Annotated in this window: 105 protein-coding genes, 2 tRNA genes, 1 rRNA gene, 1 other RNA gene and 1 other annotated feature (2 of these 110 only partly in view); of the genes, 36 read left to right on the top strand and 73 right to left on the bottom strand. The window is 69.6% G+C overall.

All coding sequences use genetic code 11. From position 1 onward, the window contains the following. The 5 genes from SSMG_RS04930 to SSMG_RS04910 form a co-directional block, all read right to left on the bottom strand. Positions 1-98, bottom strand: the 5' end (the start) of a protein-coding gene (locus SSMG_RS04930) for a YbaB/EbfC family DNA-binding protein (protein ID WP_199785801.1). It extends 280 nt beyond the left edge of the window; the window shows 98 of its 378 coding nt (coding positions 1-98); its start codon is at positions 96-98; the stop codon falls past the left edge of the window. A 3-nt stretch (positions 99-101) separates the two neighbouring features. Beyond that, positions 102-1217, bottom strand: coding sequence for a C40 family peptidase (locus SSMG_RS04925; RefSeq protein ID WP_009073354.1), 1116 nt, complete (start codon positions 1215-1217; stop codon positions 102-104). Continuing rightward, a complete protein-coding gene (locus tag SSMG_RS04920) occupies positions 1214-1528 on the bottom strand; it encodes a hypothetical protein (protein ID WP_009073352.1) in 315 nt (104 codons plus the stop codon). Before SSMG_RS04920 ends, SSMG_RS04925 begins: the two co-directional genes overlap by 4 nt. A gap of 78 nt (positions 1529-1606) precedes the next feature. After that, a complete protein-coding gene (locus SSMG_RS04915; protein ID WP_009073350.1) occupies positions 1607-2407 on the bottom strand; it encodes a thioredoxin domain-containing protein in 801 nt (266 codons plus the stop codon). 5 nt (positions 2408-2412) lie between these two features. Further along, on the bottom strand, positions 2413-2955 hold the full coding sequence (locus tag SSMG_RS04910; RefSeq protein ID WP_286156932.1) for a MauE/DoxX family redox-associated membrane protein: 543 nt from the start codon (positions 2953-2955) through the stop codon (positions 2413-2415). A 65-nt stretch (positions 2956-3020) separates the two neighbouring features. Here SSMG_RS04910 and SSMG_RS04905 point away from each other — a divergent pair, with 65 nt between their 5' ends. The 4 genes from SSMG_RS04905 to SSMG_RS04890 all read left to right on the top strand — a co-directional run bounded on the left by SSMG_RS04905 (position 3021) and on the right by SSMG_RS04890 (position 8015). Further along, positions 3021-3851: a glutamate ABC transporter substrate-binding protein gene (locus tag SSMG_RS04905; protein WP_009073346.1), complete on the top strand. Its 831-nt coding sequence runs from the start codon at positions 3021-3023 to the stop codon at positions 3849-3851. Next, the gene (hrpB, locus tag SSMG_RS04900; RefSeq protein ID WP_009073345.1) at positions 3848-6268 is read left to right on the top strand and encodes an ATP-dependent helicase HrpB; all 2421 of its coding nucleotides are present in this window, start codon (positions 3848-3850) and stop codon (positions 6266-6268) included. Before SSMG_RS04905 ends, hrpB begins: the two co-directional genes overlap by 4 nt. A 77-nt stretch (positions 6269-6345) precedes the next feature. Continuing rightward, complete coding sequence (locus tag SSMG_RS04895; protein ID WP_009073343.1) at positions 6346-7260, top strand: ATP-binding cassette domain-containing protein; 915 nt, start codon at positions 6346-6348, stop codon at positions 7258-7260. After that, positions 7257-8015, top strand: a complete 759-nt coding sequence (locus SSMG_RS04890; protein ID WP_009073342.1) for an ABC transporter permease — start codon at positions 7257-7259, stop codon at positions 8013-8015. Before SSMG_RS04895 ends, SSMG_RS04890 begins: the two co-directional genes overlap by 4 nt. Here the strand turns inward: SSMG_RS04890 and SSMG_RS04885 are convergent, their stop codons facing one another. Continuing rightward, a complete protein-coding gene (locus tag SSMG_RS04885; RefSeq protein WP_037712588.1) occupies positions 8016-8567 on the bottom strand; it encodes a TetR/AcrR family transcriptional regulator in 552 nt (183 codons plus the stop codon). A 51-nt stretch (positions 8568-8618) separates the two neighbouring features. On the opposite strand from SSMG_RS04885, the gene SSMG_RS04880 reads away from it, so the two are divergent. Further along, positions 8619-9758 (top strand): FAD-dependent monooxygenase, encoded by a 1140-nt coding sequence (locus SSMG_RS04880; RefSeq protein ID WP_009073340.1) that lies wholly within the window; start codon positions 8619-8621, stop codon positions 9756-9758. On the opposite strand, the gene SSMG_RS04875 is transcribed toward SSMG_RS04880, so the two are convergent. Continuing rightward, positions 9730-10377: a response regulator transcription factor gene (locus SSMG_RS04875; RefSeq protein ID WP_009073336.1), complete on the bottom strand. Its 648-nt coding sequence runs from the start codon at positions 10375-10377 to the stop codon at positions 9730-9732. The genes SSMG_RS04880 and SSMG_RS04875 overlap by 29 nt on opposite strands. After that, positions 10374-11921: a sensor histidine kinase gene (locus SSMG_RS04870; protein WP_037712586.1), complete on the bottom strand. Its 1548-nt coding sequence runs from the start codon at positions 11919-11921 to the stop codon at positions 10374-10376. Before SSMG_RS04870 ends, SSMG_RS04875 begins: the two co-directional genes overlap by 4 nt. An 81-nt stretch (positions 11922-12002) precedes the next feature. Here SSMG_RS04870 and SSMG_RS44610 point away from each other — a divergent pair, with 81 nt between their 5' ends. Both SSMG_RS44610 and SSMG_RS04860 read left to right on the top strand, forming a co-directional pair. After that, positions 12003-12212: a hypothetical protein gene (locus SSMG_RS44610; RefSeq protein ID WP_037355092.1), complete on the top strand. Its 210-nt coding sequence runs from the start codon at positions 12003-12005 to the stop codon at positions 12210-12212. After that, positions 12209-12937, top strand: coding sequence for a hypothetical protein (locus SSMG_RS04860; protein ID WP_009073332.1), 729 nt, complete (start codon positions 12209-12211; stop codon positions 12935-12937). The genes SSMG_RS44610 and SSMG_RS04860 overlap by 4 nt, the downstream gene beginning before the upstream one ends. Here the strand turns inward: SSMG_RS04860 and SSMG_RS04855 are convergent. The 8 genes from SSMG_RS04855 to hutH form a co-directional block, all read right to left on the bottom strand. Then, a complete protein-coding gene (locus tag SSMG_RS04855; protein WP_009073330.1) occupies positions 12934-13155 on the bottom strand; it encodes a hypothetical protein in 222 nt (73 codons plus the stop codon). The genes SSMG_RS04860 and SSMG_RS04855 overlap by 4 nt on opposite strands. Positions 13156-13166: 11 nt before the next feature. Next, positions 13167-14297 carry an inorganic phosphate transporter gene (locus SSMG_RS04850; RefSeq protein WP_009073329.1) on the bottom strand — a complete coding sequence of 377 codons (1131 nt, stop codon included), beginning with the start codon at positions 14295-14297 and terminating at the stop codon, positions 13167-13169. Between the two features lie 237 nt (positions 14298-14534). Beyond that, a complete protein-coding gene (locus SSMG_RS04845) occupies positions 14535-15725 on the bottom strand; it encodes an NAD(P)/FAD-dependent oxidoreductase (RefSeq protein ID WP_009073327.1) in 1191 nt (396 codons plus the stop codon). A 183-nt stretch (positions 15726-15908) separates the two neighbouring features. Further along, positions 15909-17054, bottom strand: a complete 1146-nt coding sequence (hutI, locus tag SSMG_RS04840) for an imidazolonepropionase (protein WP_009073325.1) — start codon at positions 17052-17054, stop codon at positions 15909-15911. Then, entirely contained in the window at positions 17042-18346 is a 1305-nt protein-coding gene (locus SSMG_RS04835; protein WP_009073323.1) for a formimidoylglutamate deiminase, read from the bottom strand. Before SSMG_RS04835 ends, hutI begins: the two co-directional genes overlap by 13 nt. Beyond that, positions 18343-19539 (bottom strand): allantoate amidohydrolase, encoded by a 1197-nt coding sequence (locus tag SSMG_RS04830; protein ID WP_009073321.1) that lies wholly within the window; start codon positions 19537-19539, stop codon positions 18343-18345. The genes SSMG_RS04835 and SSMG_RS04830 overlap by 4 nt, the downstream gene beginning before the upstream one ends. Then, a complete protein-coding gene (gene hutU, locus SSMG_RS04825) occupies positions 19536-21197 on the bottom strand; it encodes a urocanate hydratase (RefSeq protein WP_009073319.1) in 1662 nt (553 codons plus the stop codon). The genes SSMG_RS04830 and hutU overlap by 4 nt, the downstream gene beginning before the upstream one ends. 3 nt (positions 21198-21200) lie before the next feature. Next, the gene (hutH, locus tag SSMG_RS04820) at positions 21201-22727 is read right to left on the bottom strand and encodes a histidine ammonia-lyase (protein ID WP_009073318.1); all 1527 of its coding nucleotides are present in this window, start codon (positions 22725-22727) and stop codon (positions 21201-21203) included. 180 nt (positions 22728-22907) lie between these two features. Between hutH and SSMG_RS04815 the strand changes: the two genes are divergently transcribed. From SSMG_RS04815 to SSMG_RS04795, 5 genes are all read left to right on the top strand, one after another. Next, positions 22908-23693 (top strand): IclR family transcriptional regulator, encoded by a 786-nt coding sequence (locus SSMG_RS04815; RefSeq protein WP_009073316.1) that lies wholly within the window; start codon positions 22908-22910, stop codon positions 23691-23693. Between the two features lie 495 nt (positions 23694-24188). Next, positions 24189-25796: a class I adenylate-forming enzyme family protein gene (locus tag SSMG_RS04810; protein ID WP_199785800.1), complete on the top strand. Its 1608-nt coding sequence runs from the start codon at positions 24189-24191 to the stop codon at positions 25794-25796. Beyond that, positions 25793-26470 carry a tRNA-dependent cyclodipeptide synthase gene (locus SSMG_RS04805; RefSeq protein ID WP_009073312.1) on the top strand — a complete coding sequence of 226 codons (678 nt, stop codon included), beginning with the start codon at positions 25793-25795 and terminating at the stop codon, positions 26468-26470. The genes SSMG_RS04810 and SSMG_RS04805 overlap by 4 nt, the downstream gene beginning before the upstream one ends. Before the next feature lie 15 nt (positions 26471-26485). Beyond that, positions 26486-27226: a class I SAM-dependent methyltransferase gene (locus SSMG_RS42230; RefSeq protein WP_009073311.1), complete on the top strand. Its 741-nt coding sequence runs from the start codon at positions 26486-26488 to the stop codon at positions 27224-27226. Positions 27227-27421: 195 nt separating this feature from the next. After that, positions 27422-27832: an LppA family lipoprotein gene (locus SSMG_RS04795; RefSeq protein ID WP_078560699.1), complete on the top strand. Its 411-nt coding sequence runs from the start codon at positions 27422-27424 to the stop codon at positions 27830-27832. A gap of 345 nt (positions 27833-28177) precedes the next feature. Here SSMG_RS04795 and ssrA read toward each other — a convergent pair. After that, positions 28178-28552: a transfer-messenger RNA gene (gene ssrA / locus SSMG_RS42940) on the bottom strand. A 213-nt stretch (positions 28553-28765) separates the two neighbouring features. Here ssrA and SSMG_RS04790 point away from each other — a divergent pair. The 5 genes from SSMG_RS04790 to SSMG_RS04770 all read left to right on the top strand — a co-directional run bounded on the left by SSMG_RS04790 (position 28766) and on the right by SSMG_RS04770 (position 33035). Then, positions 28766-29458: a sensor domain-containing protein gene (locus tag SSMG_RS04790; protein ID WP_009073307.1), complete on the top strand. Its 693-nt coding sequence runs from the start codon at positions 28766-28768 to the stop codon at positions 29456-29458. Then, positions 29455-30588: a sensor histidine kinase gene (locus tag SSMG_RS04785; protein ID WP_009073305.1), complete on the top strand. Its 1134-nt coding sequence runs from the start codon at positions 29455-29457 to the stop codon at positions 30586-30588. Before SSMG_RS04790 ends, SSMG_RS04785 begins: the two co-directional genes overlap by 4 nt. A 57-nt stretch (positions 30589-30645) precedes the next feature. Continuing rightward, positions 30646-31287, top strand: coding sequence for a response regulator transcription factor (locus SSMG_RS04780; protein WP_009073303.1), 642 nt, complete (start codon positions 30646-30648; stop codon positions 31285-31287). Between the two features lie 58 nt (positions 31288-31345). Next, positions 31346-31594, top strand: a complete 249-nt coding sequence (locus SSMG_RS04775; protein ID WP_199785799.1) for a hypothetical protein — start codon at positions 31346-31348, stop codon at positions 31592-31594. 145 nt (positions 31595-31739) lie between these two features. Further along, the gene (locus SSMG_RS04770; protein WP_037712582.1) at positions 31740-33035 is read left to right on the top strand and encodes an acyltransferase; all 1296 of its coding nucleotides are present in this window, start codon (positions 31740-31742) and stop codon (positions 33033-33035) included. Here the strand turns inward: SSMG_RS04770 and SSMG_RS04765 are convergent. The 9 genes from SSMG_RS04765 to SSMG_RS04725 all read right to left on the bottom strand — a co-directional run bounded on the left by SSMG_RS04765 (position 33025) and on the right by SSMG_RS04725 (position 41760). Next, positions 33025-33921: an amidohydrolase family protein gene (locus SSMG_RS04765; protein WP_009073297.1), complete on the bottom strand. Its 897-nt coding sequence runs from the start codon at positions 33919-33921 to the stop codon at positions 33025-33027. The genes SSMG_RS04770 and SSMG_RS04765 overlap by 11 nt on opposite strands. Next, positions 33918-34400, bottom strand: coding sequence for an SsrA-binding protein SmpB (gene smpB / locus SSMG_RS04760; protein ID WP_009073296.1), 483 nt, complete (start codon positions 34398-34400; stop codon positions 33918-33920). Before smpB ends, SSMG_RS04765 begins: the two co-directional genes overlap by 4 nt. A gap of 51 nt (positions 34401-34451) precedes the next feature. Beyond that, complete coding sequence (gene ftsX, locus SSMG_RS04755; RefSeq protein WP_009073294.1) at positions 34452-35345, bottom strand: permease-like cell division protein FtsX; 894 nt, start codon at positions 35343-35345, stop codon at positions 34452-34454. A gap of 51 nt (positions 35346-35396) precedes the next feature. Further along, on the bottom strand, positions 35397-36086 hold the full coding sequence (ftsE, locus tag SSMG_RS04750) for a cell division ATP-binding protein FtsE (protein WP_009073292.1): 690 nt from the start codon (positions 36084-36086) through the stop codon (positions 35397-35399). A gap of 89 nt (positions 36087-36175) precedes the next feature. Further along, complete coding sequence (gene prfB / locus SSMG_RS04745; RefSeq protein WP_037712580.1) at positions 36176-37279, bottom strand: peptide chain release factor 2; 1104 nt, start codon at positions 37277-37279, stop codon at positions 36176-36178. Positions 37280-37343: 64 nt separating this feature from the next. Then, positions 37344-37889 carry a PadR family transcriptional regulator gene (locus SSMG_RS04740; protein ID WP_199785798.1) on the bottom strand — a complete coding sequence of 182 codons (546 nt, stop codon included), beginning with the start codon at positions 37887-37889 and terminating at the stop codon, positions 37344-37346. Positions 37890-38085: 196 nt separating this feature from the next. Then, positions 38086-38159: transfer RNA gene (locus SSMG_RS04735), tRNA-Met, on the bottom strand. A gap of 469 nt (positions 38160-38628) precedes the next feature. Next, positions 38629-38702 (bottom strand) — tRNA-Met (locus SSMG_RS04730). A 67-nt stretch (positions 38703-38769) separates the two neighbouring features. Then, positions 38770-41760, bottom strand: a complete 2991-nt coding sequence (locus tag SSMG_RS04725; RefSeq protein WP_037712578.1) for a UPF0182 family protein — start codon at positions 41758-41760, stop codon at positions 38770-38772. A 148-nt stretch (positions 41761-41908) separates the two neighbouring features. Here SSMG_RS04725 and SSMG_RS04720 point away from each other — a divergent pair, with 148 nt between their 5' ends. Further along, complete coding sequence (locus SSMG_RS04720; RefSeq protein ID WP_037716582.1) at positions 41909-42463, top strand: PPA1309 family protein; 555 nt, start codon at positions 41909-41911, stop codon at positions 42461-42463. A 100-nt stretch (positions 42464-42563) separates the two neighbouring features. Here SSMG_RS04720 and SSMG_RS04715 read toward each other — a convergent pair whose 3' ends face one another. Further along, entirely contained in the window at positions 42564-43685 is a 1122-nt protein-coding gene (locus tag SSMG_RS04715) for a PDZ domain-containing protein (RefSeq protein WP_037712576.1), read from the bottom strand. Between the two features lie 89 nt (positions 43686-43774). On the opposite strand from SSMG_RS04715, the gene SSMG_RS04710 reads away from it, so the two are divergent. Next, positions 43775-45178, top strand: coding sequence for a zinc-dependent metalloprotease (locus SSMG_RS04710; RefSeq protein WP_037712573.1), 1404 nt, complete (start codon positions 43775-43777; stop codon positions 45176-45178). Between the two features lie 556 nt (positions 45179-45734). Here the strand turns inward: SSMG_RS04710 and SSMG_RS04705 are convergent. Continuing rightward, on the bottom strand, positions 45735-46307 hold the full coding sequence (locus SSMG_RS04705) for a M48 family metallopeptidase (protein WP_199785797.1): 573 nt from the start codon (positions 46305-46307) through the stop codon (positions 45735-45737). 153 nt (positions 46308-46460) lie between these two features. On the opposite strand from SSMG_RS04705, the gene SSMG_RS04700 reads away from it, so the two are divergent. The 3 genes from SSMG_RS04700 (at position 46461) to SSMG_RS04690 (ending at position 49971) form a co-directional block, all read left to right on the top strand. Then, a complete protein-coding gene (locus SSMG_RS04700; protein ID WP_037712567.1) occupies positions 46461-47537 on the top strand; it encodes a ThiF family adenylyltransferase in 1077 nt (358 codons plus the stop codon). Positions 47538-47598: 61 nt separating this feature from the next. Further along, on the top strand, positions 47599-48942 hold the full coding sequence (locus SSMG_RS04695; RefSeq protein WP_009073274.1) for an AarF/ABC1/UbiB kinase family protein: 1344 nt from the start codon (positions 47599-47601) through the stop codon (positions 48940-48942). A 90-nt stretch (positions 48943-49032) separates the two neighbouring features. Further along, positions 49033-49971, top strand: coding sequence for a hypothetical protein (locus tag SSMG_RS04690; RefSeq protein ID WP_009073272.1), 939 nt, complete (start codon positions 49033-49035; stop codon positions 49969-49971). A 359-nt stretch (positions 49972-50330) separates the two neighbouring features. Here SSMG_RS04690 and SSMG_RS04685 read toward each other — a convergent pair whose 3' ends face one another. The 6 genes from SSMG_RS04685 to SSMG_RS04655 all read right to left on the bottom strand — a co-directional run bounded on the left by SSMG_RS04685 (position 50331) and on the right by SSMG_RS04655 (position 56454). Beyond that, positions 50331-51128 carry a maleylpyruvate isomerase family mycothiol-dependent enzyme gene (locus SSMG_RS04685; RefSeq protein WP_009073270.1) on the bottom strand — a complete coding sequence of 266 codons (798 nt, stop codon included), beginning with the start codon at positions 51126-51128 and terminating at the stop codon, positions 50331-50333. A 154-nt stretch (positions 51129-51282) separates the two neighbouring features. After that, positions 51283-51465 (bottom strand): hypothetical protein, encoded by a 183-nt coding sequence (locus tag SSMG_RS04680; protein WP_009073268.1) that lies wholly within the window; start codon positions 51463-51465, stop codon positions 51283-51285. After that, positions 51462-52685: a class I SAM-dependent methyltransferase gene (locus SSMG_RS45955; protein WP_199785796.1), complete on the bottom strand. Its 1224-nt coding sequence runs from the start codon at positions 52683-52685 to the stop codon at positions 51462-51464. The genes SSMG_RS04680 and SSMG_RS45955 overlap by 4 nt, the downstream gene beginning before the upstream one ends. Before the next feature lie 683 nt (positions 52686-53368). Next, complete coding sequence (locus tag SSMG_RS04665) at positions 53369-53716, bottom strand: WhiB family transcriptional regulator (protein WP_037712559.1); 348 nt, start codon at positions 53714-53716, stop codon at positions 53369-53371. Positions 53717-53867: 151 nt separating this feature from the next. Next, positions 53868-54146: a hypothetical protein gene (locus SSMG_RS04660; protein ID WP_009073260.1), complete on the bottom strand. Its 279-nt coding sequence runs from the start codon at positions 54144-54146 to the stop codon at positions 53868-53870. 208 nt (positions 54147-54354) lie between these two features. After that, positions 54355-56454: an ATP-dependent DNA helicase UvrD2 gene (locus SSMG_RS04655; RefSeq protein WP_009073258.1), complete on the bottom strand. Its 2100-nt coding sequence runs from the start codon at positions 56452-56454 to the stop codon at positions 54355-54357. 64 nt (positions 56455-56518) lie between these two features. On the opposite strand from SSMG_RS04655, the gene SSMG_RS04650 reads away from it, so the two are divergent. Further along, complete coding sequence (locus SSMG_RS04650; RefSeq protein WP_009073257.1) at positions 56519-57247, top strand: DUF4191 domain-containing protein; 729 nt, start codon at positions 56519-56521, stop codon at positions 57245-57247. 57 nt (positions 57248-57304) lie between these two features. On the opposite strand, the gene SSMG_RS04645 is transcribed toward SSMG_RS04650, so the two are convergent. After that, the gene (locus tag SSMG_RS04645) at positions 57305-57793 is read right to left on the bottom strand and encodes an RDD family protein (RefSeq protein WP_078560697.1); all 489 of its coding nucleotides are present in this window, start codon (positions 57791-57793) and stop codon (positions 57305-57307) included. A gap of 172 nt (positions 57794-57965) precedes the next feature. Between SSMG_RS04645 and glnA the strand changes: the two genes are divergently transcribed. Next, on the top strand, positions 57966-59390 hold the full coding sequence (gene glnA / locus SSMG_RS04640; protein ID WP_009073253.1) for a type I glutamate--ammonia ligase: 1425 nt from the start codon (positions 57966-57968) through the stop codon (positions 59388-59390). Positions 59391-59585: 195 nt separating this feature from the next. On the opposite strand, the gene SSMG_RS04635 is transcribed toward glnA, so the two are convergent. From SSMG_RS04635 to SSMG_RS04625, 3 genes are read right to left on the bottom strand one after another with little or no spacing between them, the layout of a single operon-like run. Continuing rightward, entirely contained in the window at positions 59586-59984 is a 399-nt protein-coding gene (locus SSMG_RS04635; RefSeq protein ID WP_037712556.1) for an arsenate reductase ArsC, read from the bottom strand. Continuing rightward, complete coding sequence (gene arsB / locus SSMG_RS04630) at positions 59981-61054, bottom strand: ACR3 family arsenite efflux transporter (RefSeq protein WP_009073251.1); 1074 nt, start codon at positions 61052-61054, stop codon at positions 59981-59983. The genes SSMG_RS04635 and arsB overlap by 4 nt, the downstream gene beginning before the upstream one ends. After that, the gene (locus tag SSMG_RS04625; protein WP_009073249.1) at positions 61051-61413 is read right to left on the bottom strand and encodes a metalloregulator ArsR/SmtB family transcription factor; all 363 of its coding nucleotides are present in this window, start codon (positions 61411-61413) and stop codon (positions 61051-61053) included. The genes arsB and SSMG_RS04625 overlap by 4 nt, the downstream gene beginning before the upstream one ends. An 83-nt stretch (positions 61414-61496) precedes the next feature. Between SSMG_RS04625 and SSMG_RS04620 the strand changes: the two genes are divergently transcribed. The 3 genes from SSMG_RS04620 (at position 61497) to SSMG_RS04610 (ending at position 65264) form a co-directional block, all read left to right on the top strand. Continuing rightward, positions 61497-61934, top strand: a complete 438-nt coding sequence (locus tag SSMG_RS04620; RefSeq protein ID WP_009073247.1) for an ArsI/CadI family heavy metal resistance metalloenzyme — start codon at positions 61497-61499, stop codon at positions 61932-61934. 95 nt (positions 61935-62029) lie between these two features. Further along, positions 62030-63838, top strand: coding sequence for a plasmid pRiA4b ORF-3 family protein (locus SSMG_RS45950; protein ID WP_199785795.1), 1809 nt, complete (start codon positions 62030-62032; stop codon positions 63836-63838). Positions 63839-64052: 214 nt separating this feature from the next. Further along, positions 64053-65264 (top strand): oxygenase MpaB family protein, encoded by a 1212-nt coding sequence (locus tag SSMG_RS04610; RefSeq protein ID WP_009073242.1) that lies wholly within the window; start codon positions 64053-64055, stop codon positions 65262-65264. Here SSMG_RS04610 and SSMG_RS04605 read toward each other — a convergent pair. After that, positions 65261-66403: a TetR/AcrR family transcriptional regulator gene (locus tag SSMG_RS04605; protein ID WP_037712553.1), complete on the bottom strand. Its 1143-nt coding sequence runs from the start codon at positions 66401-66403 to the stop codon at positions 65261-65263. The two genes, SSMG_RS04610 and SSMG_RS04605, sit on opposite strands and share 4 nt — an antisense overlap. A 70-nt stretch (positions 66404-66473) precedes the next feature. Continuing rightward, a complete protein-coding gene (locus tag SSMG_RS04600) occupies positions 66474-67145 on the bottom strand; it encodes an HAD family phosphatase (protein ID WP_037712550.1) in 672 nt (223 codons plus the stop codon). 130 nt (positions 67146-67275) lie between these two features. Between SSMG_RS04600 and SSMG_RS04595 the strand changes: the two genes are divergently transcribed. The 6 genes from SSMG_RS04595 (at position 67276) to SSMG_RS04570 (ending at position 72361) form a co-directional block, all read left to right on the top strand. Further along, positions 67276-67812: a helix-turn-helix domain-containing protein gene (locus SSMG_RS04595; protein WP_009073236.1), complete on the top strand. Its 537-nt coding sequence runs from the start codon at positions 67276-67278 to the stop codon at positions 67810-67812. 176 nt (positions 67813-67988) lie between these two features. Beyond that, positions 67989-68924 (top strand): AraC family transcriptional regulator, encoded by a 936-nt coding sequence (locus SSMG_RS04590; RefSeq protein WP_037712547.1) that lies wholly within the window; start codon positions 67989-67991, stop codon positions 68922-68924. A gap of 50 nt (positions 68925-68974) precedes the next feature. Next, a complete protein-coding gene (locus SSMG_RS04585; RefSeq protein WP_037712544.1) occupies positions 68975-69802 on the top strand; it encodes a carbohydrate-binding protein in 828 nt (275 codons plus the stop codon). 149 nt (positions 69803-69951) lie between these two features. Further along, positions 69952-70314, top strand: coding sequence for a YciI family protein (locus tag SSMG_RS04580; RefSeq protein WP_009073231.1), 363 nt, complete (start codon positions 69952-69954; stop codon positions 70312-70314). Next, positions 70311-71516 carry an RNA polymerase sigma factor gene (locus tag SSMG_RS04575; RefSeq protein ID WP_009073230.1) on the top strand — a complete coding sequence of 402 codons (1206 nt, stop codon included), beginning with the start codon at positions 70311-70313 and terminating at the stop codon, positions 71514-71516. The genes SSMG_RS04580 and SSMG_RS04575 overlap by 4 nt, the downstream gene beginning before the upstream one ends. Then, complete coding sequence (locus SSMG_RS04570) at positions 71516-72361, top strand: hypothetical protein (RefSeq protein ID WP_009073228.1); 846 nt, start codon at positions 71516-71518, stop codon at positions 72359-72361. Before SSMG_RS04575 ends, SSMG_RS04570 begins: the two co-directional genes overlap by 1 nt. Before the next feature lie 51 nt (positions 72362-72412). Here the strand turns inward: SSMG_RS04570 and SSMG_RS04565 are convergent, their stop codons facing one another. Together SSMG_RS04565 and SSMG_RS04560 are read right to left on the bottom strand one after the other, a co-directional pair. Continuing rightward, a complete protein-coding gene (locus SSMG_RS04565; protein WP_009073227.1) occupies positions 72413-73300 on the bottom strand; it encodes a hypothetical protein in 888 nt (295 codons plus the stop codon). A 164-nt stretch (positions 73301-73464) separates the two neighbouring features. After that, complete coding sequence (locus tag SSMG_RS04560) at positions 73465-74067, bottom strand: TetR/AcrR family transcriptional regulator (RefSeq protein ID WP_037716578.1); 603 nt, start codon at positions 74065-74067, stop codon at positions 73465-73467. A 72-nt stretch (positions 74068-74139) separates the two neighbouring features. On the opposite strand from SSMG_RS04560, the gene SSMG_RS04555 reads away from it, so the two are divergent. Beyond that, a complete protein-coding gene (locus tag SSMG_RS04555; RefSeq protein ID WP_009073223.1) occupies positions 74140-74991 on the top strand; it encodes an oxidoreductase in 852 nt (283 codons plus the stop codon). 4 nt (positions 74992-74995) lie between these two features. On the opposite strand, the gene SSMG_RS04550 is transcribed toward SSMG_RS04555, so the two are convergent. The 25 genes from SSMG_RS04550 to SSMG_RS04430 all read right to left on the bottom strand — a co-directional run bounded on the left by SSMG_RS04550 (position 74996) and on the right by SSMG_RS04430 (position 106184). Further along, on the bottom strand, positions 74996-75916 hold the full coding sequence (locus tag SSMG_RS04550) for a glycoside hydrolase domain-containing protein (protein ID WP_009073222.1): 921 nt from the start codon (positions 75914-75916) through the stop codon (positions 74996-74998). After that, positions 75903-77924: a DUF6519 domain-containing protein gene (locus SSMG_RS45945; protein ID WP_009073220.1), complete on the bottom strand. Its 2022-nt coding sequence runs from the start codon at positions 77922-77924 to the stop codon at positions 75903-75905. Before SSMG_RS45945 ends, SSMG_RS04550 begins: the two co-directional genes overlap by 14 nt. Before the next feature lie 9 nt (positions 77925-77933). Continuing rightward, positions 77934-80060, bottom strand: coding sequence for a hypothetical protein (locus SSMG_RS04540; protein ID WP_009073218.1), 2127 nt, complete (start codon positions 80058-80060; stop codon positions 77934-77936). Continuing rightward, the gene (locus SSMG_RS42220) at positions 80057-83299 is read right to left on the bottom strand and encodes a putative baseplate assembly protein (RefSeq protein ID WP_050788112.1); all 3243 of its coding nucleotides are present in this window, start codon (positions 83297-83299) and stop codon (positions 80057-80059) included. Before SSMG_RS42220 ends, SSMG_RS04540 begins: the two co-directional genes overlap by 4 nt. Further along, the gene (locus SSMG_RS04530) at positions 83296-86046 is read right to left on the bottom strand and encodes a putative baseplate assembly protein (protein ID WP_009073215.1); all 2751 of its coding nucleotides are present in this window, start codon (positions 86044-86046) and stop codon (positions 83296-83298) included. The genes SSMG_RS42220 and SSMG_RS04530 overlap by 4 nt, the downstream gene beginning before the upstream one ends. Continuing rightward, the gene (locus tag SSMG_RS04525; RefSeq protein WP_234392800.1) at positions 86043-86402 is read right to left on the bottom strand and encodes a GPW/gp25 family protein; all 360 of its coding nucleotides are present in this window, start codon (positions 86400-86402) and stop codon (positions 86043-86045) included. The genes SSMG_RS04530 and SSMG_RS04525 overlap by 4 nt, the downstream gene beginning before the upstream one ends. A 5-nt stretch (positions 86403-86407) precedes the next feature. Beyond that, positions 86408-86734: a hypothetical protein gene (locus tag SSMG_RS46630; RefSeq protein WP_009073212.1), complete on the bottom strand. Its 327-nt coding sequence runs from the start codon at positions 86732-86734 to the stop codon at positions 86408-86410. A gap of 11 nt (positions 86735-86745) precedes the next feature. Next, positions 86746-87279, bottom strand: a complete 534-nt coding sequence (locus SSMG_RS04515) for a phage baseplate assembly protein V (protein WP_009073209.1) — start codon at positions 87277-87279, stop codon at positions 86746-86748. Then, positions 87276-88397: a hypothetical protein gene (locus SSMG_RS04510; RefSeq protein WP_009073207.1), complete on the bottom strand. Its 1122-nt coding sequence runs from the start codon at positions 88395-88397 to the stop codon at positions 87276-87278. The genes SSMG_RS04515 and SSMG_RS04510 overlap by 4 nt, the downstream gene beginning before the upstream one ends. Further along, positions 88390-88704 (bottom strand): LysM peptidoglycan-binding domain-containing protein, encoded by a 315-nt coding sequence (locus SSMG_RS04505; RefSeq protein WP_009073206.1) that lies wholly within the window; start codon positions 88702-88704, stop codon positions 88390-88392. The genes SSMG_RS04510 and SSMG_RS04505 overlap by 8 nt, the downstream gene beginning before the upstream one ends. A 10-nt stretch (positions 88705-88714) precedes the next feature. Continuing rightward, entirely contained in the window at positions 88715-89371 is a 657-nt protein-coding gene (locus SSMG_RS04500; RefSeq protein WP_037712541.1) for a hypothetical protein, read from the bottom strand. Between the two features lie 78 nt (positions 89372-89449). Beyond that, entirely contained in the window at positions 89450-89680 is a 231-nt protein-coding gene (locus SSMG_RS04495) for a hypothetical protein (protein WP_009073203.1), read from the bottom strand. After that, positions 89677-91494, bottom strand: a complete 1818-nt coding sequence (locus SSMG_RS04490) for an ATP-binding protein (RefSeq protein WP_009073201.1) — start codon at positions 91492-91494, stop codon at positions 89677-89679. Before SSMG_RS04490 ends, SSMG_RS04495 begins: the two co-directional genes overlap by 4 nt. Then, positions 91491-92726: a DUF4255 domain-containing protein gene (locus SSMG_RS04485; RefSeq protein ID WP_009073199.1), complete on the bottom strand. Its 1236-nt coding sequence runs from the start codon at positions 92724-92726 to the stop codon at positions 91491-91493. Before SSMG_RS04485 ends, SSMG_RS04490 begins: the two co-directional genes overlap by 4 nt. Beyond that, positions 92723-93418, bottom strand: a complete 696-nt coding sequence (locus tag SSMG_RS04480) for a hypothetical protein (protein ID WP_009073197.1) — start codon at positions 93416-93418, stop codon at positions 92723-92725. Before SSMG_RS04480 ends, SSMG_RS04485 begins: the two co-directional genes overlap by 4 nt. Next, on the bottom strand, positions 93415-94074 hold the full coding sequence (locus SSMG_RS04475; protein WP_050788111.1) for a hypothetical protein: 660 nt from the start codon (positions 94072-94074) through the stop codon (positions 93415-93417). Before SSMG_RS04475 ends, SSMG_RS04480 begins: the two co-directional genes overlap by 4 nt. Then, a complete protein-coding gene (locus SSMG_RS04470) occupies positions 94074-94595 on the bottom strand; it encodes a phage tail protein (RefSeq protein WP_009073193.1) in 522 nt (173 codons plus the stop codon). The genes SSMG_RS04475 and SSMG_RS04470 overlap by 1 nt, the downstream gene beginning before the upstream one ends. 15 nt (positions 94596-94610) lie before the next feature. After that, the gene (locus SSMG_RS04465) at positions 94611-96236 is read right to left on the bottom strand and encodes a phage tail sheath C-terminal domain-containing protein (RefSeq protein ID WP_009073191.1); all 1626 of its coding nucleotides are present in this window, start codon (positions 96234-96236) and stop codon (positions 94611-94613) included. Between the two features lie 55 nt (positions 96237-96291). Beyond that, positions 96292-96507: a hypothetical protein gene (locus tag SSMG_RS04460; protein WP_009073189.1), complete on the bottom strand. Its 216-nt coding sequence runs from the start codon at positions 96505-96507 to the stop codon at positions 96292-96294. A 44-nt stretch (positions 96508-96551) separates the two neighbouring features. Beyond that, entirely contained in the window at positions 96552-97226 is a 675-nt protein-coding gene (locus SSMG_RS04455; protein WP_158687989.1) for a BTAD domain-containing putative transcriptional regulator, read from the bottom strand. Between the two features lie 151 nt (positions 97227-97377). Continuing rightward, positions 97378-98820 (bottom strand): DUF4157 domain-containing protein, encoded by a 1443-nt coding sequence (locus SSMG_RS42215; RefSeq protein WP_009073185.1) that lies wholly within the window; start codon positions 98818-98820, stop codon positions 97378-97380. Positions 98821-98939: 119 nt separating this feature from the next. Beyond that, positions 98940-101792 (bottom strand): helix-turn-helix transcriptional regulator, encoded by a 2853-nt coding sequence (locus SSMG_RS04445; RefSeq protein ID WP_037712536.1) that lies wholly within the window; start codon positions 101790-101792, stop codon positions 98940-98942. 822 nt (positions 101793-102614) lie between these two features. Continuing rightward, entirely contained in the window at positions 102615-104786 is a 2172-nt protein-coding gene (locus tag SSMG_RS04440) for a xanthine dehydrogenase family protein molybdopterin-binding subunit (RefSeq protein WP_009073180.1), read from the bottom strand. Next, a complete protein-coding gene (locus tag SSMG_RS04435) occupies positions 104783-105745 on the bottom strand; it encodes a xanthine dehydrogenase family protein subunit M (RefSeq protein ID WP_009073178.1) in 963 nt (320 codons plus the stop codon). Before SSMG_RS04435 ends, SSMG_RS04440 begins: the two co-directional genes overlap by 4 nt. Beyond that, positions 105732-106184 (bottom strand): (2Fe-2S)-binding protein, encoded by a 453-nt coding sequence (locus SSMG_RS04430; RefSeq protein WP_037712534.1) that lies wholly within the window; start codon positions 106182-106184, stop codon positions 105732-105734. Before SSMG_RS04430 ends, SSMG_RS04435 begins: the two co-directional genes overlap by 14 nt. A gap of 230 nt (positions 106185-106414) precedes the next feature. Between SSMG_RS04430 and SSMG_RS04425 the strand changes: the two genes are divergently transcribed. After that, the gene (locus SSMG_RS04425; RefSeq protein ID WP_009073174.1) at positions 106415-106966 is read left to right on the top strand and encodes a TetR/AcrR family transcriptional regulator; all 552 of its coding nucleotides are present in this window, start codon (positions 106415-106417) and stop codon (positions 106964-106966) included. A gap of 199 nt (positions 106967-107165) precedes the next feature. Here SSMG_RS04425 and SSMG_RS04420 read toward each other — a convergent pair whose 3' ends face one another. From SSMG_RS04420 to SSMG_RS04400, 5 genes are all read right to left on the bottom strand, one after another. After that, a complete protein-coding gene (locus SSMG_RS04420) occupies positions 107166-107594 on the bottom strand; it encodes a thioesterase family protein (protein WP_009073172.1) in 429 nt (142 codons plus the stop codon). A gap of 10 nt (positions 107595-107604) precedes the next feature. Beyond that, positions 107605-110580: a bifunctional [glutamine synthetase] adenylyltransferase/[glutamine synthetase]-adenylyl-L-tyrosine phosphorylase gene (locus tag SSMG_RS04415; RefSeq protein WP_009073171.1), complete on the bottom strand. Its 2976-nt coding sequence runs from the start codon at positions 110578-110580 to the stop codon at positions 107605-107607. A gap of 30 nt (positions 110581-110610) precedes the next feature. Next, entirely contained in the window at positions 110611-111741 is a 1131-nt protein-coding gene (locus SSMG_RS04410; protein WP_009073169.1) for an inorganic phosphate transporter, read from the bottom strand. Positions 111742-111835: 94 nt separating this feature from the next. Further along, on the bottom strand, positions 111836-112585 hold the full coding sequence (locus tag SSMG_RS04405; protein WP_037712532.1) for a type 1 glutamine amidotransferase: 750 nt from the start codon (positions 112583-112585) through the stop codon (positions 111836-111838). Then, positions 112582-113007 (bottom strand): rhodanese-like domain-containing protein, encoded by a 426-nt coding sequence (locus tag SSMG_RS04400; protein ID WP_009073165.1) that lies wholly within the window; start codon positions 113005-113007, stop codon positions 112582-112584. The genes SSMG_RS04405 and SSMG_RS04400 overlap by 4 nt, the downstream gene beginning before the upstream one ends. A gap of 125 nt (positions 113008-113132) precedes the next feature. On the opposite strand from SSMG_RS04400, the gene SSMG_RS04395 reads away from it, so the two are divergent. Next, positions 113133-113570: an Lrp/AsnC family transcriptional regulator gene (locus tag SSMG_RS04395; protein ID WP_009073164.1), complete on the top strand. Its 438-nt coding sequence runs from the start codon at positions 113133-113135 to the stop codon at positions 113568-113570. Between the two features lie 125 nt (positions 113571-113695). On the opposite strand, the gene rrf is transcribed toward SSMG_RS04395, so the two are convergent. Next, positions 113696-113812 (bottom strand): 5S ribosomal RNA (rrf, locus tag SSMG_RS04390). An 84-nt stretch (positions 113813-113896) separates the two neighbouring features. Next, positions 113897-114105 (bottom strand) — a sequence feature (mutual gap in cmsearch alignment for this rRNA model is longer than 100) (it continues 2874 nt past the right edge of the window).

Raw genomic sequence — 114105 nt, 5'->3', positions numbered from 1 at the left:
GGCCCAGCCCGCTCGAACCGCGCAGCAGCCGCCTCCCCGGTCCGGGAAGCCTCCTCCATCACCCGCGCCACCGCGTGATCCATGTCGAACTCAGCCACCACTCACCCCGTCGGCCGGTAGAACCCGATGAACTGCTGCCCGGCGTTGGTCGTCCGGATCTTGCTGATCTGCACCGGATCCCCGGCCTCGACCATCTGCCCGTCGCCGATCACCATCGCGACGTGCCCGGACCACACCACCAAATCCCCGGGCAGCAACTGGTCGATCGAAGGCACCTCAGCCCCGACCGTCTGCTGCTTCGCCGTCCGCGGCAACTGCAACCCAGCGTCCTGATAGGACGTCATGGTCAACCCGCTGCAGTCGAGCCCCTGCCCGCGCGCGGTCCCGCCCCACACATACGGCACGCCCAGCTGAGACAACGCCGCCCGAACCGCCTTGGCCGCGGTTTCGTTCGGTGCCATCACGGTTTTCCCGCCCGGCAGGTTGATCCCGACGCCACTGCCCGGCTGCGGCGGAACAGCGACCGGCAGCCGAGGCTTCCCGGCATACCCGCCGCCACCTCCGCCACCGCCGCCGCTGTCGCCGCCGCCACCGCCGTGGCTGACGTGCGCGCCGTTGTTGTTGAACGCCTGCGGCACCGAAGTCGTGGCACTGCTCGCGGACGTCGATTCCGACCCGCCGAGCCGCTGCCCCAACCCGGTCAGCTTCCCGAGCGTCTCCTCGGTGAACGTGGCCGCCTGCCCGGTCAACTGCCCGATCTTCGTCTGCAGCTGCAAAAGAATCTGCCGCGCCGCGGCCGCTCGGCTCTCCGGCGGCTGGATCCCGTTGACCGCCGCCAGCGCCTTCATCGAGGACGCGATCTCCCGCAGGATCTCGTCCCGCACCTGGTCGTGGCGGATCTCGCCGACGTGCAGCGTCTCCGCGGCTTCCGCGACCGCCCGCTCGATTTCCGCGCTCTCGTCGAGAAGGTCCTGGACCTCCTTCTCCAGATCCTTCGACGTCTGGACCGCCCGCTCCGAGGTCGCCCCGGAACTGGCCTGGGCCAGATTCACCCGCTGCGCGCCCGCGTGCTGATTGGCCTGGCCGACGGACGTCTGCAGCGCGACATGTCCGTCGCGCGCGCCGTTGATCGCCGCCGGATCGTGCTTCAGCTTCGCGGCGAACTGATTGGTGGTGTCCAGTCCGTTGCGGACCAGATGATCGACTGGAGCGTTCACGAAAGCCTGCGCATCGCGTCGCCGTGTTCCTGCTCGACCGCGGCGTAATTGCCCTGCGTGCGCCGAGCGGCCTCGCCGACGTCGCGCCAGCCGCCGCCGAGGGCGTGCATCCGTTCCTGCAACGCCCGCATCCGCGCGCCGTACGCGCCGGCGAAGCCGGATTCGTCGCCGATCGCGGAGAACCCGTCGCCGGACAGCGTCACGTGCGGGCCGATGTGCGCCTTCGCCGCGGAACGCACCTCGTCGCCGAGTGGGTCGACCTGCTTCGCGTAGTTCTCGTACGCGCCGTCGTCGACATGAAAACCGGACACAACCCGCCCCTCCCCTGAGCCCTGCGGCCCAGGTTAGCGGACGAGTTGTGCCCGGACAGGCGAAATGACCGGATCAGGTCAGCCGTTGAGGATCTTCGACAGCCAGTCGCCCTGCGCCGGAACGGCCTTGCCGTCGACCGCGACCGTCGGCGTGCCGAAGCCGATCTGGCCGTTGCCGAAGTCCTGCTGCAGCTTCGGGTCGTTCTGGATCTGCTGGAACGCGGCCTGCAGCTGCTGATCGTAGGCGCCGCTGTTGACCGCCTGCGCGAACTTCGGGTCGCTGATCCCGAGGTCCTGGCCGAGCTTGATCAGCTGGGCCTTGTCGTACCCGCGGCCGCCCTCCGGCGGCTGGTTCTTGAACAGCGCGTCGTGGAACGCGGTGAACTTCTGCTGGTCGGCGGCGGCGAGCGCGGCGTTGGCCGAGTCGAGCGAGTAGCCCGGCGGGTCCGAGTTCTTGTTGAGCAGGATGACCATGTGGTAGCGCACGGAGAGCTGGCCGTCGTTGATCGCCTTCTCCATCCGCGCCCCGAAGTCCTGCTGCAGCTTCGCGCAGTACGGGCACAGGAAGTCCGCGTACAGGTCCATGGTCTTCGGCGCGCCCGGCTTGCCGACCGTCACCACGGCCCCGTCGCGCTTCTCGACCACGCCCGGCCCGAGCGCCGAGGTCGTGCTCGGCTGGATCGCGCTGTCCTGCGTGGCGTTCTTGCTCGAGTTGATCCAGAGCACGCCGCCGATCACGAGCGCGGCGACCACCACGACGGCGACCACGACCGCGATGATCTTGTTCCGGTCGCTGTTCGAGCCCCGCGCCTGGGCGACCGACCTCGCGGCCGCCGCCTGCTGACGGCTTTTCCGCGCGTTGCGCGCAGCTCCACCCACTGTTCCTAATTCCCTTCCGCGATGCCCTTGGGGTAGTCGTCCGAGGCCCCGCCCGAGTTCCCGGCGTTCCTGCCCTTGCCCCAGCCGAGCCAGCCGTCGACCGAAAGCCACGTGCGCGGCCGGACGAGCAACCACACCGCGAGCAGGGCGAAACCGGTGTCGCGCAGGATCTCCTGCGGGTACTCGGTCTTCCCGGCGTCCACGCGCCCGCCGCCGCCGAAGCAGCCGCAGTCGATGCTCAGCCCGCGCGCCCACGACTGCGCGATGCCCGCGACGAGCACTGCCAGCAGCAGGAGCGAAGCAGCCGCGACCCAGCGCGTGGCCAGCCCGGCTAGCAGCAGCAGCCCGAGCACCAGCTCCAGCAGCGGCAGCCCGGTGGCGACCGGGCGCACCAGCGCGTGCGGGAGCACGTCGTAAGCCTGCACGGCGATGTACGTCTGCCCCGGATCGGCGATCTTCAGGCCGCCGGACACGAGCCACACGGCAGCCAGCCCGAGCCGGGCGAGCGTGCCGATGGTGTCGAGTACAGGTTGGGGCAGTCGGCGCACGCGCTTAGGCTAGCCGTCTGACCTGAGAACCATGTGAGCAGCCAACCGGCGAAGCGGAGGCACCGATGCGGATTCGCGCACTGGTTGCCGCACTGTTTCTGCTGGTCAGCTGCGTCTCCTGCGGTTCGTCGACGGTATCCAAGGACGATCCGCTTCCCACCCGGGCGCGTGACGGCAACCACCTGACGATCGGAATCCGGTTCGACGCGCCCGGCCTTTCGCAGCGAACCGTCGACGGCAGGCTCGCCGGTTTCGACGTCGACGTCGCCACTTTCGTCGCGCGCGAACTGGGGGTCGAACCGGACCGCATCACCTGGCACGAGACCACCCCGGCCCGCCGCGAAACGGACCTCACCTCGGGCGCGGTCGACCTGGTCGTGGCCACCTATTCGATCACCGACAAGCGGAAGCAGCGGGTGAGCTTCGCCGGACCGTACTTCGTCACCGGCCAGGACCTGCTGGTGCGGCTCACCTCGCCGGACATCACCGGTCCGGAAAGCCTCAACGGCAAACGGCTCTGCTCGGTCACCGGCTCGACGCCCGCGCAGATGGTGAAGGACAAGTTCGCGCAGATGGTGAAGCTGGTCGAGTACCCGCGGTACCCCGACTGCGTCACCGCGCTGCTGGCCAACCAGGTCGACGCGGTGACCACGGACGCGGTGATCCTCGCCGGGTACGCCGCGCAGAACCCGGAGCTGCTGAAGGTGGTCGGCCGCCCGTTCTCCGCCGAGCGGTACGGCATCGGCCTGCGCAAGGGCGACACCGAGGGCCAGCACGCGGTGGACGACGCGATCCGGAAGATGGTGTCGACCGGGGCCTGGCGGAAGTCGCTGGAGGCGAACATCGGGCCGTCGAACTACCCGTTGCCGAATCCACCGGAGATCACCGAGCAGTGACCGACTTAGCCTCGCTGCCGGACCTGCCCGTCCGCGCGGTGCTGCCGTCCGTGCTGAGCGCGCTCGACGACCACGGCGCCGCGGTGCTCGTCGCCCCGCCCGGCACCGGCAAGACGACGCTCGTGCCGCTCGCGCTGAACCGCGGCGAGGGACGCGTCGTGGTCGCCGAACCGCGCCGGCTCGCTGCCCGGGCCGCCGCCGGGCGGATGGCCGCGCTGCTGGGCGAACCGGTCGGCGAGACGGTCGGGTACGCCGTGCGCGGCGACCGGAAGGTCTCGTCGCGCACGCGGATCGAGGTGGTCACGTCGGGGCTGCTGGTGCGCCGCGTGCAGCACGATCCCGAACTGGCCGGGGTGTCGACGGTCCTGCTGGACGAATGCCATGAACGCCATCTCGACGCTGATCTGCTGCTCGCCTTGCTCCTCGACGTCCGCGCCGGATTGCGCGACGACCTGCGGCTGCTCGCGACCTCGGCGACAGTCGCGTCCGGACGGCTGGCCGCACTGCTCGGCGACGCTCCGGTGATCACCGCGCACGCCCGCACGTACCCGGTCGAGCTGAGTTATCGCGCTCCGGTGCGCGGGGAACGTCCGGAAGCCGCGGTCGCCTCGGCAGTCCGGAAAGCGCTGTCCGAAGGAGATGGTGATGTGCTCGCGTTCCTCCCGGGCGCCGGGGAGATCGCGCGTACGTCGGCGTTGCTGAGTTCGCTGGACGCGGACGTACTCCCGCTGCACGGACGGCTTTCCGCTGCCCGGCAGGACGAAGCCTTGCGGCCCCGCGACCGGCGCCGGGTAGTTCTGGCGACCGCCGTCGCCGAGTCGAGCCTGACTGTGCCCGGCGTCCGCGCGGTCGTGGACTCGGGTCTCGCGCGCGTCCCGCGGGTGGACCATCGACGCGGTCTCGCCGGGCTCGCCACGGTGCGGGTTTCGGCCGCGGTGGCGGAACAACGCGCTGGTCGCGCGGGCCGGGAAGCGCCGGGCCGCGCGTACCGGTGCTGGCCGGAGCACGAGCAAGCGACGCTGCCCGCGTATCCGGAGCCGGAAATCCGCACCGCCGAACTGGCGCGGTTCGCACTGGAACTCGCCTGCTGGTCGACGCCGGACGGGACCGGCCTCGCCTGGTGGGATCCGCCCGGCGAAGGCGCGCTGGCCGCCGCGCGAAGCCTGCTCGTCACGCTCGGCGCGACCACCGCCGACGGTGCGGTCACGCCGCGCGGACAAAAGATGGCCGACCTCGGTCTGCATCCCCGGCTGGCGCGCGCGTTGCTGGACGGGGCTGAGGCCGTCGGTGCCCGAGCCGCCGCAGAAGTCGTTGCGCTGCTTGACACCGGAGCGACGCTGACCGACGTCGAAGCCGAACTGCGCCGGCTCCGTTCCGCGCACGACGACGCCGCCCGTCGCTGGCAGCGGGACGCGAAACGGCTGGCCGCTCTGGTTAATTCGCCAGCGAAAGCAGACCCGGACCCCGCGCTCGTCGTCGCTCTCGCGCACCCGGAACGTCTGGCGCGGCGGCGCGCGGGATCGGCCCCGGTGTACCTGATGGCCAGCGGCACCGCAGCCGAACTGCCGAGCGGCAGCGGGTTGGGCGACGCCGAATGGCTGGCCGTCGCCGAAGCCACCCGCGACCCGGGCCGGGTGCACGGGACCATCCGCCTCGCCGCGACCGCCGACGAAACACTGGCCGTCCGAGCCGCGCCGACCCTGGTGTCCGAAGTGGACGAAGTGCGTTGGGACGGCGAGGTCGTCGCCCGACACGTCCGCCGCCTGGGCGCGATCGTGCTGTCGGAAAAGCCGCTGCGCAATCCAGACCCGCAACTGGTCCACGACGCGGTGGTCGCCGGGCTCCGCGCCGAAGGCCTCGGTTTGCTGCGCTGGAGCCAAGACGGCACCCGCCTCCGCGAACGCCTGGCGTTTCTGCATCGCGTCCTGGGCGAACCGTGGCCGTCCGTGGCCGACGAATCACTGCTGTCCGATGTGGACAGCTGGCTGGACCTCTCGAGGGTCCGCCGCCGAGCCGATCTGGCGAACGTCGACGCCGGATCCGCCCTGCGCGGCTTGCTCCCCTGGCCCGAAGCCGCGCGGCTCGACGAACTCGCGCCGGACCGGCTCGAAGTCCCGTCCGGTTCGCACTACCGCGTGGACTACCAGGGGGACCAGCCGGTGCTCGCGGTGAAATTGCAGGAGACGTTCGGCTGGACCGAGACGCCGTCGCTCGCCGACGGCCGCGTGCCGGTGGTACTGCACCTGCTCTCGCCCGCCGGCCGCCCGGCCGCGGTCACCGCCGATCTCGAATCGTTCTGGCGCACCGGATACGCCGCCGTCCGCGCCGACCTGCGGGGACGCTATCCGAAACACCCGTGGCCGGAGGACCCGGCGACCGCCAAACCGACCCGGCACACCACCCGCCGGTCGCGCTGACCCCTGCCGAAAGTCGGGGTCGGCCCGGGACGGTCGGCTGATGTCCGCGCACCCCGCCCGGGCGCAGACTTCGCTCTATGATCACGTTTCGCGGATTGACGAAGCGCTACGGCCAGAAAACCGTGGTCAACGGCCTCACCTCGGTCCTCGAGCCGGGCACGGTGACCGGGTTCCTCGGCCCGAACGGCGCGGGCAAGTCCACCACCATGCGGATGACCGTCGGACTCGACCGGCCGGACTCCGGCGACGCGCTGATCCGCGGCAAACCGTATGCGGAACTGCGATTTCCGCTGCGGGAAGTCGGCGCGCTGCTGGATGCGAAAGCCGTGCATCCCGGCCGCAGCGCGGGCAAGCATCTGCTCGCGATGGCGCGCAGCAACGGAATCGCCGCGAGCCGCGTCGAGGAGGTGCTCGCGACGGTCGGGCTGAGCGACGTCGCGGGCAAGCGCACCGGGACGTTCTCGCTCGGCATGAGCCAGCGGCTCGGCATCGCCGGCGCGCTGCTCGGCGACCCGGGCGTGCTGATGTTCGACGAGCCGGTCAACGGCCTCGACCCGGACGGCGTCCGCTGGGTGCGGCAGCTGATGCGTTCGCTCGCTTCCGAAGGACGCACGGTGTTCGTGTCCAGCCACCTGATGAGCGAGATGCAGCTGACCGCGGACCGGCTGCTGGTCATCGGCAAGGGAGCGATCCTCGCCGACGCGGCGATCGGCGACTTCATCGCGGGCAACTCGAGCCGGTCGGTCGCGGTGCGCGTCCCGGATCCGGCTGAGCGCGCGAAACTCGCGGACTGGCTTCGGGCGAACGGCCGGTCGGTGCTGCCCGGCGAGGACCGCGAACTGCTCGTGGACGAGGCGAGCGCGGCCGAGATCGGGGACCTGGCTTACGAACTGGGCGTCCGGCTGCACGGGCTTGCCGAGCGGACCGCTTCGCTGGAGCAGGCGTACATGGAACTGACGGCCGGATCGGTGGAATACGGGGTTACGGCATGACGAAGCTGGCGATCGCGGCGGAGTGGACGAAGTTCTGGTCGGTGCGGGCGACGTGGCTCTCGTTGTCCGGCGGGATACTGCTGATGGCGTTCTACTCGGTCGTTTCGGGGATTTCCCAGCACGCGGGCAGCGAACGGCAGCAGACCGCGCACGGCATCGTCAACTCCGGCGCGATCTATCTGGTCGAGTTCTGCGTGCTCGCGGTCGCGACGCTGTTCGTGACCAGCGAGTACACCAGCGGGTCGATTCGCTCGACGCTGCAATGGGTCCCGGTGCGGGCCCGGCTCGCCGCCGCCAAGGCCGCGGTACTGGTGCCGGTGCTGTTCGGGTACGGCGTGCTGGTCGCCGCGCTGGGCATGGGGGTCGCTTCGGTGCTGATGCGTGGGGCTGGGGGTCCCACGTCACTGGCGCAGGGAGCGAGCACCGCGGTCGGCATGGGAGCGTATTTCGCCCTGCTCGGCGTGCTGTGCCTGGGGATTTCGTTCGTGCTGCGCAGTGCGGCGGGCACGTTGGTGGTGGTGATCGTGCTGCTGCTGCCGTTGCCGATGCTGATGTCGTCGTACGTGTTTCCCGGCGCGATGGACTATTTCCCGGCCTTCGCGGGGATGAACGCGATGGTGCCGCCGGGCGACGTGAACCCGCTGCTCGGCGGCCTGCCGCCCTACGGACCGTGGATCGGCGTGCTGGTCTGCCTCGTCTGGGCGGTCGTGGGAATCGGCGCCGGGACCGCGCTGCTGAACCGCCGCGACGCCTGATCAGGCGTCCGGCAGGCCCAATCCGGCGAGCACGGCACGGGCTCCGGCCACCAGTTCGGCTTCGGTCGGCGGGTGGACGGAGCCCGTGCCCGCCAGCGCGTCGAAGATCGACCCGTCGAGCCACCCGATGAGCACCCGGGTGTGCTCCTCCGGAGTCGGAGAGCCAGCCGCGGCAAGCACTTCCGCGCACCGGCGGCGCAATTCCAGCCCGCCCGCGTCGTATCGAGGGCGCAACTCCGGCCGTCGGACCGACTCGAGGGCGAATTCGTAGCGCGCGAGCATCCTGGTCCGGCCGGCGGTGATCGAGCGGTGCACCACCGCGCCCAGGAACTCCGCGAGTTTCCCTTCCGGCGGCTCGACCTCGGCCTCGTCCAGCGCGACCATCCGGTCCGCGGCCAGCTCCAGCAACGCGAGGCGGGTCCGCGCGTAGTACGACGTCGAGCCCGCGGGCAGCCCGGCGGCCCGGTCGACGGCGCGGTGAGTCAGCCCGCGCATGCCTTCGGCCGCGATCACCTCGATGGCCGCGTCGCCGAGCACAGCTCTCCGTTCCACCCCCGGAACACTACAGGTGTAGAGTCCTCTACAAACGTAGAGGAGGTCGGCATGGCTACGCGAAGCGCGGTCGTGGTCGGGGGCGGCATCGGAGGACTGGCTGCGGCGATCGGGTTGCATCGGGTCGGCTGGGAGGTCACGGTGCTCGAACGGGCCCCGGAGTTGACCGCCATCGGCGCGGGGATCTCGTTGTGGCCCAACGCGCAGCGAGCGCTGGCCGAACTGGGCGTCGAGCCGCGGCTCTCGGCCCAGCGCGGCGGCGGCCTGGTCGACCGGCGCGGGCACCGGCTGGCCAACTGGGACGCGGACCTCTTCGTGCGCAACCACGGCTTGCCGCTGGGCGCGATCCACCGGGCGAACTTGATCGAAGCTCTGCGGTCAGCGTTGCCGGACGGATGCCTGAAGACCGGGGTCGAGGTGACCAGCGTCGAGCAGAACGGCGTGGTACACCACGGTTCCGGTTCGATCGAGGCGGACTTGATCGTGGCAGCCGACGGAATCAACAGCCCGATCCGGCAGACGCTTTTCCCGGCCGCGCGCGTGGAGTACAGCGGCGGTGCGGCCTTCCGCGGGATCGCCAAACTGCCGCTGAAGCCTGCTTTGAGCACGACGTGGGCAGCGGGGATCGAAGTCGGCCTCCTGCCGCTGCTGGACGACGAGGTGTACTGGTGGGTCTCCGAAGCCCGCCCGGCCGGGATCCGGCACGACGACGTCCGCGCTTACCTGCGCGAGAAATACGGACGCTGGCGCGAACCGATTCCGCAGCTGATCGACGCCACGCCGGAAATCCTGCTGCACGACACGTATCACCTGGCCACGCCGCTGCCCACCTACGTCCGCGGCCGCATCGCGCTTCTCGGGGACTCCGCGCACGCGATGCCGCCGTTCCTCGGACAAGGCGGTTGCCAGGCACTGGAGGACGCGGTGGTGCTGGCCTCGCGCCTCCAGAAGTCCACAGTGGACGAAGCACTCCGCCGTTACGACGCGGAACGCCGCCCGCGCACGCAGAAAGTCGCGAAGTCGTCGATCCAAGCCGGTGCCAGCGGCCCGCTTCTCCGCAATCCGGCGTTGGTCGCGCTGCGGGCAGCTTTCACGCGGCTGCTGCCCGCGGCAGTCACCACTCGCGTCGGAGCGAACATCAGCCGCTGGCAACCGCCGAGGCTCACACCAGTCCCGCTTCAAAAGCCGTGATCGCGGCCTGCACCCGGTTCCGCACGTCCAACCGGGTCAGGATCGTGCTCACGTGCGCCTTCACCGTGCCCTCCACCACGAACATCCGCGCCGCGATGTCCGCATTGGACAGTCCTTCGGCCAGCAGCACCAGCACTTCCCGTTCGCGGTTCGTCAAGACACTCACCCGCTCGCGGGCGGTCGCGGCCCGGCTGAACCGGTTGCCGGACAAGCGCGTGATCACCCGGTGCGCGACCTTCGGCGACAGGAACGCCGCGCCGTCGGCGACCGCGTGCACCCCGGCGAGCAGTTCGCGCGGATCTCCCGCCTTGAGCAGGAATCCGCTCGCGCCGAGGCCGAGCGCGCGTTCGATGTACTCGTCCTCCCCGAACGTCGTCAGCATGAGCACACCGGTGTCCGGCACCAGCTTGCGGATCTCCTCCGCCGCGGCGAGGCCGTCCAGACCGGGCATGCGGATGTCGAGCAGCGCGACGTCCGGCCGGTTCGCCCGGGCCAGTTCGACCGCCTCGCGTCCGTCCGCGGCCTCGGCCACCACCTCGATGTCCTTGTCCGAGGCCAGGATCGCGGCCACGCCCGCGCGGATCATCGCTTCGTCATCGGCCAGCAGCACGCGGATCACGGTTCGTCCTCACTGTACAGATCCTTGCTCGCCACTCGACCGTCCACAAAGCACAGTCGATAGACGGCATAGTTGAAGTTGAGCCAGCTCCGGCCTGCCCCGTAGTACTCGCAGGTGCTCCCGGAAGGCTGCGGCGGCACGTTGATCGCGGGCAACGTCGTGCGCTGGCGAGCGGGCAGCAGCGGTTCGACCGCCGAACGCGGCGTGCCGAGCTGGATCCGCTCGTACGAGTCCGGCGGCAGCTCCGACGACGACCACTGCACCAGGAACGTCACCCCGGCCCCGCCGAGCACCACCCCGAACAACGCCAGCGGCACCACGATCGCCTGCACCAGACTCGACCGGACGGCGCGCCGGGCGCGTTCCAGCTCGCGCGCGGCCTGCCCGATCCCGTCGTCGTCCGGCTCGGGCACGGGAGCCGAATCGTGCGGCAAGCACGCCGCCACCTCGAACCCGCCGTTCGCCGGGCCCGCGGTCAGGCTCCCGCCGACCAGCCGCACCCGCTCGTGCAGGCCGATCAACCCCCGTTTGCCGGACCGGCCGGGCAGCGGTCCGGCGGGCGGCGGCGCGTTCTGGACCCGGACGGCCGTCGCCTCTCCGCTGCTGGTCACGACCACTGTGACCGCCGCGCCGGGCGCGTACTTCGCCGCGTTCGTGAGCCCTTCCTGCACTACGCGGTAGACCGCCCGGGCGACCATCGGCGGCGCGCCGTCCAGGTTGTCGATCCGCGCGCCGATCTCGATCCCGGACGCCCGCGCGCGATCGATCAGCTCGCCCAGGTCGCCCTGCACCGGTTCGACCGGCGCGGCGTCCTCGCGCAGCACCCCGATGATCTCGCGCAGCCGTTCCGTCGCCGTCGCCGCGCCCGCCCGGAGCTGTCCGGCGGCCTCGCGTTGCTTGTCGCCAAGCTCGCGGTCGACTTCCAACGCCGCCGCGCGCACCGCGATCAGGCTCAGTTCGTGGCCGAGCGAATCGTGCATGTCGCTGGCGATCCGGGCCCGCTCCCGCAGCCGCGCTTCCTGCGCGACCAGCCGGTGCCTGCTCTCCATCTCTTCCGCGCGCCGCCACCCGTCCTGCGCGAGTTCGCGCCGCAGCCGCACGTGCCGCCCGAGCAGGCACGGCGCGACCCCGGCGAACGCCAGCGTGCCGAGCACCGCGCCCCACGCGTCGAAGCTCGACGTCGGCAGCATGGCCAGCGGAATCCCGGCCACCGCGATGGCGAAAAAGCAGATCATCGCGGCCCGGGCCCTGGCCAGCCGCAGCCCGGCCAGGTAGGAGATCACGACGATCAGGAAGAACTCCCACACCGCCACCCGGCCGCCCCAGCCGAACGCGATGACGAGCGCCGTCGCCATCGCCACCGCCAGGGCGAACGCCGGATACACGCGGGTCGTCGCCATCGCCACGGTGACCGACGCCAGTCCGTAGGCGAGTTCCCAGCCGTGCGCGCTGTTCGACGCGTCGAGCACGACGAACCCGCACAACGCGGCCCAGAGCAGCACGTCGAACGCCACCCGCCAGCGGATGCGCGTCGCCTCCTTCATTCCACTGACGCTACAAGGGCCGCCCGATTCGTCACCACTGCCGAAAGTCAAGGGCGGGATCGTGCGGCATGATGGGTCACCATGGCTGAACGCACCCTGGCCGAACAGCTCGGCGCACCCCTGCCGGACGGCATCGAATCCCTGCCTGAGCAGCACAAACAGGATTTGGCGGCGGCGTTGCGGGACGCCCGGCACCGGCAAGCCCAGGCGCTCGCCCGCGCGGGTGAGGAAAGCCTGAAGTACGTGCCGGCGCTGCTGCGCGGCGCGGTGCGGAAAGCGGTCGGCCTGTGAACCCGGAAATCCTCAAGCTCGCCCGGGTGCTGGACGTCGACCCGGCCCGCCTCGACTACCTCGCCGACGTCGACCAGGGCGAGGTGCGGCTGCTGCGCGAGCAGATGACGACCACGTTGTTCGACGCGAACCTCGTCGTGCTGGAGCGGATGGCGCTGGCGAGCAGACTGCTGCCGGCCGGGGTGACCGCGAAGATCGCGGAGAAGGTGTTCGGCCCGCTGCTGTGCGCGCGGATCGCCGGGCTGGTCGATGTATCGCGCGGGGTCGACGTCGCGAAACGGCTGTCGCCGAAATTCCTCGCCTCGGTCGCCGCGGAACTGGACCCGCGACGCGCCACCTCGATCATCACGCGCATTCCGGTGCAGACGGTCGTCGCGGTCGCCGAGGACCTGACCCGCCGCGAGGACTGGATCACGCTGGGCCGGTTCGTCGGCCACCTGCCGGACGACACGGTCCGCCGCTGCGTCGGCCTGCTGGACGACGCCGGTCTGCTGCGCACCGCGTACGTGCTGGACGACCGCAGCCGAATCGACCACATGCTCAGCCTGCTCGGCGACGACCGCCTGCCGGCGCTGGTCCGCACGGCCGCGGCGGACGAATCGCTGTGGGCGCCGGCGTTGGACGTGCTTGCCCACCTGAACGAAGCCCGCCGAGCGACGGTGCGACCGCTGCTCGACGAGCTTCCGGAGGAACTGCGAACCCGCGCGGAGGCGGCGCTCGGCTAGGCCACGATCAGGTAGATCCCGTAGCCGATCACCGCAGCGCAGACCGCGAAGCACACCACTGCGCCGGTCAGCTGCACCGTGCCGCTGCCGCCGTTCGCGCGGGCCGTCACGCGCTCCGACAGCCCGCGCACCCCGTATGCGAACAGCCCGGTCAGCACGACTGCCGCGGCCAGCGCTACCACGAACACGATGCCGAGAGCACCCCAGTTGATCGCCATGTCGTGCTCCCTCAGGCCGCGGCCGGGGCGGCCTCGGCGGCCTCCGGCTCGTTGTTGACGGTGGCCGGCGTGACCGGGTTGCGCCGCGACGCGAGCCAGATGCCCAGCGCGAGCAGCACTCCGACGCCGCCGACGAGGACGGTGCCCCAGCTTCCGCGCGTGGAGACCGCGGCGGCGACGGCCCCGACGATCGCCGCGGCGGGCAGCGTCAGCGCCCAGGCGATGACCATCTTGCCCGCGACGCCCCAGCGGACCTCGGCGAGTTTGCGGCCGAGCCCGGAGCCGATGATGCCGCCCGAGGTGACGTGCGTGGTCGACAGCGCGAAGCCGAGGTGCGACGAGGCCAGGATGACCGCCGCGGAACTCGTCTCGGCGGCGAACCCTTGCGGCGTCTGGATTTCGGTGAGCTTCTTGCCCATCGTCTGGATGATCCGCCAGCCGCCGAAGTAGGTGCCGAGCGCGATCGCCAGTCCGGAGGCGAGGATGACCCAGACCGGCGGGCTCGACCCCGGCGCGAGCGAACCGCCCGCGATCAGCGCGAGCGTGATGACGCCCATCGTCTTCTGCGCGTCGTTGGTGCCGTGCGCGAGCGAGACCAGGCTCGCCGACAGCACCTGGCCGGTCTTGAACCCCTTGCCGACCACGTCCTGCCGGGACTTGGCCGTGATCCGGTAGACGAGGAACGTGCCGACGATCGCGACGACGCCCGCCACCACCGGCGACGCGATCGCCGGGATCAGCACCTTTTCGACGACCTTCGCGAAGTGCACCGCGTCCGCGCCGGACGCGATCCAGGTCGCCCCGATCAGCCCGCCGAACAACGCGTGCGACGAACTCGACGGCAACCCGACCAGCCACGTCACGAGATTCCAGACGATGGCCCCGACCAATCCGGCGAAAATCACCACCGGCGTGACCTTGGTGTCGTCGACGATCCCGCCGGAAATGGTTTTCGCGACCTCGATCGAAAGAAAAGCGCCGACGAGATTCAGCACCGCGGAGATCGCGACCGCGACGCGGGGCTTCAGCGCACCGGTGGCGATGGAAGTGGCCATCGCGTTGGCCGTGTCGTGGAACCCGTTGGTGAAGTCGAAGGCCAGCGCCGCGACGATCACCACCAGGACGATGAGAGAAAAGTCCATGCCCGCTCTCCAGTCCGGAGTGTCCTGCGGGAGTGACGGTACCGACGCCGGCGGGGTCTCCAGATCCCTCAGCGAGTGGCCAGTAGTTGAACTCTGAATGAACTGAAGCTGGCCGGTGCCCCAGGTTTTCCGCCGTTCACCTGCTGGTCCTCTTTTATCGTTGCCCGCGCGCTCGCCGACCGCGCGCGGGACCGGACGCGGGGGCACGAACTCTGCCCCCGCGCACTTCCCGCGCCTTTATAGAACGGACATTTCCGGCAATGGGTTCTGCCCCAGGTGCCGCACCCCATTCGCAGCGGACTCGCGTACCGCGTCGAATCCGTACCGGCGCATTTCCGCCTCGTATTCCCCGATCGCGTCCAGTTCGCCGCCGCTGCGCAACGCGGCGGCGAGTGCGGCGCCGTCGCGCATCGCGGTGTTCGCTCCCGCTCCGGCGGCCGGGCTCATCGCGTGGATCGCGTCACCCACCAGCACCACCCGCGAAGGCGCCCACGGCCCGATCGGCACGCTGGTCCGGATCGATACGAGGAACGGCGAGTCCGGGAGCCAGCTTTCGACCATCCGGCGCACGCGCGGATGCCAGTCCGCGACCCGGTCGAGCACGAGTTTCTGCATGTCGTCGGCGGACAACGCGCGGAGTTCGTCGTCCGTCCGCCCGAAGATTTCCTGACGGGCACCGTAAGCGCAGGTCATGTACGGCTCGTCGGGGCTGAGCCGGACCTGCGGCGCGAGCCGCGCGCAGGCGGCGGTGATCTGCTCCGGGTAGTCGACCGGCGCGAAGCCGATCATCTGTTTCTCCGGCCCGGAAACGATGCTGAACACGGCGAACATCGCCGGATCGAACAGTTCCCGGGTCGCCGCGGTGAGCGGGATTTTCGCGTACAGCTGGCGCAATCCGGTGTCGACGACCTGAGCGTGCGGGAGATATTGGCGACGCACCGGCGAATTCACGCCGTCCGCGCCGACGAGAACCGCGCCGTGCGCCTGCGTGCCATCGGCGAAGTGCGCGACCACGCCGTTCTCGTGCTTTTCGTACCGCACGAACTCTTTGCCGAAGTGGACGTTGTCGAGGCCCTGGAACAGAATCTGCCGCAGCGTGAACCGGTTGACGTTGCGCTGGACCTCGCCGTCGTCCAGCACGAACTCGGTGCGCGGAGTCAGCTGGCTGTCGTAGATCGTAGTGGCGTTGCGCGGCCGTCCCGAGGTGGCCAGGAACAGCTCGTGCAGCCGCGGCGGGAGGACTTCCCGCAACGCCTGGTCGCCGCGGGAATCGATGTGCAGCCGGTAGCCCTGCCGGCGCGCGTCGAGCGCGGAATCTCGTTCGTAGACCTCGCACGGGATCCCGGCTTTGCGCAGCCCCTGCGCGAGACACAGCCCGCCGAGCCCGGCGCCGATCACGAGCACAGTATCGTTCGAGTTATTCGCCATCCGCGAAGTCCCTTCCGTACCAACGTTCTGGTTCGAGAGGGACGCACTGGGCTCGGCCCGCCTAAGCCGGGCGCTCGGAAACAGAGCGAATGGTTCGTCCGGCCTAACCCATACCGGACAATGGTCTTTCGCGCGTCCTGTTCCCTTTTACGGTAGCGCAGCCGCGGACTCGCTCGCCACCGATTAACGAAGCTTCGCTCCTTTCCGCCACACCGCGTGGGTCAACGGGACCCCGGGCCGATAAGCGAGATGCGTGGTGGACGGCGCGTCGAGCACGTGGACATCCGCGCGCGCACCCGGCCGCAGATACCCGACGTCCTCGCGCCGAAGCGCCCGCGCGCCACCGGCAGTCGCCGACCACACGGCTTCGTCCACCGTCATCCGCATTTGCAGCACGGCAGTCGTCACGCAGAACGCCATCGACGTGGTGTACGAACTGCCCGGGTTCGCGTTGCTCGCCAAGGCGACCGTCGCGCCAGCGTCGAGCAACCTCCGTACCGGAGCGAGCGATTGCCGCGTGGACAAATCGCACGCAGGCAACACCGTCGCGACCGTGTTGGACGACGCGAGCGCCTCGACATCGGCATCGCTCAGGTACGTGCAGTGGTCCACGCTCGCCGCGTCAAGTTCCACGGCCAGCCGCACGCCCGGACCCTCGCCGAGCTGATTGCCGTGCACCCGCAGCCCTAGCCCGCGCTCCGCCGCCGCCTTGAGCACCCGCGCCGACTGCGCCTCGTCGAACGCTCCGGTCTCGCAGAACACATCGGCCCACCGCACGTGCGGCGCGACCGCGTCGAGCATCTCGCCGCAGACCAAGTCCACATAGGACTCCGCATCCGCACCCGGCGGCACGAGGTGCGCCCCGAGGAAGGTCACCTCGTCCGCGACCTCGCCGGCAATCCGCGCCGACCTCGCTTCATCGGCGACAGTGAGGCCGTACCCAGTCTTCGTCTCCAGGCACGTGGTGCCCTGCGCAGCCGCTTCCTCGACATGTCGACGCAGATTCGCCGCCAGCTGCTCGTCCGAAGCCGCCCGCGTGGCGTCGACGGTGACCGCGATCCCGCCTGCCGCGTAAGCCTGTCCGGCCATCCGCGCTTCGAACTCGGCGGTGCGGTCGCCCGCGAAGACGAGGTGGGTGTGGCTGTCCACCCACCCGGGCAGCACCGCGCGGCCCTCGACGTCCACCCGCTCGTCGGCGTCTGGCGCCTGCGCGGCCGGTCCGGCCCACGCGACGGTCTCGCCGTCGAGCACCAGCGCGGCGTCGCGGAGCTTGCCCAGCTCCGGGTCGTTCGTGGTGAGCTCGCCGATTCCGGTGATCAGAACTGCCACAGCGCCTCGATCTCCTTGGCCAATACGGTTTCCGGTCGTTCGATCAGCACGTGCGCGCCGTCGCGCACCACTTCCCGTCCGGCCACCACCACGGTACGGACGTCCGCGGCCGCCGCGGCGAACAGCACGCCGGACGGTTCGATCCCGGCCGTGCGCACCGTGTCCGTCGCGACCGTGACCAGGTCCGCCCCCGCGCCAGCGGCGATAGTGCCGGTCTCCGGCCAGCCCGCGGAGATGTGCTCGGTCCCCGCGGCGAGCAGCTCTTCCGCGGTGAACCGGCCCCGTTCCTCGCTGGCGAGCCGGTCGTCCAGCTCCAGCGCCCGGGTCTCCTCGAACGCGTCGACCACCGCGTTGCTGTCGCTCCCGATGCCGAGCCGCACGCCCGCGTCGAGCAGGCTCCGGGCCGGGCCGATGCCGTCGCCGAGATCCCGTTCGGTGGTCGGGCAGAAGCACGCGCCGCTTCGGGATTCGCCCAGCCACTTGACGTCCTGCTCGGTCAGGTGCGTCGCGTGCACGGCGGTGAGCCGCTCGCCGAGCACGCCGTAATCCCAGAGCAGCCCGGTCGGTGTCCAGCGGTACGCGGCCTCGCACTGCTCGTTCTCCGCGCGTTGCTCGGAGAGGTGGATGTGCAGCGGCCGGTCTTTCGGCACCGCGTGGTCCACCTTCGGCAGCTCGTACTCCGGCACCGCACGCACCGAGTGGATCGCCCCGCCGATGCGGAACAAGTCGTCTTCCTTCAGCAGCGCCACGCGTTCCGCCCAGTTTTCGGCAGAACCGTCCGAGAACCGCTGCTGCACCTCGTCCGGCGGCACGCCGATGCCGCCCGCGAGATAGCAGGTGTCGAGCAGCGTCATCCGGATCCCGGCGTCCCGTGCGGCCTGCCGCAACGCGTCGCCCATCGCGTTCGGCGACGCGTACGGTGTGCCGCCCGGACCGTGGTGCAGGTAGTGGAACTCCGCGACGCTCGTGTACCCCGCCAGCACCATCTCCGCGTAGACGCCGCGCGCGAGCCGGTAGTACGAATCCGGATCGAGCCGGGCGGCGAGCGAGTACATCCGCTCGCGCCACGTCCAGAACGTGCCCCGCTCGTGGTGCGTCCGGCCCCGCAGCGCGCGGTGGAACGCGTGCGAGTGCCCGTTGGCGAACCCGGGCAGCGTCAGTCCATTGAGGATAGTCCCGGTCTTCTCCGCGTCGGCGGTCACCGAAACGATCCGGCCGTCGGCGATCTCGATCCGGACCGCCTCCGCGATCCCGTCGGGCAGCCAGGCCCGTTCGCACCAGTACGTGGTCATCTCGCGAGCCGCTCCAGCACCTCGGCCAGCGCCCGCGCCCCGGCCTCGACGTCGTCCGCCTCGGCGAATTCCTCCGGCGCGTGGCTGATCCCCGTCGGATTGCGGACGTACAGCATTCCGGACGGCACGAATCCCGCCAGGATCGCCGCGTCGTGCCCGGCACCGGTGGGCAGCTCGGGCGGATTGCCCAGCCATTCCCCCAGCGACCGCCGCAGCTCCTCGTCGAACACCACGTCGTCGGAGTACGACTCGCGCGTGACCGCCAGCTCGCACCCTTCTTCCTTGGCAGCCGCTTGCGCCGCCTGAGCGATCTCCTCGACCAGCTCCGGCGTCGAAGTGCCCGGCACCCGCGCGTCCAGCCACAGGTCCACAGTGGACGCGATCACGTTCGTGCCGCCCGGCGTGGGCACCAGCCGTCCGACAGTCGCCCGCGCGTCTGACCTCTCCCGCGCCAGCCGCCGCACCGCGACGACGGTCTCGGCGGCGGGCACCATCGGATCCACCCGGTCCGCGAGCAACGTCGCACCGGCGTGATTGCCTTGTCCGGCAAAGGAGAACCGCCACCGGCCGTGCGCGATCACCGTGTTCCCGACCGCCACTGGCGACCCGAGGTCGATCAGCCCCCTGCCCTGTTCGACGTGCAGTTCCAGGAACTGCCCGATCAGCCCGAGCCGCTCCGGGTCCGCGCCGACCCGGTCCACGTCCAGCCCGGACTTCGCCGCGGCCTCGGCGAACGTGACGCCGGACGGATCCCGCAGCGCCCGCGCCCGGTCCGCGTCGATCGTCCCGGTGAGCAGCCGCGAACCGAGACACGGCACGCCGAAGCGCCCGCCCTCCTCCTCGGCGAAGACCACCACCGCGAACGGCTTGTTCGGACGGAACCCCTTGGCTTGCAACGCTTCCACCGCCGCGAGCGCACTCACCACGCCGAGCGGCCCGTCGAACGCGCCGCCGCCCGGCACCGAGTCGAGATGGCTGCCGGTGACGACCGCGTCCGCGCCGGGAGCGCCCCACCACGCCCACAGGTTGCCGTTGCGGTCGGTCTCGACGTCGAGGCCCAGCTGCTGCGCCCGTTCGACGAACCAGGTGCGCAGGTCGTGCTCCGGCGCGTCGAACGCGTGCCGCGAGTAACCGCCGCGCCGGGCGTCGCGCCCGACGTCGGCGATCTCGCCGAGCAGTCCGGACGCGGTCACGCCTGCTCCCGCATCGGCACCCGCACGCCGCGCTCGTCGGCGACCTCGGCCGCGCGGTCGTACCCGGCGTCGACGTGCCGGATGACGCCCATGCCCGGGTCGTTCGTGAGCACCCGCTCCAGCTTCTGCGCGGCCAGCGGCGTGCCGTCCGCGACGCTCACCTGCCCGGCGTGGATGGACCGGCCCATGCCGACCCCGCCGCCGTGGTGGATGGACACCCAGCTCGCCCCGGACGAGGTGTTGACCAGCGCGTTGAGCAGCGGCCAGTCGGCGATCGCGTCGGAGCCGTCGGCCATGCCCTCGGTCTCGCGGTACGGCGAGGCGACGCTGCCCGAGTCGAGGTGGTCGCGGCCGATCACGACCGGGGCCTTCAGCTCGCCGCTGGCCACCATCTCGTTGAAGCGCAGGCCGGCCAGGTGCCGTTCGCCGTAGCCGAGCCAGCAGATCCGGGCGGGCAGGCCCTGGAACGCGACCCGCTCGCCGGCCATCTTGATCCAGCGGGCCAGCGATTCGTTCTCCGGGAACAGCTCGAGCATCGCGCGGTCGGTCGCGGCGATGTCCTCCGGGTCGCCGGACAGCGCGGCCCAGCGGAACGGCCCGTTGCCCTCGCAGAACAGCGGCCGGATGTAGGCGGGCACGAAGCCGGGGAAGTCGAACGCGCGCTCGCAGCCACCGAGTTTCGCCTCGCCGCGCAGGGAGTTGCCGTAGTCGAACACCTCGGCGCCGCGGTCGAGGAACCCGAGCATCGCGTCCACGTGGTCGGCCATCGACTCGCGAGCCCGGTCGGTGAACTCGTCCGGCTTCTTGGCCGCGTAGTCCTGCCAGTCGTCCACGCTGATGCCCTTGGGCAGGTAGGACAGCGGGTCGTGCGCCGACGTCTGGTCGGTGACGATGTCCACCTCGACGTCGCGGCGCAGCAGCTCCGGCAGCACCTCGGCGGCGTTGCCCACCACGCCGACCGACAGCGGCCGCCGCTCCTTCTTCGCCGCGGTGACCCGGCGGATCGCGTCGTCCAGGTCGTCGGCCACCTCGTCGAGGTACCGGTGCTCGACGCGGCGGTGCGCGCGCTGGGCGTCGACCTCGATGCACAGCGCCACGCCGTCGTTCATCGTGACCGCGAGCGGCTGCGCGCCGCCCATGCCGCCGAGCCCGGCGGTGACGGTGAGCGTGCCGCGCAGCGTTCCGCCGAACCGCTTCTTCGCCACCGCGGCGAACGTCTCGTAGGTGCCCTGCAGAATGCCTTGCGTGCCAATGTAAATCCACGAACCGGCGGTCATCTGGCCGTACATGGTGAGGCCCTGCTGCTCGAGCCGGCGGAACTCCGGCCACGTCGCCCAGTCGCCCACCAGGTTCGAGTTCGCGATCAGCACCCGCGGCGCCCATTCGTGCGTGCGGAACACGCCGACCGGCTTGCCGGACTGGACCAGCAGCGTCTCGTCCTGCTCCAGCGCGGTCAGCTCGCGGGTGATCGCGTCGAAGCTCGCCCAGTTGCGCGCGGCGCGGCCAGTGCCGCCGTAGACGACCAGGTCCTCCGGCCGCTCGGCGACCTCCGGGTCGAGGTTGTTGTGGAACATCCGCAGCGCGGCCTCGGTCTGCCAGTTCTTCGCGGTCAGCGAGGTGCCGCGGGCGGCGCGGACGGTACGGGCGGTGCTAGTCATTGCTCAGGCCTCCAGTTCGGCCGCGGCCAGGACAGCGCCCGACCGCACGAGTTCTTCGGCGGCCGCGATCTCGGGCGCCAGGTGACGGTCGGGGCCGGGACCCTCGACCTTGGTGCGCAGCAGGTCCCGGACGCGTCCGGTGACCGGCGAGGGCTGCAGCGGCGCGCGGAAATCGAGCGCGCGGGCCGCGGTGAGCAGTTCGACGGCAAGCACGGTGGTCAGGCCGTCGACCGCCTTGCGCAGCTTGCGCGCGGCGGACCAGCCCATGGAGACGTGGTCCTCCTGCATCGCGCTGCTCGGGATCGAATCGACCGAGGCGGGCACCGCGAGCCGCTTCAGCTCGCTGACCACGGCGGCCTGCGTGTACTGCGCGATCATGTGCCCGGAGTCGACGCCGGGGTCGTGCGCGAGGAACGGCGGCAGCCCGTGCGACCGCGCCTGGTCCAGCATCCGGTCGGTGCGGCGTTCGGCGATGCTCGCCACGTCCGCCACCGGCACCGCGAGGAAGTCGAGCACGTACGCGACCGGCGCGCCGTGGAAGTTGCCGTTCGACTCGACCCGGCCGTCGGCCAGCACCACCGGGTTGTCCACCGCGGACTGCAGTTCCCGGTCCGCGACCAGTTCCGCGTGCGTCAGCGTGTCCCGCGCGGCGCCGTGCACCTGCGGCGCGCACCGCAGCGAGTACGCGTCCTGCACGCGGTTGCAGTCCGGACCGCGGTGGCTTTCCACGATCTTCGACCCCTGCAGCGCCGCGAACATCCGCGCCGCGCTGGTCGCCTGCCCGGGATGCGGGCGCAGCGCCTGCAGGTCGGCGGCGAACGCGCGGTCGGTGCCCAGCAGCGCCTCGACGCTCATCGCCGCGGTGAGGTCCGCGACGTCCAGCAGCCGATGCAGGTCGGCGGCGGCGAGCAGCAGCATGCCGAGCATGCCGTCGGTGCCGTTGGTGAGCGCGAGGCCTTCCTTCTCGGCCAGCACGACCGGGGTGATCCCGGCCGCTCGCAACGCGTCCGCGGCGGGCTTCCGCTCGCCCGCGTGGAACACCTCGCCCTCGCCCATCAACGCCAGCGCGACCGCGGCCAGCGGCGCGAGGTCGCCGGAGCAGCCGAGCGAGCCGTACTCGTGCACGACCGGCGTGATGTCCGCGTTGAGCAGCGCCGCAAGCGTTTGCGCCGTCTGCGGGCGGACGCCGGTGTAGCCGCTGGCCAGCGTGCGCAGGCGCAGCAGCATCAGCGCGCGCACCACCTCCGGCTCCACCGCGGGCCCGGCGCCCGCGGCGTGCGAGCGGATCAGGCTGCGCTGCAGCGCGGTGCGGCTCTCGACCGGGATGTGGCGCGTGGCGAGCGCGCCGAACCCGGTCGAGACCCCGTAAGTCGGCGACGTGGCGTCGGCGAGGTCTTCGATGTGCTGGCGAGTGGCGGCGAGGTTCTTCTCGACCGTCTCGGCGAGCCCGACGTGCGCGTGCCCGCGGACGATGTCGACGACCTGCGCCGCGGTCATCGGCTTCGAGCTCAGGAGGACTGGTTCCGGCATGCCGCCATTGCACCTCCCGGCGGGCCCCGGCGACAGGGCGGAGTTCGCGGTAGTGTCTGGTATCCAAGACAACACGTGGCGAGGGCCTCGACCACCGGTGCGAACGGACCCCTCATACTCCGTTGGGGCGGTGCGAGCGGTCCCCTCGCACCCGTTCCGGAGGAGGCGGAGGAGTCACCCGTGAGCAGTTCCGACGTTCCCGCCCTGCGCAACGGCCTCTCCGTGCTGCGCCTGCTCGCCGGCCACGCCGGCCCGGTCTCGGCCGCGGCCATCGCCCGCGACCTGGACCTGCCTCGGTCGACGACGTACCACCTGCTCAACGAGCTGACCTCGGCCGGTTTCGTCACCCATCTGCCCGCCGAACGCCGCTACGGCCTCGGCATCGCCGCCTTCGAACTCGGCTCGGCCTACCTGCGCCACGACCCGCTGGAGCGGCTCGCCGGGCCGCTGCTGCGCAAGCTGGTCGACCGCATCGGCCACACCGCGCACCTGGGCGTCCTGCACGGCAACGAATCGCTGTACCTGATCAAGGAACGCCCAGCCCGCCCGGAAACGCTGGTCACCGACGTCGGCGTCCGCCTGCCCGCGCACCTGACCGCGTCCGGCCGCGCGATGCTGCAGCACCTGCCGGCCGCGCACGTCCGCGCGCTGTTCCCCGCCGCCACGTCGTTCGTCCTGCGCACGCCGCGCGGCCCCAATTCGCTGGCCGCGCTACGCCGCACCCTGGCCGCCGAACGCCGCCTGGGCTGGTCGGTCGAAGACGGTCACGTGACAGCGGGCTTCGCCTCTGTCGCCGCCCCAGTCTTCGACCACGGTTCCCGTCCCATGGCGGCAATCAGCGTGACGCTGCGCCACCTCTGCCCGGACGACGGCCCCTGTACAGAAACCTTCCCCGACTTGGCCGAAGCAGTCGCCACGACAGCGGCCACGCTCACCACGCACATCGGCGGCACTCGCCCGGCGTGACAATTCCCCCATAAATAAAATGCTAGCCCCCAAGACGTTCGCGCGAACCAGCTTACCTTAACCGAAGCGTTCGAATGCGCAACCACTTCTTTAGTCAAGACAAAACCGGCACAACGACGCTTCGATGTCACCGCGCGGTATCCCCCACTTGTCGCAATAGCCGCGGCGGCCACCTCCAACGGACGATTGACAGTCACTATCCGCCCCGGTATAGCTCTAATGGGGCTTAAAGCGAAACTCAAAACATCAGGGGGCTTGAGTGGATTCGCTTCAGTACGTTTCTGCTTGTTCGCTTACCGGCCACCGGTAGGCCATCTTCCCTGATCCGGGCGTCGCGGGGGCGAGGCCCGGATCAGCTTTGCTCTGCGTTCCACCATTCCCACACCGCGATTCGAGCGTAATTCGACTCGCGGCGACCACCCTTGCCCGCATTCGGGCGAGGGCGGCAACCGGCCTCGTGCTGCCCGCGCAGCACCGCATAGGAGCACTTCAGCCATGAAACCGAACTGGGCCTTCAGCCTGGGCGAACTGTTCGACCACCGAGCCAGTTCCGGCAAGCCCATGACCTTCCACCTGTCCCGGCCGCTGGACATCGACCGGGAAACCCGCTCGACGCTCGACCTCCCCGCGCTCGCGGCCTTGGTCCGCGATTCCGCCGGCGTCCTGAGCAAAGCGGGCGTGAAACCCGGCGACCGGGTGGTCGTCTGCAAAGCCAATCATTTCGACTGCATTCTGCTGGCCGCCGCGATCTCCCGGATCGGCGCGGTCGCCGTGATGCTGTCCGGCCTGCTGGGAAAGGACGCCGTACAAAGCCTGATCCGCCGGGTGGAACCGGCGGCGATCGTCACCGACGTCGAACGCATCGAACGCGCGGAAATCACGCCCGCGGCGTTCCCCGGGCTCGCCGGAAAGATCTTCAGCGTCAACGGCGACTCCCCGCACGCGCAGACGTACGCGGATCTCAAAGCGGAACCGCATCTGCACCCCGTCCCCCGCCGGGACGACGAACTCCTGATGCTCACCCACACCTCCGGCACCACCGGCATCCCCAAACTGATCATTTTCCCGCCGGCCACCATCCAAAAACAAATGGCCCGGCTGGAATGCCGCCATTTCCCGCCCCTGACGTTCCGCCGAAACGACGTGGTGGCCATGTTCACGCCCTACGTGCACGCGAGGGCGTTCACCTGGATCTATTCGGTGCTGACCCTTTCCCCGGCCACCGTGCTGGCCATGGACGACAACTCCCCGGACGTCGTCGACCGGGTTTTCCGCCAGTACCCACCGACTTTCATGGAAGCTCTGCCCGTCGACTACTCGGCGATGGCCCCGCTGATCCGCACCGGCGCGAACAACCCGTTCGCCCGCATCCGCCTGTTCGCCGGCAACTTCGACGCGATCCGCTGGCCGGTGATCCGCCGCTTCCTGAACGCGTCCCGGCACCCGTTCCCGCTCTGGCGGGACGGTTACGGCCAGTCGGAAACCGGCGGCATGGGCATGACCGTGCTCTCGCGCCGCGCCGCGAACCGCCCGCGCGACCACAAACCCGGCCCGCGCGTCGTCGGCCGCCCGATGCCCGGATTCGTCACCCTGAAAATCGTCGATCCCGAGACGTTCGAACCGCTGGAACGCGGCCGCCCCGGCCTGGTTCTGGCCAAAACGAAGGCCCGCTGCACCGGGTATTACGGCGAACCGGAACGCTGGAAGGAAAAACTGGTGGGCGACTGGTGGAACACCGGCGACATCGGCATCCTCACCCCGACCGGAGCGCTGAAAATCGTCGACCGCGAGGTCAACTTCGCGTCCGGGATCGGCTACCTGGAATTCGAGGACACCCTGGTAGACCGCCTGCAGGAAGGGTCGGACGTCGCCATCCTGCCGCGAGAAAACGACCTGCCGCTGCCCGTCGTCGCCACCCGAGACGGCCGCCTGGACGACACCGACTGGTCCCGGGCCCGCACCGGCCTCCCCGCCCTGGCCGACCCGGTCGTCATCACCGCGACGGACATGCCCCGCACCGCGACCGGAAAGATCGTCCGCGAAGAATTGCGCCGCACCTACCTGGACACAGTGGCCACCCCCGGCACCGGACGCTGGACATGATCAGCAACGGCTTCCGCGTAGAACCCCTGACCGCCGCTTGCCAAGAAGTCTGGGAATCCCGCCGCCACGCGGTTTTCGGCGTAAGCCCCGGCAACAGCTACTTCAACGTCGACCGCCTGCGCTCCACTTTGGACTGGCTGCAAACGGAATTCAAGCAAATCGACGTCATCATCCCCGACAGCGCCCTGAAACACACCTTCATCGCACTGGGCTACGACGAGCCGAAAGCCGCGAAGAAAGCCAGGTCGGAAACCAACGTCCTGCGCAACCGAGTCCTCCGAGCCTGGACGGCCCTAGCCGGCCCAAGACCGACCGACGGCCTGCACCGCATGTCCGAACTCCAGGCAGACCCCGTCTACACCGAAGTCTTGGCACACTGCGCGCAACTGACCGCCACCGATCCCGCCCTCGCCGCCGCCAGCACAGAAATGACCCAAGAAGTCCTAGCCGCCAAAGGCTTAACCGGCGAGGCCACCCCGGCCCAACTCGCCGAAGCGAAGAAATACCTCATCGCCGAACTGCCGTTCTTCGTGTCTTCGTGCCGAATCTTCGACGTAGACGCCTCGCTGAACTTCTACCACCAGCCACTCCCCTTGGCGAACGTAATCTTCTCCGGCGCCTCAGCCCTGAAACCCGACCCCGGCCAGGGCTACGCCACCATCCGCCCAGCCTGACCACGGAGATTCTCGATGACGAACCCCGCCGACCAGTACGACCAGGTAGCCACCGCTTTCGCCGACGTGGAAGCGATAATCAGCTTCGTCCGGGAAAACCTGGAATGGCCCTCGTTCAAGAATGCCCTAGGCGACCTGCGAGGTGCGCGAGTACTGGACGTAGGCTGCGGCGAAGGCAGCTTCACCCGCCGAATCAAACAATTAGGCGCCGCGCAAGTAGTAGGCACCGATCTCTCCCCCGGAATGATCGCCTTGGCCCGCCAGGCGGAAGCGCGAAACCCGCTGGGCATCACCCACGAAGTCCAAGACCTGGCAGCCATGCCCCTCCAAGGCGAGTTCGACGTAGTGACGGCCATCCACGTCCTGCACTACGCAGACACTCGGGAAACCATGCAAACCATGGCGAAAACCATGCACGCCAACCTAAAACCGGGTGGCCGACTGGCAGTTCTGAGCGCAAACGCCGACTCCAGCGAAGAATCCGAAACCGCAGCCGGCTTCCGCACGTACCGCCCGGCCAATCCGCAGGAGGGAGACAAGTTCAAGGTCGCCGTCCTGACGACGCCGCCCACGGAAATCGAAGTACACCACTGGCCCACGGAGACGATCGTGGAGATCCTGGAAACCGCAGGCTTCACGAACGTCTCATGGTCGTTGGTGAGGCCCTCCGAGACGGTCGCCCCAGCTGATCGGGACCGAGCTGCGCGCTGCGCGAAAAACCCGACGAGTTTGACTCTTACCGCGACAAAGCCGTAGCTTCGGGCGGAAACCCGGCTCGCGCTCGACTCAAGCGCGAGCTGTGCCCTTCCAGGTTCGGGTAGCGAACCCACGGCCTACTCCCATGACACGCAAACACAGCCCGGCCTGCGCTGGACTGGCACTGGCCTTGCTGGTGCTCGCCGCCCCGACATCGACCAGGCCACCACGCGCTACGAACAGATGTAGGGCCGCATCCGCGGTGCCATCACCACGGCAGCCCCCGTCCTGAAGCCGGGGCAGATTACGAATCAAGCGGGAGGGTCGGCGTGCGGCAACGAGTTCGCCGCCGTCAACGCCGACTTGCGCACCGACGACGCAGTAGTCAAGGGCCTGCCGAACTGGACGGCCGAAGGCAACATTCCCGACGACAAGTGGCCGCACACGGTAGAGACAGTCCGCTCGGTCGCCGCCGAGTACGGCTTCGACACCGGCCAAGTCACGGTCGACCGGCCCGGCGATCACGAGGTCGTCTTCCATGACAAATTCCGGGCCGAACTCAACGTCGGCACCGCAGCGAACACCACCGTCCTGCTGCGCACCGGCTGTCATCTCACCGCTGCTGCGAAGAAACGCGGCGCGCCGGCGCCGAGGCCGACGTACTAGTCGCTGAACACAAGAGCTTTTGCCCGCCGCGCCGCGATGGCGCGCACGCGTTCTGCTCCGGACAGTGCGCCATCACCGCGGCAGGGGACAACGTTGCCGCTGCCCGGAAGCTCGGGCACCTGTTCAGGGAACGCGCCACGGGCCAGCCGAGCACGGCGGCCCGGTTCCGCACCTCGACGACCCCTTTGCCGTAACTGGCTCAGCGTAGGGCGCGCAGAGGTCACCGCATAGCAGCTTGCCGACACCGCATCGACCTAGCTGCGATCTTGGAACGGAAGACGGAATCGAGTGAGACCCAAATACAACTGGTCCCCGGAGAGTCAGGTGACTCTCCGGGGACCAGTCGAGTGGAGGTGCCGGGAATTGAACCCGGGTCCTCTAGCGCCTCCTCAAGGCTTCTCCGTGCGCAGTCCGCTATGTCTCTGCTTGGCCCCTTCAGTCACGCGAACAAGCTGAAGTGACGAGCCCAGCCACTGTTTGCTTCCCTGCCAGGCCCCGTGGCCGGGACTGGAGGTAAGCCTCCTAGCTGATGCCGGCGACCGGGTCGGAGGCGACCCCGGGCCGACAGACTTGCTCTACTGCGATCAGGCAGCGAGAGCGAAGTCGCGCTGGCTATTGGCCTTGGCGCTTATTAGGTTGCGATGACGCTTGCGGTGGTCTCTCGCCTGCACCGGCACGCTTCCCTTGATTCAACGTCCAGAGTCGAAACCGTTCACCCCCTTGCAGGTGTTCTTAACTCACCCATCATAACGCCCCCGGCAACCCGATAATTCCGGCATCCGCCCGCGCACCGGCCAGCGCACCGGGCCGCCCGGCGGCCGGCCAGGGAGGTAGGGCTGTCCCCACCCCGAAGATGCCCGCTCGCCCCCTGGTTGCCCGGCGCCCTCCCGGCCATGCTGAGCAGGTCAGTTTCCGCAGTGAGGGAGCCCCGCCATGGTCACCGTGCCCGCCGGTCGCAGTTTTGGGCGCCGTACTCCGCCGTTGGGCGGGGCGTTGGCGTATCTCCTGCTCAACCTGCCCTTCGGGATCCTCTCGTTCGCCTTCATCGTGACGCTGGGGTCGGCCGGGCTGGGGACGCTCATCGTGTGGCTCGGGGTGCCGCTGCTCGCGCTGCTCGTGCTGTTCGCGCGGACCGCGGGGAGGGTCGAGCGGGGGCGGGTGTTCGCGCTGCTCGACGTGTACATCGACGATCCGTATCTGCCGTTGCCGCCCTCAGGGCAGAAGCAGCGCTGGCTGGCCCGGCTGAAGGACCCGGCCACCTGGCGCGACCTGTCGTACCTCTTCCTGCTCTTCCCGCTCGGCTTGGCGGAGTTTGTGCTGGTCGTGACGGTATGGGCGGTCAGCTTGGGCCTGGTCGCGCTGCCCATCTACTACCGCTTCCTCCCGGACGGCGTCTACTCCTTCCCGAGCTACGATGTGCAGTGGTTCGTCGTCGACTCGACGGTGACCGCGCTGCCGTGGGCGGCGCTGGGGGTGCTGTTCGCCGCGATCGCCGTGGCCCTGACCAAGGGGCTGGCGGCCCTGCACGCGGCTTTCGCGGCCGCGTTCCTGCGGCCGACGGTCGCCCAGCGGCGGCGCATGGAGCGCTCCTGGAACGAGATCGACGGGATCACGGTGGCCGGATGACTGCGCAAGACCCGCCTCCGGAGCATCCTCGTCCGCATCCGGCTCGCACGATCGGGTACATGATCCCGTCGTTCGTGCTGCGCCTGCTGCAGTTCGTCCTGATCGTGGCCGGCGGGACCGTCGGCACGGCGACGCTCATCATCTGGATCGGCTTCCCGATCCTGCTGGCAGTCACCGGCTTCATCCGCTGGTCGGGCGACCTCGAACGGCGCTGGGCCCGCCGGATGCTCGGCACCCCGCTCGGGCCGATCGAGCGGCTGCCGCTGGCCGGGCAGCCGATGACCCGCCGCTGGCTGACCCGGCTGTCCGACCCGACGACCTGGCGGGACCTGGCGTACCTGATGGTCGCGTTCCCGCTGGCGATCGTCGAGCTGCCGATCGCGCTCGCGTCCATCGTGCTGCTGCCGATGGCGATCTGGGTCACGCCGTGGCTGGGCTGGCTGCACGGCAACCTGGCGCTGTCGCTGCTCGGCCCGAACCGCACGAAGAAGCTCGAAAAGAAAGCGGAACACCTGCAGGCGTCGCGGGCTCGTGGCGTCGACGCCGCCGAGGCCGAGCGTCGCCGGATCGAACGTGACCTGCACGACGGCGCTCAGCAGCGGCTCGTGGCGGTCGCGATGAGCCTCGGCCGGGCGAAGTCGAAGTTCGACAACGACCCGAACGCGGTGCGCGAGCTGATCGACGAGGCGCATTCGGACGCCAAGCTCGCCGTTTCCGAGCTGCGCGACCTCGCCCGCGGCATCTACCCCGCCGTACTGGGCGACCGCGGTCTCGACGCGGCCCTGTCCGCGCAGGCCGCGAAGTCGCCGATCCCGGTGGACGTGCACGTCGACGTCGAGCCCCGTCCGCCGGCCGCGGTCGAGACCACCGCGTACTTCATCGTCGGCGAGACCCTCACCAACATCGCCAAGCACTCCGGCGCGACCGAGGCGACGGTGAAGGTGTGGCGTTCGGACACGCACGTCATCACCGAAATCACCGACAACGGCCACGGCGGCGCCGAGGTTCGCCCCGGCGGCGGGCTCGCCGGGCTGGCCGACCGAGCGGCGACCATCGACGGCGTCATCACCGTCGTGAGCCCGGTCGGCGGGCCGACGGTCATCAGAGCGGACCTGCCGTGTCAATGGTGACCCGGCCGTGAGTGAATAGCCCCCGGGAGCTTTTCACTCACGGACCTGGGGGCTTTGATGCGAGTAGTGATCGCCGAAGACGCCGTGTTGCTTCGGGCGGGGGTCACCCGGTTGCTCGCCGACGAGGGCATCGAGACGGTCGCCGCGGTCGACAACGGCGACGATCTGCTCGGCGCGATCACCGAACACCGTCCTGACCTGGCGATTGTCGACGTCCGGATGCCGCCGACCTTCACCGACGAGGGCCTGCGCGCGGCGCTGGCGGCCCGCAAGGAGATCGCTGGCCTGCCGGTGCTCGTCCTGTCCCAGTACGTCGAGGAGAGCTACGCCGTCGAACTGCTGTCCGGCGGTGCCGGCGGCGTCGGCTACCTGCTGAAAGAGCGCGTCGCCGACGTGGACGAGTTCCTGGACGCGGTCCGGCGCGTCGCGGACGGCGGCACCGCCATCGACCCGGACGTCATCGCCCAGCTGATGGCCCGCGGCCGCCGCAACCCGCTGGATTCGCTCACCGCGCGCGAATCCGAGGTGCTCGGCCTGATGGCGCAGGGACTGTCCAACAACGCCATCGCGAACTCGCTGGTGGTGTCGCACGGAGCGGTCGAAAAGCACATCGGCAACATCTTCTCGAAGCTCGGTCTCGAGGCCAGTTCCGAAGAACATCGCCGGGTTCGCGCGGTGCTGACCTACCTGGGCCGTTAAAAACCCTCACTCGAACTGACGGCAGCCCCGCGCCGGGTCCCTCGCCTACCATGGACGGATGCCGCCCGAACCGAGCGAGGAGAATCCGATGTCCGACCGCAGCGTCCGCTTCTTCGGCGGACCGCTCGACGGCCGGGTGCAGGAACTCGCCGACGAGGAACCGGTGCCGGGCACCGTCGTGCGCCACATTCACCTGCACGGCGGCCCGAAAATCGAGACGCGGTACGAACTCGGCCTCACCGAGAACGGCTGGGCCTACCGGGTGCAGGCGCACGAGTCCGAACCGGAGCCGGACACGCTCTCGTGAGCGTTTACGCCGGTGAGAACCGGCATAGCCACTGACGACAACCCGCGGTAGGGCAAACCCCACCTTCCGCCTCCTGCTGACCCGACCCCCTTTTCGGTGGTCTACACCGCTGTCTGCGGCCCCGGAACCCGACAGGCTCTTCAGCATGACGACGAGCCAGCTGCAGACACGCGGCACCAGGGCGACCCGGGACACCTTTCTCGACGTAGTACGTGCCGGAGCGATCCTCGCGGTGGTCGCGCAGCACTGGACGATGCCGGTGCTTTCCTTCTCCGGCAACACTCTCGCCACCGGCAACGCCCTCGCGACGCCCGGCTGGTGGCTTTTCACGTGGGCCTCGCAGGTCATGCCGTTGATCTTTTTCGCTGGCGGCGCGGCAAACCTGATCTCCCTGCGCCGCGCCGAATCCACCCGCGCGTGGTTCGCCGGACGCGTCCGCCGGCTGCTCGTCCCCGTGCTGCCGCTGATGGCGGTCTGGCTCGTGGTGCCGAACCTATTGCAGGGCATGGGAATTCCCCCGCAGCCAGTTCAGGTGGCCAGCGCGATCGCCGCGCAACTGCTGTGGTTCCTCTCGGTTTACCTGCTCACCGTGCTGCTCACGCCGCTGATGGTCGCCGCCCACCGACGCTGGGGTCTCGCGGTGCCGGCGGTGCTGGCCGGACTCGGCGTTCTCGTTGACGTAGCAAGGTTTTCCGACCTCGGCCTGATCGGATACGCCAACGCCGTCATCGTCTGGGTCGCCGTGCACCAGCTCGGTTTCCACTACGTCGAAGGCCGTCTCGGCTCGCTCACCCGCCGCGCCGCGCTCGCGGTGTCCGCCGCCGGTTTCGGGGTGACCGCGCTGCTGGTCGCGTTCGGCCCGTACCCGGCGAGCATGATCGGCATGCCGGGAGCGCCGGTGTCCAACATGAGCCCGCCCACCGTCCTGCTGCTGTTCCTGGCGCTCGGGCAGATCGGTTTCCTGCTGGCCTTCCGCGAGAAGCTCGTCTCGCTCCCCCGCGTCACCGCCGCGCTCAGCTGGCTCAGCCCGCGGTTCATGTCGATCTACCTCTGGCACATGCCGGCGCTGGTCGTGGTTTCCGGCGTGACCGTCCTCGGCCTCGGCTACTCGACGCCGGCCCCGGGTTCGTCGATGTGGTTCCTGATGGTGCCTGCCTGGATCGCCGTGTGCGGTGCGGTCCTGCTCGGCCTGCTGCGGCTGTTCGAGCGCTTCGAAACGCAGCCGGACGGCCTGGTCGTGACCGCCCGGACGCCGCAGTTGGTGCTGGCGGGCCTGCTCGCCTCCGGCGGGCTGCTCGGCCTGGCCGCGCACGGCTTCGCGCCGCTGAACGACAACCTGCTGACCGGTCCGCTGCCCTGGGTGGCACTGGTCGCGGCCGGATACGCGCTGGCCGGACGCCAGGTGGCGCCGAGCCGGGCCCTCGTGCCGGTCAAACGCTGAGCAGCTTCGCGGGCGTGTCGTGCAGCACCGCCCGCAGGAACGGCTCGCCGAGGCGATCGTCGGCTGCCCAGCCGGCGATCGCCTGCAGCTGTGTCGCGTAGGAGTAGGGGATGTTGGGGAAATCGGTGCCCAGCACCACGCGGTCGGCCACCTCCGCCAACCGGACCGTCCAGTCCGGCGGCAGCGGCGACATCGCCTCCGCGAACGGCACGCCGACCATGGTGGTGTCGAGATGCACGCGCGGGTAGCGGGCCATCAGCTCGAAGGCGGTGGTGAACTGGGGCATCGCGGCGTGCGCGAGGACGGCGGTGAGCCGCGGATGCCGCCGCAGGACTTCCTCGAACACCTCGAGCCCGGTGAAGTCGCCGCGCAACGGGCCGTGTCCACAGTGGATCACCACCGGCGCGCCCGCCTCGGCCAGCGAACCCCAGACCGCGTCGAGCAGCTCGTCCCGCGGGTCGTACGCCCCGACCTGCACGTGCGCTTTGAAACACCGGGCTCCCGCGCGCAACGCACTGTCCACTGAGGACGCCGCACCCGGCTCGGGATAGAACGTGCCGGTGGGCACCGCTTCCGGCACCTGCTCGGCGAAGTCCAGCACCCACGACGTGAGCCATTCCGCCATGCCCGGCTTGTGCGGGTACACCAGCGGCGCGAAGGTTTTCACGCCCAGCGCGCGCAGCGTTTCGATCCGCTCCGCCTCCGGCGTGCGGTAGTGGATCGGCCACGGCGTGCCGTAGTGCTTCTCGGCATGATCGAAGTAGGCCCACACCTTGTCCAGCACGGATTTCGGCAGGAAGTGGACGTGCAGGTCGACGATCCCGTCGAGGCCGAGCCCGGCGATCCAGCCCGGGACGTCGGCGTCGGTGGCCGGACCCGCCGTCACTCCGTGAACCGGCCTTTCAGCGCCCGCCCCATCGCGCGGCTGATGTCCTTCTGCGCGTCGCGTTTGGCCAGCGTCTGCCGCTTGTCGTAGGCCTTCTTGCCCTTGGCCAGCGCGATCTCGACCTTGACCTTGCCGTCCTTGAAGTACATCGACAGCGGCACCAGCGACAGACCGCTTTCCTTGGTCTTGCCGATGAGCCGTTCGATCTCGCGCCGGTGCAGCAGCAGCTTCCGCGTGCGCCGCGGCATGTGGTTGGTCCAGGTGCCCTGGGTGTACTCGGGGATGTGGACGTTGCGCAGCCACACCTCGCCGTCGTCCACCGTCGCGAACGCGTCCACAAGGGAGGCCTTGCCTGCCCGGAGGCTCTTGACCTCCGTGCCCTGCAGCACCATCCCGGCCTCATAGGTGTCCAGGATGGAGTAGTCGTGCCGAGCCTTGCGGTTCGACGCGATGACCTTCTGTCCACGTTCCTTGGGCATACCGACCACTTTACGTGATGTGTCCGACGGCGAGCAGCGGATTTCTCTCCGCTAGTGCCGCACGTACAGGCGCAGCGTGACGTACCCGGTGATCGCCGAGATCACGATCGACACCGCCAGCAGGATCGGCGCGACCGGGAACAGCACCTCGAGCGTCGTGATCTGCGGGAACACTTCGCCGGTGAAGACCGTGTCGAGGAAGGACAGCTTCGTCAGAAGCAGGAACACCACCCCGAGCACGGCGCCGACCGTGCCGGCGACCACCGCCTCCAGGAGGAACGGCAGCTGGGTATACCAGCGCGTCGCGCCCACCAGGCGCATGATGCCGACTTCCGTCCGCCTCGTGAACGCCGAGACCTGAATGGTGTTCGCGATCAGCAGGAGCGCGGCGACGGCCATGATGAGCGCCATCACGAACGCGATGTTCCGGACCCCGTTGAAGACGTTGAACACGCGGTCGAGGAACTTCTTCTGGTCGTCGACCTTCTTGACGCCGGGCTGGCCGGTGTACTGCTTGATGATCGCGTCGGACCGGTCCGGGTCCTTCAGCTTCACCTGCAGCGACGCGGGCAGCGCCTCGGGGCCGGTCAGCTCGAGCAGTTCGGGCTGGCTCGCGAAGATCTTCTTGAACCGGTCGTAGGCCTGGTCGCGGTTCTCGTACACGACCGATTCGACGCCGGGGTTGTTCTGCAGCGACTGGCGGAGCCCGTTGCAGAGCGCCTGCGTGCAGTTCTTGTCGTTCGCGCTCACGTCGTCGACCAGCGCGACCGAAACTTCGACTTCGGCGAGGAAGTTCGCCTTCATCTTGTCGATCGTGCGCACGGCGAGCAGACCGCCGCCGAGCATGGCGAGCGAGACCGCGGTGGTGAGGATCATCGCGATGGTCATCGTGACGTTCCGGCGCAAACCGGTGACGACCTCGCTGAAGACGAAACTGGCACGCATCGCTCTCGTGTTTCCTTGGTTCGGGGCGGGAAAGGGCGGGGGCGGTGGGCGTCAGCGGCCGATGCCGTAGACGCCCCGGGCGTCGTCGCGGATCACGCGACCGAGCTGCAGCTCGACGACCCGCCGCCGCATCGAGTCCACGATGGAATGGTCGTGCGTGGCCATCAGCACGGTGGTTCCGGTGCGGTTGATCCGCTCCAGCAGCAGCATGATGTCCTGGCTCGTGTCCGGGTCGAGGTTCCCGGTGGGCTCGTCGGCCAGCAGCACGAGCGGGCGGTTCACGAACGCGCGGGCGATCGCGACGCGCTGCTGCTCGCCGCCGGACAGCTCGTTGGGCAGCCGGTCGGCCTTGCCGTCGAGGCCGACGAGTTCGAGCACCTCGGGCACGACCTTGCGGATCGTGGGCCGCGGTTTCCCGATGACCTCGAGGGCGAACGCGACGTTTTCCGCGACGGTTTTGTTGGCCAGCAGCCGGAAGTCCTGGAACACGCAGCCGATGGTCTGGCGCAGGCGGGGGACCCTGCGCCGGGCGAGTTTGGCGACGTCGAAGTTCGACACCATGACCCGTCCCTTGGAGGGCACCTCTTCCCGCAGCAGCAGCCGCAGGAAGGTCGACTTCCCGGAACCGGACGGGCCGATGAGGAAGACGAACTCACCCTTGTCGATCTCGACCGACACCCTTTCGAGGGCGGGACGGGTCGAGGTCTTGTAGACCTTGGAAACCTCTTCGAGCCGGATCACGGTTCGGCATACTACCCATGGGCCCCGTTAAGCCCGGGTTGCCGGTGCCTTGGGTGACGCGCGCCTCGTCGCCGCGCTGCTCGACGGGGTCAGGCCGCGTTGGCCTGCTTGCGCCAGCGGATCCCGGCCTCGAGGAAGCCGTCGATGTCGCCGTCGAGGACCGCGGTGGGGTTGCCGACCTCGAATTCGGTGCGCAGGTCCTTCACCATCTGGTACGGGTGCAGCACGTAGGAGCGCATCTGGTTGCCCCAGCTGGAGCCGCCGTCCTTGAGCGCGTCCATTTCGGCCCGTTCCTCCTCCTTTTTGCGCTGCAGGAGCCGCGCCTGGAGGACCTTCATCGCGGCCGCCTTGTTCTGCAGCTGCGATTTCTCGTTCTGGCAGGAGACGACGATGCCGGTCGGGATGTGGGTGAGGCGGACCGCGGAGTCGGTCGTGTTGACGCTCTGCCCGCCGGGGCCGGACGAGCGGTACACGTCGACGCGGATGTCCTTTTCCGGGATGTCGACGTGGTCGACTTCCTCGACCTCGGGCAGGACCTCGACGTGCGCGAAGGACGTCTGCCTGCGGCTCTGGTTGTCGAACGGCGAGATCCGCACGAGGCGGTGGGTGCCCTGTTCGACCGAAAGGGTGCCGTACACGTACGGGGCGGTCACCTTGAAGGTGGCGGACTTGATGCCCGCTTCTTCCGCGTAGGAGATGTCGAAGACGTCCGTCGGGTAGCCGTGGCGCTCGGCCCAGCGCAGGTACATGCGGAGCAGCATCTCGGCGAAGTCGGCCGCGTCGACGCCGCCCGCTTCGGAGCGGATGTTGACGACGGCGTTGCGGTCGTCGTATTCGCCGGAGAGCAGGGTGCGGACTTCGAGCGCGTCGATGTCCTTGGCGAGGTCGGCGAGGTCGCCTTCGGCCTCGGTCATGCTGCCGCTGTCGCCCTCGTCGGCGGCGAGCTCGTAGAGGACGCCGAGGTCGTCGAGGCGCTGGCGCAGTTCGGAGACACGGCGCAGCTCGGCCTGCCGGTGGGACAGCTGGCTGGTGACCTTCTGGGCTTCCTCGACGTTGTCCCAGAGGGTCGGGCTGGACGCCTGCTCCTCGAGCTCGGCGACCTGCGCGCGCAGCGCTTCGAGGTCCATCACCGACTCGATCTGCGTCAGCTTGCCGGTCAGGTCCTTCAGTGCCGCATCGAACTCATCGCTCACGTCGGACAAGGTTACGGCAAAACCCACGACCGGTCGCGAACCGGTCGTGGGGCCGGGGCGGCGCTCAGGCCTGCGGGATCGAGTCGAGCAGCTTCAGGGCGGCCTTGGCCTGCGCCTGGGCGAACTCGGCGACTGCCTTGGCGTAGGGGCCGTCGGCGGTCTTGGCGGCGTTCTTTGCCTCTTCGAGCTGCGCCTGATAGGTGGTGCGGGCGCTGTCGAGCAGGGCACTGCGCTGTTTGGCCGTCAGGGAGCCGGCGTGCACGAGCCGCAGGATGAGCGGGCTGCGGAGGTGGTCGGGTCCGGCCTCGGACGTGAGCCACGTCTTGAAGGCCTTCTTGCCTGCCGCGGTGAGCACGTACTGCTGGCTCGAACGGGGTCCTTGCTTGCCGAGCCGGACGAGACCCTCTTTCGAGAGCGCCGGGAGCTCGCGGTAGACCTGGCTGCGGGTGACACTGAAGAAGGCGCCGAAGCGCTCGTCGGCGCCCGAGACGAGCTGCCCGCCGGTGGCGGGGCCGTCGTGGAGCAGACCGAGCAGGGCGGCGGCGGTTGCATTCAATTCGGACACCCCTCTACGGTCCCACTTATCCGCCGCTGTGTCCACAGTGGTCACGAATCAGTCCATTGTGGCCAGCGGCAACCCCTCTAACAGCCCAGTCCGCAGGTATGTCCACAATAGACTCTGCCACGCTCCGCAACCACCGCCGAAACGATCACCGCGCCGCAACCACCACCCGAGCGACGGCCAAATGGCGCACGAAAAAGGCCGGGGCCCGTGCATCCGCACGAGCCCCGGCCTTTTCTTCGAGTAGCGGGGACAGGATTTGAACCTGCGACCTCTGGGTTATGAGCCCAGCGAGCTACCGAGCTGCTCCACCCCGCGTCGTTGTAAACACAACCCTACACCCCCCAATTCCCCTCCCCACACCACCCCCACAAAACCCCGTCACCAGCAAAAACACCCCCGCCCCCCCGGACCATGACGCCCGTCAGAAGAAGCAGCCCCCAGCTCCCGCACACCGAACCCCGCCCAGAGGGCAAAAGCCCTTCGAACGCGAGCCTCGACAGGTTTAGACCTCTCCGACCGTCTCGTGTAGAGAGTCAGAAATCCTTGGGAGCACTGGAATATTCCACCCAAGGCGACGACGAAACTCGTGGTACTTCTTCCGGCAACCGTTGGCTTTTCCCAGGATCCGCCCCGGCAAACGAACGCGACCTCACCCGCCAACGCGACCCCACGCGGGGGTCCAGGGGGCTGGCCCCCTGGCGGGGGTCTGGGGGTTCGACCCCCAGGGCAACAACGAAAGAGACCCACCCTCGCGCTTTGTGCGAGGATGGGTCTCCCATCTCTGTAGCGGGGACAGGATTTGAACCTGCGACCTCTGGGTTATGAGCCCAGCGAGCTACCGAGCTGCTCCACCCCGCGTCGTAGGACCTACCTTACGCCTGGGTTTCCCGGAGGCGCAAAGCAGGTGCCTATTACGTAACCGACGTCACCCGCCGGGCTGGGACGTCGGGCCGTTGGTCGGCGGCGGCGTCGTGGGTTTGGCGGCGTTGTACTCCTTTGTCGCCGCGTCGAGCGCGGAGAGCGCCGCGCCTTGGTCGGCGAAGTTGCCGGCTTGCTGTGCCGCCTTGAGCTTGGCGAGCGCGGCTTGGATGTCGGCGACCGCCTTGTCCATGGCCGGGTTGCTGCCGCCGGTGCTGGGCGGCGGCGCGGCGGTGCTGGAGGTCGGCGGGGTGGTCGTCGTGGTGCCGGGGTCGCCTTCCTTCGGGGTGGTGGCGGCCGCGCCGGTGCCCTTGCCGAAGACTTGGTCGAGCGCTTCGTTGAGGGTGGACGCGAAGCCGATCTTGGCTCCGTAGGAGACGAGCACGCGCGCCAGCTGCGGGTAGCTCAGCTGGTTTCGCTGGCGGATGTAGACGGGTTCGACGTAGAGGAATCCGTCCGCGACCGGCAGCGTGATCAGGTTGCCGTAGATGGGGATGACGTTGGGGTTGTTGAGCAGGGTCCGGTCTTGGGCGACGCGGGGGTCGCTCTGGAACCGGTTTTGCACCTGCACGGGTCCGTCGACCTGGTTGGCTCCGCTGGCCGGTGGCAGGCGCAGGACGCGGATGGTCCCGTAGTCCTCCGGATCGGACGAGATGGACATCCAGGCGGAAAGGTATTGCCGTTGCAGACCGGTGAGCGCACTGGTCAGCTGGAACGTCGGCCTGCCTTCGCCGGCCGCGTTGGCGAGGACGTAGTACCCGGGCTGGTTGGCGACGTTCGAGCCGGCGGTGGTGGAGCTGCCGTCCTCGGTCGGGTCCTGCGGAACGCTCCAGAACGCCTGCTGCGCGTAGAACTCCTGCGGGCTCTCCACGTGGTAGCGGGCGAGCAGTTCGCGCTGGATCTTGAACAGGTCCTCGGGGTAGCGGAAGTGCGAGCGCAGTTCCGGCGAAATCTCCGAGCTGGGCTTCACGATGCCCGGGAAGACGTTCTCCCACGCCTTGAGGACGGGTTCGTTGTCGTCGATCGAGTACAGGTTGACGGTGCCGTCGAACGCGTCGACGGTCGCCTTCACCGAGTTGCGGATGTAGTTGATCGAGTTGTTCGCCTGTTTGGTGACGCCGTTGAGCGAGTCGTTGGTCGCTTCGCCGAGCTGCGTCTGCTGGGCGTACGGGTAGTTGTCGAGCGTGGTGTAGCCGTCGACGATCCACTGGATGCGGCCGTGGACCACCGCGGGGTACGGGTCGCCGTCGAGGGTGAGCCACGGGGCGACCTTCGCGACGCGGTCGCGCGGTTCGCGGTTGTACATGATCTTCGAGCCGTCGCCGATGGCGTCGGAGAAGAGGATCTTCGGTTCGCGGTATTCGGCGGCGAACATCAGGCGGTTGAACCAGTTGTCGAGCGAGACGCCGCCCTTGCCCTGGTAGAGATAGCCGCGCTGGGTGTCGGTGTCGTACTCGCCGGGGGCCTTGCCCGGCGTGCCGCCGACGATCGCGTAGTCGGACTGGTTGGTCAGCTCGCCGTAGTAGATCCGCGGCTGGTCGACCTTGATCCCCGGCTGGCCGTTGACCGAGCCCGCGCCGGCGGGCGTGGTGGTGTCGCTCGTGGTGGCGATCGGGTAGCCGCCGTCGGAGTTGGAGTCCTTCACCGCACGGTCGATCGTGTTCGCCGGCGCGGCCACGAAGCCGTTGCCGTGCGTGTAGACCATGTGCTTGTTGATCCAGTTGTTCTGGTTCCCGGTGAGCCCGTCGGTCTTCATTTCCTTGGCGGCCACGATGTAGTCCTGCGTGGTGCCGCCGATGGTGTACCGGTCGATGTCCAGCTTGGTCGGGAAGCCGTAGAAGTTCTCGCGGCCGACGCGCTGGGTGAAGGTGTCGCTGAGGATGTTCGGGTCGAGCAGCCGGATGTTGGACACCGTGCCGGTGTCGGCCTTCACCGCGTCCGCCGTCGTTTCGGTTTTGCCCGGGTACTGCTCGTATTTCACGTTGGTGAGGCCGTACGCCGCGCGCGTCGCGTCCATGTTGCGCTGGATCGACGTCGCTTCCTTCTCGTTGGCGTTCGGCTTGACCGAGAACTGGTCGAGGATCGCCGGCCAGGCGACGCCGACCAGCACGCCGGAGAGGATCAGCAGGACGAGCGAGATCGCCGGCAGCTGCAGATTCCGCAGGAACGCGCCGGCGAAGAAGGCGATCGCGCAGATCACCGAAATGCACAGCAGGATCAGCTTCGCCGGGAGCACCGCGTTGAGGTCGGTGTAGGTGGCGCCGTTGAACAGCGGCATGTTCCGGTCGGACAGCAGCAGGTTGTACCGGTCGAAGAAGTACTCGACCGCCTTCAGCAGCACGAAGATCCCGACGGTGATCGCGAGCTGCGCGCGCGTCGGGCCGGCCAGCTGGCCGCCGCGGCCGGCGAGCCGGATGCCGCCGAAGACGTAGTGCGCGATCAGCGCGCCGAAGAACGAGACGACGACGGTGACGAACAGCCAGCCGAGCAGCCAGTTCACGAACGGCAGGGAGAACGCGTAGAAGCCGAGGTCGATGCCGAACTCGGGATCCTTCTGCCCGAATGAGGTGCCGTTGAGGAAGAGCTGGATCGTCTGCCAGTCCCCGCTCGCCGAGGCTCCGGCGATGACGCCGGTGAGCACCGGAATGCCGATGCCGAACAGCCGGATCCGGCTGACGATCACCGAGCGGTAGCGCGACAGCGGATCGTCGCGGCCGGACACCGGCACGAACACCGGGCGCGTGCGGTAGGCGATCAGCAGGCTGACCGCGAGCGCGCCGCCGACCAGCAGCCCGACCGCGAAGAAGAGCACGATCCGGGTGACCAGCTGCGTGGTGAACACCGAACGCGCCTGCAGTTCGCCGAACCACAGCCAGTCCACGTAGGTGTCGAGCAACCGGACGCCGGCCAGCAGGGCCAGCACGATCACCGCGGCGATGATGAGAAGGATCCGGCTGCGCCGGGACAGCTTCAGGCTCACCGGGGGCCGAGTCGCCACGGCAATGCTCCTGTCTTCGTGAACACGTTCGCCGGGGACAGCTGTGTCCCCGTGACCTCTAACTCTACGGATGGTGCCGCGAGTTCCCGGGACCGCCCAAACCGGGCGCGCGCGGCGCGGCGCGGGGACGCCTGACACGATGGTCGCCATGCCACCGAGTGAGCCGTCTGCCGCCCACCCTGTCGCCGGGCTGGCCCGGGAAGTCGAAGAGTTCGTCGCCGCCGCGGGCTGGAACCAGCCGCCGCAGTTGTTCGCGCTGGTGCCGACCGCGGCGCTGCTGGACGAGCAGCCCGAACTGGCCGGTCAGCTGGACCGGGCGAACCCGCTGACGCCGGTGGCCCAGGAGGCGCTGCCGGACGGCGATCTCGCCGAATCGCTCGGCCGGATCGCGTGGCCGGAAATCGTGGTCGGCTGCGCGCTGGCGCAGGAGATCATCGTGCTGCCCCCGGACGTGGAGGCGGAACTCGAAGGAATCGCCGAGGCGGACGCCGAAAGCCTGCGCCGCGCCGCCGCGGACCACCCGCGCCGCACCGAGGCCCGCCTGGTGGCCGCCGTCCTGCGCCAGGGCGACGCGGCCTGCGTGATGCGGCTGCGCGGCGTCCAGCCGGGCGACGAGGACGAGACCGCGGTCGACGAACTGGTGGAAAGCCCGGATCTCGCGCCGAATCTGGTGGAAGCGCTGAAGACGACCCTGCAGCCCTGACGCATCAGCTGCCGCGTTACGTCCGTTACGTCCGTGAAGGGCTCCTTGAGGGAATCTGATTCCCTCAAGGAGCCCTTCACGGACTTTCTTTGAGCGCTGGTCAGCAGTGCGCCGTCGGGCGACCGGCCTTCAGGTTGTCCAGCTGCTTGAGCGCGTCGTCCAGGTTGGAGACCTTGATCAGGTTGAGCCCTTCCGGCGCGGCCGATTTGGCCTCGGCGCAGTTGTGCTCCGGGACGAGGAAGTCGGTCGCGCCCGCTTCCTTCGCGCCGACGACCTTGAACGAGATCCCGCCGATCGGCCCGACCTGGCCGGTCTCGCTGATCTCGCCGGTGCCCGCGATGTGCCTGCCGCCCGCGAGGTCGCTGCCCGGTTTCCCGGGCGGGGTGAGCCGGTCGATGATCGCGAGGGTGAACATCAGCCCGGCCGACGGGCCGCCGACGTCCTGCAGCGAGATGTCGACGGAGAACGGCGCGACCGCGCGGTCGACCGCGGTCAGGCCGAGGAAGCCCTGGGTGCGGTCGTCGCGCTGGGCGAGCGTGACCGGCACGGTGCGTTCCGGCTGGCCGAGGTGCTGGAAGGTGACCTGGACGGTGTCGCCCGGCTTGGTGTTGGCGATCGAGGCGGCCACCTCGCCCGCCTCGCGCACCTGCTTGCCGTTGACCGAGATGAGCTTGTCGCCGGGCGCGAGGATGTGGTCGGCCGGGCTGCCGGACACGATCTGCTTCGCGACGACCTGCACCGGGTAGCCGAGGTGGCGCAGCGCGGCGACCTGGGCGTTGCTCTGCGAGTTCTGCAGCTGCTGGATGTTCTCCTGCTTGACCTGCTCGTTCGTCTCGCCGGGCTTGTAGTACTCCTCGCGCGGCGCGAGCGCGTAGCGGCCGCTGGCCCAGAGCCCGAGCGCGGTGAAGAGGTTGATGCCGTCGTTGAGCGAGACGGTGGTCATCCGCAGTTCGCCGCTGGTGCCGTAGGTCTGCTGGCCCTTGACCTGGATCACCGGGTTGCCCGCGGCGTCGCGGCCGAGGGTGTCGTAGGTGGGCCCGGGGCTGATCGCGACGTACGGGACCTGGACCAGGAACCCGGCCACGACGAACACCAGGAACAGCACGCCGCTGACCAGCATCGTCCATCCGCGGCGGGTGAGCCGCCGGTCGCTGCGGGCCGGCGCGCGCGACGGCTCGGCGCGGCGGGACTGGTTCGCGGTGTCCTCGTCCGGTTTTGTCACGAGCGACAGCGTACGGTGACTGTGTTCGCTTCCCGGTGAAGGCCACGGTTGACGCGCTGAGCCGGGTCGTACCCGCGTACGGTGGAGCTATGAGCAATCCCCCGTTCGGCTTCGGACCGCCCGATCCCGACAAGCGAGGCGACAACGACCCCTCGAACCCGGGCCAGCCCGGCGGAGCCGAGGCGTTCAACCAGCTCGGGCAGATGCTGAGCCAGCTGGGCCAGATGCTCAGCCAGGCGGGCTCGTCGAGCGGGCCGGTCAACTACGACCTGGCGAAGCAGATCGCACTCCAGAACCTGAGCGGGCGGGACGACGCCAAGATCGGCTTCACGTCGGACAGCGGCGGCGACTCCGCGACCGCGGTCCGCGACGCCGCGCACCTGGCGGAACTGTGGCTCGACGCGGCGACGATCCTCCCCGCGGGCGCGACCTCGACGGTGTCCTGGTCGGCGCGCACCTGGGTCGAGAAGACGCTGCCGACCTGGCAGCGGCTGTGCGATCCGGTGGCGCAGCAGGTGTCCGGCGCGTGGATGCAGGCGCTGCCCGAGGAAGCCAAGCAGGCGGCGGGCCCGTTGCTGTCGATGATGGGCCAGATGGGCGGAATGGCGTTCGGCTCCCAGCTCGGCAACGCGCTGGCGCAGCTCGCGCAGGAGGTGCTCACCTCGACCGAGGTCGGCCTGCCGCTCGGCCCGGCCACGACGTCGGCGCTGCTGCCGGCGAACATCGAGAAGTTCACCGAGGGCCTGGAGCTGCCGGCCAGCGAGGTGCTGGTGTTCCTGGCCGCGCGCGAGGCCGCGCACCAGCGGCTGTTCGCACACGTGCCGTGGCTGCGGCAGCGCCTGCTGGCGACGGTCGAGGAGTTCGCCCGCGGGATCACGGTGGATACGTCCGCGCTGGAGTCCCTGGCCGGAAGCATCGACCCGGCGAACCCGGCGAGCATCGAGGAAGCGATGTCGTCCGGCCTGCTGGAACCGCAGACCACGCCCGAGCAGCAGGCGGCCCTGAAGCGCCTGGAAACCCTGCTGGCGCTGGTGGAAGGCTGGGTGGACGTAGTGGTGGCCGAGGCGATCGGCGACCGTCTCCCCGGTGCCGACGCCCTGCGCGAAACGCTCCGCCGCCGCCGCGCGACCGGCGGCCCGGCCGAGCAAACGTTCGCGACCCTGGTCGGCTTGGAACTGCGCCCGCGCCGGATGCGCGCCGCGTCGTCGCTGTGGAAACTCGTCGGAGACCGCCACGGCCTCGAAAAGCGCGACGGCCTCTGGTCACACCCCGACCTCATGCCGACGGCCGAGGACCTGGACGAACCCCTGGACTTCGCCGACCGCCTGGCGGAACCGACGGCTCTCGACGCGGACCTGGACCCGATGGCGGAACTGGAACGCACGGAGAAGGCCGAGCGGGAGGCCCGCGAGGCCCAGGACGCCGACGACAAGAGCGGCGAGACCCCGAAGGACGAGGGGAAGAAGGACGACGGGGGCGACTCGCCTTCCTGACGCCGCTGGTCGGCTGGGTCGCCTTAGGCCCTGGCTGCGCTACCGCTTGACACCCGCCGCGCGGACCGCCTCACCTGGTTGAGACGGTCCGCGCGGCGTTTTCAGCTCGCACTCCCGCCCACGGACACGGCTCCGCAGGTAGTCCCCACCTCTCATCTCGGTACCGCTGAGCACCCCAGCCTCACGAGACCACTCCGCTCCGCTAGAAATCCCCACCTCTCTCATCGCTGCTACCGCCGCCGGGCGCACCAGCCTTAAGCACAGCCGGGAAATCCGCCGCGCCGAGCCTTCCCGCGCGACCGCTCCACCGCCGTTCGAGCCGCTGGCTTCGCCCCGCCAGCCAACCCGGTCAGACACCCCAGTCACCCACCATCGCCAACCGACCGCGAGCCATCACGCCAGGTTGAGCTGAGCAGCAGCTTGCGCGCGGGATTCGCACCGCAGCACACCCAGTCACCCCGCGCTCCTCCGAGATCCGCCGCTCGCCAGCCCTCCTCCGCCCCCTCCACAGCCGCAGCACAGCCATCCGCCGACCCACCCAGGCCCAGCCACCGACTCAGTCCTCCTCCGAAATCCCCCACCCCGCAGCCGCCGAAAGCCCCTCCAGATACCCCATCGCGCGTTCCGTCTTCGGATACCGGTTCACCAACGCCCAGAACGCCGCGTCGTGCCCCGGCTCCCTCAGGTGCGCCAGTTCGTGGACCAGCACGTAGTCCAGCACCCATTGCGGCACCCGCTGAAGCCGCTCGCTGACCCGGATGGTCGCGTCCACCGGCGTGCAGGACGCCCACCTGGTCCGCATCGGCGGCACCCACCGCACGCTGGACGGCAGCGCCTTGCCCTCCAGGTATTTCGCCCCGAGCAGGGCGCAGCGCGCCAGCAACGCCGCGTCCGACGCCCTCGGCGGCGCCGTCTTCCGTCCTCCCGGGCGCAGCAGCCTGCGCTCCATCTCCGCGACCCAGTGTTTCTCTTCCTCGCGCGTCATCCGTGCCGGGATCTGGACGACCAAGGTGTCGTCGTTCCAGTACGCGGTGACCGTCCGGTGCCTGCGCTGGCTGCGCCGCACCTCGACCTTGTGTTGAGAAGTGTCCGACGGGGCTTTCTCGCCCCTGCCTCTCAGGGAGGGCATCCGTGCTTCGACCACTCGACAACGGTAAGGCTCAGCACCGACAACTTGGAGCGCCGAAAGGTCACAGCCCTGACTTGTCCACAACAAGATTTCCCTGTGGACAACTCGGCTTCTCACCCGCGAGTGGCATTGCGGAGCTGCCAAGCTGACCGCATGACCCTGTCCAGTGTTCCGCCGCCGGACGTGCTCCTCCCGGCGTATCCGACGTTGCTTCCGGGCATCCACGTGCTCGAACGCGACGGCGACGAGATCCAGTTCGGCCTCGACCCCCGTCACGGCATCATCGCCAACGGCTTGCCCCCGGCGATCGTCGACAGCGTGCGCAGGCTCGACGGACGGCGCGCGCTCGAGGACGTCCTGCTCGCTGTAGGCGAACACCGGGACCAGTTCCATCTGCTGCTGAAACAACTCTCCGCGCTCGGCCTGGTCACCGAAGCGGCGAAGAAGAACGCGAAACGGGTCGAGACCGGCCTGTGGTCACTGCGGGCTCGGCACTACCAGCCGGCGCTCACAGACCGTCGCGGGCAGAGCCTGATCGCGGTCCACGGCAGCGGACGGATCGCCGTGGCAGTCGCCGCGCTGCTCGCGACGTCCGGAGTCGGGCACCTCGACGTCCGAGCGTCCGGCCGGGTCACCGAAGCCGACCTCGGTTCCGGCTTCACCCCCGCTGAGCTGGGGCAACCCCGGCAGCGGGCGATCCGGTCCGTCGTCGCCCGAGTCGCACCGGACGTCATCACCGCCCGCAACCAGCGCCGCCTCCCGGACCTCGTGCTGCTCACCGACACGCTCGTCCCGCCGCCGGAAGAGGTGGCTGAACTCGTCGATTCGGCCACCTCGCACCTGCCGGTCCGGGTGTGCGAGGGCACGGGCATCGTCGGGCCGCTCGTGGTGCCTGGCCGCAGCGCCTGCCTCCGGTGCTGTGACCTCCACCGGACCGACGCGGATCTGTCCTGGCCGAGGATCGCGACTCAGCTGGTAGGCCGGATTCCGCGGGCCGATCTCGGGGCGGTGCACGCGTGCGCCTCGCTCGCCGTCGCGCAGGCGATGCGGCTGCTCTCGCCGAGCGAAACCCCGCCGCCGACCTGGAACGCCGCGCTCGAGATCGACAACTTCGACGGAAAGGTGCACCGCCGGCGCTGGGAGCCGCACCCGGACTGCGGCTGCGGAGCGCCAGTGCCCGTCGAAGAAGCTCCGGACGAGGCACCCAAGGAGGTACTGCAAGAGACGTAGGACACACCTGGGTGCCGTCAGCGGGCTGCGGGCGTCGTGCTCGCCAAGGCAGAATCGCAGAGTGACCGACTTTCGCGACCGCACCGGAGACCGCGATTCCGCCATGCCGCGCCGCGGCGCTGCCCGTACGGCGAAGCTGGCGAGCCTTCCGCTCGGCATCGCCGGACGAGCCGTGGGCGGCTGGGGCAAGCGGCTGGCCGGGCAGAGCGCTGAGCAGGTGAGCGCGACGCTCTCGGCCAAGGCCGCTGAGCAGCTGTTCGAGGTGCTGGGCACGCTCAAGGGCGGCGCGATGAAGTTCGGCCAGGCGCTGAGCGTGTTCGAGGCCGCGGTGCCGGACGACATGGCGCAGCCGTACCGGGAGGCGCTCACGAAGCTGCAGTCGGCCGCGCCGCCGATGCCTGCCCGCCAGACCCATCGCGTGCTCGCCGAGCAGCTGGGCAGGTCGTGGGTCGGCCGGTTCGCGCACTTCGACGACGAGCCCGCCGCCGCGGCGAGCATCGGCCAGGTGCACCGCGCGACCTGGCACGACGGTCGCGAGGTCGCGGTCAAGGTCCAGTACCCGGGCGCGGACGAGGCACTGCGCAGCGACCTGCGCCAGTTGCAGCGCTTCAGCAGGCTGTTCCAGGCATTCATCCCCGGCACCGACGTGAAGCCGCTGCTCACGGAGTTGGCCGAGCGGATGGACGAGGAACTCGACTACCTCGCCGAAGCGGACAACCAGCGCGCGTTCGCGAAGGCGTTCGAGGGCGACCCCGAGTTCCTGATCCCGCGCGTCGTGGCGAGCGCGCCCAAGGTCGTGGTCAGCGAATGGGCCACCGGAACCCCGCTGGCCAAGATCATCTCGGACGGCGACCCGGCTACCCGCAACCTGTCCGGGCGGCTGCTCGCGGAGTTCCATTACTCGTCGCCGGCGCGGGCGCACCTGCTGCACTCCGACCCGCACCCCGGCAACTTCATGCTCACCAGCGACGGCAGGCTGTGCGTGATCGATTTCGGCGGCGTCGCGAAGCTTCCGCACGGAATTCCGCGGCACCTGGGCGAAATCACGCGGCTCGCCCTCGACGGCCACTCCGACGAGCTGATGCGGCTGTTGCGCGAAAACCGTTTCGTGCGGGCAGATTCGTCGCTGGAAGCGGACGAGGTGCTCGCCTATCTCGCGCCGTTCACCGAACCGCTGGCCGAGCCGACGTTCCACTTCACGCGCCGCTGGATGCAACGGCAGGCGGGACGCGTCGGCGACTCGCGCAGCAACGACTTCCACGTCGGCCGCTCGCTGAACCTGCCGCCGGAGTACCTGATGATCCACCGGGTCACGGCGGGCTCGACGGGCATCCTGTGCCAGCTCGACGCCGAGATCCCGGCTCGCGGCATCGTGGAACGCTGGCAGCCCGGGTTCGCCGCCTGAGTTATCCACAAGGCGGGGCGGCAACGCCGAGTTGTCCACAGATTGCGCGGAGTGGTTTCGCGCAGTTGATCAAGGCGGCATTCTCGATGCATGACGACTACTACAAGCACTGATTCCCTCGCTTTCGGTGATCTCGTTTCCCACGGCGTGCTCCACCGACGGCACCTGCGCGTCGCAGGAATTTCCGACCGAAGAGCCGCACAGCTCTCCGGCCCGGGCGGGCCGTGGCGACAGGTGTATTCCGGCGTGTATCTCGTGCACGACAAACCTCCGAGCCGCGAAGAACTCCTGCACGCCGCGGTGGCGCGGTTCGGTCCCGGAACCATCATCACGGGCACGGATGCGTTGTGCGCACACGGAATCAGCCATCCGCGGACTCCGGAAATCCACCTTTTGGTGCCCCACAACCGAAGGCCGTCCAACGAACCGAGCATCATCACCTACCGCACCGCCCGGATGCCCAAAGCGATCCTCATCGACGGCCTGCCCTACGCCAGCGCCGCCCGAGCCGCCCTGGATCTTGCCCGGCGGGAACACGATCCGGACGAGATCGCGAGGCTGGTCTCGCTGCCGCTGTATTGGGGCCTGGCCGATCGCGCCGAGCTGACGACCGTACTGAACACCGGAAACCAGCGCGGCACGGCAGCCGTCCGCACCGTCCTGCGCAACCTGGACGACCAAGAAACCTTCGCGCACGGGCAAGCACTCCGGGTCCTCCAGCGCACTCCACTGCCTACCCCGCAATGGAACGTTGCAGTCTGCGACCGCCGCGGCCGCCGGCTCGGCACCGCAGACGCGTGGTGGGACGAAATCGGCCTGGCATGGCGCTATCGCACCGCGGCTGGCCCGGAGGACTTCAGCCACCTCGCCCTCGCCGCGACCGGCACCGTGCTGTTTCGGTGCACGCCACTTCAACTCCGGGAATCTCCGGAGGAGATGAGCGCAGAACTCCTGAACGCCTACCGCCACGCGGCGCGCACGCCCCGGCCGAAAGTGCTCGCCGTCTACAAGACAGGGAACGCCGCATGAGCCGAACTTGATAGAGATGCTCCTCGGCGCAGAGCCCCGACAGCGCTCACCTGCTCCCCCGCGACGACTCCGCCAAGGCGCTCCCGCCTGAAATTCAACGGCTGCCCTCGGCTGCGACCACGTCGAGGACCGCGCAACGGGATCCGGCCGCCACCAGCGCTCAACGTGTCTTCAACGCGTGCGGACGTCGTTATGCGTGGTCGCAAATGGGCACTGACCGTGGTTTGCGAGCAGGACTCGGTTGGCGGACCGCGGTGGGTTGAGTCGACGTAACCCACTGCAACTTCCGTCTCCCGCAAGCCATCGCGTCATCTCGCTCGGCTGTTCGCGGAAACTCGCGGACGTTGCGGTGGGAGGGGTCAGTCGCTGGCGTGGGCGGTGTTGTCCAGCCAGTGCTGGGCGAGGGTGGTGTCGCCTTCGACGCTGATGCCGGTGCTGTCGCGGTCGGTTAGCGGGAGCCGTCGGGTCAAGAGGAACAACAGCGATTGAGCCGGTCCGGTCATCGTCACGTCGGCCGCGCGGTTTCCGGCTTGCCACGACGCACCCTCCGGACGCCGTTCGACGAACCACGCGCCGTCGGCGATATCGGTGGCCAGCCACTGCAGGGTCTGCCCGGTGCCCCGGATGGCGTGCGCGGATACAGGACGCTGCATTTCCCAGGTGGGCGAGGTGAGCATGGTGAGGTGGTTGGTGATGAGCGCGGCTGCGACGTCGGCGTCGACGTCGACTGGTCGGTCCGCGGCTTTGGCGGCGTCGAAACCGTGGACAACCGCTTCGTTGAGCATGCTGGACATCCAAAACTGTGTCCCCGACCGTGCGTCACCCGAGGCGTTGAAGACCGGCGCGTCGAGCGCGTCGTCCGAGCACGCGCTGGCGACCCGCAGTGCGGACTCCGACAGCCAGTCCTGCCATTCGCGGGAGTCGGCGGGCGGCGTGGCCATCTCGGTGGGCAGCTGGGCCGGGTCGGTGATGCGCCGCTCGATGATCTCCGCGACCCAGTGCTGGGTCTGGCCCACGTGCGCGACCAGGTCAGCGACAGCCCACTTCGGGGCGGTCGGCACCGCGGCCTCGGGTCCGGCGGCGACGGCTGCTTCCGCCAGGCGCCGGGTGTGGTCGACGATCGCGCGCCGGGTGCGTTCGGGGTTCAGTTCAGTCATGGGAGGTCCTTAATGAGCAGGTAGCCAGTGATCGTGTGGTGTCTTCGACTACGCGTCGAACTACCGCAGCGGCGATCGACAGACCTCCCCGAAGTTTCTTGACCATGTCTCGTGGCGTTCCGACGTCCTCGAAAGCGAGGTTCGGGTGGTCTGATCACCAGTACTCGTCGGGCAGCTTGCCTTCGATGTCCCGGACGTGGTTGCGCGCGCAGTCCGGGCAGAGCCAGCGCTGCTCGCCGTTTTCCTTGGTGCTCACCCAGGCCAGGGTCGCGAGCGGGTCGGTTTCGGCGGCGCGGGCTCGGCCGCACCACGAGCAGGTGGGGTCGGGCGCGGTCATGGCCGGCGTCCGTGGTGGACGGTGCGTACGCCGAGCAGGAAGAGGTCTCGGCGGTTGCCGAGGTAGTGGGAGCTGTCCGGATCGAGAAGGGAAGCCAATGTCGCGCGGTCGTCATCCGAGAGGTGGTCGGCACCGTGGGTCGCGAGACGGGAAAGGTGGTGGTGTACGTAGTCAGTGAGACCGTCGGGTCCCGGTGCGGGGTGATCCACCAGTGCGCTGAACGAGCCGACGTCAGCGAGTCCGGCGCGTTCGAGCGCGACTGGCCAGCCGTACGGCATCGGCACGGCACCGTCGATGCCCTCGCGCATTCCGACGAACCATTCCGCCTGCGCGGCCTGCAAGCGAGCTTCGAGACCAGGCCGTCCGAGTCCTAGATCCCAAGGGAGGCAAGAGAAAGGCAATCCACCCTCAGCGAGCGCGACCACGCCACCACTTCGCGCGATCGCGGTAACCGTGCCGATCGCGGCCTGCTGGTCCGGAAGGTGATGCACGACGCGCGACGCCCATACGAGATCCGCGGTGGGCAGCAAATCGGGCAGGGCGCTGTCAGCGAGATCGGCAACGACTGCGCGAACCTCAACTGCCGATGCGGCGCCCTCGGCGGCCGACGCGGTTCCACCGGCTGCCGGTGCGGGGCCGTCGGCTGCCGCTGCAGTACCTTCGGCGGCCGACGCGGTTCCACCGGCTGCTGGCGCGGGGCCTTTGGCTGCCGGTGCGGGGCCGTCGGCTGCCGGTGCGGCACCCCCGGTGGTCGATGCGGTGCCACCGGCTGCTGGTGCGGGGCATTCGGCAGTCGATGCGGCGCCACCGACTGCCGATACGAGGCCCTTGGCTGCCAGTGCGGTGCCGTCGGCTGCGGCGAGATGGCCGTCCGATGGGGCAGCGCTTCCGTCGGGCGCACCGTCGTTGCCCGGGTGCGTTGAGCGTGCCTGGCTGTCCTGCGCGGCGGCGCGTACGGCGCGTTCGGCCTCGTGGAGTAGTTCGGGCGTCGCGTCGACCAGGACGATGGTGCCGCCGTTCCGGGCGGCCAGGGCTCGGGCGAAGTGGGTGCTCATGCCACCGGCTCCGCAGCCCAGGTCGAGCACCGTCGGGTTGGCGGGGAGTTTCGCGGCCAGGCGGGCGGCGATGGCGGCGTGGGCGGGAGCGTCGAGGGCGTCGGCTGCGCGGAGGAGGGCCAGCCGGTCAGCCCAGTCGATGTGGTCGTGCGTATGTCCGGACACGGGCTCATTGAACACCGGTTCGCGGTTCCCGGCCGGGAACAAGCCTGGACTGTCCCCCCGACGGACCTTCCAGGCTCGTTCCCGGCGAAGATCGCGCAGGAACGGTCGGACGCTGGCCCTCCCCGTGGGCCACGCGTTCGCAGTTGAGCGACGCAACGAGACCGACGCCTGTCACCCAGCTCGCAACTGGGTGACAGGCGAACAAAACCCGATCCGCGCATGATCGCCGCGCCGCGGCAATGAGGCTGCGCGGAATCGAGTCAGGACGAGGAATCGGCGAAAAGCAACGTCCGGGCAGCCGACACCGCTACGGGATCGGAGGCGATCCCGGGCGGGGCTGGTGCCGGGCTCCCGGACACAGCGAGCCGGTCAGGCAAGCAACCGGGAGGAAACCCGGGCCTGCCTGACCTGGCCGTGCCGTGATTAGTTCGGTGGTTGGTGCCGCTCCGCTCGGCTGGCTGCCCAGCGGGCTACCCGCGACCAGCGGCGCGCTGCTCGCGCTTGGCGCCACGGGCGTTGGGCTTCGTGTTCGGCTATCAGGTCGCGTATTCGCGCTCGGGACAGTTCTTCGTGAAGCAACATCTTCGTGGTCTCCTGAGACTTGTTCTGCTTGGGTTTCGGCTGGACGCGCACCGGTTTCGCCGTGCGGGCCTCGAAATCGCGCGTGGTGATGACGTTGACGGTCATGCGGCTGCGCTCCGGGCTGCTGCGGCGGGTTCGAGGGCGGCGTTCTTGCGCGGACGGCCACGGGGCCGCTTGCGGGCGATCACCGCGCCGCGCTCGAAGATTTCGCCTCCCCAGACACCCCACGGCTCACGCCGGGCGAGTGCGCCCGCGAGGCAGGCCTCGCGGACCGGGCAGCTGGCGCAGAACGCCTTGGCCCGCTCGAGTTCCGCGGGCGATTCGGCGAACCAGAGGTCCGCGTCGCGCGAGCGGCAGGGCAGTTCGGGTTCCGCGACCCCGTCGAGCAGGTCGCCGATGTCGAACCCTTCGGCTAAGGGGCCCTCGGCTAGGGCGATGGCGGATGACATTTCCGTGCTCCTTTGCGGTGCGGTGGTGGTGTGACGGTGGGCGATCGAACTGGACAACTTGTTCCTTTGTGTTGTGCAGCCAAAAAACACGAAGGCCGCGGATCCGGTTACCGGTTCCGCGGCCTTCGTGAGCCTCATGTCCTGACGCAGGTCAGGAACTTCGCTCCCGTAGTGACAACGGAACACGGAACTGCTTGATGGTCGGCAGATCGACATCAACCTGCGGGTACGCGGCAACAACGGCGGCGCTCGCGTGAGTGATGCCGGCCGGGGCCCCGTTGCGCTCGATGCGACGCAATCCGTCGAGGTGACGACGCATTCCGTCGATGTGCGCGAACGTGGACACACCGGTGCCCTGGCGCGGGGCGTCAGCGGTCATGCAGAGGGACAGACCGGTGCCAGGGTTAGCGAGTTTCAGATTGCTGATCATTTCACCGGCACCGCCTTTCTCTGTCGGACTGCGCCGCTCGAGGCGGCAACCGTCGTGTTCTTCCCCAGACCGGGCTCTCGCCCGGGTGCCTACGCAGGTTATGCGCCCCGGCGCAACCGGGGCAACTTATTTTCCCAAATCTCTGCCGAAAAGCTGAAGATTGCCTCCGAGCTGCAGGTTCGCCGCATCGATCACCGCGAAGACGCGGTCAAGATCGCATGGACGACCGGACCACGTCGAGCACCTCGGCGCCGAACCGTTCCAGCTTCGTCGCGCCGATGCCGGAGATCGACACCAGCGCGCCGTCGTCGGTCGGCCGTTGTTCGGCGATCGCCATCAGCGTCGCGTCGGTGAACACGACGAACGCGGGCACCTTCAACTCCCGCGAACGCTCCCCGCGCCACGTCTTCAGCTTCTCCAGCAGTTCCTCATCCACTGTGGACGGGCACTTCCCGCAGCGGCCGAGCTTGACCTCCATGGTCTGCACCAGCGGACCCCCGCACAGCCGGCAGCGGGCGACCTTCGACCCGGGCTTCGCCGTCTGCTGCGAACGGGCGACGCGCGCCGCCGGGTGGTCCTCCGGGATCAGCCCGTACAGGAAGCGCGAACGGCGCCGGTTGCGTCCCCGGCCCGGCCCGCGCGAGAGCGACCACGACAGCGACAGGTGCTCCCGGGCCCGCGTGACGCCGACGTAGAACAACCGCCGTTCCTCTTCGATCGCGGCGTCGTCGCCGTCCGCGTGCAGGATCGGCATCGTGCCCTCGGACAGCCCGACGAGGAACACCGCGTCCCACTCGAGGCCCTTCGCCGCGTGCAGCGACGCGAGCGTCACTCCCTCGACGGTCGGCGGATGCTGCGCTGCCGCGCGCTGTTCGAGTTCCGCGACGAACCGCGGCAGGTCCGCGTCCTCGACCGTCGCCGCCAGCTCCTCGGCCAGTTCCACCAGCGCGAGCAGCGCGTCCCACCGCTCCTTCGCCGCTCCGCCCGACGGCGGCTGCTCGGTGAGCCCGACCCGCGCGAGCACCGAGCGCACCGCGGTGACCAGCTCCAGCGAAGTGGGCTCCATCGACGCCGTGCGCAGCGCCGCCATCGCCTGCCGCACCTCGGTGCGCTGGAAGAACCGCTCGCCGCCGCGGACCAGGTACGGGATCCCGGCTTCGGTGAGCGCCTGCTCGTACGCCTCCGACTGCGCGTTCACTCGGAACAGCACCGCGATCTCGCTCGCCGGCACGTCCGCGTCGAGCAGTTCGCGGACCCGCCGCGCGACCGCGCTGGCCTCGGCGGCCTCGTCCTCGTATTCCGCGAACCGCGGCTCCGGGCCGTCCGGCCGCTGCCCGATGAGCTTCAGCCGCGACCCGGCGGGACGGCCGCGCGCGGCCCCGATCACGCGGTTCGCGAGCGCGACGACCTGCGGGGTGGACCGGTAATCGCGTTCGAGGCGCACGACGGTCGCCTCCGGGAACCGCCGCGTGAACTCCAGCAGCGACTTCGGCGAGGCGCCGCCGAACGAGTAGATGGTCTGGTTGGCGTCGCCGACGACGGTGAGGTCGTCGCGGCCGCCGAGCCACGCGTCGAGCAGGCGCTGCTGCAATGGCGTGACGTCCTGGTACTCGTCGACCACGAAGCAGCGGTACCGGTCGCGGAACTCGGCGGCGACCGCGTCGTGCTTCTCCAGCACCGCGGTGGTCTGCAGGAGCAGGTCGTCGAAGTCGAGGACCTGCGCGTTCGTCTTCAGCTCCTCGTACCAGCGGTAGACCTCGGCGACCTGCGCGACCGGCGCGGGAGTGTCGCGCTGCATCCGCGCGGCGACCGACGGGTAGTCGTCCGGCGAGACCAGCGACGCCTTGCTCCACTCGATCTCGCTCGCCAGGTCGCGCAGCACCTCGGTCTCGGTGCTCAGCCGGACGCGCTGGGCGGCCTGGGCGACGAGCCGGAACTTGTTGTCGATCAGGTCCCACGGCCGGTCGCCGACGACCCGCGGCCAGAAGTAGCGGAGCTGACGGCGGGCGGCGGCGTGGAAGGTCAGCGCCTGCGCCGCGTCGACCCCGAGGCCGCGCAGCCGGGTGCGCATCTCCCCCGCCGCGCGCGTGGTGAAGGTGACGGCCAGCACCTGCCCGGCCGCGACGTGGCCCGAACGGACCAGGTGGGCGATGCGGTGCGTGATCGTCCGGGTCTTTCCGGTGCCCGCGCCGGCGAGGACGCACACCGGGCCGCGCGGGGCCGCCGCGGCGGCGCGCTGTTCGGGATCAAGCCCGTCGAGCAGGCTCGCGCGGCTCTGCCGGCTCTGGGGAGACGATGCGATGGCCACCCCGCGATCCTCGCAGAGGGGGCCGACGGATTCCCGGCCGGGCACGCGGCCGTATCCTGGTCATATGGCGGGCAAGCAGGACAAGGAAGCGGCCAAGCAGGCCAAGCGGGAAAAGCGCGCGGCGAGCAAGGCCCGGCGCGGGCAGCTGTTCGAGGCGTTCAAGATGCAGCGCCGCGAAGACCCGATGCTCATCCCCTGGATGGTCGGTTCGATCGTGGTGGTCGCCGGTGTGCTGTTCTGCATCGGCCTCATTTTCGGCATCCAGTGGACGCTGCTGCCGCTGGGCGTCGTGCTCGGCATCCTGCTCGCCGTGATCATCTTCGGCAGGCGCGTGCAGCGCACCGTCTACGGGAAGGCCGACGGCCAGCCCGGCGCGGGGGCCTGGGCGCTGGAGAACATGCGCGGCAAGTGGAAGGTCACCCCGACCGTCGCCGCGACGACCCAGCTCGACGCCGTCCACCGCGTGCTCGGCCACCCCGGCGTGATCCTCGTGGCCGAAGGCGCGCCGCACCGCGTGAAGGGCCTGCTCGCGCAGGAGAAGAAGCGCGTGTCGCGGCTGGTCGGCGACACCCCGATCTACGACGTGACGATCGGCCACGAGGACAAGCAGGTCCCGCTCAAGAAGCTGCAGTCGCATCTGACGAAGCTGCCGCGCAACCTCAAGCCGGCCCAGATCGACGCCCTCGAGGCGAAGCTGGCCGCGCTCGGTTCGCGCGGCGCGGCGATGCCGAAGGGCCCGATGCCCGCGGGCGCGAAGATGCGGAACGTGCAGCGCACTATCCGCCGTCGCTGACGCTTGTTTCCAGAGAACCCCCGGCCTGCCGCGGCCGGGGGTTTTTCGCGTCCGGGGTCAGCGCATCCGGATGACGACGGTGTTGGTGGCGCGGTCGAGCCAGTTGCGGCCGTCGGCGTTGCGGACCAGCGGCGGGAGCAGCAGCGCGGTCAGCACCATCCGCACGAGCGCGCGCCAGGGGCCGACCATGGCCGCCCCGTCCAGACGGGCCACCCGGATGCCGAGCGCCGCCATGCCGGGGGTGAAGCCGAAGAACGTGACCGGAATGACCGTGATGACCGCCCAGACCGCACCCGCCCAGAGGTTGAACGTCTGCATCGCGGCGGCGTTCTGCAGGTCGTAGCGCACGAACAGGGCCGTGATCAGGGAAGCGAGCACGAGGTCGAGGACGAGCGCGAGGAAACGCGGACCGCCGCCCGCCACCGCGCCCACCCCGGATTCGGGCAGGCCCATCGACTCGCCGCGCCACTTAGGGGCCTCGCGCGGACCCGCCGCGGTGGAGCCGTCGCCCGTGCCCGGGAGCCATTCACCCGTCCATCTCGCCACCCGTCCAGGGTATGCCGGTGGCGCGGACCACATCCGGCCTGGTCGACTGGGCAGTGACGGCGGCCCGTTAACACCCGCGAAACATTCGGGTGACGGTCGGGCAACACCGCCCTCTTAGCGTGAGCCGAAGAGAGTACAGCCGCCGGTAACGAACGAGAAGGAGTCACCGAGGGTGCCCACTACTCCAGACGACATTCAGCGCCTCATCGCCGATGAGAAGGTGGAGTCCATCGACGTCAGGTTCTGCGACCTGCCGGGCGTCATGCAGCACTTCACGGTGCCCGCGAAGGCGTTCGACCTGGAGGCGTACGAAGAGGGTCTCGCCTTCGACGGCTCCTCGGTGCGCGGCTTCCAGTCGATCCACGAGTCCGACATGCTGCTGCTGCCGGACCCCGAGACGGCGCGGATCGACCCGTTCCGCAAGGCGAAGACGCTCTCGCTGAACTTCTTCGTGCACGACCCGTTCACCCGGGAGGCTTACAGCCGCGACCCGCGCAACATCGCGCGCAAGGCCGAGCAGTACATCTCGGAGTACGGCGTCGCCGACAACGTGTACTTCGGCCCGGAGGCGGAGTTCTACATCTTCGACTCGGTCCGCTTCGAGGACGCCGAGCACCTGTCGTTCCACGAGATCGACTCGATCGAGGGCTGGTGGAACACCGGCGCCGACACCGAGGGCGGGAACCAGGGCTACAAGACCCGGTTCAAGGGCGGCTACTTCCCCGTCCCGCCGGTCGATCACTTCGCCGACCTGCGCGACGACATCGTCCGCCAGCTGACGAACTCCGGCTTCGAGATCGAGCGCGCGCACCACGAGGTGGGCACCGCCGGCCAGACGGAGATCAACTACAAGTTCAACACGCTGCTGCACGCTGCCGACGACCTGCAGCTGTTCAAGTACATCGTGAAGAACACCGTGTTCGCCGCGGGCAAGACCGCGACGTTCATGCCGAAGCCGCTCGCCGGCGACAACGGCTCGGGCATGCACTGCCACCAGTCGCTGTGGAAGGACGGCCAGCCGCTGTTCCACGACGAGTCCGGCTACGCGGGCCTGTCCGACACGGCGCGGCACTACATCGGCGGCCTGCTCAAGCACGCCCCGAGCCTGCTGGCGTTCACCAACCCGACGGTGAACTCCTACCACCGCCTGGTGCCGGGCTTCGAGGCCCCGGTTTCGCTGGTGTACTCGCAGCGCAACCGCTCCGCCTGCGTCCGCATCCCGATCACCGGCAACAACGCGAAGGCCAAGCGCGCCGAGTTCCGCTGCCCGGACTCGTCGGGCAACCCGTACCTGGCGTTCTCCGCGATGATGATGGCCGGGCTCGACGGCATCAAGAACAAGATCGAGCCGCCGGAGCCGATCGACAAGGACCTCTACGAGCTGCCGCCCGAGGAGGCCAAGAACGTCAAGCTGGTCCCGGGCGACCTCGGCACCGTGCTGGACACCCTGGAGCAGGACCACGACTACCTGCTCGAGGGCGGCGTCTTCACGCCCGACGTGATCGAGACGTGGATCCAGTACAAGCGCGAAAACGAAATCGACCCGCTGCGGCTTCGCCCGCACCCGTACGAGTTCTCGCTGTACTACGACGTGTGATCGGTAAGGTCGGATAGACCCGGGACGGCGGTCGAGGGATTCCTCGGCCGCCGTCCCGTTTTCAGGCCGGTTTGTCGGCGCGGATGATCGCCGAGGCGATCAGGTGCGGGATCTGGACGCGCGTCGGGTCCGCGAGCGCCCGAAATCAACCGGCGCAGGTCTCCGCGGCGGCACGGTCCGGCACGTCAGCCTCCTTCAGCTGACCAGCTCGGCGAGCAAAGCCCGGACCCGCCGGTCGATCTCGTCGCGGATCGGGCGGACCTGGTCGGCCGGGAGGCCTGCCGGATCGTCCAGCTTCCAGTCGAGATAGCGCTTGCCGGGGTACCCCGGACAGGCGTCTCCGCAGCCCATGGTGATGACTACATCCGCCGATTGGACGCCCTCGGCGGTCAACGGCTTCGGGAGTTCGCGGGACAGGTCGATGCCGAGTTCGGCCATGACCGCGACCACGGCGGGGTTGATCGTGTCGGCCGGCGCGGATCCGGCGGAGCGGACGAGGACCCGGCCGCGGGCGTGATGGTGCAGCAACCCGGCCGCCATTTGCGAGCGTCCGGCGTTGTGGACGCAGACGAAGAGAACTTCGGGGACGGTCATGGAGAAACCTCCGCGGGCACGGGCGCGAAGCGCCGCCGAAGGGCGAGAGACACGTAGACCAGCGCCACCAGTACCGGGACTTCGATGAGCGGCCCGACGACCCCGGCGAGCGCTTGTCCGCTGGTCGCACCGAAAGTGGCGATCGCGACCGCGATGGCGAGTTCGAAGTTGTTGCCCGCAGCGGTAAACGCCAGCGTCGTGGTTCGTTCGTACGACAGGCCGACCGCCTTGCCGAGCGCGTAGGAACCGGCCCACATGAGTCCGAAGTAGACCAGCAACGGCAACGCGATCCGGGCGGCGTCGAGCGGGCGGCTGGTGATCTGGTCCCCCTGCAAGGCGAACAGGATCACGATGGTGAACAGCAGCCCGTACAGCGCGAGCGGGCCGACCTTCGGCAGGAACCGGGATTCGTACCAGGTGCGGCCCTTCGCGCGTTCGCCCAGCCGTCGGGACAAGTAGCCAGCGAGCAGCGGGATGCCGAGGAACACCAGCACGCTCTTGGCGATCTGCCACGCGGAAACGGCCAGATCCGCTTGCGGAAGGCCGAGCCAGCCGGGCAGGACGGCGAGGTAGAACCAGCCGAGGACGCCGAACATGACCACCTGGAACACCGAATTCAGCGCGACCAGAACGGCGGCCGCTTCCCGGTCTCCGCAGGCCAGGTCGTTCCAGATGATCACCATCGCGATGCAGCGAGCGAGGCCCACGATGATCAGCCCGGTCCGGTACTCCGGCAGATCCGGCAGCAGAAGCCAGGCGAGCGCGAACATCAGCGCCGGGCCGATCAGCCAGTTCAGCACCAGCGACGGCCACAGCAGCCGCCGGTCGGCCGTCACCGTGCCGAGCCGGTCGTAGCGGACCTTCGCCAGCACCGGGTACATCATCACCAGCAGCCCGAGCGCGATGGGCAGCGAAATCCCGTCGACCCGCACCGCGGACAACGCGGTGTTCAGCCCCGGAATCCACCGGCCGGCCAGCAGCCCGGCGACCATCGCGGCCGCGATCCACCCGGGCAGGTAACGGTCCAAAGTGGACAGTTTGCCGACGACCCCGGGGTGCGTGCCGGTCATGCCGGGACCGGAGTGTCGCCGGGGACGAGCACGGCCGACAACCGGGCCAGCACCTCCGGATGCACGCGGTAGTACACCCAGGTCCCCCGCCGTTCGCCGGTGATCAGGCCGGACTCGCGCAACACCTTGAGGTGATGGGAGATGGTCGGGCCGGTCAGGTCGAACGCGTCGGTCAGGTCGCACACGCACGCTTCGCCGCCCGCGTGGGAGGCGATCAGCGACAGCAGCCGCAACCGGACCGGGTCGGCCATCGCCTTGAACAGCTTGGACAGCTCGACGGCTTGGTCCTCGCCCAGCGGTTCGCGAGCCAGCGGGGAACAGCAGTCGTCCAGCGCGACGACCGGCAACTGTTTCGGCATGCGTCTATCTTGACAGGCTTCTAAGTAGAGGACAATCTAAGCCGCGGCACTGTTTTGATGAACGTCTATCCAAGGAGGACGGGATGTCACGGGTACAGCTCGCGCTGCGCGTCGGGGACCTCGAAGGCTCGATCGGCTTCTACTCGAAGCTGTTCGGCGCCGAACCGGCCAAACTCCGGCCTGGGTATGCCAACTTCGCCGTCGCCGAACCCGCGCTCAAGCTCGTGCTTCTGGAGGGAGAGCCGGGGCAGGCGACGGTCCTGGACCACCTTGGCATCGAGGTGGAGTCGACCGACCAGGTGAGCGAAGCCAGCAAACGCCTCACCGGCGAGGGCCTGGAGACGCTGACCGAGGATGACACGACCTGCTGCTACGCGATCCAGGACAAGGTGTGGGTGCACGGCCCCGGCCAGGAACCCTGGGAGGTCTATACGGTCAAGGCCGACTCGCAGACCTTCGGTGCCTCCGCGCTGACGTGCTGCACCCCGGATGCGGACACCGGCCAGGTCTGCTGTTCCTGACCCGCGTGCGGAACGGCCGCTTGTCGTTCTTCGGGTTCAGGGCAGGCCGGGCACCTGACATCGTCTGGGCGCCGTTTCCCCCCTAGGGTGCTTCCATGCCATTCCGCGAGGAAGGACGAGGGCCGGTTTTCTCTCCCGAGGAGCTAGCGTCGGCGGCACGGAGCTGTCCGGCGCTCGCCGAGGCGGCGAAGCTGGCCGAATGGGTCGGGCCTGGTCGGCCGCTGACCGCTCGCGGAGTGCTCAAGCCCGCTGCCGCGGTCGAGGCTTGCGACCTGCTCGGGATCGAACTTCCTACCCGCAAGCCGCGCAGTGCGCTGGACATCGACCAACTGGTGGCAGCGTGGTTCGCCGCGACGGCGGCCGGGTTCGTCGAGGTGGAACGGGGCCGGGCCACGGCGGGCTCCGCGCTCGCGGCCTGGGCCGAGGGCGCCGCGGACGAGGTACTGGCGGCCTGGACCCGGTGCACGCTGGAGTGTTTCGGGCTGGCCGGGGAGGTCGGCGAGCCCGATCCGGAGCTTCTGGACGGCTTGGCCGCGCTGTACGAGCGGGGCGGCCTGCTCTCGATGGACGAGCTCGGCGAGGAGATCGCGGGGCCTCTCGCCGACGGCACCGTGGGCTGCACTTGTCCGTCCGGCATCGGCCTTCTTGAGGATCTGGCGGCCACGACGGACGAGATCGTCGAAGCCCTCGCCGCGTTCGGTGTCGCCGAGCGGCACGGCGACACCGCCGAGCTGACTCCGCTGGGGCAGTGGCTCACCGATTTCTTGTTCCGCCAGAGCGCCCCGGCGCCCGGATCCGATGCGGCCACGCTGGTGGACGTGGTGGCGGCGCTGCCCGACCGGATCGCCGCGCTGATGGCCCGGCCCTGGCTGGCCGCCCTCGCGCCGGCCGAGGCAGCGGCCGAGCTGCTCGCCGTCGGCGAATCCGCCTCGGGGCAGCAGCGGCTCGCCGCGCTGGCGCTGGCTCACGAATGCGGCCCGGACGCGGCCCCGGCTTGGCGAGAATGGGCGGGCCGCGAAGGGTTCGGCGCCTACGCGCGGATCTGGCTGGCCGAACAGGACGGGACGGAGCCTTCCGAGGACGACCTGGCGTGGACCGCCGCGGACGCGCTCGGCGCTCTGCGGGATGCGCTGGCGCCCGAGCTGTCCGGGCTGCTCCCCGACCAGGCGGGTGCCCAACTGACGGAAATCCTGCCGCGGATGGCCGGCGCCGGCCATCCGGCAGTCGACCGGCTGGCCAAGCTCCTGCCGGTCCAGGCGCCGGCCGGGAGGCTGCCGGACGCGCCCGGCCGGACGAGCGCGCGGCCACCGGTCGCGGCAGTGCGCCCGGACGCCCGATACCAGCTCAAACTCACCCTGCTCGAGGTGACGAACCCGCCGGTGTGGCGACGCCTCGAGGTCCCGGCCGATCTCGACCTCGGCCAGCTGCACCACGTGATCCAGAGCGCGCTGGGCTGGGAGGACTGCCATCTGCACGTGTTCTCCGCGGGCGGCGCCGAATACGGATTGCCCGACCCGGACCTCGGGCACGCCGACGAGCGGGCGGTGCGGCTGTCCCAGCTGCTGACCGAGGTCGGCGACCGGCTGCGCTACGGCTACGACTTCGGCGACGGCTGGGAGCACGAGCTCACGCTGGAGGAAATCCGGCCCGCCGACGCCGGAACGACCGGAGCGATCTGCACTGCCGGCCGAGGCGCGTGTCCGCCGGAGGACTGCGGCGGCCCTTACGGCTACGAGGAACTGAAGGCGATCCTGGCCGATCCGGACGACGACGAGCACGAGGGCATGCTCGACTGGCTCGGCTTGGCTTCGCCCGGCGAGTTCGACCCGCACGCGTTTTCCGTCGAGGACGCCAATCGCCGGCTCGGCCGATCCGGCGGACGGCATCTGCGCGTCGTGCGCTGAGTCCGCACTGCTCGACCGAATCCGCTCCGTTTCGCTGGATACCGAGTTCGGGCACGTCGGCTGATCCGGAGCGGCGACACCTCTTGCCACCAGCGTTCCGGCGCCGTTATGTTAATGAGAAATCACTTCTTCCGAGACTGTCGACAGGGGGCGCGAGCAGCCCCTGGCCGGTGATGGGATGGCAACGACGCCTACCAGAGAGGCAGACAAGTACATGGAGAATCTCAGCAGAAGGAAGGTGCTGACCCTCGGCGCGGCGTTGGGCATCGCGGGCATGGCGGGCACCTCCGGCACCGCGTGGGCGTGGTCGGGCACGGGGTCGATCGCCGGGAGCGGCAGCGGGGCCGATCCGTTCCAGGTGTGGGACGACACCGCGGACGCGGTCGCCTCGGCGTTGCTCAAAGAGGGCAAGGTGGCGGCGGTCAATACGGCTTGGCAGGGCTGGATCGACAACAACGCGCCGTTGCCGCCTGGCATGCCGGATTATCTGGTGGCGTATCTGCAGCAGGTCAATAAATTGCCGTCGTGGGCGGATCCGGCCAAGCTTGCCGCTTCGGAGAAGCTTTACACCCGGTTGAGCAGTTATCTGTTCGTCTCGGAGACGCTCGGCAGCGGGATCATGAGCACCGTCATTCCGCGGGAGGCGCGGGCGGTCTACTGGTCGGCCGGCGGCGCGGACATGAAGCAGCGGGCGGCCAAGACGTTCACCTTCGGCTACGACCTGCATAACTCCAAAGCTTGGGCGCCGGACGGGCATTTCGTCGTGACCGCCAACAAGACGCGGCTGGTGCATGCGATGGTGCGGAATTTGCTGCCGACGTCGGCGAAATACCAAGCGGGCGCTGATCAGCCCAAGCCGATCAGCAACGGGGACATTCTGCGGACGTTCCATTCGGTGGCGACGTTCGCGCGCAGCAACATGCTCAAGTGGAATATCTCGTTGTCGGCGGCGGAGCAGGACGCGGATCTGCACGCCTGGCAGGTCGCGTTGCATCTGCTCGGCGTGCAGGAGCAGTTCATTCCGCGGACGTGGGCGGACGCGGAAGCGCAGGCGCAGCAGATGTTGTGGCCGGTGCTCGGGCCGACCGAAGAAGGGGTCAGCCTGGCGAAAACGCTGCTCGGTTATATCGAGAAGCCGACGCTCGGGCTCGATTCCGGGTTCGTCAACGAACTGGTGCGGTATCTGCTCAACGACCAGATGGGCGATTGGCTCGGACTCCCCCGCGACTACGCGCAGGCGGCGTTGATCCGGATCGAATGGCCTGCCTACGTCGCGTTCCGGGAAGGCGCGACCAAGATCATGCCGGGCAGTTTCTATCTCTTCGATCAGTTCGTCCGCGGGATTTCGATGCTGTACCTCAACAACGGGACCTCGCCGACGCAGACTCCGATCACGCTCCCGACGGCGAATCGGCCGGGGGCTTAAAGTCCCAGTGCGCTCAGCAAAAATGCGGTAGCGGCGGCGCGGTGGCCGGGAGTGTCCTCCCACCGCAGCCGTCGGCCTGTTTCGACGACCGCGCCGAAGCCCGCGTGCACCAGTACGCGGGCTTGGTGCGCGTCCAGATCCGGACGGGCCAGGCGGAGTTGTTGCTCCCAGACGGCGATGTGCTCGCGTTGGGCGAGGATCAGCGGGCGCTGCAACGCGGCGGGCAGGCCGCCCAGTTCGGCGGCGGCGACGTTGGTCAGTGCGGTGTGTTCGAAGCTGTACGCCACGTAGGTCGCGGCCAGCACGGGCAAGGCTTCCGCACCGGTGGTGCCGTGGAGGTTTTGTTCCACGGCTTGCGACAGGAGGCCTGCGGCCTGTAGGCAGGCAGCCGCCAGGATTTCGGCCTTGTTCGGGAAATGGCGGTAGAGCGCCGACGGCACCAGGCCCACCGCTTCGGCGATTCGCGCGTTCGTGACGGTGGCGAATCCGTCGCGTTCGAACAACGGCACGGCGGCGGCGAGGATTTGCGCGCGGCGGGTTCGCGGAACGGGTTGGGCGGGCAGCTCCACCGCGGGCGCGGCCGGGGTGGTCGTCGCGGCGGCGAGACGCAGGGCGGATTCGGTCAGCAGGTTCTCGGCGCGGAGGTGGGCGATCGACGTGCGGTGCATGGTGATCGAGCCGATCGCGCCGAGCGCGGCGACGGCGCGAAGCTCCGCGTCCGGCGACGGCCGCACCACGTCTGTCACGCGGGCGACGACTTGGGCGAATTTCGCGCTCAGCGCGCGCCGGTCCGTTCGGTCGAGGTAGCGGGCTTCCCAGCGGTACAGGCCGCCGGACTCGCGGTGGGCGACCGTGACCTGGGCCAGCGGGCGGAGAACGGCCTCGGCTGGCGCGTCCGGGGGCACCGCGTCGAGGGCGGCGACCAGGCGGTCGGCCATCACGTTGGCGCATTCGGTGAAGAGGGCGTACTTGTTCGGGAAATGCCGGTACAGCGCCGCCGCGGTGATCCCGACGGCGGCGGCGATCTCCTCCATGGACGCCGCGTGGTAGCCGCGTTCGCTGAAGGCGCGGCCCGCCGCTTCGACGATGAGCTGCTTGCGGTTGCGCGGACGGGTGGCCGCGGCCGGTTCGGAGGTCACTGCGGACCCCGAGCATCCGGATGCGGAAGTACGGCCATGCCGGCCAGTCAATCACGAGACGGGCAGGTCTTCACGCGGGCGGGACGCGTGGTTTCCGCCACCGCCGGAGCCAGGCCAGGAGGTCCGCGTCGCGCAGGGAGGGAACCACGAGATCGGCGGGAAATTCGGTACCGGGCAACGTCGGGACGCCTACCACGGGCACACCGGCGGCGCGGGCGGACCGCAGGCCGGTCATCGAGTCCTCGAACGCGAGGGCCGACGCCGGAGCCACGCCTAGGCGGGCGCAGGACGTCAGATAGATCTCCGGAGCTGGCTTCGGCGAGGCGACCTCGTCGGCGGCCACGCTGATCCGGAATTCGAAGCCGCCTCGCTTCAACGCGGCTTCCAGCAGCGCGCGGGGCGAGTTGCTGGCCACCGCGACCGGCACCGCGGCGGCGGCCAATTCGACCAGTTCGTGCGCGCCGGGCATCGCTTCGGCTTTGGCGGACACCACTTCGGTCACCATGGCCAGCAGCTCGTCCGCGATCGCGGGACCGTTGCCCGGTTCGCCGAACACCCCGGCCATGGTTTCGGCGGCCGCGGCGACTGATTTGCCGATGACCAGCGCCTTCTGCTCCGGCCCGAACGGGAGGCCGCGGCGCGCGAAAAGCTCCGTTTCGGCGACGGACCAGCAGGGCTCGGTGTCCATCAGCAGGCCGTCGCAGTCGAAGACGACCGCCTGTGGCGTCCAGTCGAGAAGCATCAGGTCCCCCTCCAGGAACGGACCTTCAGTCTGTCATCGAGGGGCTCCTTGTTCTCTGCGCGGGACCGCCCAGCGGGACCTGGCAAGGTCGGTGACCTGCGCCGGAGCGGCGTTTGACGATAATGATCGGGTGACCGTGACGAGGATCCGCGAGTTCCGCACCCTGCGCGGGCTGACCGTGCGCCAGCTCGCGGACCAGGCGGGGGTGTCGACCGGGCTGATCAGCCAGGTCGAGCGGGGAGTCACCGACCCCAGCCTGGAAACCATGCGGCGGATCGCCGAGGTGCTCGACATCCCGCTGTTCAGCCTGTTCCAGGAGCCGGACGAGGAAACCGTCGCGGTGATCCGGCACGACGACCGGTACCGGATCTCGTCGCCGCACCACGCGATCACCTACACCCGCGCGTCGCCGGGCGGCGCGAAGCTCGAGGTGCTCGAAGGCGTGCTCGAACCGGGCGGCGTGTCGTCCGACGAACTGCGCTCGCATCCGTCCGAGGAATGCGTCGTGGTGATCGCCGGGCGGCTGACCGTCCAGGTCGGCGAGCAGACGCACGTGCTCAAGACCGGCGACAGCTGCCATTTCGATTCGACCGTCCCGCATCGCTTCCGCAACGACGGCCGGACGACCGCTCGGTTCCTCGTCAGCGTCACTCCGCCCAGTTACTGATCCGGCCAAAAGCAGGCCGCCCCTGAAGCGGCACGCAACCGTCGCGGCGAAGTCATAGGCCGTGACTGTGGTCGGGTCAGTAACCATCCGGCACAGCACTGATACTTCCGTCGGAGGTGCGAGCGAAGAAATTGGTCTAGACTTTTCGTTCCGAACCCGGCGAAAAGGACGGACTGATGCGTGGGACGACGGTGCCCCCGGGAATGTGCTGCCGACCGGTCAAAACCGGGGAACTACCGCTGCACCGGCTCGAGGTGCCCGCACCCGACGCGGTGCCGTTCGCGGTCGGGTCCTTCGACGCGGTCGGGCCCCTGTCGCGGGCGGAATTCCCGCACCGGCACACGTTTTACGAGATCGTGCTCGTCACCGGAGGGACCGGCGCGCACGTCGTCGACCTGACGCGGTGGGAACTGAGCCCGCCGCACCTCGGCGTCGTCACGCCGGGGCAGGTGCACCACTGGGAGGCGCGCGAACTCGCCGGATCGGTTGTGCTGTTCACCGACGATTTCCTCTTCGACCATCCGGCCGACCGGGAAACCCTGCGCAGGCTGCGCGAACGGCCGTGGCTGCAGCTGGACCGGGCAGAACACGACCGCACCGCGCGGCTGATCGCCGAACTCGAGGAAGAATTCCGCCGCGGCGGCGAGGACGGCGAATCCGTGTTGCGCGCCCTGCTGCACGTGCTGATCGTGCGCGCCGGGCGGCTTCCCGGGATCCCGCCCGCTCCGGCGCCCGCGCGCGCCCGCGCGGTAGCGGCGGAATTCGCGCAGCAGGCCGAAAAATCGGAGCTGGGCCTGTGGTCGGTGCGCGCGCACGCGGAACGGCTCGGCGTCACGCCCGGCTACCTCACCGAGGCCGTCAAGGCGGCGACCGGGCGCACCGCGGCGGAATTGGTGCGCGAGGCGCGGACCCAGGAGGCGAAGCGGTTCCTGCTGCGGACGAATCTGTCCGTGCGGCAGGTGGCGAGCCGCGTCGGATTCGCCGATCCGGCCTACTTTTGTCGGTTCTTTCGGCGCGAAACCGGGTTGAGCCCCGGCGGATTCCGCCGCACCGGCGACACCGCCCCGAAGATTCACCACGACTGCAGGACTCCGTCCATCGCTGCGGGCTGATGATCTCCCTACCGTCGAAGGGAATCCCGAGCCCCCACCGAGGAGCAGGCATGGACGAAGACAGGAAGTTCAGCCGCAAGGCAGTGCTGAAGGCGGCGCTGGCCGCCGGAGTCGCCGCGCCGGTCGCACTCGTCGGCGGTCCCGCGCTGGCCCGCACGAATTTCGCCGGCGGGCAGAAGGTCGAGCCGACCCCGTACTGCCACGACGGCGACGAGCCGACGATCGACCAGACCGAGGGACCGTACTTCAAGCCGGACTCCCCCGAGCGCAGCGTGCTCGTCGACCAGAACACCCCGGGCCAGCGGCTCACCGTGAGCGGGTACGTGTTCGGCCTGTCCTGCCAGCCGATCGGCCGCGCGCTGCTGGACTTCTGGCAGGCGGACGTGAACGGCGCGTACGACAACGACGGCTTCAACTTCCGCGGCCACCAGTACACGAACGATCTCGGCGAGTTCAAGCTGACCACGATCGTGCCCGGCCTGTACCCCGGCCGCACGCGGCACATCCACGTCAAGGTGCAGGCCCCCGGGGAGCCGATCCTGACGACCCAGCTGTACTTCCCGGGCGAACCGCGGAACAACACCGACACGATCTTCGACTCGCGGCTGCTCATGACGGTGCGCGACGCCCCGAACAACGCCAAGGAGGCCGCGTTCGACTTCGTGCTCAACGTCCAGCAGACACCGACCGGCGGGCCCTCGACGGGTCCGACGTCGCCGACCGGCCAGCCGGGCGGGACGACCTGGACCGCGGGCAAGTCGTACCCCGCCGGCACGCGCGTCACCTTCAACGGGGTCAGCTACGTGTGCCTGCAGGGCCACACCGCCCAGCGGGGCTGGGAACCGCCCAACGCGCCCGCGTTGTGGCAGAAGGGCTGATCCCCTCCTGACGGAGAACGGCGGGCTCCCCCGGGCCCGCCGTTCTCCGTTTTCCGGGAATTTCCGAGAAGCCCGGTCCGCGCTGTCGAGTTACGGTCGAGGCGTTCGTCTTCCACTACGACAACGCCGGACCGGCACTCGGAGGACACATGCGGTACCTGCTGGTGATCTACAACTGCGACCGTCCCGAACCCGGCGATCCAGCCTTCCCGGACGCGCTGGCCAGGGTGAACGCGTTCGCCGACGAATGCCGCCGGCGCGGGGCGTTCGTGTCCGAGCATCCGCTGCAGGGCGAGCACACCGCGACCACGGTCAGCGTCCGCGACGGCAAGACGCTGATCACCGACGGGCCGTTCCTGGAGACCCACGAGCACCTCGGCGGCGTTTACGTCCTCGACTGCCGCGATCTCGACGAAGCCCTGGAACTCGCCGCGCTGTGCCCGATGGCCGCGGTCGGCACCGTCGAGGTGCGCCCGGTCGCCACCGTGCCCGGGCTGTCTCCCCAGGCATGACCTCGGCGTTGCTGCGGGAGGCCTACCGCGAGCACCGGGCTCGGATGCTCGCGGCGCTGGTCCGCGTCCTCGGCGACTTCGAACTCGCCGAGGACGCGCTGCAGGACGCGTGCGCGCTCGCCCTGCGCGCCTGGGGGGACGAGCCGCCCGACGATCCGGTGGCGTGGCTGCTGACCGCCGCCCGCAACAGCGCGATCGACCGGCTCCGGCGGGCCCGCCGCGGTCTGGAGAAGCTCGCTCAGCTCGGGGAACAGCCGGAGGTCGCGGTGGATCCGTCCGAGGACAGCCTGCTCGCGATCGGCGACGAACGGCTCAGTCTCATCTTCACCTGCTGCCATCCCGCGCTCGCCGAGGAGGCGCGCGTCGCGTTGACCCTGCAGGCGGTGGCCGGGCTGACCGCGGGGCAGATCGCGCGGACGTTCCTGGTCAGCGAGGCGACGCTGGCGCAGCGGCTGGTGCGGGCCAAACGCAAAATCCGCGACGCCGGGATCAGCCTCGCCGTCCCGGCCGACCATCTGCTGTCCGAGCGGCTGTCCGGGGTCTTGGCGGTGCTGTACTTGATCTTCACCCAAGGCTACACCGCCCCGGAACACCGTGAGCTGCAACAGGAAGCGATCCGGCTGGCCAAGCTGGTCGCGACACTCATGCCGGACGAGCCGGAAGCGCTCGGCCTGGTTTCGCTGCTGCTCGTGCACGATTCGCGCACCGCGGCTCGATACACGGCCGACGGCGACGTCGTGTTGCTCGAAGACCAGGACCGAAGCCGGTGGGACCGCGGGGAAATCGCCGAAGCGATCGGCCTGCTGGACCGAGCTCTGCGGTTCGAGAATCCTGGCCCGTATCAGCTGCAGGCCGCCATTGCCGTCCAGCACGCGCAGGCTCGTTCCGCGGCGGACACCGACTGGGCGGCGATCGCCGGGCTGTATCAGCGGTTGCACGAAATGCAGCCGTCGCCGGTGATCGCGTTGAACCACGCGGTCGCGGTCGCGATGGCCACCGGCCCGGAGGAGGGGCTGGCGCTCATCGACGGCATCGACGGCCTTGACCGGTACCACCTGCGGCACGCCGCGCGCGCCGACCTGTTGCGCCGGCTCGGCCGTACCGCCGAGGCGATGGCCGCGTACCGGCGTGCCCACGAACTCGCGGTCAACCCAGCCGACCGGCGCTTCCTCGCCGGCCGCTTAGCCACCTTGGAGTCCTGATGAGACTGTCCATTCTCGACAACGGACATCGCCTGCGGGCCAAGCTGTTTCTGTCGGTCACGGGGAAACAGCCGCCGGACATCGTGAAGATGCTGCTGTACCGTCCCGGCTTTCTCACCCGGCCGCTGCTGGACCTCACCGCCCCGGCGATGCGCGGCCCGTCGTACTGGACGGCCGGCGAACGCGAGTTCCTCGCCATGTCTACGGCGTTGCTGCACGACTGCCCGTTCTGCATCGACTCGCACGCGGAGCTGACCCGGATCGCCGGGCAGGGCGAGATCGATCCGTCACGACCGGACGCGGCGCGGCCCGAGGTGCGGACGATTCGGGCGTTCCTGGAGACCGTCACGCTGAACCCGGACCAGATCGTGCTGCCGGATCTTCCGCCGGCGGCGATTCGCGAAGCGCTGCGGGTGAATCTGGTGTGGAACATCGTGAACCGGCTGGCGAACGCGTTCGGGTTCGTGCTTCGCGAAGGCCAGCTGGAGAGCGGCACACGGGCCCTGCACCGGTTCGGGTACCGCTTCCCGGGCTTCCTGCTCGCGGGCGGTCCAGCCGGAACGCATGAGGATCCGGTGGAGAACATGCGGTACTCCGTGTTCGTCGCCCCCGCGGTGACCGACCCGGCACTACGCAAAGCGGCCGCCACTGGGGACGGCTTGCCCGCGCCGTTGCAGCCGTTCGCGGCGAAGGTCCGCGACGCGTCGTACCGGCTCACGGGCGCAGATTTCACCGAGCTGACCACGAAATACCAGGAAGACGAGGTCTACGAGATCACCGTCGCCGCGGCCGTCGGTGCCGCGTTGCGCAGTTTCGATGCGGGGCAACGGAAACTCGCCGCCTAACGCGAACCGGCGGCCAGGAGGCCCCGGCCGCCGGTCGCGTCAGTTCTCCGCTCAGGGGCGGTACAGCTCCTTGACGACGTCGATGTTGTCGTTCTTGTCGACGTGGATCTCGGCGTGCAACGGCTTCGCGCCGGTCAGCGCCTCCATCAGGGCCTGTTCGGTGCACGGGTTCGTGCCGCGGCCCTGCGAGTCGAGGGCGACGTCGCCGCCCGGGCACAGTTCGGCCGCGCCGAAGACCTGCGCGGTCTTGCTCAGCGGGAGCCGGTAGGTCTTCGCGTCGGCGGGCGCGAACTGGCCGTCGTCCGGGCCGCCTTTCTTCCAGGTGATCAGCTGGAACTGGGCCATGGCGACCGAACGGTCGAAGCCGGTGAACTGCACGGTCTGCGTCGTGTTCGGGAAGCGGCGCGTCGGGGCGGCGGGCTGCTGGCCGCCCGCGCCGCCGGCCGGCGCGGTCTTGATCATGAACCGGGTGCCGCCGTCCTTGCCGCAGTTCACCACGCCCTGGGCGAATTCTTCTTCCGCGCCCAGCGCGCAGTCCCAGTGCCCTTCGATGCCGAGAACCCGGTGGCCGGGACCTTCGCCCTGCGCCGGCGCCAATTCGTAGTACTTCTGCATGACATTGAATGCCTCGACACAGCCCGAAATCGAGCCATCCGCGCTTTCCACGGCGATCAGATCCATTTGCTTGCCGCCCGCCGGACCGACCTGGCCGCCGAGCTTGCTGCAGTTCACGTCGCCGTCCGAGGTGGCCGCAGTACCCGCCGCACCGCCCGAACCGCCCTGCGGGTTCTGCTTGACCGCGGCCGCGTCGGAAATGCTCTTCGCCGCGGCGCCGTTTCCGTCGACATTGTTTCCGCTGCAGGCGGAAAGCAAAGCGGTCGCCGCGACCGCCCCGCCGACCAGAACCAGCTTCATCGACTTCCGCGCGGTGAATCCCATTTCGTGCTCCCCGTATCTATTGGCGAATCTCTAACCCCCAAGACGCGAGGAACCGAATGACGTTGCCCGGAATTGACGCGGAGAGCCATTGTTGCCCCAATGTCGCCCCCGCCGGGTCCGCACGGGCACGACCGCGGCCGGTCTCGCAACCCCGGCAGCGTGGGCTAGGCCGGGAGTCCGAGAGCCGCCAGCCACACCCGGGTCAGCGTCGCCGCCGCGTCGTCCAGCGAACTTTCCGCGACAAACGCCTGGTAGAAGACCCGCTCGGTCATCCAGACCAGCGCCGAGGCGATCTCCGCCGCCGCTTCGGACGACAGCCCGGCGCGCTCGGCGACCCCGCTCATGGTGTCGGCGAGCGCGACCACCGCGGAGCGCCACGCCTGGTCGATCGACGGGACCGACGGCGACAGTTCGACCGCCGTGCGCATTACCGTGCCGTGCTCGCGCCACATCCGGGCGGTCTGCTCGATCCCCTGCCGGACCGCGTCGCCGGGATCAGCGGCGCCCGCGTCCACCGCGTCGACCTCGGCGCGCAGCCGGGTCACCGTGCGCTCGACCAGCGCGGCGAGCACCTCGTTCTTGGACCCGAAGTAGAAGTAGAGCGCGCCCCGGGTGATCCCGGCTTCCTGGGCGATCGTCGCGACGGTCAGGCCCGCCCCGCCGGTCGAGTTCAGCTGCTGCTCCGCCGCGTCGAGGATCGCGCGTTCACGCAGGTCTCCCTTGGTCGGAGCAGTCCGGCGGCGGGGGCGGGCGTCTCGCTCTTCCACCTGCACGTTCTATCACGCCGACTATTTTTGACACTGTGCAGATTTTTCTCGACACGGTGTAGAGTCCGCGGCATGACCAAGCTCTTCCTGATCACCGGCGCCAGCTCCGGCCTCGGCCGGGCGTTCGCCGAGGCGGCACTCGAAGCTGGCCACACCGTCGTCGGCACCGTCCGCAAGCAGGCCGACGCCGCGGAGTTCGAGCGGCTCCGGCCGGGCAAAGCGCTCGCGCGCATCCTCGACGTCACCGACGACGACGCGGTGTTCCGGACCGTTGCCGAGATCGAGGCCGAGGTTGGCCCGATCGACGTCGTCATCGCCAACGCCGGGTACGGCCACGAGGGCGTTTTCGAAGAATCGACGATGGCCGAGCTGCGGGCGCAGTTCGAGGTGAACGTGTTCGGGGTCGTCGCGACGGTGCAGGCCGTGCTGCCGTATCTGCGGCAGCGGCGACGCGGGCACATCCTCGGTGTCACGTCGATGGCCGGGCTGATCACCGTGCCGGGCACGTCCTTCTACCAAGGCAGCAAGTACGCCGTAGAAGGCATACTCGAGACCGTCGGCAAGGAGGTCGCCCCGTTCGGCGTGCACGTCACCGCGATCGCGCCGGGATCGTTCCGCACCGACTGGGCGGGCCGGTCGATGGTCCGCACCGAACGGTCCATCCCGGACTACGACGAGGTGATGGACCCGATCCGCGAACATCGGCTCGCGGCCAGCGGCAAACAGCTCGGCAATCCGCGCAAGGCCGCGGAGGCCGTGCTGCACATCCTCGACGTCCCGAATCCGCCCGCGCACCTGCTCCTCGGCTCCGACGCACTTCGCCTCGTCGCGAACGGCCGCGCGGCGGTCGACAAGGAGATCGAGGAATGGGCGGAGCTGAGCCGGTCCACCGACTTCCCGGACGGTGCTCAGCTGCCCGGCTGACCGCTCAGCCGATGTACGCGGTGAAGGAATGCTGTGCCTGGTACCAGATCGAGACGCCGACGGCGCCGGCCGCGGCCGCGCTGCGCAGGTCCAGCGGGCCGGGCCGGTCGGACAGGAACGTGAAGTTCCGGATCTGCGCGCCGGGCACGAAATCGCCCTGGTCGCCTTCCTTGCTCGCGCGCACGAAGTCCATCTGCTTGATCTCGATGGTGTCCCCGTATCCGCAGAACAGGTACAGGTACGGCGGACGGCCGGCGAGCGGAAGATAGAAATGGTCGCCGTTCGGGGCTGCGGGTATCAGCATCAGAGTCTCCTCGTCGTTGCCGGGGGCGGGCCCGGTGCCGCCGCCGGGAAGCTCGATGTACTGCTCGTCGATGTCGCACGTGATCTGGTCGACGTCGACCGTGCCGTCGTTGCGCTGCCACAGATGGGTCCAGGCCCGCTCGGCGGCCGTCGGTTGCGAACCGCAGCGCCAGTACCACGACACGACCCCGGCGTCGTGCACCGCGCGCAGCGTCTCGGAAAACCCGTAGAAGCCCGCCCGGCCCCGGCCGACCACGCTGGCGAACCCGCTCGCGAACCGCACGACGTCGTCGAGCTGGTACGCCGCGGCGTGGCTGTCGGCGGCGCAGGCCATCATCACCGAGTCCGGGATGCCCATCGCCCGCGCGTCGGCGAGACCGGCCTGTCCGAACGCGACCCCACGGGCGAAGTCGTCGTCGTTGCGGCTGCCCCACGCGTCGTCGGTGCCCAGCTCGACGACGAGAGCGACGGTGAGCCCGCCGCGGACGAGGGTCCGGTACTCGGGGCCGGTGAGCCGTTTCCTGCCGCGGCCCAGCCCGGCGTAGCGGATCACCCCGTCGAACCCGGCCGCCTTCAGCCCGGACGGGCTCGGCTGGCCGCCGGAATAGTCAGCCCAGCGCATGGTCCGCCTCGGTTCCGGCGTAGCTCGGCGGCCGGTTCGACCCGAGCAGGACCCGGGTGAGCCACGGCGGCATCCGCGATTCGAGCTGCCGCAGCAACGCGTACACGACGGCCAGCACGACCGGCACGATGACCTGGTTGCCGAGTCCGGCCACCGCGTCGGTCACCGACGAGGGCAGGCCGAGCGAGACGAGCCACGCGACGAGCGCCGACCACAGGCCGGGGACGACGGTGCGCAGCCAGGAGGTGAGGTTGTCGCCGAGTTTCGTGGTCGGTCGCGTCATGGCTGGTTTCTCCGGCTTGGTCGGTGCCTCTTCGGTGATCGGCGCGGGGACGGTGGTGGTCGGGATCTCCGCAGCCGTGGCTGCTGAGGCAGGCGGCGGGGTGCTCGGGTCGGCGGTTTCGACTGGCGGCGGCAGCGTCGCTGAGTGTGCGCTCGCCCCGTTGCCTCCCGCACCCGCGGAACCCGTCGCGGCTTTCGGCTTCGGCGCCGCCGAGCCCGCCCCGGCGGACTTCTCCGCCTCGAACACCACCGAATCGGTCGGATGCGCGACTGGCGGCGCATCGACCACGGTCGTCTTCTTCGGGGTCTCCGCAGGAGGCTCGGGGGCGACGGGCTTCGGCCCTGGCCGGAAAAGCGGTTCGAAGGTGCCCGGCGAATGGGTCACCGCGCCGTTCTCGTCGAGCACGCCCAGCACCGCGTAGTGGTACTCGACCCCGTGCGGCGGAACGGGACGCGGGCCGTCGTCGTCGCGGGGCCATTCGACGTCCCCGGTCACCGTGCGGGCCGGGATCTGCCAGTAGTCGCCGCGGCGATAGGTGCCGCCCTGTCCGGCCGCCACGTCCGCCGACCTCCTCGGCGGGGCCTCGAAGCGCACTTGGACGCCGTCCTCCAGGTCGATCCAGGTGTTCTCGACCAGCGGCACCGCGCCGTCCTCGCTGTCCGCCGGGGCGAGGTGGTCCCAGCGGCGCAGGAACGGATGCAGGTCCGGGTCGGAGCCGGGGCCGCAGTGCTCGTCGAGTTCGTCGTCCAGCGTGACGATCCGGTCCGCCGGGTCGACCGCGACGACTTTCCGCAGCGCCGGGGCCGGCTCCGGCCGGTCCTCCGCGGGGAGATCGTCCGCGACACGGGTGACGGCCGCGTCGTCGAGCAGTTCGACCCAGTCGCCGACGTCCAGGTCCAGTTTGCTGTCCCGGCCCAGCGCGCCGAGCGTCACCGTCGCTCCGGACACCGAGAGGATCGGGAACACGACCGACGCGTTCTCCCGCGACCATTTGAAGGTCGCGCCGCGCAGCGTCCGCCGGAAGCCCTTGTTCGGCAAGGAATCCGTCCACGCCCGGCCGCCGGTGTGCACCTCGACGCGATACAGCTGGTTCTCCTGGCCGCGGAACCGCGCCTCCGGGGGCAGGTGGCAGGCGTCCGTGGCTTCCGGGTGTTTCGCTTGCGCGGCAAGGAGACCGGGTTCCGGGTTCAGGGAGTTGCGGAAGTCGGCGAAATCCTCGACGCTCTTTCCCGCGCACCAGGCCACCTGCCAGACGACCTTGGCCCGCGCCGCGGTGTCCGGGCCGGGGTCGCCGAGCGCGATCTCGCGGATCGCCGGGTCCTGCAGCGCGGTGATCAGCCGTTCCCACACCCGCAGGTACACCACGAACGGACCGGTTTCGGGCAGCGTGTCCTTCTCCTGGTCGAGGTAGCCCTCGGGTTGGGTCCAATAGCTCGTGGCCCGGTCGTTCTCGACGAGCAGCCCGTCGACGTACAGCCGCCCGGCCGAGATCCCCACGTCGGCGATCTTCGAACGGTCCGGGCCGGGGTCGATCCGGAATCCGTCCGCGGCGGCGGGCGCGGCGGACTGGCCGAGCAGGTCGGCGACCGTGGTACGCAGCTGGTACAGCAGGATCGCGGCCTGCTCGTTCGCGTCCGCGTCGAGCTGGACCCGGCCCTGTTGCGCCAGCACCGCGGAGAAGTGCTTCAGCGAGTCGAACGTGCGGCGCGAGAAGTCGGCTTGCATGGCGGTCTCCTAAGAGGCGAACAGGATGCCGGCGTCCGTGCCGGCCGGGGTGTACTCGGCGAGCCGCAGCCGGAGACTGTCCTCGCGTTGCGGGTGGAACAGGTCGTGGAAGGCCCCCATTTCCGCACCGTCCTCCGCACCCCGGCCGATTTCCTCCGGCCCGGATCGCGCGAGCTGCGCGTAGCCCGGAGTGCCGTAGCGGGTGGAGGTGAACTGGGGAACGACGCGGGCCGGATCGCCGGAATGCTCCGGCTCGCAATGGAATCGGGGCGGGGTGCGCGAACTCTCCGGCAGCCAGCAGAACCGGACGCACCCGTCCTGCCGCCGGGCGATGCGCACACGACCGTCCAAAATGGAGTTTTCGAGCAGCCCGGCGGCATGGGCGAAAACGGAGCCGAACACCGTGCACCGGCTTGCGCTCACCACCGCGTGCGCGCATCCGTCGTCTGGCCCGCTCAGCGCGGCGACGCCGGGTCCGGCGGCATCGAGGATGCTGTCGGCGAGCCGGATCTGGTTGGGTTCGCGGTGCACTTCGTCGGCGGTGACGAGGATCGTGCCGAGGATGCTGCGTTCCACACAGAGGCGAGCCGGAGTGTCGGCGAGTTCGACGCTGGCCTCTTCCTCATGTTCCGGACAGCATTGCGCGTCGAGCGACCAGCCGGGCACCAAAGTGCAGTGCCGCAACGCGAACTGGCCGACCGGGCCGTGCACCTGAACGCTGCGCCCGGTGATCAGCAGTCCGTCGAAGACGACCGTGGGCAGCGGATCGTCTTTCGCACCGCGGTCGGTCCCGATGATCCGCAACGCGTCCGGACGGTTGCTGTTCCAGTCGAGCAGGCGCAGAACCGGACGTTTTCCGCTCGCTGCCCGCAGCGTGAGGCAATCTCCGCGGTCGACCGTCAGCTCGATTTGTTCCTGATACGCTCCGCTGTCGGTGAATTCGATGACCGCCTCGCGCGCGGACGAATCGGTTTCCTTGTCCCGCTGCCATTCCTCGACGGCTTCCCGGACGAGTTCGTGATACCCGGGACCGACGCGATAGACGTGTTTCGCCGCTTCCGTCGCACGCGGATACTCGCCGGCGCCGAGGTCGTCGGAAAACCCGTAGTGATAGTCGGCCCACACGCCGGACTCCGGGGCCTGCCGGGCTGGGAAGGCAATCCGGCCGAGCACCGGGTCGAGCGCGACCTTCCCGTGCGCGGGCCGGTACCGCCAGCCGGACAGATCCGCGGGCACGATGTCGCGAAGCGGCACCGGATTCCCGTCTCCGAGGTACACGCAGAGACTCTTGCCGGGTCCATAGTAGACAGCCAGTCGTTCGGCAAACGCTTGCCGCCTGATGAACACCGGCACGTTCGTCTCGTCGGCGATGTGATTCGGGGACGGCTCCCGCACCGGGGAGACGATGAGCGGAGTGTCGGTGCCCAGGATGCTGAACGTGAACCGGGTCCGCGCCCGGTCCTCGCAATACGCTGGGCCGCACGTGATCGAATACGGCTTGAGCCGCCACACGTACAGGCCGATCTCCGGAATCCCGTACCGGCCGGTCCCGCGATGCGACGTGATCCGCCGGACGTCGATCGCATGCGCCAGTTCGTCGAACGGTCCGTCGAGCCGGTCGAGCGCGTCGGCTCCGTGGAGGTCGGTCAGCTGTCCCCGGGTCAGCCGCCGACGGTCCGCTCGCGGGTCTCGGCCGTGCAGCCGGACCGCCTGCGAAACCGCCAGCAGCTGCCGGAATTCGACCGCCCGCGCGGGCCATTCCGCGACATCCGCGGCGAGTTGTTCCAGCAACGCCAAGGTGCCCTTGCGCCGCCGGTTGCCGACGGTGTGCGCGACGTCGCGGCGAGGTGCGAGAGCGGACAGCAGCCGCCGCGCCGCCGCCGATCCGGTCGCGAGCGTTTCGTCGGCGCCCGGCAGGATCTGGTACCCGACGAGGTCGCCAAGATAGGGCGCGACCCAGTCCTGGCAGGTTTCGATGAACCAGTCCGCGTACTGCGCGTCCAGGTCGGCCCCGATCAGGTCGGCCTGTTCGGTGAGCACGCCGAGCAACGCCTTCAGCGGCCCTGCGTTCTCCTCGTCGCGCCGCCGGTAGACCGACGGCATGAGGTCGTAGAGCCGGTCCGGATCGCCGGTCATGGGATCCTCACCAGCAGCAAGGCCTCCGGCACTCCGGCCGGGAGCACGGCGAGCCGGGCGGGCCGGATTCCGCGGTACACGGTCACTTTCTCCCCCTTCGCAAGTTCCGTTGAATCGAGACCCGGGTTCAGGCGGACCAGTTCGTTCACCGTCAGCCCGTGCCGCAGCGCGATCGTGGTCAAGGTGTCCGTGTCGAAGCCGTCCACGTAGCCCACCTCGTCGAACACCTCCTCGAACCGCGCCCCGGACGCGCCGACGCACGGCTTCGCCTCGGTGAGCCGGTCCGCGACCGTGGCCAGCTCGATCGGCGTGACGTCGCCGCCGATGCCGTCGAACACGGTGATCGCGGCGTAATCGACCCCCGGCACGGCCTGGATCGCGGCGTACGCCTCGCTGAGGAACGCGGGTTCGCCGAGTTCCCGGCGAGCGAAGGAAAACTCGTCCAGCAACGCGGCGCGCACGGCGGGTTCCACCAGCTCCCACGAGTAGTCCGGCAGCACCTTGATCCCGGCGTGCAGGACGAGCAACACCCGTTCCCGCACCGCGACCCGCACCTGGACGCCTCGGTCGCCGAAGGCCGCCAACGCCTCCTCCAGCGCGACCACGGAGCCGGACGACGAGTCGATCCGCGCGTCCCCGGTCGCCGCGACCGTCACGTGCACCACGCGCCGCCCGCCGTCGGAGAGCTTGACCGCCTTGGCTTTCCCGATCCCGGCCCGGGCGCGGGTGAAGTCCTCGTAGTCGCGGACCGACACCAGCCGGTCGAGCGCGAGCATCCGCAGCGGGATCGACGCCCGGACGTCCGCCGGTCCGTCGCCGTCCGCTCCCCCGCCGGACGCCAGCGGGTTGGTCACCGCCCGCACTCCCGGCGGACGGCCGGTGGCCTGGTTGATCTGCCCGGCGGCGACGTTCCCGGCGGGCCCCGCGCCGATCCGGTAAACCGCGGTCACGTTCTCCACGCCCGCGGGGACGCGCGCGCCGTGGACGCCGTCGCCGAACCGAAGCGTCCGGGTGCCCGCCGCGGCCGACACCTCGTAGTCGTGGTCCGTCGGCCCGGACCAGACCAGCCCCTCGGTTTCGTGCCAGCGCACGCCGGACACGCGGGCGACGAGCGTGCTTTCCGCGCCGGAAGCGTTGGCGGACGGCCGGAACGTGAGCGGGTTGTCCGCATTGGCCTGGCGGAGCGGGAAAACCTGGTTCGCCACGCCCGGATCGCCGCTGCCGAGCACCTCGGTGCGGGTCTCGCCCTGGTCCGCCTCGACGACGTTGCCGTAGACGGTCACGGTGTCCCGGCGGTACCGGTAGGACAGTTCGGGGGCCAGCGACAGGAACGTGCGGACCCGGCTGCCGTAGCGGTCCGGTTCGACCCGTTGCCGGATGCCCGCGACCATTGTCACCTCCGCCGCCTGGACCCCGCTGGTGTGCGGCACGTCGGTGCGTTCGCCGGACACCACCAGCCACCGGCCCGGCCGGAGTCCGTCGTAGACCCGGGCCAGTTCGATCTCGGCCCCTTGCACGTCCGTGGCGATCGGGTCGCCGACCGCGGTGAGCGCTTCGCCGCGCGCCCACACGACCGTGCCCTCGCCGGGCACCGGGGACACGACCTTGTTCACCGTGATCTTGGTGACCTGCTTGTGCCCCACCGCTTCGGACTTGCCCGGAACGTGGACGTCGACGGTGTCCAGCTGCACCCGCGTCACCTGCGCGGCGGACTGCTGGCCGTCCGGCGACTCCACTACGACCCAGCTGTCCCCGGCGATGCCGTCGTACACCGCGTCCAGCCAGATCGTCGTGGTGCCCGCCGGGTCCGTCGGCGCACCGGGCGGACGGACCCCAGCGACCGCCCGGATCCGCAGCACCTGCAGACCGGACAGCTGGGGCGGCGGCGCGATTTGTTCGTTCGCCCAGGCGTGGTGCAGGTTCGCGCCCAGCCGGGGATCGGCCTCGATGAGCAGCTTCGGGTGCACGTCGGAACTGGGGTGGAACAGTTCGTCCACTGTGGACGGCAAGTCGATTGCCTTGCGCGGCGGCCGGGACGGCTCTCGCCGCAGCCACGGCAGCACCGGAGTGAGCCCGACCAGCGCTGCCGCCCGGTCGCAGTCGGTGCCGTATTTGGTTCCGCAACCTCCGCGGCTTTCGAAGCGGTACTCCGGCGTGGTGCAGAACAATCCGCTGGCGAACGCGGTCAGGTAGCGCAGTTCCGGATCGCTTTCGCGCAACGCCGCGGTGCAGAGCTTCAGCAGGGCGTCAGCCTTGTCCGAAACCGGCCCGACGAAATTACGGAACCAATCCTGGATCGCGCAGCTCGCGTGCGCCCGGGCGAGCGCGGCCTGTTCCGACAGCTCGGTGCCGAATTCGGAGACCGCGCGAGCCAGGACCAGGCTCGCTGTGGTCGCGGTGCCGAGACTGTCCAAATAGGTCTTGGTGGTCTTCAGCGCCGTCACCGTGTCGTCGATCCAGGGCGACGGCGCGGGCTTGAGGCTCACCGCGGTGCCGATCGCCTCGACGAGGTCGGCGATCGCCTGGTTCAGATCGTCGAGGCCCGCCGTGACCAGCTTCACCGTCGTCCGGTTGGCCGGGAAGTCCGCCGTCGCCTCGGCGACCACCCGGATCTTCGGCGGGAACGTGCCGAACAGCAGCAGCAACCGGTCCCCTGGTTTGAGCGCCGCTGTGGTGCCCTCGATCCCGAGCCGGGCGATCTTCTCGTCAGGGTCGTCGGTGATGTCGACCGGGGCGGTGGTCGCGACCTGCAGCGCGTTCCACTCCTCGCGGGCCTGGAGTTCCGCCGTGGTCTCGAACGTCTGCGGCAGCTGGCCCTGCGCGGGCACGCTCTTCGCAGGGGTTCCTGCCGGAATCACCGTCCGCGCACCGGGATCCAGCGTGTACGCGAGGTAGGTGGTCGCCGCCAGCGCGGGCCGCGGCGTGTAGCCGACGAGCGCGCCCAGGTGGTTGAGCGATTCGGGTTCGGTGGCGGTCCGCAGGTAGCCCTCGTTGGCGATCCGTTCCTGGTAGAAGGTCAGCACGTCGCCGACGACCGCCCAGCAGTCCAGCAACGCGATCGCCGGGTCGTCCGGATCCCGCGTGGTGAGCGGGGCGAGCGCGCCCCGGCTCGCCAGCCGGGCCAGCATCGACTGGCGGAACCGCGCGTACGTGCCGATCCGCCGCGAGAGCGCGGGCAGGCCGGGGCGCTGGTAGGTCGTCGCCGGGGTGGTCGGGCTTTGTCCCGTGCCGCAGTTCATCGTCCGCCTGCCAGGTCGAGGGTGAGCCGCCCGTTCTCGGGCCGGCTCGGGTCGTCGTCCAGTTGCGCCACCTCGAGCGGCCCGATCGGGAGGACGCCGATGGCGAGCGCGGTGCCGGGCGGGCCGAACAGCCGCTCCAGCCGGGTCACCTCGGCGTGCCGGACCCCGGGGACCGCCGCGACGGTCGCGACGAGCTGCCCGACCCGGATCGGCGTGCCGAACGTGAGGCGATCCGGCTGGAAGAACGCGCCGAGCGCGCGCCGCAGCGCCGTGCCGACGTGACCGGCGATGTGGTCGGGCAGCACCTCGACGTGCACCGCCAGGTCGAGCGGCACGAGAGTCGCGGTGAAGACCGAAAGATCGTGGCCGATCCGGCGGTAGCGATACAGCGCGGCGCGGGTTTCGTCGAGCAGCCAGCTCGGCGCGACCTCCATGCCGAGCGGATCGATCGCGACCTGCGCCTCGTACCAGCTGCCGGTCCACCGCAAGTCGCCCGCCGCCCGCTGCACGCTCGGCGAGGCACCGGCCAGCGTCGCGTAGTCGTCCGCGGTAATGGCCCGCAGCAGCCGACGGCGCACTTCCTGCGGGGCGCGCAGCCGGACGTCCGACACCGGCTCGGGATCGACCCCGCCCGTCGCAGGCAACGGATTGCGCACGCTTCGGATGCCGGGCACGTCGACGTGGTCGAAGACGATGCTGCTGATCGCTTCCCGGCCGACGTTCCCTGCCAGGCCGGTCCCCACGCGCAGCGCCGCGTTAAGCTCGTCGCCCAACGGGAACTGCGCGCCATTGCGGCCGTCGCCGAACCTCAGCACGGTCGCGCCGGTGTCGGTGACCTCGCCGACGAAATGCCGGTCGGCCGGACCGCTGTCGAGCAGGTCCCGCTGAGGCAGCCAGACTTCGTGGTTTCGATCGGTGACGACGACCGCGGGCAGCGCGGCTCGCGGATCCGGCCGCGTGGCGAGACTGGCCGGACCACGGAACGCCGGACGCTGCTCGTCGAGTTTCGCGCCTTCGTCCGCACCCCAGCTCTGGCCGATCTCCCAGCCCTCGTTCTTCGCGGTGAGCACGTATCCCGCGCGAGCCTGGCGAATGAGGTCCTTCAGCCGCTCCAGTTTGGCTTCCAGCAGATCGTCGAAGCACGCCAGCAGGTATCGCAGCGCGCGTCGCGGATGCTCGCGAAGGCCCAGCTTCTTCACGAGTTTGGCCCCGAAAAGCACGGTGACGAACTCAATGTCCTCTTCGGACAGTTCACTCCGCCACAGCTTGGTCAGCCGGGCGCGAATCCGGCCGGGAAGCCCCACCAGCCACTGCGCCTGCGCGGCCGCGATGTCGGCAGGATCCGGGAACAGGACGCTCTGCGTGACCGGTTGATGCCGTAGCTGCGGCTGAACAATCACCGGCAGCGGCGGGTACGCGGGCTGGGGTTCGGTCTCGCCGCATCCGCAGCCGCAATCGCGCGGACACTGCGGTTCCTCCGGCGCGGGATCGGGAACGACGTGGCACTCCGGCCTGATCCGCTGGCCGTGCTCGACCAGCACCACGTTTGCCCGGGCGATCCCGACTTCGAGGTCGGCGCAGTCCGGTCCGCCGCGCGCGTTGACGCACAACGCAAAAGTAAGCGCGTCCTCGCGGGCCCACGTCACTTCCAGCAGCTTTTGCTGGTACAGCTCATCTTCCGTCTCGGTCACCGACGTCAGCCGGACCGCCTGCCGATGCGTGTGGTCAGCGTCGGCGGGGAGGCCGGACGTCGCGCCGACCAGTTCCTCGAAGAGCAGCACGTCGCCCGGCCCGAGACGCAACGCCCGGTCGCTGTCCACGAGAGTGGCCGAGGTCGCCTCGGCGGGCAGGCAGCATTCGTGGTCGCCCCAGGTCCACAGGCTGATCCGGTTGCGTGCGGGGATCAGCGGGACTGGCTCGTCGTGGACCGGCTCGAACACCTCCGCCGCACCGAGGGCGCCGCTGTCCACCGTGCTGAACCGGAAAGTCCCTTGCGGGAGCGTGACCTCTTCGGCCGCTTCGATGCACACCCAAGCCCGCGCGGAACATCCGTCGTGCATCGGATAATCGACCAGCCGGGCGTGCCGCCGCACGGAGACCCGCAGCCGCGCGGTGTCCAGATACGCCTCGGTTGCCACCGCGTCTTGCTGATAGCTCAGCCGGTCGCCCTCGTAGGCGAGCAGTTCCGCGAGCATGATGCCGACGTCGGGGACGTGCCGTTCCGTCCACGACGGCATCGTCAGCTTCAACCGGTCCAGCAGCAGTTGCCGGAAGCTGGCGTAATCCTTGCTGAGGTATTCGATTTCAACCGCGGCGTCTGCCGGCGGCGGGCTTTCCTCGACCGGTGCGCAGTCGACGTCGCCACAGCTCGCGAACGTGAAGTCCACAAAGGAATACCGCGGATCGAAACCCGGATACGGCCTCGTTCCGGGCTTGCCGAGCGGACCGGCCTCGACCACCGACAGTCGGTAAGTCGACAAATCTCCGGCACGATCGACCGACAGCCGCACTGCGTCCGCGAGGTCAGGATCGTCGCTCGCCCACAATTCGACCGCCACGACGACGATCCCGGTCACGCGCCGTCCGCCGTCGATCCGGAAGTTCGCTGGCACCAAGTCTTCCGGTGCCTTGCCGAAGAACCCCACGGTGAGCGAACGGCCGTCGTCGCTCACGCTGACCGAGTCGATCCCATTGCGGCCCGCGACGCGTACGTCCGCCCGGCGGCGTTCGTCCGCACAGCCAATCATGCCGCCCTCCCGGTGATGACGTCCTCGCGCCGTTCGCCGGTCGCGAGGAGGACGTAGCCGATTTCGATCCGCAAGGTGCTTTCCTCGGCGATGACGTCCAGGTGCTGCACCGTGATCAGGTCGCCGAGCCAGCGGTGCAACGCTCCCTCCGCCGACGCCTGCACTGCGGCCGCCAGCTCCGGACTGTTCGGCTCGAACACTAGGTCCAGCAACCCGCAACCGAAATCCGGTCGCATCACGCGCTCCCCTGGCGTCGTGAAGAGCAGTTGCTCGATCAGGTCGAGCACGTGGTTCGCGTAGCCGGTTTCCGCGACGCGTCCGCGTTCGTCGAAATGGAACGGGAAGTCAATGTCCACAGTGGTCACCTCCCCGTGACGAACTGTTGCATGACAACCACGACCGGCGGCCCGGGCGAAAGAGAGCCGACGCAGGTCCCGCCGCCCTGACCGGCCGGAGGCAGCTGCGTCAGCACCAGGGCCCCGCCCGCCAGCAGGGACGAAAGGTTCGTCCACTGCACCGTCGCGCACGGCGGAACCAACGAGCATCCGGTGACGATCAGCTGGTCTTTGGAGGTGAGCACCGGCATTCCGTTCACCAGCGCCGCGGGCGGTCCGGACGGGATCGCGGTCACCGCGCCGCCGTGCGGACAGGTCATCGTCATTCCGCTGTGGAGCAAGAATCCCGGCATGTCCGCACCTCCTAGTTCGGAACGACGAGCGTGCCGTTGTTGACGATCACCGAGGTACCGGCGAGCCGGATCGAGGCGAGACCGGGGCCGCAGGACAGTTCGATCCCGGTCTCGTTGAGCTTGATGTACGGCCCGGACGGACCCAAGATCTGCAGCTGGATGCCGCCGGTGGGCCCGGGCTGCTGGGTGATCAGCAGGTAGTTCTGCGGCGGCTGGCCGAACGGCGTCAGCGGCGTGCCGATGACCACCTGCGGCACGCCCGGCAGGATGCTGGACGCGATCGGCGGCCCCTCCTCGCGCACGGCGCGCCGGAAGCCGGTCCACACCGCGCGGCCGAGATCGCCGCCCTGGAACTCGATCCACACCCCGGACCCGATCAGCGGCACCACGTTCATGCCCGGCGCCGCGGTGCTCGCCGCCGCCCAGATGGCGTTGTCGCCCAGTACGTCCACGACCCGCACCAGCAGCCGGTCCAGGCCGAGCGGGTCTACATTGGACACCACCTCGCCCTGGTAGGTGCCGTCGAACCGCGTTTCGTCGGTCATGCGCTCACCTGCTGGGAGAAGGGGACGAAACCGTCCCTGGTCAGTCCGAAACTCTGCTTGTACTCGCCGCGTTTGATCTCGTGCGTGACGCGGTTGACGTAATAGAGGCCGTCGTACGCGAGCCCCGCGCCGCGCACGCCGACCAGCGCGCGCGACTTGAGCACGTGGCCGTACCGGAGCACGTCGAGCTTTCCCTGTCCGGTCACCGCGTCGGTGCTCTTCGCAGTTTGGCTCAGTGCACGCAGCAACACCTCGGGTGTCGGCCGTCCGGCCAGGTCCAGCAACGGCTCCTCTTTCAAAGCCACCGCGGGACGCGCCGCCAGCGGTGGCCGCAGCAACGAAACGCTCGGCACGGGAATGGAAAACCCGATCTTGGTGTGCGGTTCGGTGAGCCGGATCGTGTACTGTTTCCGGGACATGCCGTCGAAACTGAACGACAGGGATTCCACATTGGACGCCATCCCGGAATCGACGGTGAGCGCGGGTTGCACGACCCCGCCCCGGATTTCCGGACCCCAGTACCCGATGCTCGCGCCCGGCACCGGCCCGGGGATCAGGTAGAAGGCGTACCCGGCGTCCGTGGCCAGCCCCCGGAGGTAGCCGAGATCGGTGTCGGACTGGCCGTCCACTCTCTCCTGCGGCAGTTGCGGTTCCCCGAACAGCACCGGCACCGGGGCGGGCACGATGCCGTACCTCGCGTACTTGGCCAGGATTTTGAGCACCCGCACGTGCAGCGGCATCCCGGGAAAGACGTCCTGCTCGTACCGGAGTTCCATCAGCGCGGTGAGGTCCTCGCCGGTCACCGTGAGCCGGGATTCGCCCGGACCCGCGCCCGGGCTCATCTCGTGCCGGGTGATCACCCCGTCCATCAGCACGTCCGCCGAGCCGCCGACGATCACCGACAGCACGACCCGCGCCGGAGGGTCGAGCAGCCCGGACGGCAGCAACGCCCGGGTGAGCACCGAGTTCCGGCTCACCGCGAAGGTCAGCTGGAACCCGCTGCGCTCGCCCGCGGACGACGTGACCTGCACGGACTGCAACGCGTCGATCAGCTCGTGCGGCACCGGCGCGGCGAGCACCTGGCCGATCATCAGCTGCAGCTGGAAGCTCTTACCCACCGGTCCCTCCCGCCGGAATCCCGGGCGGCAGCGTGATCCGCAACCGGCGGCCCGGCGTCGCGGTCAGCTCGTCCGGATCCATCGCCCGGTTCGCGTCGGCGATCCGCCAGTACTGCTCGGCGTCGCCGAACACCTCGCCGGCGATGCGGTCGAGCCGGTCGCGCGGTTTCACCACGCGCTCGCCGATCTGGGCGAGCTGTTCGGGCTGCGGCAGCAACCGCCGCCGGACGAAGCGGACCGAGCGACCGTCCGGGAGGTCGCGGACCGCGGTGGGCAGGCCGTAGTAACGACTGGTCGCGGAGAACATCGAGCACCTCCTAGACGGTCGGCACGCCGACGTCGGTCACCGGATTGGTGACGCGAGCGGCGAATTGTTCTTTCTGCCGGAGATAAGTCAGGTACAGCGTTCCGCCCTTCGCGCGCGCCCCCGTATCGCCGGGATGCGGATAGCCGAGATCGTCCACAGTGAGCACCCGGACCGTGATGCTCGCCTTCGCGCGAATCGGATTGAGCGCGGCGTCGAACGCTTCCTCGGTGACGCTGAAGTCGGTGATCCGCACCGGCAGCACGCGTTTCGGCCCGAGGACGAGCACGGTCAGCGGTGCCTCCACCGGCACGATTTCCAGCTGTCCTTGCCCGGCCAGCTGGTCTTCGTTCAGCAGTTGGGCGGACGTCGGCGACAGGCTTTTCTCGAGCGCGCAGAGCACCGGAAACAAGCCGTCAGGGAATTTCCCGGGTGCCGCCGTGGCGTCGAATTCGGCCTCGAACCGGTATGACTCGTGCGAAGGACCCTTGAGCCGCAACGCTTCCAGCCGGTCGCCCGGTTCCCCGCCGATGCCCTGCACCTGCAGGGTGCGGGTGAGCGTGTCCGGGTTGTACTGGAACGGAATCGTCGTCGCCGCCCGCCCGCTGTCCGGATCCACCAGCACGAACCCGCCCCGGACGGGATTCAGGCTCTGCGGAAAGGTGGTCATCGTCGTAGTCCTCCCCAGCGAACGGCGGAACGCCTTGCCCCCAAGGGTGCCGCGACCGCGTCACCGAGCCGTCACCGCTCAGCCGGCCACCTCGCGAATGCCGCGGTGGATCGAACGCGCGATGGCTTCCGCGAGCGGACCCGCGGAAAGTTCCGGCACCGCGACCCTCCTTCGCCGCGCCGCCCGCCACCCCCGAGGCGGCGCGTCCGCCAGCTGCCGGGCCAGTTCCGCCTGCACGGCATCGCGAAGCTGACTCGGCTCCCCGGCCAACCCGGTCAGCACCAAACGCTCGATCCGGATCGAGATCACCGCTGGAAATCGCGTTCCGGCACGGGAAGTTCCAGTTTCCGGAACTCAGTGCGCGCCGCCGCCAGCACCGTCTCCATCGTGATCGGCTCCCCCGCCGCCGCGGCGAGGAAAGCCGCGTTGAGCGCGATGTTGCGGATCATCGCACCGCTCGTCTGCAGCTGCGCCAGCCGGTCGCAATCAAGATCGGCGCACGGTGCCCGGGTCGGGAACGCCTTCTCCCACATGAGCTTCCGCTCGGCCAAGCCGGGGAAGGCGAACTCCACGACGAACCTCAGCCGCCGAAGGAACGCGGTGTCCAGCGTCGAACGCATGTTGGTCGCCAGGATCGCCAGCCCGCGGTGGGCTTCCATCCGCTGCAGCAAGTAGTCGACCTCGATGGTGGCGTACCGGTCGTGCGCGTCGCGGACCTCGCCGCGTTTGCCGAACAGCGACTCCGCCTCGTCGAAGAACAGGATCGCGCCCTCGGCCGCGTCGAACAGATTCCGCAGGTTCTTCTCGGTCTCCCCGATGTACTTGCTGACCACTGTGGACAGATCGATCCGGTACAGGTCCAGCGCCAGCCGGTTCGCCAGCACCGCGGCCGCCATCGTTTTGCCGGTTCCGCTCGGCCCGGTGAACAACACGCTCAAGCCGCGTCCGCGATCGCCGAAACCCCACGTTTCGTGCACGGTTGTGCGTTGGCCCACCTGGTCGGCGATCTCTCCGAGCAACCGACGGGACTGCTCCGGCAGCACGAGATCGTCCCAGCTCGCCGTCGATTCGAGCCGCTGCGCGCGTCCGTCCAGCCGCGGCCGGGTGCGGACGCGGCACTCCTGCCACACCTTCTCCGGATCGGCGCCCGCGACCGCCGCCACCGCCGCGATGCTCGGCAGGTCGAGCGCGAACTGCGCGGCCAGCACCTCGACCGCCGCCGGCTCGCTCCCGAGCGCTTCCCGCCACGCCAGCGCCCGTTCCGCCGGGGTCGGCGGGCTGACCTCGATCGACCGGCGACCCGGTTTGCCTTCCCGGACCGCCAGTACCGCCGGTCCGGCGATCCGGTCGAGAAACTCGCTGGCTCCGTCCGTCTCGTCGGCTTCGAGGTACAACGCCAGCGGCAGCAACGCGGCCTCAAGCTGCCAAACCCGAGCCAGGAGGTCCGCCTCCACCGGCTGTGCGGGCAACGCGGCCGCCGGGAGCCGGTACGCGACGAGCCCAGCCAGCTCGGCAGCATGCGCGGTGACCTGTCGTTTAGCGGCTTCGTCGGCACCAGTGAGCTGCACCGGACCGGCGAGCGCCCACTGGCTCGCGACTTCCTCGGCAACTCGCTGCTGCGAAGCCGACAGCTCAACCAGCGGCAGCGGGGTGACCAGCGGGGCCAGCCGGTCGTCAAGACTGTTGAGCCCCTTCAGGTAGTTCACCGCACGCTCGGCGGCCCGCAGCGGCGCGGACACGACGCCCTGTCCGGAAAGTCCCTCGATGAGCTGCCAATACCGCAGGCCGCCTTGCGGGGACACGGCTTCCCACGCCGGATCGGGCAGCACGCGAAGGGCCAACCCGAACGTCGGATACGGCATGTGCGCGTTGCCGTGCGCCTCGGCGCAAAGCCCGGCAATCGACGGGTCCAACTCGGCCGCCGCGCACAGCAGCAAGGTGTCCTGCTCGAACCGGGACAGCCCGAGCCGCCTGGCCAGCACCGTCAGCGCGGGCGGCGGGTTCATCGCCTCGGCTTCCTCGACCGCGTCCGCCGGAACCGCTTCGCCGGGGTTGCGCAGCACCTCCCGCAGCCACTCCAGCGAAGCGGCGAGGAAGCGTCCGTTGGCCGTCTCCCAGGTCATGAGATCGTCACCGTCTGCGTGGCGTCGAACACCGGCTTCGGCCCGGTGCGGTCGACCAGCAGGCTGTCCACGCCGCCGATCCGGAGCCGCGCGAGATGGGTGCCCACCGGCGCGTCCGGGACGTCGAAGGTCAGGTCCGCGCCGGTCACCGGATCCTCCGGCAGCGCCGCGACCGCGCGCCGTTCCAGCACCGACCGGGACCCGAGCACCAGCAGCACCGGCTGCCCGGCCCGGACCGGCGGACGGCAGACGAGCCGGACCACCGCGCCGGTGCCGTGGCGGTGCACGGTCATCGGCATCCGGCTGGTGATCTCCGGCGCGACCGCCAGCGAAACCTCGTTCGTCGCCGTCGTCCCGGACACCAGCGCCACCGACCACAGGCCAGCCGGGAACGCGTGCGGCGGCGCCGTCAGCTCGAACCGGACCTCGGCCGCGCTGCCCGGCACGACCGGGAGCGACACCGGCGCGACCAGCAGCGGATGCGCCAACCGGACCTCGGTCGCCTGATCGAGATGCGCACCGCGCAGCACGACGCGTCCGCCAAGCTTGACCGACGCCTGTTCGTGCTCGCGCCCGTCGGCGCCGACCGCGACCGGTACTGCCGCGGTGAGCTGCGGAAACGGCGATTCGACACTGGCCGGCGCTTCCGGGCCCCGGTCCTGCGCGCCCCGGCGCAATACTGGCACCGGTGTACGCGGCGGACGGCGGCTGTCGATGAGCACCGGTCCGGCCTCGAAGGCGACGGTGAGCCGGTAGCTGGTCTGGAACGCCGACCACAGCGAGTAAATGTCCTTCTCCGCGAAGGACTGCCAGGTCAGCCGGATCAGCTCGGACTGCTCCGAGACATCGCTGTGCGACTGCACCAGCCGCAGCCGCTCACGGCTGAGGTGCGGGTGCTCGTGCAGCGTCCGCAGCGCGCCGCCGAGCATCCGGTGCGCGATCGTGTCCGCCCCGCCCGGCACGTACGCGGTGAGCAGGTAGTGCAGGACGAGCGGCAGCTGCGGATCGCCGTGCTCCCCGGGTCGCAGTCCCACGGGATCCTCGTTGCGCAGCGCTTCGTCGATGCCGATTTGGTAGAGGAACAGGTTCAGCTGCGGATCGCCGCTCGGTCCCGGCGTCTCGTGCGGCGGCCGCGCCTCGACCTTCGCGCCGCTCTCGACCTCGCGCGCGCCTTCGAGGACCAGCTGGACCAGCGCCTCGGTCACCGCCTCGATCGCGTTGGCGTCGCTCATCCCCGCTCCCGGAGGTAGTCGTCCAGGCTCAGCAACGGTTTCCGCTCCTGCCGCGGCTTCGGCGCCGGCCCCGGTGCCGGACGGGCGGTGACCTCGACCCGGCCGATGCTGATGTGCACGTCCGGTTCGGCCGGTGCGTTGTGCCGCCGGATCGGCAACGGCGGTGGTTGCGACGGCGGTATTCGTTCCGGCTGAGGACGCGCGACTGGGTGCGCGCGGACCGTTTCGACCACGCGTTCCAGCGCGGCCCGGGATGATTCCGGAGGCTCTGGGAAGGATTCCGGTTCTGCGGCGGGGACTGGCTGCGACACCGTCTCTCGCTCCGAATGTTCGGTGCGTACTTCGCGCTCCAGCAACGATTCCGTGCTCCGCTCCGAGTTGAAGACGGTCTCGCGGTCGGTATGCGTGCGAGACTCGACAACCGGCATCGGGACTTCGCGGACGCGTTCCACCGATTCCGTTCGCAGCACCGGAGATTCCTGAATCCGCTCGACTCGCTCCGGCAGTGACACTTCGCGGACGTGCTCGGTTTCCTTGGCCGCGCCCGGCTTCGGCGCCGTTTCGGTGAACGTGCCCATCGGCAGCTCAGGTTCCGCCCCCACCGGACTCGAGGGTTCGAACAATGTCGGCACGAGCGGCCGGATCGGCGGCGCGTCGATCCGGCCCAGCAACCGGTCCACGAAATCGTTCATGCCACAGTCCCCGCCAGCTCCAGATAACGTCGGCGCCGTCCCGGGCTCACCGCCAGCACTTCCGCCTCCGACCAGCCGTACGCGAGCGCCAACGCGTGCACGTCATACAGCAGCCGCCGTGCGCAGGCTTCCAGCTCCGTCCACAGGTAGGCCGCGATGTCGAACGGCGAAGCCCAGCGATGCCCGCACACCGCACAGTCCAGCTCGATCCGAACGTCGGCCTGCGGATCAGCCGCGGCGAGCGCGTCCGGCAACGCGGCGAGCGCTGCCTCCGACAGCTCGCCAGCCACACACCGTTCGAGCAACTCCTGTCTACTGTGGACTTCCAGCAGATCCCGGCTCGTCACCGCGCGGAACTCGCACCCGGCAACCACCGTCGGAGCGTCCACTCGCGACGGACGCAGCTCCCGGCTCGACAGTTCCAGCTCAAGCTCCTCGCCGCACGAAGGACAATTCACCAGGCACGGAAACGCGGTCCCGAAGCACCGTTCCCGCAGGGCCAGCAGGAACTCGTCCCGCCGGCCCACCGCGAGATCGCCGACCTCGGCCGGTTCCGCGCCGCCGGCGACGGCCAGCGCGAGCGCCCGCCGCACCGCGCTCAGCCCGGCCGCCGCCTCCCAGACGTCCAGGAGGCTCGCTTCGGTGAACGCGGCCATCACGCCGGATCTTCGAACGACGTCTCCTGCGGCTCCGCGACCTCCTCGGCGACCCACCCCTCGTTCTCGACCTTGATGTGCTGCACGGCGACCGCGTTGGCGTTGGCGTCCAAATCGGACACCGGCTGCCATTCCGAGACCCAGCAGTTGAAGACCTGATAGGACAGCACTTTCTGGCCGCCCTCGTCGAACACGTCGACGATGAGGTCGCGGCGGAAGTCCTTGAGCGAGGTCTCCAGCCCCTGCCCGGAGTTGGCGAAACTCCACACGCGGTTCGCCCACTGCGCGAACACCTTGTCCGCGGTCACGCCGCGTTCGAGGGTGATCGCGTCGTATTCGGTGCGCCCGGGCAGTTTCGCGCTGGTCGCCGGATCGCCGCCGGACCGGTGCTTGATCACCTCGGTGCTGCGCTTGAACCCGGTGATCTTGCTGACCCCGAGCAGGTAGTCGCCGCCGCTGAACTTCACCCGGAACCGGAAGTTCTTGTACGGGTCGCGCCGCTTCGTCTTGCTGTCGGACATGGCGTCTGCCTCCTGCTACACCTGGATCTGACCGGCGAGCTGCTGGATGTGGACGAGCACGAACTCGGCGGGCTTGAGCGGGGCGAACCCGACCAGGATGTTGACGATGCCCCGGTCGATGTCGTTCTGCGGATTGTTCGTCGCGTCGCATTTCACGAGATACGCGTCCTTCGGCGTGCGGCCTTGGAACGCGCCCTGCCGGAACAGCGTGTTCATGAACGCGCCGACGTTCAGCCGGATCGACGACCACAGCGGCTCGTCGTTCGGCTCGAAGACCACCCATTGCGTACCGCGGAAGAGGCTTTCCTCGATGAACAGCGCCAACCGCCGCACCGGCAGGTACTTCCATTGATTCGCGAGCACGTCCGCGCCGCGTTGAGTGCGTGCGCCCCAGATGACGTTCCCGGCCGAAGGCAGGCCGCGCAGGCAGTTGACGCCGAGCGGGTTGAGGACGCCGTTCTGCAGATCAGTCAACGGGACCGTGAGGGCGCTGATCCCGCTCAGCGTCGCCTCGGTGCCCGCCGGCGCCTTCCAGACGCCCCGCTGGACGTCCGTGCGCGCCCAGGTCCCGGCAATCATCCCGCACGGCGGGAACTCGCGAACGAAGTTCTCCTGCTGCGGATCGGGCAGTTTCACCCGCGGGAAGTACAGTGCCGCGTTACTGCCCTTTTCGTTGTTCAGCACGAAATCGGGGTCCTTCACCGCCGTGGTGACCGCGTTCGTCGTCGTCCAGCCCGGATCCGCGTCCACGATCAGCATCGCCCGGCGGCTGATGCACAGGTCGAGGGCCGGGCCGAGGATCTGCGCGGGCCCGCCGATCAGCCCCGGAGGACCAGGCAGGCACAGCATGTTGAAGATGTCGGTCTTGAGCAAGGCGTAGATGCCGCTCTGCTGGCCGGGGTCGCCGAGGAAGTCCTGGGATCTCGGCGTCGGTCCGTCGTCGCCCTTGTCCGCCGCCGTGTACCAGACGTCTTTCTTGGTGGTGTCCAGGAACGGATCCGCGCCTTCCCCGAGGCCAGTGGAATCGTGCGCGGTCGGCCGCTTCTCGGTGCTGTCGGCCGAGCCGATCAACGACGAGGACGCGATGACGTTCTTCAGCGCGCGCGGGGAATTCTGATCGATGCTGACGTTGAGGTACTGCTCGGTGACCCTGCTGCCTTGATCGCGGACAGTCAGGTTGTACAGCTGTTCGGCGTCGTCCTTGGCCGTGTGGTAGTCGACCCGCGCCAGCAGCGTTCCGTTGGCCCACTTGCCTTCTCCGCGCGCGTGCAGAATCGGCCCGTCCGGCAACGCGATCGTCGCGGCGAGCGCCTTCTCCGGCGGTTTGGATTCGTCGCCCTCCGGCTGGGCGCCCGACGTCTTCGACGGCGGCGCGGTGCCGGTCACCCGCACGATTTCGGCTTCGCTGCCGCCGTTCTGGTAGAACTGCCAGACCGCGTAACCGAGGTCGCTCGCCGGGTCGAGACCGCCGAATTGCTGTTCGTAATCCTCCCAGCTCGTGATGTGCACCGCCACGTTCGTCACGCCGCGCGGTGCGGTGCCGACAAAAGCCGCGACCGAGGTGGGCACCCCGGTGATGGTCCGAACCGCACTGGGCAGCTCGTCGATGTAAACACCCGGAAAGGTGGGCGTGATGGGCATGGCCGTCTCCCTCCGCGGCTTTCTCGGCCGTGGTCGTGAGCGTGCACTGGTTCCGTCACCGCGGCGTCACGTCGCTGTCCGGCGCACCGATCCGGCTCAGCCAGCGGTCCACCGACGCGAGAACCTGCTCGCGGGTCGTGAGCACCTCCGACGTCGTCGCGTCGGTGCGCACGTCCGCGGTCGTCGTGATGCGGACCCGCAGCTGTCCTTCGGACGTGCACCACGCCCGAAGGACGTGCAGCGCGATTCGCTCCGGGTCCGCACCTGCCATGCGGTGCAGTACAACGGTTCCCCGTCACCGCACCGTCACCTGGCTCAGGCGAGCAAAGCCCGTACTCCCGGGCTGGGCCGCACGCCGAGTTCGTCGTGCAGCAGTTCCGCCAAAGCGCGATAAGCCCGCACCGCTTCGCCGCGATTCCCTTCGAGAAGGTGCACGCGGATCAGGCAGCGGTGCGCGCTTTCGCGCAGCGGTTCGGCATCGACCGCGGTCAGCGCGGCGTCGATCGCCTCGGAGAACCGGCCCGCCTCGCCGAGCCGTTCGGCCAGGCATTCCAGCGCGTGCAAGCGAAGCTGCCGCCACCGCTCGCGGAAAACGAAAAGCCAGTCGTCGTACCAATCCGGCAGCAGATCGGTCGACAGCAAACCGATCACCGCTTCGCTGTCGCCGGGAAGCTCCCCGCCGGCGGACGCGAGCGAACGCGCCAGACTTGACGCGGCCTGCACGTCGACGGCCGCGGTATCCGACAGCGACAACCGCTCAGCCGTCGCCCGCACCAAATCCCGGTGCACCCGGCCGATCCGCCACAGCGTGGTGCGAAGACTCGCCGCCCCGTGTTCCTCCGACGAGTCCGCCCACAACGCGTGCGCGACTTCGGCCCGCCGCACGGGCCGGTCGCGCAACGCCAGATAAGTCACCAACCGTTGCGCCGCACGGGAAAGCGGCCGCGCGTCGGCCGCGCCGTCCACCGCGAAAGCCGGCAGCGTCTGCACGACAAGCACCGACGCCGTTCCCGTTACCTCTCCCGATTCGTACGTTTCAGTCCGCGAACCGACCATCGAACCGACACCCCCCTCGATCCTCGCCCTCCGATGATCGTGACCAGCCCTCCGCCGCGCCATCCGTGCTACCACGTAACTTCGCTCACGGACGCTGCCCTGCCGGTGCGAACGACCCTTCCGGACCGGCCCCGGCCAGCAGCCGCTGATCCCGCATGAAGGCAAGGAACTGGAGATACGTGCGCTCGGTGAACGCGTTCGCCGGCCAGATCTCGTCACCCGGCCGCAGCGGGCCGCCAGCCATTCGGCGGTACCGCGCGTTGATGGCCTCGGAAACCCGAATGAAGACTCCGACGTCCCCGATCGACGCGATCCGCCGCGACACCGGCACTCCCTGAGCTTCCCCGGCGAGAAAGCGGTCGAGGGTCGTGCTGGTGATGACCCGCGCCAGATACCCGCCGAACTCGCGCCACGCCTGTTGTTCCGCCGGCGTGTACCCGGTGAGATTCCAGTTGGCCGGGTCGAGAATGCCGAGCACGCTGCCGAACATCTGCGCCACCACGCTGGTGATGCCCTGTCCGATCAGGCTCGCGGTCTGTGCGCCGGACGCCAGCCCAGTCGCGACCCGTTGCGTCCACGCTGCGATCGCGGGCGCGACAGTGTCCGCCACGCTCACGCCGTAACTGCCCGACGCTCGCGCACCCGCCTCGGCCCCGAGGCTGAACGCCGCGGCCACCCAGCCTTCCTCCCCCGAGAAAAGCCCGGTGCTGACCGAAAAGCCGACTCCGGCGAGCAGTTTCACCGCGACGTTGACGCTCCCGCCCGCGTACGCCCCGGACACATTCCCCGCCTGGCCGGCCGGACCGAGCCGGAGCGCCACGACGATCGCTTCGCTGCCGCCCGCGGTCACACCGACCCCGAGTTCGCCGTAGCCGATGACGTCAGTGGTCGCCTCGCCGGACTCGAGATTGACGAACACCATCGTGTCCTGCCCGGCACCCGCCCCGACCACCGCGCCGGCATTGCCGGACGCCCGCATCCCGATCGCGGCCCCGGTGATCGCCCAGCCCAGCAACCTCAGCGGGGCCGACAACACCGAGACGGCGGCTCGCGCGGCTCCGAACACCCGGTTGCCGCGGAGATTCGCGAGCACCACCCGGCTGTCCGGCTCGGCCTGCCGGGCGAGACCGGGCGCGCTGGCCCCGGACACCTGGACCGGCCCGCCGCCGACGACCGCGTCCGCCGCCAGATCCGCCGACCGTTCCAGCGCATGCCCCGCCGCCGGTCCACCACCCCGCCGCTGCTGGACGACGTGCGCCAGCTCGTGCGCGAGAGACCGCCTGCCCGAGGCCGTCTCCGGCCGGTATTCCCCGATGCCGAAGACGACGCGCTCGCCCACCGTGTACGCCTTCGCGCCCAGCCAGGCCGCCGATTCGGCCGCCGTCCGGTCCGAATACACCCGTACCTGGCTGAAGTCCTGGCCGAAACGCTGCTCCATGAAGTGCCGGATGTCCGGTTCGAGAGGTTTCCCGCCTGCCGCCGCAGGTTCGGCCTGCACTGGCGCGGGGACCCGGACGTGCTGCCCCATCGAGGACCCCTCCCGATCACTGGACCACCAGGGCAGTGTGATCGGATTCCGTCACCACGACGTCACCGCGTCGGCTTCTCGCCGCACGCACGGGCCGATTCGGCATATTCCACTTGGGGCTACTGCCCGCGATCTCGCACCCACTGTGCCAGCCGGACCCGGGATTTGAGCCCGAGCTTGCGATAGACGTTGCGCAGATGCGTCTCGACCGTCCGCTCGCTGAGGAACAGCGCCGACGCGATGTCCGCGTTCGACAGCCCCTCCCCGACGAGCACGGCGATCTCCGACTCCCGCCGGGTGAGCGGTCCGGACCGCTGCGTCGGCACCGAATGCTCCTGCTTCACGATCCGCTCCGGCCACGGCGTGCTCCCCGCCGCGGTGAACGCCGCTGCCGCCGAGGACGTCACCACGTCCGCCTCCGGCGGGTCCAGCAGTTCCGCCAGCTCCAGTTCCGCTTGCGCGGCAAGAAGATTCATCCCGAACCCGCGCAGTACGGTCGCCGAACCACGCAGCCGCTCGACCGCCTCCGTCGCCTTCCCCCGGGCAGCGTCGGCGAAGCCCTGCTGCCGGTCGGCGAGCGCGTGCAGCACCGGCGCGTTGGTGCCCGCCTCGCGGAGCAGGCCAGCCACCCGATCGGCTTCGGTCAGATCTCCTCGCTGCACCGCGGCGTATCCGGCGAAGGAGACTCGAAGACAGTTCAGCTGCGTGTCGCCGAACGGCAGCGTGTCGGTCAGCGGCGGAGCCTGCGCCGCTACCCCGCGCCGCACCGCCAACGCCGTCGCCGCGAGATCGAACGCGTCGAGCATGTCGATCTGCGAGGGGTCGTAATGCCGCCGCGCGTCGGCCAGATCGGCTGCCGCCTCGTCGAGGTGACCGCGTTCGGCGCGGACGAACGCCCGTCCGGCGAGGGTGCGCCCCACGAGCCGGTCCTGCCCGACCCGGCGCGCCTCGGCGACCGCACTGTCCATTTCAGACAGTGCGGTGCGCAGGTCGCCGGCGAAGTACCGCGTGGTGGCGAGCATCGTCTGCAGGTAGCACGTGGCGGACGGAAGCCACTGCCGGACCGCGGGGGTCGTGCTGACATCGGCGACCCGGATCGCCGTGACGAGGTCACCGCGAAGCGTCGACAGCCCGTTGAGCATCATCCGCGGCGCGAACGCGAGCCGCGGCCCCTCGTCGCCGCAACGCAACGCGAGCTCCAGCGCACTGCGCAATTCCACGACCGCCGTTTCGACGTCGCCCTTGAGCGCCGCCAGCGCACCGGCCCCGAGATGCGCTACCGAATGCGCGCCCGGAGTGTCGCTTGTGGACGGAAGCGCGACGAGTTCCTGGGAAATCACCGCCAGTTCCGGAAAATCGCCGTGCCGCAACGCGATGATCCAATGGACCAGCAACCGGGTCGGCGGATCGGTGTCCGGACGGCGCCCGCTGGCCCTGGCCAGCCCGACCGCCGCCGGAAGGTTCCCTCGCTCGACTTCGAGCAGCGCCTGCAAATGCCGCCACGCCCGCCGACGCTCGGTGTCCTGCCCCCGCCGCTCGCTGAGCGCGACCGCGTCCTGCAACAGTTCAGCGGCCTCGTCCAACCGGCCCCGTCCCTGCTGCAACCGCGCCAGGTCAACGAGCAGCGCCGGTACCGCGTCCGGCCGCTCCTCCCGCGCGCGCCGCAGCGCAGCGGAGAGATACTCGGCAGCCTCGTCCAGATCCCCGACAGTCAGTGCTCGGGCCCCCGCCGCGCTGAACGCCTCGATCGCGCGGTCCACCGGAACGCTGTCGCCACCGGCCGCGTAGTGCGGCGCGGCCGCGACCGTACGGTCCGCGCGGTGCAGCGCCGCCCCGATCGCCGCGTGCAGCGCCCGTCGCTCGGCGAGCAGGAGTTCGTGATAAACCGCCTCGGCGTAAAGAGGATGCGCCACCTGGTAGTGCGGCTCGACCTCCGACTGCTGCTCGACGACCAGCCGGCGGCCGACCAGGCGGCGCAACGTCGCGTGCAGTTCGGGCAGGTCCATCCCGGAAACGTCGGCGAGCACCTCCGGACGCCCGTGCGTCCCGGCGACCGCGACCACCTCCAGCAGCCGCCGGTCCACCTCGCCGAGCCGGCCGATCTGCTCCCGCACGACGTCCCGGATCACCTCGGGCAACGGCCCGCACATCCGGCTCGCGGCGAGATGCCGGGTCAACGCGACGACGAACAACGCGACCCCGGAAGCCCGGGACGTCACCGCACGCAGCAACGCGAGCGGCGGCGGGGTGCCCAGGACGTGCCGCACGAGATCGCGCACCGCCTGGTCGGTCAGCGGGGCGAGTTCGAGCAGCCGCCCCGCCGGATGCCGCCGGGCCGCCTCCGCCATCGCGTCGAGCGCCTCGTTGTCCACGCCGGAACGGAAACACCCGATCACGAGCAGCGGCAGTTCCTCCGCGTTGCGCCCCAGATAGTGCAGCAGTTCGATGGTCCCCCGGTCAGCACAATGGAGCTCGTCGACCACGAGCAGCACCGGACCGCGGACCGTGAGCTGACGGGTCGCCGCGAGCACCGCTTCGCACATCCGGGTGCGCTGCAGTCCCGGATCCCCGGCTTCCGGCGAAACCGGACGCAGATCGGGGAACAATGCGCCGAGATTACCGGGCTCCGGAGAAAATCCGGCGGATTCACTCAGATGGCCGCGGAAAGCCTGGACGATCGGCGCGTACGAAAGGCCGGACAACAACGGGTCCGCCCGCCCCTCCACAATCGCGAACCCCTTGGCCCGAGCCGCCCCGATCGCCTCGGCGGCCAGCCGGGACTTGCCGATCCCCGGCTGCCCGCGCACGAGAACGGCGCCCCCGCGCCCGGCCCCCGCGGCGGCGATCGCCCCTGCCAGCACAGCGAATTCGGCGTCCCGGCCGATCAGCGGAACGCCCGGTTCGGATCCCCGATACGAGCCGACCCGGCCTCTTCCAGGCGGGTCCGCACTCCCGGCCGGTGCTGCGTCCATTCGCCAGCCTCCCCGAACAAGTGCCCACGAAACCATACCGCCCGTGCGCGAGGACACGAGCGAATTTCTCGCAGGGGGAAAATGGCGAGCAGAATCCGGCCGCTGACCTGCGGGCGACGCATCCGCCCCGCCCGCGCCAGACCTGCGCGGCACAGCTGAGGACAATTTTCCGGAGGTGAACAAAGGGGCGAATGGGGCTGGGGAGCAGTTTCGCGCGCCGAGCCACAACTGCGTCCGGTTCGCAGTGGCGGCGTGCTGAGCCGGGACGGATCGACGACTCGTACGCTGGCCGGTCGCCCCTCCTCGTGCACTTCGGCGGTGTTCACTGCGCGGTGGATCGATTGACGCATATTCCAGAATTCCGGCGCTCGCCGACCACGCAGCCGGGTGACGAACCTATCCGCGTGCGCACCAACCCGGCCCGCCGCAGACCACACTCCGGCGCACACCAACTTGCCGCGGCACTACAGCGCACGCCCCGGCGCACCACAGTTCGCCGCCACATCGCCGACAGCCGCACACCGCACCTCGGTACGCGCCGCCCCACCGCAGCCCGCCAACGCTCGTCCCGGCACACCCAGCGCGCACCAACCGGCCACCACGCCGAGCCAGCCACACACCGCACCCCGGCACGCGCGGACCCGCTGACGCACCGCTCACTCCGGCGCACCCAACGCACGCTAACGGGGCCCCGCGTCCGGGCGCACGTCCCGCCAAGCCGCAAGCCCGCCCCGCGCCGCGAGGCCACCGCCAGCAGCACTCCCGAGCAACCCGGGCAAGGAGGCGTCCGCACCCGGACGCCCCCCTCCCGGTCACTTCCGGTCACTCCACCAGCAGATCCTCGATCATGATCGGAATGCTCCGCACCCGGATCCCGGTCGCGTTGCACACCGCGTTCGCCACCGCGGCCGCCATGCCCACCGCGCCGATCTCGCCGACTCCGCGGGCGCCGACCGCGTTGTGCAGGGTGTCCGGGTACTCGACGAACTGGACGTCGATCTCCGGGATGTCCGCGTTGACCGGCAGCAGGTAGCTCGCGAAGTCCGCGTTCGCGGGGCGTCCGCTCGGCTCCACTTCCAGACCCTCGTGCAGGGCCGCGGACACGCCCCAGATCATGCCGCCGGACAGCTGGCTCCGCGCCTGCGTCGGGTTGATGATCCGGCCGCCGTCGAAGACCCCCAGCATCCTCGACACCCGCACCTCGCGGGTCAGCCGGTGCACCCGGACCTCGCAGAACTGCGCGCCGAACGAGCTGAACGAATGCTTCGTCATCTCCTCGCCCGGCGCCGAGGATCCCTTGGCGGACAAGGATTCCCGGCCGATCGCGCGCAGCAGTTCGCCGAACGGCATGGTGCCGCGGTTGCCGTGCAGCAGCCCTTCCGCGTACGTGACGACCTCGCCCTCGAACGGCGCGCCCGGCTCGGCGGCGAGCGCCACCAGTTCGTCGAGCAATTCGGTGGCCGCGAGCATGATCGCGGTGCCGGTGCTCGCCGTCGCGGTCGAACCGCCGGACATGCCGCCCGGCGCGAACCGGGAGTCGCCCAGGTGCGGGGTGACGCGTTCCGGGTCGATGTCGAGGGATTCGGCCCCGATCGTGGCCAGCACGGTGAGCAGCCCGGTGCCCGGGTCCGCGCCGCCGGTGGACACGTCCGCGGTCCCGTCCGCGTTGAGCTTGATCTCGACCGTCGCCGGGAAACGCAGCCCCGGGAACATCGCGGTCGCCGTGCCCATGCCGACGAGCCAGTCGCCGTCGACGTGCCCGCGCGGCGACCGGTTCGCCCAGCCGAACCGCTGCGCGCCGACCTCGTAGCACTCGTCGAGGTGCTTGCTCGACCACTGCAGGTCGACGCCGGGAGGCGCGAGCGAACTGTTGCGCTTCCGCAGTTCGATCGGATCCATGTCCAAAGCGATCGCGAGTTCGTCGATGGCGCTCTCGAGCGCGAACGACCCCGATGCCTCCCCCGGCGCGCGCATGAACGTGCCCGGCGGGATGTGCAGCGGCACCATTTTCTGGCTGATCGACAAGTTCTGCGTCGCATACCACTCGCGCGAGGTGCCGTGCGACGTCGGCTCCACAAAGGACCGGCTCATCGACGTGGCCGACCAGGAGTCGTGCTGCACCGCGATCAGCGTGCCGTCGCGGTCCGCGCCCAGCGCGATCTTCTGCACGGTGGCCGGCCGGTTCGCCGTCGCCGTGAACACCTGCTCGCGGGTGAGCGCGCACTTCACCGGACGGTCGAGGGCCTTGGCGGCGGCCGCGGCCAGCATCGCCGGAGCCGAGGTGCCCGCCTTGCCGCCGAACGCCCCGCCCACATACGGGTTCACCGCGTGCACGGCCGACGGCTCGACACCCAGCACCCCGGCCATTTCCATGGCCTGCAGGTAACTGGCCTGGTTTCCGCTGTACAGCGTGAGTTCGCCGCCGTCCCACTTCGCGACCGCGGAGTGCGGTTCCATCGCCGCGTGGTTCTGCGTCGCGGTGCGGTAGGTCTCCGAAACGACGACGGGACTCTGCGCCAACGCGTCCGCAATGGACTCGACGCCGTCCGCGAGCACCTCGATCGACGGCGCGCTGCCCCGGCTTTCCGGCGCGTCCTCCGCCGTCGCGAGTCCGTCCTCCATCGACGTCAGCGCGGGCTTTTCCTGGTAGGACACCTGGATCAGTCCCGCCGCGTCCCGCGCCTGTTCGAACGTCTCCGCGACGACCAGCCCGATCGGCTGCCCGTAGAACACCACGTCCCGGTCGTGCAGCGGCAGCCACACGTCGCCCATCAGCTGGGACTTGAACGGGTGCAGTTCGAGCGGGTCGAACGGGCTGTAGACGTGCACGACCCCGGGCGCGCTCTTCGCCGCGGTCACGTCCATCGCGGTGATCTCGCCGTGCGCGATCGTGCTGAGCAGAATGTACCCGTACAGCATGCCGGGGAACGTGCGGTCCAGCGCGTAATCGGCCTGGCCGGTCACTTTCCGCGGAGCGTCCAGCCGCGCGTTCATGCCCGGCTCCCTTCGGTCAGTTCAAGCAGCGCGCGGACGATCGTCCGCTTCAGCAGCGAAGGTTTGAACACGTTGCCGGACAACGGCTTCGCGCCCTCGACGGCCACCGCGGCGGCAGCGGCGAAGGCCTCTTCGGTCAGCTCCGCGCCGCGCAGCGCCTCCTCCACGGCGGGCAGCCGCCACGGCACCGTCCCGACTCCGCCCGCCGCCACGCGAGCGTCGGCGATCTTCCCGTCGCGCACGTCGAGCGCGACCGCCGCCGAGCACAGCGCGAACTCGTACGACTGCCGGTCGCGGACCTTGACGTACGTCGAGTTCTCCGCCCAGTCGAGCCGCGGCACGCGCACCTCGGTGATCAGCTCGCCGGGACGCAGGTCGTGCTCGATTTCCGGGGTGTCGCCCGGCAGCCGGTAGAAGTCCCTCAGCGCGACCGTGCGGGTGCCCTCGGCTCCGGCCAGGACGACCTCCGCGTCGAGCGCGACCAGCGCGACCGCGACGTCGCTGGCGTGCGTGGCCACGCAGGAATCGCTGGTGCCGAGGATCGCGTGCATCCGGTTGACGCCGGAAATCGCCGAACATCCGCTGCCCGGCGAACGCCGGTTGCACGGCATCGCGACGTCGCGGAAGTACGAGCAACGCGTGCGCTGCATGAGATTTCCGCCGATGCTGGCCATGTTCCGCAGCTGCTGCGACGCGCTGAGCAGCAACGCGCGCGAGATCGCCGGGTACACGCCGGGATGCGCGGCGATGTCCCCCATCCGCTCCAGCGCGCCGAAGCGCAGCCCGTCCGCGGTGTCGATGCCCCGCAGCGGCAGGTCGTTGATGTCCAGCACGTGCTGCGGCGTGAGGACGTCGAGCTTCATCAGGTCGACGAGGGTGGTGCCGCCGGCGAGGTAGGTGCCCGCGCTGCCCAGCGCGTCCTCGACCGTGGCGGGCGCGGTCAGCTCAAACGGTCGCATCGGCCTGCCTCGCCTGCTCCACGGCGCGCACGATGTTCGGGTACGCCGAACACCGGCACAGATTGCCGGACATGAACTCGCGGACGTCGGACACGTCGTCGCGCACCGCGGCGACCGCCGACATCACCTGGCCGGACGTGCAGAACCCGCACTGCAGCGCGTCCTGGTCCACGAACGCCTGCTGCACCGGGTGCAGTTCGTCCTCAGTGGACAGTCCTTCGACGGTGGTGACGGGACCGCGCACGGCGGCCGCGAGCGTGAGGCACGACAGCACCGGCTTGCCGTCGACGTGCACGGTGCAGGCACCGCACTGACCGCGGTCGCAGCCCTTCTTCGGGCCGGTGATGCCGAGCCGCTCGCGCAGCGCGTCCAGGAGGGTCACTCCCGGTTCGACGCCGAGCTGCTCGGTTCTTCCATTGACTTCAAGGGAAATGTCCACAGTAGGGTTCGCTTTCCCGCAGCCCGTCCGCGGCGGACGTCCTGCGGCGTGATGGTGGTGGTGACGGCCCTTCGGGAACACGAGCCGCCGGGGTAAACCGGATATTCATCCGCTTGGCTCGCTTTGAACGAGGCTAGCGGATTAGAATCCGGTACGCAACGAAGTGGAGCTACTCCAGGTGGTGCTGGAGTAGCTCCAGGCCAGGCAGGCGAAGCAACGCGGGAGGCGCGATGCCGGTGAGCCCGCGGCGGGCGGACACCCGGCGCAACCACGAACGGATCCTGGCGGTCGCGGCGGAAACCGTGAGCCGCGCGGGAGAAGTGTCGTTCAACGCGGTCGCCAAGGAAGCGGGCGTCGGCGTCGGCACGGTGTACCGGCATTTCCCCACGCCGGAGTCGCTGGTGCTGGCCGTCTACGAGCGCGAGGTGAACCAGCTCGTCGAAATCGTGCCCGAATTGCTCGCCCAGCATTCCCCCGATCAGGCGTTGCGTGTCTGGATCGTGGACCACCTGGCGCACTACATGATGACGAAACGCGGGCTGGCCAACGCGTTGCGCGCGTCGCAGAGCGAACTGCCGACGCAGGCGTACGCGCGGATGCTCGCCGCGCTGGACACCCTGCGCAAGGCGAACGCGGAAGCGGGCACGATCCGCCCGGACCTGAAAACGGAAACGCTGATGCGCGGCCTGGGCGGGCTGTTTTTCCTTACCCCGGAAGGGGATTGGAAGGCGGAGACGGAGGGAGTGGTGGACCTGGTGTGGCACGGGATGCGGCTGGAGTGACCGGTTTTCCCGCTGCGGCAAGGGGTTTCGACGATGGTCCGCGCGCTGGCATTCGGATAGGCCGCGTGCCGGAACTCTTGCTCGCCGCCACGCCGACGGAGAGCGTCGAGCCGACCGGAACGCCGCTGACTCCGAGCGCGCTCGAATCCGGCCAGCACGACGCCGGGACCGCGGCGACAGCGGCTCCGCGAACGCGCAGTCACTCCGAAGTGGACAGCACCTTCAGATCGATCCCCGCCCGCTCGAAATGCCCCCTCGGATCCGGCACCAGCTTGCGCTTCTCCAGATCCATCAGCCCCAGCGTGCACTTGATCTCGGCGGACAGCGTTCCGTCCAGCTTGAGGATGCGCGAAGTCATCCAGAACACCTTGCCGTCGCCGAACGAGGCGTCGCAGGTCACGTCCACCACATCGCCGGCGCGCAGCTCTCGCCGGTAGACGATGTTCGACTCCAGCAGCACCGGCGCGAGGCGCGCTTCGTGCAGGGAGTTGCCGCCGGCTGCTTCGAAGACTTCCAGCCGCGAAACCTCGCCGTACGAGTGGTACACGGCGTGGTTCAGGTGGCCCAGCGTGTCGAGTTCGTAGTGGCGCACCTTGATCCGGGTGCGGAACGGTTCGCGGTCGGTCACGACGTCCAGGCTAGTTGTCGTAGAAGAGTTCCTCGACCACGGCGTGCGCGTGCCTCGTCACACGGCGATAGGCGTCGAGGAACTCGCCGGGGTCGTCGTCCACCGAGTAGCCGAACACGCGCGCCACCGCGGCCAGGTCGCGGCCGGAGCCAGGGACCTCGTCCGCTGCTTTGCCGCGCACCAGCATCGTCGCGTTCCGCACGCGCGTGGCCAGCAGCCAGGCCTCGCGCAACGAGTCCACCGATTCGGCCGGGGCCAGGCCCGCGTCGGCCAAGGCGGTCAGCGCGTCGAGGGTCGACGTCGTCCGCAGGCCGGGCACCTCGTGCGCGTGCTGGAGCTGCAGGAGCTGGACGGTCCACTCGACGTCGGCGAGACCGCCGCGGCCGAGTTTCGTGTGCCGGGTCGGGTCGGCTCCGCGCGGGAGCCGTTCGGTCTCGACCCGGGCCTTGATCCGCCGGATCTCGCGCGCGTCCGTCGGGTCGAGCCCGCCCTCCGGGTAGCGCAGCGGGTCGATCATCTCGATGAACCGCTGGCCGAGCTCGTCGTCCCCGGCGACGAACCGGGCCCGCAGCAACGCCTGCGATTCCCACACCTCGCCCCAGCGCTGGTAGTACGCCCGGTACGACTCCAGCGTCCGCACGAGCGGCCCGCTGCGTCCTTCCGGCCGGAGATCGGCGTCGACGATCAGCGCCGGGTCGGCGCTCGGCGCGCCGAGGATCTTCCGCACGGTCTCCGCGACCGACGACGCGAACCGCAGCGCTTCGGCGTCCGGAACCCCTTCGGCCGGTTCGCAGACGAATAGCACGTCGGCGTCCGAGCCGTAGCCCAGTTCCGCCCCGCCGAGCCGGCCCATGCCGATGACCGCGATCGTCGCCGGGGTGCGCCCCAGCTCGGCCTGCCGTTGCCGGTACGCCGCTGACAGCGCGCCCTGCAACACTGCCACCCACACGCTCGACAGCGCTTCGCAGACCGACGGAACATCCAGCAGTCCCAACAAATCCGCACACGCGACGCGAAGCAGCTCATGCCGACGCAGCGACCGCGCAGCAGTGACGGCAGCGCTCAACCCCGGCTGACGACGTACGGCGGCCCGAAGCGACGTCGCCACTTCGGCCGGCGTACGTCCGGTGAGCCGAGCTGGATCTCCCAGCAGTTGAAGCACTTCCGGCGCACGGACAAGCAGGTCCGGAACCAGGTTCGACGTGCCGAGCAGGAACGCGAGCCGTTCGACCACAGTGCCCTCGTCACGCAGCACCCGCAGATACCACGGCGTGTCCTGAAGCGCCTCGGACACCTTGCGATACGAGAGCAGCCCGCCGTCCGGATCCGGCGTATCGGCCAGGCAATCGAGCAACACCGGAAGCAGCGCCTGCTGAATCGCCGCGCGCCGCGATACCCCGGCGGTCAGTGCCTTGATGTGCTGCAGCGCCCCCTCCGGCGCGGCGTACCCGAGCGCGGCGAGCCGGCTGGCGGCCTGCTTCGTGGTGAGCCGCAAGGCTTCCGTCGGGACATTCGCCACCGACTGCAGCAGCGGACGGTAGAAGACCTTCTCGTGCAGCCGCCGGATCCCCTGCGCGTGGCGGCGAAACTCGGCGAGTAGCGCCTCGCCCTGGCTGCGCCCGCGAACCGCGCGAATTCCGCAGGCGCGGGCGAGAATCCGCAGCTCATCGGTGTCCGACGCGGCGGGGAACAGGTGCGTCCGCCGCAACCGGCGCAACTGCAGCCGGTGCTCGACAGTGCGCAGGAACTCGTACGACGAACTCATCTCCGCCGCGTCCGCGCGGCCGACGTACCCGCCGTCGCCGAGCGCGGCCAAAGCCTCCAAAGTGGACGGCGAACGCAGCGCGGGATCCACCCGGCCGTGCACGAGTTGCAGCAGCTGCACGGCGAACTCGACGTCCCGCAGCCCGCCCCGGCCCAGCTTCAGCTCGCGTTCGAGATGCTCCGACGCGACGTGTTCCTCCACCCGCCGGCGCATCTGCTGGACCTCGGTCACGAAGTTCTCGCGGTCCGCGGCCGACCACACCATCGGCGCGACCATCTCGGCGTACTGGCGACCCAACTCGGCGTCGCCCGCCACCGGACGCGCCTTCAGCAACGCCTGGAACTCCCAGGTCTTCGCCCACTTCTGGTAGTAGGCGGTGTGTCCTTCGAGCGTCCGCACCAGCGCGCCGCTCTTGCCTTCCGGCCGCAGCGCCGCGTCGACCTCGAAGCACGCGTTGCCGACCAGCCGCATCATCGTGCTGGCCAGCCGGGTCGCGACGCCGAGGTCGCCGGCCCCGACGAAGATGACGTCGACGTCGCTCACGTAGTTCAGCTCGCGGCCGCCGGTCTTGCCCATCGCGATCACCGCGAGGGTGCCTTCGGCGGACGCGCCGACCTCCTGCTCCGCGACCACGAGCCCGGCCTGCAGCGCGGCCTCGGCGAGCGTCGTCAGTTCGCTGGCCACATCCCGGAACTGCGGGTGCTCCAACCCGGGCTCGACGAGGTGGCCGAGGTCCGCGGCGGCGATCCCGAGCAGCAGCCCGCGGTAGCCGGCCCGCAGCGCCTGTTCGGCAGCGGTCCCGGTGAGGTACGTCCCGTCGTCCTGCCGGACGCGCTCGAGCAGGCGTTCCGCGAACTTCGCCGGGTCCGTGCAGCGGTTGTCCGCGAGACAGCGCCACTCGCCTGGATTCGCGACGAGGAAGTCCGCCAACGCGGTGGAGGTGCCGAGCACGCCCAGGAGCCGACCGCGGAAGGTGCGGTTCTCGCGAAGCGTGCTGTCCAGGTCTGGCCAACCGGGTTCGTCGGCTTCGCGGATGCGGTCGAGCCCGGCCAGCGCGAGATCCGGATCCGCGGCACGGGAGAGAGCGAGGAGGACGTCCGTGGCGCCTTCGGCTGGTCCGCCTTCGGTCCACCAGCCCGCCGCGCGCAGTTGACCGTCGGCCCGGGTGTCGGTGAAGCCGTACCTGGCCGCCGAAGCTGTGGTCCGCGCGCGCTCTGCCATCGCTCACACCGTAGCCGGACCCGGGCCGGTTCAGGCAGCCAGGCGGTCCGGTTCGGTGTCGGCGGCGGAGGGTTCGGGGACCTGGAAGCTGTGCGCGGTGACGGGCTTGCGGCGGGAAAGGAGGTAGATCCCGGCCGCGAAGAGAAGACCGGCGACGCCGACCGCGATGGTTCCGGCCTCGCCGAGCGAGGCGATCTTGCCCGCCGCCGCGCCGACGATCGCCGCCGCGGGCAGCGTGAACAGCCACGCGAGCACCATCCGGCCTGCCATCCGCCAGCGCACCGGGGCCTCGCGGCGGCCGACGCCGGAGCCGATGATGCCGCCCGAGCAGACGTGCGTGGTCGACAGCGGGAAACCGAGGTGCGAGGACAGCAGGATCACGACCGCGCTGCTGGTCTGCGCGGAAAAGCCCTGCGGGCCTTCGATGTCGGTAAGGCCCTTGCCGAGGGTGTGGGTGATCCGCCAGCCGCCGAGGTACGTGCCGAGCGCGAGCGCGGACGCGGCGCTGACGATCACCCAGACCGGCGGCGCGGACCCGGCGGGGAGGCTGCCGGCCGCGACGAGCGTCAGGGTGATGACGCCCATGGTCTTCTGCGCGTCGTTGGTGCCGTGCGCGAGCGAGACCAGCGACGCGGAAACGATCTGTCCGACCCGGAATCCGCGGCCGCCGCGCTTGCGCACCAGGAACCGGTAGACGAGGTAGGTGACCGCGGCCGCCGCCACTCCCGCGATCACCGGCGACGCGGCGGCCGGAATGAGCACCTTGTCCACGATCTTGCCGAAGTGGACGGAGTCCGCTCCTGCCGACACCCAGGTCGCGCCGATCAGGCCGCCGAACAGCGCGTGCGACGAACTCGACGGCAGGCCGACGTACCAGGTGAAGAGGTTCCAGACGATCGCCCCGATGAGCCCGCCGAACACGATGGCGGGCCCGATCCTCGTCTCGTCGACGAGACCGCTGGAAATCGTTTTCGCGACCTCGACCGACAGGAACGCGCCGGCCAGGTTGAGCACCGCGGAGATCGCGACGGCGACGCGGGGCCGGAGTGCTCCGGTGGCGATCGAAGTCGCCATCGCGTTCGCCGTGTCGTGGAAGCCGTTGGTGAAATCGAAAACCAGCGCCGTGCAGATCACGACGACAACGAGCAGCGAGGGGTCCACCCCGACCTCCGAACCCTACGGAAATACCTCTCGCAAGGTACCTGACCGTTTGGGTGAACCGTTAACTCGCCGTAAGTGATTCCGACATCAGCCGTTAAGCCAGCGGCAACTGGCGTTGACTTTCCGGAGCCGCCTCCAGCTGACCGGCGGCCAACTGGACGAACCGGCGCGCGAACGGACGCCACGTCTCGGCGATTTCCGCGTGCGCAGTGATCAGCGACTCCTCCTCCAGCGCGCCCGGACGGGTGAGTTCCGCCATTTCCGGGTCCGCCTCGGCCCAGGCGCGGACAGCGTCCGGAGTGGTCTCGATGTGGAACTGGACACCGTAGACACAGCGGTTCATCCGAAACGCCTGGTGCGGGTACTTCGGAGTGGACGCGAGCAGCTCGGCGCTCTGCGGCAGGACGGTGATGACGTCACGGTGGAACTGCAGGACGTCCGGGAGGAAGGGCATGTCCGCGAAGAGCGGATCGACCCACGCGGCGTCCTTCTTGGACACGAGCCCCGGCCCGACCTCGGGCCCGGACTCGCCCTCCGCGACCTGCCCGCCGGTCGCGACGGCGAGCAGCTGCGAACCGAGACAGATCGCGAGCGTCGGCACGGCCTTCCCCGCCGCGGCGGCGAGGAGCTTCCGGACGTCCGCGAGCCAGGGGTGCTCGGCGTCGTCGAGCGCGCCCATGCCGCCGCCGAGACAGATCAACCCGTCGTACCCGTCGAGGCTCGACGGCAGCTCCTGCTCCGGCGGCAGCCGCACGTCGAGTTCCGCGCCGGCCTCGGTGAGCCACTCCCCGAGCGGACCGATCGGGTCGCTGGCATCGGGCTGGATGATGAGCAGACGAGTCACGGCGTCCAGGGTACGGGCTCCCCGGCCTCCGTCGGATAGCCGTGGGCGAGCCAGGTCGTGATGCCGCCGGAGAGCCGTTTCACGGTGAAGCCGAGCCGCGCGAGCCGGTACGCGCCCTGGGTGGCGGCGTTGCAGTGGATGCTCTCGCAGTAGCAGACGTAGACGAGGTTCCGGTCGAGGTCGCGGGTGCTTTCCTCGGTCATTTCCCGGTACGGCAAGCAGATCGCGCCCGGCAGGTGAGCTTCGGCGTAGGCCCCCGGACTGCGGGTCTCGACCAGCACGTAACCGTCGGTGCGTCCGTCGGCGAGGTCCTGGGCGAGGTCGACCGGATCGACTTCGAAGGCGAGTTCGCGCCCGAAGTACTCGACGGCGTCGGAGGGTTCGGTGGGTTCGTGGAGAAGGGAGAGGATGCGAGGTTTCACGGTGTTGATCCTCTCCTTCCGATCCTGGTGTGAGACAGGGGAAGATCCAGGTGTTCCGCCGTCTTCACCAGGGTTTTCTGGGTCTGGACGGCAGTTGACCTGGAGTTTTTGAGAGGGTTGCCGCGATGGACCTGGACGATGTTGACCGGCACCTGCTGGAGCTGCTCCAGTGCGATGGCCGCCTGACGTTCTCGGAACTCGGCCGCCGGGTCTCCCTGTCCGCGCCGGCCGTGACGGAACGGGTGCGCCGCCTGGAGCAGCGCGGGGTGATCACCGGCTACGCGGCGCGGGTCGATCTGGAGAAGCTGGGCCGCCCGATCCAGGCGATCGTCCGGGTCCGGGTGCGAAGCCTGGACGGCCCGCGGTTCCGCGAGACGATTCTCCCGCTGCCGGAGATCACCGACGCCGATCACGTCACTGGTGACGAGTGCTGGCTCCTCCGAGTGCACTGCCGCACGACGGCGGACCTGGAGAGGTTTGTGGAACAGGCCCAGCGCTACGGCGAGACGACGACCTCCCTGGTGTTCTCGTCTCCGGTGCGGGGCCGCGGGCTGCCGTTGTGACCTGGGCATGACGAAGGCCCGAACCCATTGACCGGGTCCGGGCCTTGATTTTGGTCCATGAAATGAGGCTGGGCCCCGGGAAAACCTTCTCAGGTTCTCGACCGGGGCCCAGACTATTTGGTTAAGTTCGGCGGTGTCCTACTCTCCCACAACCCTTCGGTTGCAGTACCATCGGCGCAATCAGGCTTAGCTTCCGGGTTCGGAATGGGACCGGGCGTTTCCCTGACGCTAAAACCACCGAAACACTCCGAAACAACACACCCGCCACCCCTGGGATGGCACCGGTGTGGTGTTTCAGAACCGTAGAGTGGATGCGAGCGATCTTTGTGGGCAAGTCCTCGGCCTATTAGTACCAGTCAACTCGACAACACATTACTGTGCTTCCATTTCTGGCCTATCAACCCAATCGTCTCTTGGGGGCCTTAACCCACATAGGGTGGGATACCTCATCTTGGAACAGGCTTCCCGCTTAGATGCCTTCAGCGGTTATCCCTTCCGAACATAGCCAACCAGCCATGCCACTGGCGTGACAACT

The organism is Streptomyces sp. AA4 (assembly GCF_000158875.1).
Lineage (GTDB): Bacteria > Actinomycetota > Actinomycetes > Mycobacteriales > Pseudonocardiaceae > Amycolatopsis.
Note: the sequence above shows the minus strand (reverse complement) of the source record. Positions and strands in the feature narration are given on the sequence as shown.

Bases quoted from the DNA above. Each gene is read 5' to 3' on its own strand.
- SSMG_RS04905 (WP_009073346.1), top strand. From the start codon at position 3,021: ATGCGGATTCGCGCACTGGTTGCCGCACTGTTTCTGCTGGTCAGCTGC.
- SSMG_RS04895 (WP_009073343.1), top strand. From the start codon at position 6,346: ATGATCACGTTTCGCGGATTGACGAAGCGCTACGGCCAGAAAACCGTG.
- SSMG_RS04890 (WP_009073342.1), top strand. From the start codon at position 7,257: ATGACGAAGCTGGCGATCGCGGCGGAGTGGACGAAGTTCTGGTCGGTG.
- SSMG_RS04880 (WP_009073340.1), top strand. From the start codon at position 8,619: ATGGCTACGCGAAGCGCGGTCGTGGTCGGGGGCGGCATCGGAGGACTG.
- SSMG_RS04870 (WP_037712586.1), bottom strand. From the start codon at position 11,921: ATGAAGGAGGCGACGCGCATCCGCTGGCGGGTGGCGTTCGACGTGCTG.
- SSMG_RS44610 (WP_037355092.1), top strand. From the start codon at position 12,003: ATGGCTGAACGCACCCTGGCCGAACAGCTCGGCGCACCCCTGCCGGAC.
- SSMG_RS04855 (WP_009073330.1), bottom strand. From the start codon at position 13,155: ATGGCGATCAACTGGGGTGCTCTCGGCATCGTGTTCGTGGTAGCGCTG.
- SSMG_RS04850 (WP_009073329.1), bottom strand. From the start codon at position 14,297: ATGGACTTTTCTCTCATCGTCCTGGTGGTGATCGTCGCGGCGCTGGCC.
- SSMG_RS04845 (WP_009073327.1), bottom strand. From the start codon at position 15,725: ATGGCGAATAACTCGAACGATACTGTGCTCGTGATCGGCGCCGGGCTC.
- SSMG_RS04835 (WP_009073323.1), bottom strand. From the start codon at position 18,346: ATGACCACGTACTGGTGCGAACGGGCCTGGCTGCCCGACGGGATCGCG.
- hutU (WP_009073319.1), bottom strand. From the start codon at position 21,197: ATGACTAGCACCGCCCGTACCGTCCGCGCCGCCCGCGGCACCTCGCTG.
- hutH (WP_009073318.1), bottom strand. From the start codon at position 22,727: ATGCCGGAACCAGTCCTCCTGAGCTCGAAGCCGATGACCGCGGCGCAG.
- SSMG_RS04810 (WP_199785800.1), top strand. From the start codon at position 24,189: ATGAAACCGAACTGGGCCTTCAGCCTGGGCGAACTGTTCGACCACCGA.
- SSMG_RS04805 (WP_009073312.1), top strand. From the start codon at position 25,793: ATGATCAGCAACGGCTTCCGCGTAGAACCCCTGACCGCCGCTTGCCAA.
- SSMG_RS42230 (WP_009073311.1), top strand. From the start codon at position 26,486: ATGACGAACCCCGCCGACCAGTACGACCAGGTAGCCACCGCTTTCGCC.
- SSMG_RS04790 (WP_009073307.1), top strand. From the start codon at position 28,766: ATGGTCACCGTGCCCGCCGGTCGCAGTTTTGGGCGCCGTACTCCGCCG.
- SSMG_RS04785 (WP_009073305.1), top strand. From the start codon at position 29,455: ATGACTGCGCAAGACCCGCCTCCGGAGCATCCTCGTCCGCATCCGGCT.
- SSMG_RS04780 (WP_009073303.1), top strand. From the start codon at position 30,646: ATGCGAGTAGTGATCGCCGAAGACGCCGTGTTGCTTCGGGCGGGGGTC.
- SSMG_RS04775 (WP_199785799.1), top strand. From the start codon at position 31,346: ATGCCGCCCGAACCGAGCGAGGAGAATCCGATGTCCGACCGCAGCGTC.
- SSMG_RS04770 (WP_037712582.1), top strand. From the start codon at position 31,740: ATGACGACGAGCCAGCTGCAGACACGCGGCACCAGGGCGACCCGGGAC.
- smpB (WP_009073296.1), bottom strand. From the start codon at position 34,400: ATGCCCAAGGAACGTGGACAGAAGGTCATCGCGTCGAACCGCAAGGCT.
- ftsX (WP_009073294.1), bottom strand. From the start codon at position 35,345: ATGCGTGCCAGTTTCGTCTTCAGCGAGGTCGTCACCGGTTTGCGCCGG.
- SSMG_RS04720 (WP_037716582.1), top strand. From the start codon at position 41,909: ATGCCACCGAGTGAGCCGTCTGCCGCCCACCCTGTCGCCGGGCTGGCC.
- SSMG_RS04710 (WP_037712573.1), top strand. From the start codon at position 43,775: ATGAGCAATCCCCCGTTCGGCTTCGGACCGCCCGATCCCGACAAGCGA.
- SSMG_RS04705 (WP_199785797.1), bottom strand. From the start codon at position 46,307: ATGCCCTCCCTGAGAGGCAGGGGCGAGAAAGCCCCGTCGGACACTTCT.
- SSMG_RS04700 (WP_037712567.1), top strand. From the start codon at position 46,461: ATGACCCTGTCCAGTGTTCCGCCGCCGGACGTGCTCCTCCCGGCGTAT.
- SSMG_RS04690 (WP_009073272.1), top strand. From the start codon at position 49,033: ATGACGACTACTACAAGCACTGATTCCCTCGCTTTCGGTGATCTCGTT.
- SSMG_RS04685 (WP_009073270.1), bottom strand. From the start codon at position 51,128: ATGACTGAACTGAACCCCGAACGCACCCGGCGCGCGATCGTCGACCAC.
- SSMG_RS04680 (WP_009073268.1), bottom strand. From the start codon at position 51,465: ATGACCGCGCCCGACCCCACCTGCTCGTGGTGCGGCCGAGCCCGCGCC.
- SSMG_RS04665 (WP_037712559.1), bottom strand. From the start codon at position 53,716: ATGTCATCCGCCATCGCCCTAGCCGAGGGCCCCTTAGCCGAAGGGTTC.
- SSMG_RS04660 (WP_009073260.1), bottom strand. From the start codon at position 54,146: ATGATCAGCAATCTGAAACTCGCTAACCCTGGCACCGGTCTGTCCCTC.
- SSMG_RS04650 (WP_009073257.1), top strand. From the start codon at position 56,519: ATGGCGGGCAAGCAGGACAAGGAAGCGGCCAAGCAGGCCAAGCGGGAA.
- SSMG_RS04635 (WP_037712556.1), bottom strand. From the start codon at position 59,984: ATGACCGTCCCCGAAGTTCTCTTCGTCTGCGTCCACAACGCCGGACGC.
- arsB (WP_009073251.1), bottom strand. From the start codon at position 61,054: ATGACCGGCACGCACCCCGGGGTCGTCGGCAAACTGTCCACTTTGGAC.
- SSMG_RS04625 (WP_009073249.1), bottom strand. From the start codon at position 61,413: ATGCCGAAACAGTTGCCGGTCGTCGCGCTGGACGACTGCTGTTCCCCG.
- SSMG_RS04620 (WP_009073247.1), top strand. From the start codon at position 61,497: ATGTCACGGGTACAGCTCGCGCTGCGCGTCGGGGACCTCGAAGGCTCG.
- SSMG_RS45950 (WP_199785795.1), top strand. From the start codon at position 62,030: ATGCCATTCCGCGAGGAAGGACGAGGGCCGGTTTTCTCTCCCGAGGAG.
- SSMG_RS04610 (WP_009073242.1), top strand. From the start codon at position 64,053: ATGGAGAATCTCAGCAGAAGGAAGGTGCTGACCCTCGGCGCGGCGTTG.
- SSMG_RS04600 (WP_037712550.1), bottom strand. From the start codon at position 67,145: ATGCTTCTCGACTGGACGCCACAGGCGGTCGTCTTCGACTGCGACGGC.
- SSMG_RS04590 (WP_037712547.1), top strand. From the start codon at position 67,989: ATGCGTGGGACGACGGTGCCCCCGGGAATGTGCTGCCGACCGGTCAAA.
- SSMG_RS04585 (WP_037712544.1), top strand. From the start codon at position 68,975: ATGGACGAAGACAGGAAGTTCAGCCGCAAGGCAGTGCTGAAGGCGGCG.
- SSMG_RS04580 (WP_009073231.1), top strand. From the start codon at position 69,952: ATGCGGTACCTGCTGGTGATCTACAACTGCGACCGTCCCGAACCCGGC.
- SSMG_RS04575 (WP_009073230.1), top strand. From the start codon at position 70,311: ATGACCTCGGCGTTGCTGCGGGAGGCCTACCGCGAGCACCGGGCTCGG.
- SSMG_RS04570 (WP_009073228.1), top strand. From the start codon at position 71,516: ATGAGACTGTCCATTCTCGACAACGGACATCGCCTGCGGGCCAAGCTG.
- SSMG_RS04565 (WP_009073227.1), bottom strand. From the start codon at position 73,300: ATGGGATTCACCGCGCGGAAGTCGATGAAGCTGGTTCTGGTCGGCGGG.
- SSMG_RS04555 (WP_009073223.1), top strand. From the start codon at position 74,140: ATGACCAAGCTCTTCCTGATCACCGGCGCCAGCTCCGGCCTCGGCCGG.
- SSMG_RS04550 (WP_009073222.1), bottom strand. From the start codon at position 75,916: ATGCGCTGGGCTGACTATTCCGGCGGCCAGCCGAGCCCGTCCGGGCTG.
- SSMG_RS45945 (WP_009073220.1), bottom strand. From the start codon at position 77,924: ATGCAAGCCGACTTCTCGCGCCGCACGTTCGACTCGCTGAAGCACTTC.
- SSMG_RS04540 (WP_009073218.1), bottom strand. From the start codon at position 80,060: ATGACCGGCGATCCGGACCGGCTCTACGACCTCATGCCGTCGGTCTAC.
- SSMG_RS42220 (WP_050788112.1), bottom strand. From the start codon at position 83,299: ATGAACTGCGGCACGGGACAAAGCCCGACCACCCCGGCGACGACCTAC.
- SSMG_RS04530 (WP_009073215.1), bottom strand. From the start codon at position 86,046: ATGATTGGCTGTGCGGACGAACGCCGCCGGGCGGACGTACGCGTCGCG.
- SSMG_RS46630 (WP_009073212.1), bottom strand. From the start codon at position 86,734: ATGCCGGGATTCTTGCTCCACAGCGGAATGACGATGACCTGTCCGCAC.
- SSMG_RS04515 (WP_009073209.1), bottom strand. From the start codon at position 87,279: ATGACCGACGAAACGCGGTTCGACGGCACCTACCAGGGCGAGGTGGTG.
- SSMG_RS04505 (WP_009073206.1), bottom strand. From the start codon at position 88,704: ATGTTCTCCGCGACCAGTCGTTACTACGGCCTGCCCACCGCGGTCCGC.
- SSMG_RS04500 (WP_037712541.1), bottom strand. From the start codon at position 89,371: ATGACCACCTTTCCGCAGAGCCTGAATCCCGTCCGGGGCGGGTTCGTG.
- SSMG_RS04490 (WP_009073201.1), bottom strand. From the start codon at position 91,494: ATGACCTGGGAGACGGCCAACGGACGCTTCCTCGCCGCTTCGCTGGAG.
- SSMG_RS04485 (WP_009073199.1), bottom strand. From the start codon at position 92,726: ATGAGCGACGCCAACGCGATCGAGGCGGTGACCGAGGCGCTGGTCCAG.
- SSMG_RS04480 (WP_009073197.1), bottom strand. From the start codon at position 93,418: ATGAACGATTTCGTGGACCGGTTGCTGGGCCGGATCGACGCGCCGCCG.
- SSMG_RS04475 (WP_050788111.1), bottom strand. From the start codon at position 94,074: ATGGCCGCGTTCACCGAAGCGAGCCTCCTGGACGTCTGGGAGGCGGCG.
- SSMG_RS04470 (WP_009073193.1), bottom strand. From the start codon at position 94,595: ATGTCCGACAGCAAGACGAAGCGGCGCGACCCGTACAAGAACTTCCGG.
- SSMG_RS04465 (WP_009073191.1), bottom strand. From the start codon at position 96,236: ATGCCCATCACGCCCACCTTTCCGGGTGTTTACATCGACGAGCTGCCC.
- SSMG_RS04460 (WP_009073189.1), bottom strand. From the start codon at position 96,507: ATGGCAGGTGCGGACCCGGAGCGAATCGCGCTGCACGTCCTTCGGGCG.
- SSMG_RS42215 (WP_009073185.1), bottom strand. From the start codon at position 98,820: ATGGGGCAGCACGTCCGGGTCCCCGCGCCAGTGCAGGCCGAACCTGCG.
- SSMG_RS04445 (WP_037712536.1), bottom strand. From the start codon at position 101,792: ATGGACGCAGCACCGGCCGGGAGTGCGGACCCGCCTGGAAGAGGCCGG.
- SSMG_RS04440 (WP_009073180.1), bottom strand. From the start codon at position 104,786: ATGAACGCGCGGCTGGACGCTCCGCGGAAAGTGACCGGCCAGGCCGAT.
- SSMG_RS04435 (WP_009073178.1), bottom strand. From the start codon at position 105,745: ATGCGACCGTTTGAGCTGACCGCGCCCGCCACGGTCGAGGACGCGCTG.
- SSMG_RS04425 (WP_009073174.1), top strand. From the start codon at position 106,415: ATGCCGGTGAGCCCGCGGCGGGCGGACACCCGGCGCAACCACGAACGG.
- SSMG_RS04415 (WP_009073171.1), bottom strand. From the start codon at position 110,580: ATGGCAGAGCGCGCGCGGACCACAGCTTCGGCGGCCAGGTACGGCTTC.
- SSMG_RS04395 (WP_009073164.1), top strand. From the start codon at position 113,133: ATGGACCTGGACGATGTTGACCGGCACCTGCTGGAGCTGCTCCAGTGC.